The 114396-nt window shown below is 66.9% G+C and carries 94 protein-coding genes and 2 pseudogenes (2 of these 96 running past the window's edge); 66 read left to right on the plus strand and 30 right to left on the minus strand.

The features are described from left to right. Both metG and C1O66_RS20185 read right to left on the minus strand, forming a co-directional pair. A protein-coding gene (gene metG, locus C1O66_RS20180; RefSeq protein ID WP_102769834.1) for a methionine--tRNA ligase crosses the window boundary here: on the minus strand, positions 1 to 679 show its 5' end (the start). It extends 1376 nt beyond the left edge of the window; the window shows 679 of its 2055 coding nt (coding positions 1–679); the start codon lies at positions 677 to 679; the stop codon falls past the left edge of the window. A gap of 195 nt (positions 680 to 874) precedes the next feature. Then, complete coding sequence (locus C1O66_RS20185) at positions 875 to 1066, minus strand: hypothetical protein (RefSeq protein WP_102770393.1); 192 nt, start codon at positions 1064 to 1066, stop codon at positions 875 to 877. A gap of 675 nt (positions 1067 to 1741) precedes the next feature. Here C1O66_RS20185 and minC point away from each other — a divergent pair. The 3 genes from minC to minE all read left to right on the plus strand — a co-directional run bounded on the left by minC (position 1742) and on the right by minE (position 3798). After that, entirely contained in the window at positions 1742 to 2605 is an 864-nt protein-coding gene (gene minC, locus C1O66_RS20190; protein WP_102769835.1) for a septum site-determining protein MinC, read from the plus strand. Between the two features lie 106 nt (positions 2606 to 2711). Then, positions 2712 to 3527 carry a septum site-determining protein MinD gene (gene minD, locus C1O66_RS20195; protein WP_102769836.1) on the plus strand — a complete coding sequence of 272 codons (816 nt, stop codon included), beginning with the start codon at positions 2712 to 2714 and terminating at the stop codon, positions 3525 to 3527. 13 nt (positions 3528 to 3540) lie between these two features. After that, positions 3541 to 3798 (plus strand): cell division topological specificity factor MinE, encoded by a 258-nt coding sequence (gene minE, locus C1O66_RS20200; protein ID WP_102769837.1) that lies wholly within the window; start codon positions 3541 to 3543, stop codon positions 3796 to 3798. A 648-nt stretch (positions 3799 to 4446) separates the two neighbouring features. Here minE and C1O66_RS20205 read toward each other — a convergent pair. Further along, positions 4447 to 5478 carry a S41 family peptidase gene (locus C1O66_RS20205; protein WP_102769838.1) on the minus strand — a complete coding sequence of 344 codons (1032 nt, stop codon included), beginning with the start codon at positions 5476 to 5478 and terminating at the stop codon, positions 4447 to 4449. Positions 5479 to 5652: 174 nt separating this feature from the next. After that, positions 5653 to 6558 (minus strand): LytTR family DNA-binding domain-containing protein, encoded by a 906-nt coding sequence (locus C1O66_RS20210; protein WP_102769839.1) that lies wholly within the window; start codon positions 6556 to 6558, stop codon positions 5653 to 5655. Positions 6559 to 6755: 197 nt separating this feature from the next. On the opposite strand from C1O66_RS20210, the gene C1O66_RS20215 reads away from it, so the two are divergent. The 3 genes from C1O66_RS20215 to C1O66_RS20225 all read left to right on the plus strand — a co-directional run bounded on the left by C1O66_RS20215 (position 6756) and on the right by C1O66_RS20225 (position 9484). Further along, positions 6756 to 8360 carry an ABC transporter substrate-binding protein gene (locus tag C1O66_RS20215; protein ID WP_102769840.1) on the plus strand — a complete coding sequence of 535 codons (1605 nt, stop codon included), beginning with the start codon at positions 6756 to 6758 and terminating at the stop codon, positions 8358 to 8360. 59 nt (positions 8361 to 8419) lie between these two features. Beyond that, positions 8420 to 8989 carry a dCTP deaminase gene (dcd, locus tag C1O66_RS20220; protein ID WP_102769841.1) on the plus strand — a complete coding sequence of 190 codons (570 nt, stop codon included), beginning with the start codon at positions 8420 to 8422 and terminating at the stop codon, positions 8987 to 8989. 141 nt (positions 8990 to 9130) lie between these two features. Then, complete coding sequence (locus tag C1O66_RS20225) at positions 9131 to 9484, plus strand: hypothetical protein (RefSeq protein WP_102769842.1); 354 nt, start codon at positions 9131 to 9133, stop codon at positions 9482 to 9484. A gap of 106 nt (positions 9485 to 9590) precedes the next feature. On the opposite strand, the gene C1O66_RS20230 is transcribed toward C1O66_RS20225, so the two are convergent. Together C1O66_RS20230 and C1O66_RS20235 are read right to left on the minus strand one after the other, a co-directional pair. Continuing rightward, complete coding sequence (locus tag C1O66_RS20230; RefSeq protein WP_102769843.1) at positions 9591 to 9854, minus strand: hypothetical protein; 264 nt, start codon at positions 9852 to 9854, stop codon at positions 9591 to 9593. A gap of 118 nt (positions 9855 to 9972) precedes the next feature. Beyond that, positions 9973 to 10434: a Fur family transcriptional regulator gene (locus tag C1O66_RS20235; RefSeq protein WP_102769844.1), complete on the minus strand. Its 462-nt coding sequence runs from the start codon at positions 10432 to 10434 to the stop codon at positions 9973 to 9975. Positions 10435 to 10585: 151 nt separating this feature from the next. Between C1O66_RS20235 and C1O66_RS20240 the strand changes: the two genes are divergently transcribed. The 3 genes from C1O66_RS20240 (at position 10586) to C1O66_RS20250 (ending at position 15908) form a co-directional block, all read left to right on the plus strand. Further along, positions 10586 to 11275: a DUF1826 domain-containing protein gene (locus tag C1O66_RS20240; RefSeq protein WP_243392940.1), complete on the plus strand. Its 690-nt coding sequence runs from the start codon at positions 10586 to 10588 to the stop codon at positions 11273 to 11275. 130 nt (positions 11276 to 11405) lie between these two features. Beyond that, positions 11406 to 13562 carry a S46 family peptidase gene (locus C1O66_RS20245; RefSeq protein ID WP_102770395.1) on the plus strand — a complete coding sequence of 719 codons (2157 nt, stop codon included), beginning with the start codon at positions 11406 to 11408 and terminating at the stop codon, positions 13560 to 13562. A 159-nt stretch (positions 13563 to 13721) separates the two neighbouring features. Beyond that, positions 13722 to 15908: a S46 family peptidase gene (locus tag C1O66_RS20250; protein ID WP_102769845.1), complete on the plus strand. Its 2187-nt coding sequence runs from the start codon at positions 13722 to 13724 to the stop codon at positions 15906 to 15908. A 34-nt stretch (positions 15909 to 15942) separates the two neighbouring features. Here C1O66_RS20250 and C1O66_RS20255 read toward each other — a convergent pair whose 3' ends face one another. Next, on the minus strand, positions 15943 to 17106 hold the full coding sequence (locus C1O66_RS20255) for an alpha-hydroxy acid oxidase (RefSeq protein ID WP_102769846.1): 1164 nt from the start codon (positions 17104 to 17106) through the stop codon (positions 15943 to 15945). A gap of 100 nt (positions 17107 to 17206) precedes the next feature. On the opposite strand from C1O66_RS20255, the gene C1O66_RS20260 reads away from it, so the two are divergent. Beyond that, a complete protein-coding gene (locus tag C1O66_RS20260; RefSeq protein ID WP_207796043.1) occupies positions 17207 to 17629 on the plus strand; it encodes a YbaN family protein in 423 nt (140 codons plus the stop codon). A gap of 18 nt (positions 17630 to 17647) precedes the next feature. Here the strand turns inward: C1O66_RS20260 and C1O66_RS20265 are convergent, their stop codons facing one another. The 3 genes from C1O66_RS20265 to C1O66_RS20275 all read right to left on the minus strand — a co-directional run bounded on the left by C1O66_RS20265 (position 17648) and on the right by C1O66_RS20275 (position 22039). Beyond that, complete coding sequence (locus C1O66_RS20265) at positions 17648 to 20053, minus strand: sensor histidine kinase (RefSeq protein WP_133155308.1); 2406 nt, start codon at positions 20051 to 20053, stop codon at positions 17648 to 17650. Positions 20054 to 20189: 136 nt separating this feature from the next. Further along, on the minus strand, positions 20190 to 21473 hold the full coding sequence (gene dinB / locus C1O66_RS20270; protein ID WP_102770397.1) for a DNA polymerase IV: 1284 nt from the start codon (positions 21471 to 21473) through the stop codon (positions 20190 to 20192). A gap of 80 nt (positions 21474 to 21553) precedes the next feature. Further along, a complete protein-coding gene (locus C1O66_RS20275) occupies positions 21554 to 22039 on the minus strand; it encodes a hemerythrin domain-containing protein (RefSeq protein WP_102769848.1) in 486 nt (161 codons plus the stop codon). Positions 22040 to 22402: 363 nt separating this feature from the next. On the opposite strand from C1O66_RS20275, the gene C1O66_RS20280 reads away from it, so the two are divergent. After that, the gene (locus C1O66_RS20280) at positions 22403 to 24409 is read left to right on the plus strand and encodes a methyl-accepting chemotaxis protein (protein WP_133155309.1); all 2007 of its coding nucleotides are present in this window, start codon (positions 22403 to 22405) and stop codon (positions 24407 to 24409) included. A gap of 18 nt (positions 24410 to 24427) precedes the next feature. Here the strand turns inward: C1O66_RS20280 and C1O66_RS20285 are convergent, their stop codons facing one another. Both C1O66_RS20285 and argH read right to left on the minus strand, forming a co-directional pair. Further along, on the minus strand, positions 24428 to 25084 hold the full coding sequence (locus C1O66_RS20285) for a hypothetical protein (RefSeq protein WP_102769850.1): 657 nt from the start codon (positions 25082 to 25084) through the stop codon (positions 24428 to 24430). Positions 25085 to 25226: 142 nt separating this feature from the next. After that, positions 25227 to 26654, minus strand: coding sequence for an argininosuccinate lyase (argH, locus tag C1O66_RS20290; protein ID WP_102769851.1), 1428 nt, complete (start codon positions 26652 to 26654; stop codon positions 25227 to 25229). Positions 26655 to 26795: 141 nt separating this feature from the next. Here argH and C1O66_RS20295 point away from each other — a divergent pair, with 141 nt between their 5' ends. From C1O66_RS20295 to C1O66_RS20310, 4 genes are all read left to right on the plus strand, one after another. Next, positions 26796 to 27923 carry a sensor histidine kinase gene (locus C1O66_RS20295; protein ID WP_243392897.1) on the plus strand — a complete coding sequence of 376 codons (1128 nt, stop codon included), beginning with the start codon at positions 26796 to 26798 and terminating at the stop codon, positions 27921 to 27923. 46 nt (positions 27924 to 27969) lie between these two features. Further along, positions 27970 to 28818, plus strand: coding sequence for a LytR/AlgR family response regulator transcription factor (locus C1O66_RS20300; RefSeq protein ID WP_102769852.1), 849 nt, complete (start codon positions 27970 to 27972; stop codon positions 28816 to 28818). A 67-nt stretch (positions 28819 to 28885) separates the two neighbouring features. Next, the gene (locus tag C1O66_RS20305; protein ID WP_102769853.1) at positions 28886 to 30169 is read left to right on the plus strand and encodes a hypothetical protein; all 1284 of its coding nucleotides are present in this window, start codon (positions 28886 to 28888) and stop codon (positions 30167 to 30169) included. A gap of 144 nt (positions 30170 to 30313) precedes the next feature. Then, positions 30314 to 31618: a hypothetical protein gene (locus C1O66_RS20310; protein WP_102769854.1), complete on the plus strand. Its 1305-nt coding sequence runs from the start codon at positions 30314 to 30316 to the stop codon at positions 31616 to 31618. 54 nt (positions 31619 to 31672) lie between these two features. On the opposite strand, the gene C1O66_RS20315 is transcribed toward C1O66_RS20310, so the two are convergent. Next, complete coding sequence (locus tag C1O66_RS20315) at positions 31673 to 33340, minus strand: M20/M25/M40 family metallo-hydrolase (RefSeq protein ID WP_102769855.1); 1668 nt, start codon at positions 33338 to 33340, stop codon at positions 31673 to 31675. Between the two features lie 456 nt (positions 33341 to 33796). Between C1O66_RS20315 and C1O66_RS20320 the strand changes: the two genes are divergently transcribed. Further along, entirely contained in the window at positions 33797 to 36640 is a 2844-nt protein-coding gene (locus tag C1O66_RS20320) for a TonB-dependent receptor domain-containing protein (protein ID WP_102769856.1), read from the plus strand. Between the two features lie 755 nt (positions 36641 to 37395). Here the strand turns inward: C1O66_RS20320 and C1O66_RS20325 are convergent. After that, positions 37396 to 38127 (minus strand): TetR/AcrR family transcriptional regulator, encoded by a 732-nt coding sequence (locus tag C1O66_RS20325; RefSeq protein ID WP_394341045.1) that lies wholly within the window; start codon positions 38125 to 38127, stop codon positions 37396 to 37398. A 193-nt stretch (positions 38128 to 38320) separates the two neighbouring features. Between C1O66_RS20325 and C1O66_RS20330 the strand changes: the two genes are divergently transcribed. From C1O66_RS20330 to C1O66_RS20385, 11 genes are all read left to right on the plus strand, one after another. Beyond that, a complete protein-coding gene (locus C1O66_RS20330) occupies positions 38321 to 39934 on the plus strand; it encodes a carboxyl transferase domain-containing protein (protein WP_102769858.1) in 1614 nt (537 codons plus the stop codon). Positions 39935 to 40059: 125 nt separating this feature from the next. After that, on the plus strand, positions 40060 to 41226 hold the full coding sequence (locus C1O66_RS20335) for a dienelactone hydrolase family protein (RefSeq protein WP_133155310.1): 1167 nt from the start codon (positions 40060 to 40062) through the stop codon (positions 41224 to 41226). Beyond that, positions 41223 to 42023 (plus strand): enoyl-CoA hydratase/isomerase family protein, encoded by an 801-nt coding sequence (locus tag C1O66_RS20340; RefSeq protein ID WP_102769860.1) that lies wholly within the window; start codon positions 41223 to 41225, stop codon positions 42021 to 42023. The genes C1O66_RS20335 and C1O66_RS20340 overlap by 4 nt, the downstream gene beginning before the upstream one ends. Before the next feature lie 19 nt (positions 42024 to 42042). Then, positions 42043 to 43422: an adenosylmethionine--8-amino-7-oxononanoate transaminase gene (gene bioA / locus C1O66_RS20345; protein WP_102769861.1), complete on the plus strand. Its 1380-nt coding sequence runs from the start codon at positions 42043 to 42045 to the stop codon at positions 43420 to 43422. Then, positions 43412 to 44641: an 8-amino-7-oxononanoate synthase gene (bioF, locus tag C1O66_RS20350; RefSeq protein WP_102769862.1), complete on the plus strand. Its 1230-nt coding sequence runs from the start codon at positions 43412 to 43414 to the stop codon at positions 44639 to 44641. Before bioA ends, bioF begins: the two co-directional genes overlap by 11 nt. Beyond that, positions 44638 to 45342, plus strand: coding sequence for a dethiobiotin synthase (gene bioD, locus C1O66_RS20355; protein WP_102769863.1), 705 nt, complete (start codon positions 44638 to 44640; stop codon positions 45340 to 45342). Before bioF ends, bioD begins: the two co-directional genes overlap by 4 nt. A 24-nt stretch (positions 45343 to 45366) precedes the next feature. After that, complete coding sequence (bioB, locus tag C1O66_RS20360; protein ID WP_102769864.1) at positions 45367 to 46443, plus strand: biotin synthase BioB; 1077 nt, start codon at positions 45367 to 45369, stop codon at positions 46441 to 46443. 89 nt (positions 46444 to 46532) lie between these two features. Then, positions 46533 to 46826 (plus strand): hypothetical protein, encoded by a 294-nt coding sequence (locus C1O66_RS20365; RefSeq protein ID WP_102769865.1) that lies wholly within the window; start codon positions 46533 to 46535, stop codon positions 46824 to 46826. 97 nt (positions 46827 to 46923) lie between these two features. Beyond that, positions 46924 to 48921, plus strand: a complete 1998-nt coding sequence (locus tag C1O66_RS20370; protein WP_102769866.1) for an acetyl-CoA carboxylase biotin carboxylase subunit — start codon at positions 46924 to 46926, stop codon at positions 48919 to 48921. A 673-nt stretch (positions 48922 to 49594) separates the two neighbouring features. Beyond that, positions 49595 to 50506, plus strand: coding sequence for a hydroxymethylglutaryl-CoA lyase (locus tag C1O66_RS20380; protein ID WP_102769868.1), 912 nt, complete (start codon positions 49595 to 49597; stop codon positions 50504 to 50506). 84 nt (positions 50507 to 50590) lie between these two features. After that, a complete protein-coding gene (locus tag C1O66_RS20385) occupies positions 50591 to 51424 on the plus strand; it encodes a tetratricopeptide repeat protein (RefSeq protein WP_102769869.1) in 834 nt (277 codons plus the stop codon). Here C1O66_RS20385 and C1O66_RS23995 read toward each other — a convergent pair. Continuing rightward, the gene (locus C1O66_RS23995; protein WP_102769870.1) at positions 51405 to 51761 is read right to left on the minus strand and encodes a hypothetical protein; all 357 of its coding nucleotides are present in this window, start codon (positions 51759 to 51761) and stop codon (positions 51405 to 51407) included. The genes C1O66_RS20385 and C1O66_RS23995 overlap by 20 nt on opposite strands. Positions 51762 to 52157: 396 nt before the next feature. Between C1O66_RS23995 and C1O66_RS20395 the strand changes: the two are divergent. From C1O66_RS20395 to C1O66_RS20400, 3 genes and pseudogenes are all read left to right on the plus strand, one after another. Further along, a pseudogene (locus C1O66_RS20395) lies at positions 52158 to 53177 on the plus strand (alkaline phosphatase PhoX); the annotation flags it as partial. Positions 53178 to 53219: 42 nt separating this feature from the next. After that, positions 53220 to 53315: pseudogene (locus tag C1O66_RS24745) on the plus strand (PEP-CTERM sorting domain-containing protein); the annotation flags it as partial. A gap of 255 nt (positions 53316 to 53570) precedes the next feature. Beyond that, positions 53571 to 54938, plus strand: a complete 1368-nt coding sequence (locus tag C1O66_RS20400; RefSeq protein WP_102769872.1) for a TIGR03118 family protein — start codon at positions 53571 to 53573, stop codon at positions 54936 to 54938. Positions 54939 to 54943: 5 nt separating this feature from the next. On the opposite strand, the gene C1O66_RS20405 is transcribed toward C1O66_RS20400, so the two are convergent. After that, complete coding sequence (locus C1O66_RS20405; protein ID WP_102769873.1) at positions 54944 to 55609, minus strand: dienelactone hydrolase family protein; 666 nt, start codon at positions 55607 to 55609, stop codon at positions 54944 to 54946. Between the two features lie 516 nt (positions 55610 to 56125). On the opposite strand from C1O66_RS20405, the gene C1O66_RS20415 reads away from it, so the two are divergent. The 3 genes from C1O66_RS20415 to C1O66_RS20425 all read left to right on the plus strand — a co-directional run bounded on the left by C1O66_RS20415 (position 56126) and on the right by C1O66_RS20425 (position 59648). Next, positions 56126 to 57562: a hypothetical protein gene (locus C1O66_RS20415; protein WP_165794708.1), complete on the plus strand. Its 1437-nt coding sequence runs from the start codon at positions 56126 to 56128 to the stop codon at positions 57560 to 57562. 160 nt (positions 57563 to 57722) lie between these two features. Beyond that, the gene (locus C1O66_RS24140) at positions 57723 to 58895 is read left to right on the plus strand and encodes a hypothetical protein (protein ID WP_207796044.1); all 1173 of its coding nucleotides are present in this window, start codon (positions 57723 to 57725) and stop codon (positions 58893 to 58895) included. A 60-nt stretch (positions 58896 to 58955) separates the two neighbouring features. After that, a complete protein-coding gene (locus C1O66_RS20425; RefSeq protein WP_102769876.1) occupies positions 58956 to 59648 on the plus strand; it encodes a hypothetical protein in 693 nt (230 codons plus the stop codon). Between the two features lie 251 nt (positions 59649 to 59899). Here the strand turns inward: C1O66_RS20425 and C1O66_RS20430 are convergent, their stop codons facing one another. Together C1O66_RS20430 and C1O66_RS20435 are read right to left on the minus strand one after the other, a co-directional pair. Then, the gene (locus tag C1O66_RS20430; protein ID WP_102769877.1) at positions 59900 to 61327 is read right to left on the minus strand and encodes an ATP-binding protein; all 1428 of its coding nucleotides are present in this window, start codon (positions 61325 to 61327) and stop codon (positions 59900 to 59902) included. Then, a complete protein-coding gene (locus tag C1O66_RS20435) occupies positions 61324 to 61995 on the minus strand; it encodes a response regulator transcription factor (RefSeq protein ID WP_102769878.1) in 672 nt (223 codons plus the stop codon). Before C1O66_RS20435 ends, C1O66_RS20430 begins: the two co-directional genes overlap by 4 nt. A 341-nt stretch (positions 61996 to 62336) precedes the next feature. On the opposite strand from C1O66_RS20435, the gene C1O66_RS20440 reads away from it, so the two are divergent. Together C1O66_RS20440 and C1O66_RS20445 are read left to right on the plus strand one after the other, a co-directional pair. Continuing rightward, positions 62337 to 63191 (plus strand): GIN domain-containing protein, encoded by an 855-nt coding sequence (locus C1O66_RS20440; protein ID WP_165794713.1) that lies wholly within the window; start codon positions 62337 to 62339, stop codon positions 63189 to 63191. A gap of 151 nt (positions 63192 to 63342) precedes the next feature. Beyond that, positions 63343 to 64185 carry a MipA/OmpV family protein gene (locus tag C1O66_RS20445; RefSeq protein ID WP_102769880.1) on the plus strand — a complete coding sequence of 281 codons (843 nt, stop codon included), beginning with the start codon at positions 63343 to 63345 and terminating at the stop codon, positions 64183 to 64185. A 9-nt stretch (positions 64186 to 64194) separates the two neighbouring features. Here the strand turns inward: C1O66_RS20445 and C1O66_RS20450 are convergent, their stop codons facing one another. Beyond that, complete coding sequence (locus C1O66_RS20450; RefSeq protein WP_102769881.1) at positions 64195 to 65169, minus strand: aldo/keto reductase; 975 nt, start codon at positions 65167 to 65169, stop codon at positions 64195 to 64197. 122 nt (positions 65170 to 65291) lie between these two features. Further along, a complete protein-coding gene (locus C1O66_RS20455) occupies positions 65292 to 66518 on the minus strand; it encodes a 6-phosphofructokinase (RefSeq protein WP_102769882.1) in 1227 nt (408 codons plus the stop codon). A 169-nt stretch (positions 66519 to 66687) separates the two neighbouring features. Between C1O66_RS20455 and ald the strand changes: the two genes are divergently transcribed. Both ald and C1O66_RS20465 read left to right on the plus strand, forming a co-directional pair. Beyond that, positions 66688 to 67803, plus strand: a complete 1116-nt coding sequence (gene ald / locus C1O66_RS20460) for an alanine dehydrogenase (RefSeq protein WP_102769883.1) — start codon at positions 66688 to 66690, stop codon at positions 67801 to 67803. A gap of 108 nt (positions 67804 to 67911) precedes the next feature. Beyond that, a complete protein-coding gene (locus C1O66_RS20465; RefSeq protein ID WP_394341050.1) occupies positions 67912 to 68214 on the plus strand; it encodes a DUF883 family protein in 303 nt (100 codons plus the stop codon). A 90-nt stretch (positions 68215 to 68304) separates the two neighbouring features. Here the strand turns inward: C1O66_RS20465 and C1O66_RS20470 are convergent, their stop codons facing one another. Then, positions 68305 to 70554 carry a putative bifunctional diguanylate cyclase/phosphodiesterase gene (locus C1O66_RS20470; RefSeq protein ID WP_223696841.1) on the minus strand — a complete coding sequence of 750 codons (2250 nt, stop codon included), beginning with the start codon at positions 70552 to 70554 and terminating at the stop codon, positions 68305 to 68307. Between the two features lie 186 nt (positions 70555 to 70740). On the opposite strand from C1O66_RS20470, the gene C1O66_RS20475 reads away from it, so the two are divergent. Continuing rightward, positions 70741 to 71166 (plus strand): phage holin family protein, encoded by a 426-nt coding sequence (locus C1O66_RS20475; protein ID WP_102769885.1) that lies wholly within the window; start codon positions 70741 to 70743, stop codon positions 71164 to 71166. 5 nt (positions 71167 to 71171) lie between these two features. Continuing rightward, positions 71172 to 71585 carry a hypothetical protein gene (locus C1O66_RS20480; RefSeq protein ID WP_102769886.1) on the plus strand — a complete coding sequence of 138 codons (414 nt, stop codon included), beginning with the start codon at positions 71172 to 71174 and terminating at the stop codon, positions 71583 to 71585. An 18-nt stretch (positions 71586 to 71603) separates the two neighbouring features. Here the strand turns inward: C1O66_RS20480 and C1O66_RS20485 are convergent, their stop codons facing one another. Beyond that, positions 71604 to 73967, minus strand: a complete 2364-nt coding sequence (locus C1O66_RS20485; protein ID WP_394341051.1) for a YgiQ family radical SAM protein — start codon at positions 73965 to 73967, stop codon at positions 71604 to 71606. A gap of 267 nt (positions 73968 to 74234) precedes the next feature. Beyond that, on the minus strand, positions 74235 to 74912 hold the full coding sequence (locus C1O66_RS20490) for a TetR family transcriptional regulator (protein ID WP_165794714.1): 678 nt from the start codon (positions 74910 to 74912) through the stop codon (positions 74235 to 74237). 246 nt (positions 74913 to 75158) lie between these two features. Here C1O66_RS20490 and C1O66_RS20495 point away from each other — a divergent pair, with 246 nt between their 5' ends. Genes C1O66_RS20495 through C1O66_RS20505 form a run of 3 tightly spaced genes read left to right on the plus strand, consistent with a single transcriptional unit; the run spans position 75159 to position 81023 of the window. Continuing rightward, positions 75159 to 76430 (plus strand): efflux RND transporter periplasmic adaptor subunit, encoded by a 1272-nt coding sequence (locus C1O66_RS20495; RefSeq protein ID WP_394341052.1) that lies wholly within the window; start codon positions 75159 to 75161, stop codon positions 76428 to 76430. A 15-nt stretch (positions 76431 to 76445) separates the two neighbouring features. Beyond that, on the plus strand, positions 76446 to 79616 hold the full coding sequence (locus tag C1O66_RS20500; RefSeq protein ID WP_102769890.1) for an efflux RND transporter permease subunit: 3171 nt from the start codon (positions 76446 to 76448) through the stop codon (positions 79614 to 79616). Further along, entirely contained in the window at positions 79617 to 81023 is a 1407-nt protein-coding gene (locus tag C1O66_RS20505; RefSeq protein ID WP_102769891.1) for an efflux transporter outer membrane subunit, read from the plus strand. Positions 81024 to 81129: 106 nt separating this feature from the next. On the opposite strand, the gene C1O66_RS20510 is transcribed toward C1O66_RS20505, so the two are convergent. Together C1O66_RS20510 and C1O66_RS20515 are read right to left on the minus strand one after the other, a co-directional pair. Continuing rightward, complete coding sequence (locus C1O66_RS20510; protein ID WP_102769892.1) at positions 81130 to 81438, minus strand: VF530 family protein; 309 nt, start codon at positions 81436 to 81438, stop codon at positions 81130 to 81132. Next, the gene (locus tag C1O66_RS20515; protein WP_102769893.1) at positions 81435 to 82025 is read right to left on the minus strand and encodes a 1-acyl-sn-glycerol-3-phosphate acyltransferase; all 591 of its coding nucleotides are present in this window, start codon (positions 82023 to 82025) and stop codon (positions 81435 to 81437) included. The genes C1O66_RS20510 and C1O66_RS20515 overlap by 4 nt, the downstream gene beginning before the upstream one ends. Positions 82026 to 82309: 284 nt before the next feature. On the opposite strand from C1O66_RS20515, the gene C1O66_RS20520 reads away from it, so the two are divergent. The 3 genes from C1O66_RS20520 to C1O66_RS20530 are packed head-to-tail and all read left to right on the plus strand — an operon-like array spanning position 82310 to position 84936. Beyond that, positions 82310 to 82807 (plus strand): hypothetical protein, encoded by a 498-nt coding sequence (locus C1O66_RS20520; RefSeq protein WP_133155313.1) that lies wholly within the window; start codon positions 82310 to 82312, stop codon positions 82805 to 82807. A 7-nt stretch (positions 82808 to 82814) separates the two neighbouring features. Next, on the plus strand, positions 82815 to 83714 hold the full coding sequence (locus C1O66_RS20525) for a response regulator (RefSeq protein ID WP_165794715.1): 900 nt from the start codon (positions 82815 to 82817) through the stop codon (positions 83712 to 83714). A gap of 34 nt (positions 83715 to 83748) precedes the next feature. After that, positions 83749 to 84936, plus strand: a complete 1188-nt coding sequence (locus C1O66_RS20530; protein ID WP_102769896.1) for a hypothetical protein — start codon at positions 83749 to 83751, stop codon at positions 84934 to 84936. Between the two features lie 10 nt (positions 84937 to 84946). On the opposite strand, the gene C1O66_RS20535 is transcribed toward C1O66_RS20530, so the two are convergent. After that, positions 84947 to 85246 (minus strand): 2Fe-2S iron-sulfur cluster-binding protein, encoded by a 300-nt coding sequence (locus C1O66_RS20535; RefSeq protein ID WP_102769897.1) that lies wholly within the window; start codon positions 85244 to 85246, stop codon positions 84947 to 84949. A 94-nt stretch (positions 85247 to 85340) separates the two neighbouring features. Here C1O66_RS20535 and C1O66_RS20540 point away from each other — a divergent pair, with 94 nt between their 5' ends. The 13 genes from C1O66_RS20540 to C1O66_RS20600 all read left to right on the plus strand — a co-directional run bounded on the left by C1O66_RS20540 (position 85341) and on the right by C1O66_RS20600 (position 101892). Beyond that, positions 85341 to 87224, plus strand: coding sequence for a M3 family metallopeptidase (locus C1O66_RS20540; protein ID WP_102769898.1), 1884 nt, complete (start codon positions 85341 to 85343; stop codon positions 87222 to 87224). Positions 87225 to 87232: 8 nt separating this feature from the next. Continuing rightward, a complete protein-coding gene (locus C1O66_RS20545; RefSeq protein WP_102769899.1) occupies positions 87233 to 87745 on the plus strand; it encodes a M48 family metallopeptidase in 513 nt (170 codons plus the stop codon). 162 nt (positions 87746 to 87907) lie between these two features. Continuing rightward, on the plus strand, positions 87908 to 88864 hold the full coding sequence (locus tag C1O66_RS20550; RefSeq protein WP_243392943.1) for a tRNA dihydrouridine synthase: 957 nt from the start codon (positions 87908 to 87910) through the stop codon (positions 88862 to 88864). Then, complete coding sequence (locus C1O66_RS20555; protein ID WP_102769900.1) at positions 88861 to 89241, plus strand: translation initiation factor Sui1; 381 nt, start codon at positions 88861 to 88863, stop codon at positions 89239 to 89241. The genes C1O66_RS20550 and C1O66_RS20555 overlap by 4 nt, the downstream gene beginning before the upstream one ends. Before the next feature lie 235 nt (positions 89242 to 89476). Then, positions 89477 to 91567, plus strand: coding sequence for a TonB-dependent receptor plug domain-containing protein (locus tag C1O66_RS20560; RefSeq protein ID WP_102769901.1), 2091 nt, complete (start codon positions 89477 to 89479; stop codon positions 91565 to 91567). Between the two features lie 98 nt (positions 91568 to 91665). Beyond that, positions 91666 to 92193 (plus strand): YfiR family protein, encoded by a 528-nt coding sequence (locus C1O66_RS20565; protein ID WP_165794716.1) that lies wholly within the window; start codon positions 91666 to 91668, stop codon positions 92191 to 92193. Between the two features lie 5 nt (positions 92194 to 92198). Continuing rightward, complete coding sequence (locus tag C1O66_RS20570) at positions 92199 to 94763, plus strand: ATP-binding protein (protein WP_165794717.1); 2565 nt, start codon at positions 92199 to 92201, stop codon at positions 94761 to 94763. Between the two features lie 78 nt (positions 94764 to 94841). After that, positions 94842 to 96272 carry an ATP-dependent RNA helicase DbpA gene (gene dbpA, locus C1O66_RS20575; protein WP_102769904.1) on the plus strand — a complete coding sequence of 477 codons (1431 nt, stop codon included), beginning with the start codon at positions 94842 to 94844 and terminating at the stop codon, positions 96270 to 96272. Positions 96273 to 96425: 153 nt separating this feature from the next. Then, positions 96426 to 97160 carry a hypothetical protein gene (locus C1O66_RS20580; protein WP_133155314.1) on the plus strand — a complete coding sequence of 245 codons (735 nt, stop codon included), beginning with the start codon at positions 96426 to 96428 and terminating at the stop codon, positions 97158 to 97160. After that, complete coding sequence (locus C1O66_RS20585; RefSeq protein ID WP_102769906.1) at positions 97157 to 98299, plus strand: M48 family metallopeptidase; 1143 nt, start codon at positions 97157 to 97159, stop codon at positions 98297 to 98299. The genes C1O66_RS20580 and C1O66_RS20585 overlap by 4 nt, the downstream gene beginning before the upstream one ends. Before the next feature lie 6 nt (positions 98300 to 98305). Further along, positions 98306 to 98989, plus strand: coding sequence for a hypothetical protein (locus C1O66_RS20590; RefSeq protein ID WP_133155315.1), 684 nt, complete (start codon positions 98306 to 98308; stop codon positions 98987 to 98989). 118 nt (positions 98990 to 99107) lie between these two features. Further along, complete coding sequence (locus C1O66_RS20595) at positions 99108 to 101414, plus strand: S9 family peptidase (RefSeq protein WP_102769908.1); 2307 nt, start codon at positions 99108 to 99110, stop codon at positions 101412 to 101414. A 205-nt stretch (positions 101415 to 101619) separates the two neighbouring features. Beyond that, a complete protein-coding gene (locus C1O66_RS20600; RefSeq protein WP_333780327.1) occupies positions 101620 to 101892 on the plus strand; it encodes a hypothetical protein in 273 nt (90 codons plus the stop codon). A 787-nt stretch (positions 101893 to 102679) separates the two neighbouring features. Here the strand turns inward: C1O66_RS20600 and C1O66_RS20605 are convergent. The 4 genes from C1O66_RS20605 to C1O66_RS20620 all read right to left on the minus strand — a co-directional run bounded on the left by C1O66_RS20605 (position 102680) and on the right by C1O66_RS20620 (position 108287). Next, positions 102680 to 104494 carry a glutamine--tRNA ligase/YqeY domain fusion protein gene (locus tag C1O66_RS20605; protein ID WP_102769909.1) on the minus strand — a complete coding sequence of 605 codons (1815 nt, stop codon included), beginning with the start codon at positions 104492 to 104494 and terminating at the stop codon, positions 102680 to 102682. 96 nt (positions 104495 to 104590) lie between these two features. Further along, positions 104591 to 105445, minus strand: a complete 855-nt coding sequence (locus C1O66_RS20610; RefSeq protein WP_394341053.1) for a LytR/AlgR family response regulator transcription factor — start codon at positions 105443 to 105445, stop codon at positions 104591 to 104593. Then, positions 105445 to 106596, minus strand: coding sequence for a sensor histidine kinase (locus C1O66_RS20615; RefSeq protein WP_243392898.1), 1152 nt, complete (start codon positions 106594 to 106596; stop codon positions 105445 to 105447). The genes C1O66_RS20610 and C1O66_RS20615 overlap by 1 nt, the downstream gene beginning before the upstream one ends. Before the next feature lie 152 nt (positions 106597 to 106748). Continuing rightward, positions 106749 to 108287, minus strand: a complete 1539-nt coding sequence (locus tag C1O66_RS20620) for a helicase HerA-like domain-containing protein (RefSeq protein WP_102769912.1) — start codon at positions 108285 to 108287, stop codon at positions 106749 to 106751. Between the two features lie 88 nt (positions 108288 to 108375). On the opposite strand from C1O66_RS20620, the gene C1O66_RS20625 reads away from it, so the two are divergent. From C1O66_RS20625 to C1O66_RS20660, 8 genes are all read left to right on the plus strand, one after another. Next, on the plus strand, positions 108376 to 109101 hold the full coding sequence (locus tag C1O66_RS20625) for a YebC/PmpR family DNA-binding transcriptional regulator (protein WP_102770402.1): 726 nt from the start codon (positions 108376 to 108378) through the stop codon (positions 109099 to 109101). A 78-nt stretch (positions 109102 to 109179) separates the two neighbouring features. After that, positions 109180 to 110460: a phosphoribosylamine--glycine ligase gene (gene purD, locus C1O66_RS20630; RefSeq protein ID WP_102769913.1), complete on the plus strand. Its 1281-nt coding sequence runs from the start codon at positions 109180 to 109182 to the stop codon at positions 110458 to 110460. Beyond that, positions 110457 to 111104, plus strand: a complete 648-nt coding sequence (locus C1O66_RS20635; RefSeq protein ID WP_133155316.1) for a 1-acyl-sn-glycerol-3-phosphate acyltransferase — start codon at positions 110457 to 110459, stop codon at positions 111102 to 111104. The genes purD and C1O66_RS20635 overlap by 4 nt, the downstream gene beginning before the upstream one ends. After that, positions 111101 to 112066, plus strand: coding sequence for an oxygen-dependent coproporphyrinogen oxidase (hemF, locus tag C1O66_RS20640; protein ID WP_102769915.1), 966 nt, complete (start codon positions 111101 to 111103; stop codon positions 112064 to 112066). The genes C1O66_RS20635 and hemF overlap by 4 nt, the downstream gene beginning before the upstream one ends. After that, positions 112057 to 112689: a nicotinate-nucleotide adenylyltransferase gene (nadD, locus tag C1O66_RS20645; protein ID WP_243392899.1), complete on the plus strand. Its 633-nt coding sequence runs from the start codon at positions 112057 to 112059 to the stop codon at positions 112687 to 112689. Before hemF ends, nadD begins: the two co-directional genes overlap by 10 nt. A gap of 7 nt (positions 112690 to 112696) precedes the next feature. Further along, positions 112697 to 113515 carry a ribosome silencing factor gene (rsfS, locus tag C1O66_RS20650; RefSeq protein WP_102769917.1) on the plus strand — a complete coding sequence of 273 codons (819 nt, stop codon included), beginning with the start codon at positions 112697 to 112699 and terminating at the stop codon, positions 113513 to 113515. Positions 113516 to 113545: 30 nt separating this feature from the next. Next, complete coding sequence (gene rlmH / locus C1O66_RS20655; RefSeq protein WP_102769918.1) at positions 113546 to 114013, plus strand: 23S rRNA (pseudouridine(1915)-N(3))-methyltransferase RlmH; 468 nt, start codon at positions 113546 to 113548, stop codon at positions 114011 to 114013. Continuing rightward, positions 114010 to 114396, plus strand: partial view of a Maf family protein gene (locus C1O66_RS20660; RefSeq protein ID WP_102769919.1) — the 5' portion only. Its footprint extends 225 nt past the window's final position; only the first 387 of its 612 coding nucleotides appear in the window; its start codon is at positions 114010 to 114012; its stop codon lies beyond the right edge, outside the window. Before rlmH ends, C1O66_RS20660 begins: the two co-directional genes overlap by 4 nt.

Below are 114396 nucleotides of genomic sequence, written 5' to 3' on the forward strand. Positions count from 1 at the left end.
CATCCTTGGTGAACCACTCCTTAATCTTGTTCAGCACCTCGGACTGCAGGCGGCCCGGGGTTTGCGTCCACTGCTCGAGGAACTCCACGCAGCGCGGATCGCTGAGCTTGAAGAAGTAGTGCTCCGAGCTCTTCATCACCGGCGTGGCGCCGGTCAGCACCGAGAAGGGGTTCTTCAACTCGGTGGGGGTGTAGACGGCGCCGCAGGATTCGCAGCTGTCACCGTACTGATCCTTGGCGCCGCACTTGGGGCATTCGCCCTTGATGAAGCGGTCCGGCAGGAACATGGACTTTTCGGGGTCGAAGAACTGCTCGATGGTCTTCACCTCGATCAGCTCGTTGCGACGCAAGGCCTTGTAGACCTCCTTGGACAGCTCGTGGTTCTCAGGCCCATCGGTCGAGTGCCAGTTGTCGAAGGCGATGTGGAAGCCGTCCAGATAGGCCTTGCGACCGGCGGCGATATTGGCCACGAACTGCTGCGGGGTGATGCCGGCCTTCTCGGCGGCAATCATGATGGGCGCGCCGTGGGCGTCGTCGGCGCAGACGAAATGCACCTGCTGGCCCTGCATGCGCTGGTAACGCACCCAGACGTCAGCCTGGGTGTATTCCATGATGTGGCCAATGTGGAAATTGGCGTTGGCGTAGGGCAGGGCGGTGGTGACGAAGAGCTTGCGTGTCATGGTGTCTTTGCAGGCCTGGCGGCGGTGCCGGGCAGGCGCGCATTTTAGGGCCAGGGCTGCACGGCACTTCGACGGGGCTGACGAGGGGCGTTCGCCGGGGCGCCGGGCAGCGCCCGAGCCGCGGTCAAAGGGGCGATCTGATGTGCTGCGGCGACAGGGCCGGCTCGCGGCCCCGCAGCCTGCGCGGGCGGGTGATCAGCCGGCGTTGTTCGGGGTGGGCGGGGTGGCGCCCGTGTCGCCGGCGTCCGCAGCGGCGTCGCCTTCGGCTGAGGGCTCGTCGCTCTGGCCTTCCGGCTTGTTCAGCTTGCGCTGACGCTTTTCTTCGGTTTTGCGTTTCTTGGCCAATTCGCGTTGGCGTTTTTCGTATGAGTAGTTCGGTGTGGCCAAGGACATGCTCCTGCAAGGCATCTGCGGGGCGCAGATAGTCCCTTCAATGTAACCGCTGCACGCCGCACCCGGCGCGCCGCGAGCGCTCCAAGGCGGTCTCAGTTAGCGCGAAAAGCTCGGTCTGACATGAAACATCGCCCCTAAGTCCATGATTCGTATGGCCTAAAAAGACTATCCACTTTCGCTGTGGATAACTTTGTGGAAAAGGGGGGTGGGGTGGCGCCAAACCCTTGTGGCGAGGCCCTCTGGCTTAATCTGCCTCTTTTCGCAGCAGTGGCTGGCGATCTATATGAATCAACAACTTAGCGTTGTTGTGCGCCAGTCGAGGTGCGCGCAGCGGGCAAGGGCGGTGCCAGCTGACGTGGATCAAGAAATGGGGATAAGTCAAGAGCTGAATGCCCCTCGTCGCGAAATTCAGTGACAGCCCCGTGACAAAAAGGGCTTGGTTTTGCACATCTCTTGTGGACAAGTTTGTGGGTGCTTCACCCACAGCGGCGCTAAGTGCTTGATGGGCCGGGAACTTTGCTGGCTTGCCTGTTTTTGCAGCAATGGCCGGCGGCGAAAGCCACGATGCGCGAGGCGCATGTGGGCCTATCGGGGGCGATGCGGAGGGGCGGCCGCTTGACGCATGGCTAAAATCGCGCACTTTGCACGGTAGCGGCATCAAGGCAGCAGATGACTCAGGCACAACAGGGGAGAGCAGCGTCCAAGGGCGCTGAGGGTTTTGAGTTGAAGAGCGCGAGCTTGAGTCTGCTCTCGCTGGTCCTCAAGACCACGGACCTGACCGAGTTGAGCCGCGAGCTCCAGGTTCGCGTGGGTGCCACGCCTGGTGTGTTCAGCAACGAACCGCTGCTGATCGACCTGAGCCAGCTGCCTCAGGAGCCCTCGGCCGCTGCCGCAACGGCCGCCGTAGAAGCCCCGGCCCAGCTGAGCCTGGACAGCGCTGTACCAGGCCGCGCCGAGGTGGACCTGGCCGCGCTGCTGCCGATGCTGCGCGGCCATCGCATGTCGCCGGTGGCGGTGTACGGCGCCACGCCGGCCGAGCTGGAGCAGGCCCTGGCACTGGGCCTGGCCGAAGCGCCGGAACCCGAAGCGCAGGCCGCACCGCGCTGGCGCGCTGTGGATGCGGCGCCGGTGGTGCAGGAAGTGATTCGCGAAGTGGTGCGGGAGGTTGTTCGCGAAGTGCCGGTGCCGGCCGAGAGCGTGCCCACCCTGGTGATCGACAAGCCGCTGCGCTCCGGCCAGCGCATCTACGCCAAGGGCGGTGACCTGGTGGTGTTGGCCCTGGTCAACCATGGCGCCGAGGTGATCGCCGATGGCCACATCCATGTCTACGCCCCGCTGCGCGGCAAGGCCATTGCCGGCGCGCGCGGCAACACCGAGGCACGTATCTTTGCCGCCAGCATGGAGGCCGAACTGATTTCGATTGCAGGCATCTACCGCACGACCGAGAACCCGCTGCCCGATACGGTGCAGGGCAAGCCGGCGCAGATCCGGCTGGAGGGCGAGAAGTTGGTGATGGAGGCGCTCAAGCTTTGAGTCATGATGGCTGCGTGAACATCCCGCGCCATCGCAAGCAAGTCAAAAACCCTGGCCGGCCTGTGTGCCGTCCTTCTCAGTTGTAGTTTTGAAAGGATCTGATTCGATGACCAAGATCGTCGTGGTGACCTCGGGCAAGGGTGGCGTGGGCAAGACCACCACCAGCGCCAGTTTTGCAACCGGCCTGGCCCTGCGCGGCCACAAGACCTGCGTGATCGACTTCGACGTCGGCCTGCGCAACCTCGACCTGATCATGGGCTGCGAGCGCCGCGTGGTCTACGACCTGATCAACGTCATCAACGACGAGATCAAGCTCAGCCAGGCGCTGATCAAGGACAAGCAGCTGGACAAGCTCTACATCCTGGCCGCCTCGCAAACCCGCGACAAGGATGCGCTGACCTACGAAGGCGTGGAGCGCGTGCTGGAGGAACTCAAGGCCATGGACTTCGAGTACATCGTCTGCGACTCGCCGGCCGGCATCGAAACCGGTGCGCTGATGGCCATGCACTTCGCCGACGAAGCCTTGGTGGTGACCAACCCCGAAGTCTCGTCGGTGCGTGACTCGGACCGCATCCTGGGCATGCTCAACAGCAAGACCAAGCGCGCCATCGAAGGCAAAGACCCCATCAAGGAACACCTGCTGATTACCCGTTACAACCCGAACCGGGTCGAGGGCGGCCACATGCTGTCGCTGGAAGACATCCACGAGATCCTGCGCACGCCGCTGATCGGCGTGATCCCGGAATCGGAAGTGGTGCTGCAAGCCTCCAACCAGGGCTCACCGGCCATCCACATGCAAGGCACCGATGTGTCGGAGGCCTACAAGGACGTGATCAGCCGCTTCCTCGGTGAAGACAAGCCGATGCGCTTCATCGAAGCCGTCAAGCCCAGCCTGTTCAAACGCCTGTTCGGCGGCAAGTAAGCGGGAGGACCGGATGAGTTTCCTCAAGTACTTTCTGGGTGAAAAGAAAAGCACCGCCAGCGTCGCCAAGGAGCGCCTGCAGCTGATCCTGGCCCACGAGCGCAATGGCCGCAAGCCCAGCGCCGACTACCTGCCCCAGCTCAAGAACGAACTGCTGGCCGTGATCTCCAAGTACATCGACATCGACATGAAGGACATCAATGTTGATGTTCAGCATCACGGCGATATGGACGTGCTGGAGCTCAAGATCGAGCTGCCCGAAGGGCGCTGAGATCGAAAGTTGGTACCGAACCTCGAAGGCCGCATCAGCGGCCTTTGTTTTTTCAGAATGATTTGACTGGTGGGATGTCAGGTTGAGTCCGCCGCACGAAGCGGCCTTTTGGGTTTTGCTCGTGAGGCCCTGCAGCCCGTGCCGCTGCCGGACTCATGGTTCTGGGGTCGGCTCTGGCGGAGCGATTTCCCTGCGCTGCTCGCGCCTCGGGGCCGGTGCTCATCTCACTTCATTCGCATCGCTCATTCCGTTCGGACAAAGGGCACCGAGTCAGCGCTTGAAGCGCGCGAGTACGCGCGCGCCCCGAGGCGCTGCGCTACTCGGACCTGCACAAATCGCCCGGCAGCGGCCCGGGCTGCGGGGCGCATGCATCGCGGTCGATGTGCCCCCCGTCGTTGGAGAGCGCCCACTTAGGAGGTGGCTCGGCCCGCCGACGGGCGATTTGTGCGCGGCCGAGGGCGCACTGAGCAGCGAGGGGAGTCGGCTCGCAGAGCCGACCCGCGAACCATGAGCCCGGCGGCGGGACGAGACACCGCAGTGAGAATGACGAGCACAACGAAGGTCCGCAGCGTGCCGCTCGCAGCCCTGAGCCGTTCAGCGTGGAGCTGGCCCCTTTTCTCTTGTGAGGGCGTGCGAGGGGCCGGCACCTCAGCCCAGTGTTTCCAGAGCGATTTGCAGTGCCTGTTCAGGTGGCACCTGCAGGTCGGGCTGGACGCCGTGCCCGTCCAGGCGCTGGCCGTTGGGTGTCAGGTAGTCGGCCACCGGAAGACGCAAGCGATAGCCGCCCGCGAGCGGCAGCGCCTCGCTCGACAGCATGGCGCCGGCCGTGTGCTGGCCAACCAAGCGGGCACCCAAGGCTTGCCGCAGGAGCCAGGCCACCGGCTCCGAGGTGCTGGCTGTGTGCCCGTCGATCAAGACCAGCAGTCGCCCGCGGAAGCCGCCTGCAGGGCTGGCGGGAATGCGCAGGCGTGCCACGCCAGTCGTTTGCAGTGCCTGGCTCAAGGCTGCGAGATCGAGCGTGGCGAGCGCGGGCATCTGCGCCAGCGCAGCCGCATCGGGCTCGTCCCGGCCCTGGCCATACCAGCGGCGTGAGAGGAAGACCCCGGCGTCCACCGGAGCCGGGGCCAGCAAGCCCAGCAAGCTGGCGGCCGCTGGCAAGGCACCCCCGGCGTTGCCGCGCAGATCGATGATCAAGGCTTCAGGTCGGGCGGCGGCCAGCGCTTGCGCGGCCGGCAGCATTTGCGCCGCATCGAGTGCGAAGCTGGGGATGCTGAGCAAGGCCACGCCGGGTCGCGGCCAGCTGAGCCGTGGCAAGGGCGCGGGAGCGGCTGGGGCGCTCGTCGCTGGAGTGTCGGGCTGTGGCGCCAGCAGAGCGTAGTGGCTGAAGCCCAGCTTCGCTGCGTGCTGGCTGCGGTTGAAGTGCAAGGCGATGCCGGCGGTGTCCAAGCCTTCGGGTGCGTCCAGCAAGGCCTGGCGAAACGCTGCAAAAGCTGGGCTTTGGCTCCAGGCGGGCAGGGGCAGCAGGCGATCGCTCAAGGCCAGGGCTTGGGCGTAAACAGTTTGCGCGCTGGGCTCCGGGGCCGCCGCCTGGGCCAAGGGGCTCAGGCCGAGCGACAGCGCGAAGACGGCGAGCACGCGCTTGGCCAGGTGGCCAGGGACATTGAAAGTCGAGCGAATCAAAACAGGTCTCCTTGGAAGTGGCGCCGGCAATATCGCGCAGCGCCCGGCGCGACAGGCGCCAGGGCTGTGCAGCCTAGAGGCAGCGTTTCGGCAGGAGTGGAAGGCGACGACCGTCTGTGACCAAGCCGAAGCGGCTGTGACGAAAACGCGTGGCCAGGGGCGAATTTGCGGGCGTCAGGGACGAATCTGCGCGGCATCGAGGCCAGCACTTGGCAGCTCAGCCGGCAATTCAAAGTCGGCGGACACGGGGATCAGCGCGTCCAGGCCGCGCAGGCGGAGCTGACGCTGGCGACCCGTTTGCACCCAGGCTTGGACCCGCTCCGGTGCCACAAGCCAGGAGCGATGCACACGCCAGCAGGCCGTTTCGCCAGCAGCCAAGCTGGCCGCCAGCTCGCCCAAGGGCAGGCGCAGCAAATGGGCTTGGATGCCGCTGCCGTCCTCGGCTTCGAGCTGCAAACGGACATAGTTCTGCTGGGCTTGAGCGCAGACCAATTGTTCGCGGCGAAAGCACAGCTGTTCGTCGCGATTGCGGCCCTGCACCACGATCTGGGGTGAGGTGCCGGCGGCTGGGGCTGTCGTGCTGGCCTGGTTCTCGGCGGTGGGCGCTGCGAGCTGGACAGCCAGGACGTCGGCCCGACCTTGCCAGAGCAGGAGCGGCAAGAGCATCAGCAGGAAAGGCAGGGCGAAGACGAGGCTGAACATGAAAAAGTCGACCCAGGATGGTGTCCTCGGCGACACCAGCCAGCAGCTGTGGGCATAGCTCAGGCCCGCGCTGCAGGCGGCCCAGATCGCCAGGGCCTGCAGTTCATCCTGCAAGCGCCACAGGGGCTGGCGCGCCCGCCGTCGCAGCGCCCAGGCACGCATGGGAAGCACCGCGAGCAGCAGGCAAACGCCGTAGCCCAGCAGACGCAGCGCCCACCAGGGCGCCCGGTAGCGCTCGCCGCCAAAGGGCTGCAGCCAGAACAGAAGGAGCAGCACCAGTCCAGTAGCCAGGCCGAATCGCCGCAGGGCGGCCCAAGGGCTGGTTTCAAAATGCCAGCGTTGTTGCAGCCAAGCGGGAACGGTGGACAAGGCGGACATGGGCAGCGGAGGGCTGAGGGGGGGCTGAGGGGTACGGGGAGGCGGCGAATTCTAGGTGGGCATGCGCCGCTTCTGAGTCGAGGCAGGCTGCGGGTTTGCCCCTCGGCAAGGGCAGAGAGGCGCGTGCGAATATCAAGCCATCGCTCACCGCAGCGAACCGCCACGCTCTTCGCAGTCAAGCGCTTCGCCGAAACTTCATGCCCATCTCATTGCCTTTTTCCCTGCGCTCTCTGGCGCTTGGCCTGCTTGTCGCCTGCGGCGTGGCTGAGACCCTGGCCGCCCCCATCAAGGTGCCCGGCACTCTGCGTTTCTGCGCCCAGGGCAGCCCCAAGAGCTTCGACCCGGCGAACAGCGACTCCGGCATTGACCACGCGGCCACGTATCCGATTTTTGATGGCCTGATCGACAACGAACCGGGCACGGACCGGCTGATCCCGGGGCTGGCCGAGAGTTGGATCGTGGCGGCAGATGGCCGCAGCATCCGCTTCAAATTGCGCCACGGCGTCAAGTTTCACAGCACGGCCTATTTCAAGCCCACGCGCGACTTCAATGCCGACGATGTGATCTTCACCTTCGCGCGATTGCTGGACCCGCAGCATCCGTTTTCCAAGGCCCACCCCGTTGTTTCGCCGTATGTGATTTCGGCGGGCTGGAAGCAGCTGATCGCGGGCGTGGATCGCATCGCCGATGACGAGGTGCAGATTCGCTTCCACAGTGTCGATGCCACGTTTCTGAACCTGCTGACCTACGCCTTCGCCGGCATCCAGTCGGCCGAGTATGGGGCGCAGCTGCTCATGGCCGGCAAGGCGGCGCAGATCAACAGCCTGCCGGTCGGCACCGGGCCTTTTGTCTACAAGAGCTACCAGGCCGACAGCATCTTGCGCTACACCCGCCACCCGGATTTCTTCCGCAGTGACCGGCCGGTGATGGAGCAGCTGGTCTTTGCCATCACCACCGACCGCAATGTGCGCACCCAGCGCTTGCGTCGCAATGAGTGCGACATTGCGGCGCTGACCAATCAGGCCGATCTGATCGAGCTGGAGCGCGACCCGGCCATCCAGATCCACAGCGTGCCGGGCCTGAACATCGGCTTCCTGACCTACAACACCAAGAAGCCGCCGCTGGACAAGCTGGCCGTGCGCCAGGCACTGGACATGGCCATCGACAAGAGCACCCTGGTCAAGACGGTGTTTGGCGGCGCGGGCGAGCCGGCCAACTCGCTGGTCGCGCCGCCCAGCTGGGCCTTTGATGCCAGTATCAAGACCGCGCCGCATTCACCCGAGAAGGCGCGCGAGCTGCTCAAGAGCGCCGGTGTCAAGGACCTGAGCCTGACGCTCTGGGCCATGCCGGTGCAACGCTTCTACAACCCCAATGCCCAGCTGATGGCGCAGATGATCCAAGCCGATTGGGCCAAGATCGGCGTCACCGCCAAGATTGTCAGTTATGAATGGGGCGAGTACCTCAAGCGCGTGGACCAGGGCGACCATGACACTGCCTTGATCGGCTGGAACGGCGAGGACGACCCCGCCTCCACTCTGGGCCAGCTGGCCTGCGGTGCAGCCAGTGGCAGCTTCTGGTGCGACAAGAGCTACGACGCCACGCTCGCCAAGGCCCGCCAGACCCTGGACACCGCCGAGCGCAAGAAGCTCTACAGCCAGGCGCAGCGCCTGGCCCTGACCCAGCTGCCCTGGACGCCGATTGCGCATGGCAAGGTGGCGGTGGCGGTGCGCAAGTCGATTCAGGGCTTCAAGCTGGCGCCGAGCGGGCAGTACCGTTTTGATGGTGTGACGCTCAAGCCCTGAGAGAGGCTGTCCGAGCTCACGCCTAAAATGCCGGCCATAGCAACGAGGGACCGTCAGCAATGAGCATCAAGAGCGACAAGTGGATCCGCCGCATGGCCGAGCAGCACGGCATGATCGAGCCTTTTGAGCCCGGCCAAATCCGCGCCAACGCGGCCGGCGAGAAGATCGTCAGCTACGGCACCTCCAGCTACGGCTACGACATCCGTTGCGCGCCCGAGTTCAAGGTCTTCACCAACGTCTACAGCTCCGTCGTCGACCCCAAGAATTTCGACGACAAGAGCTTTGTCGACATGGAAGGCGACCATTGCATCATCCCGCCCAACAGTTTCGCGCTGGCACGCACGGTCGAGTACTTCCGCATCCCGCGCAATGTGCTGACCATCTGCCTGGGCAAGAGCACCTATGCGCGCTGCGGCATCATCGTCAACGTCACGCCCTTCGAGCCCGAATGGGAAGGCTATGTGACGCTGGAGTTTTCCAACACCACGCCGCTGCCCGCCAAGATCTACGCTGGTGAGGGCTGCGCCCAGGTCTTGTTCTTCGAGAGCGACGAGGTCTGCGAGACCAGCTACAAGGACCGTGGCGGCAAGTACCAGGGCCAGCGTGGCGTCACCTTGCCGAAGACCTGACCCCCGGCTCAGGCTCGGGCTCGCGCCAACTTGAGCGAAAACAGCCGGTGAATCACCGGCTGTTTTGCATTTAAGTTTCGGCCGCGGCCGGCATCATGGCGCCATCCCGGTCCTGTGCAGGCCGGAACCGCGAGGCCCCCCATGATCATCCCGCTGCATCTCTTGCCCGACCTGAACACCGGCGCACCGATCCCGCTGGATTTCACGACCGATGCCGACGGCCCGAGCAGCCTGCGCATGGACATGCGCGCCGCGCCCGAGCTGGACCTGCCGATTGCCGGCCCGGTGGCCTTGTCTGATCTGCATTGCTTTCAGGCGCTGATGGCCGATGAAGGCGAACAGCTGCAACCCACCCGCATGCTGTACGACCGGCTCTACGCCTTCGAGTGCCTGGCGCGGGCCCATGCCTGCTCCAACCCGGGCCTGCGTGCGCTGGCCCTGCGCCTGTTCAGCGACTATCAGCGCGCCGGTGAGTGGATTGGCCTGATGCACTGAGCCCGCTGTCTCACCCGCCTGCGACGGCCCGTCTCGGCCCGTCGGCTGCCCGGCTGGTATTACCGCCATCGGCCCTCGCACAGCGAGGGCCTTTTTGTTGCTGGGTTCACAAGGCCGTCAACCAATCACAGCGCAGCTGGCCGCGCTGGTGCAGTTGCCGCCTGAGATGGGCGTACAGGCTGGGCATCAGAAAACCCAGCAGGCACAAAGGCAGCCATTGCCATTCGTGCAGCAGCAAAGAGGGTGGCAAGCCTGCCCAGCCCAAGAGCCAGACGGTGAGGATCACATCCCAGGCTTGCGCTTCAAGGCGGTGGTCGCGCGCATGCAGGCGCAGCCAGCGGATGACCTGAGAGACCTGTTGCAGCGTCATGAGCAGCTCCCCGATTCTGGACGCCGGATGGGCTTGTCAGCTTGGCGTCAGATTGAATATCGGCGAGTCGGCGTTCAAGTTCCAGTGCTGCATCAGACTATTTTTGGGGCCGGGCCCATCAGCGGTGCTTGTGCTGGCAATGCGTGGCGCCGTGCTTGTGTCCCGTGGCCGGGGTCGCAGCCGTTGCGGGCCGTTTCTTGCTGCGCTGCGGTTCCTGGCAGTCGACACAACGGCCGTAGAGGGTGATCTCGTGGCTGTCGACGCTGAAGCCCGGTGGCGCCAGCTGGGCCAGATCGCCCGGGCAGCGCTCGACATCGAACACCCGCTGGCAGCAGGTGCACTGGAAATGGTGATGGTGGGCATGGCCGGACAGCTCGTAGCGCGGGCCTTCGCCCGGCAGCTGAACCAGGCTGATGGACTGGTCTTCCAGCAGCAGCTTGAGGTTGCGGTAGACCGTGGCCATGCCCAGCGCTTCCACGTCCACACGCGCGGCATCCAGCACTTCCTGAGGGGAGAGCGGTCGACCGGCAGTGGCGATCGCGTCGCGGATGGCAGTGCGTTGGCGTGTGGTGCGTTCCATGGCGTGTGAAAAGCCTGTGCGGGTTGAGCGTGCGCAGGATTGTCGCATCGGCAATCTTGATAATGCGTTATCAATATCGAATAATGCGAGCCATGGTCCCGGCCCGGCCGGAATGCCTGATCGCACGAACGGAGACGCGCCCTTGAATGCCATGCTTCCCTTGATGCCCCCGAGCCGTGGCTTGACCCCGCAGCCGACGCCGCTCCAGCCAGTCCTGCACCCGCGCGCTCATGTCGCGGCGTCGCCCGAGGTGCTGGCGCACGTGGGGCCGCCTCGCCGTCATGGCGGTGGGCCTGATCTGGCGGTCTGGCAGCGCTCGGCGCCGAAGGGCTTTCAGGCCTGGATGGATGCTTTGCCTGAGACGGTCTTGCCCAGCCTGCATCGCGTGGCCGATGCCCAAGGGCTGGAACAAGAGGTGCAGCAGGCCCTGGACGCGGCCGGCCTGCCAGCGAGCGAGATGCGCAATCTGCTGCTGGCCGACCTCATGCATCTGGTGAAACGCTTCGCGCGCCTGAGCGAGTGCGAACACGTTTCGCTGCGCCTGGGGGATCTGCGCAGCGAGGTGGACCGTCAATGGCTGTGCATGGGGGCGCCGCTGCGCCTGGTCTGCAGCTATCGTGGCCCGGCCAGCGAGTGCCGTATGGGCAGCCGCGCGGCATTGGACACCGCCTGGATGACACCCGACCGCGCCTCGGCTTCAGCGCTGGCACCCATGGATGTGGTGGTCTTCAATGCCCGCGGCCGCATGCTGCACCGGCGTCCGCGTTTTCTCGTGGCCGATGGGCGCCCCAGGCCCTGGGCCTTGAGTCTGGTCGCCGCGCCGTTTGACGCGCTGGCTTGAGGGATGTGCGTCGACCGCATGCGGGAATGTCCTAGGTCATGCGGGCTCGTTTCGGCCGGGATGCCTTTAGTCATGTGTCCTTGGGCTGTGTATCGTTCCGGGCTTGTTTTTCAACTGCTTCGTCATCCCCATGAAACGTCTGATTCCTGCCGGCCTTTTGCTGGCCATCACCACGGCCCATGCCGCCGAAGGCATGTGGATGCCGCAGCAATTGCCGCAGATCGCCAAGCAGCTCAAGTCCGCCGGCCTCAAGCTCGACCCCAGCCGCCTGAACCAGCTGACCGAGTTCCCCATGGGGGCCGTGGTCAGCCTGGGCGGCTGCACCGCGTCCTTCGTGTCGCCGCAAGGCCTGGTGGTCACCAACCACCACTGCGCTTACGGCAGCATCCAGTACAACTCGACGCCGCAGCGCGACCTGCTGAAGAACGGTTTCCTGGCCGCGGACTTCAAGGATGAGCTGCCGGCCGCGCCGGGCAGCCGCATCTTCGTGACCGAAGAGGTCAAGGACGTCACCGCCCAGGTGCTGGACGCCAAGACCGCCGCCCTCTCCGGCAAGGCCCGGGTGGATGCCATCGAGGCCAAGGAGAAAGCCCTGGTTGCCGCCTGCGAACAGGACAAGGCCTACCGCTGCCGCGTGGCCGGCTTCTACGGCGGCTTGCAATACCAGCTGATCAAGCAGATGCAGATCCGCGACGTGCGCCTGGTTCATGCGCCGGCCGATATGGTGGGCCGTTTCGGTGGCGACACCGACAACTGGATCTGGCCGCGTCACACGGGTGACTACAGCTTCTACCGTGCCTACGTCGGCCCGGACGGCAAGCCGGCCGATTTCAGCCCCGACAACAAGCCGTATCAGCCCAAGCACCACCTGAAGCTGGCCACCACGCCGCTGAACGAAGGCGATTTCGTCATGGTTACCGGCTACCCCGGCCGTACCCAACGCCACCGTCTGCCGCAGGAAGTGGATTTCGCGTTCAGCTTTTCCCAGCCCACAGGCATCCGCAATATGCTGACCCAGCTGGACCTGATCAAGCAGGAAACCAGTGGTCGTCGCGAGGCCGAGATTGCGCTGGCCGGCACGGTGGCCGGATTGGGCAATGCCTCCAAGAACATGCAGGGCCAGATGGCCAGCTATGCCGGCAGCGACATCCTGGAGCGCAAGCGCAAGTCCTTCGAAGAGCTCAAGACCTGGGTGAACAGCGACGCTGCTCGCCGCGCCAAGTACGGCGCCGACCTGGCTGCCGTTGAAAGCCTGCTGGCCGAGCGCCAGGCCTTGGCTCGCACCGAATCCAGCCTGCGCGCCTACGCGCCTCGCCTCTTGGGCACCGCCCGCGGTCTTTATCAGAATGCCCAGCAGCGCCTGTTGCCCGATGCCCAGCGCAAGCCCGGCTACCAGGAGCGCGATGCCCTGCGCTTGCGCCAAGGCCTGGAGTCGCAAGACCGCCGCTACGACGCGCAGACCGACATCCGCCTAGCTTCGCATTTCTATGCCAAGTACCTGGCCCAGCCTGCCGAGCAGCTGAACCAACCCCTGCTCAAGGCTCTGGGTCTGAAGGCCGGCATGGATGAGGCCGCCGTCAAGGCCCGCCTGCTGGAGTTGCAAGCCGCCACCCAACTGACCGACAAGGCCAGCCGCATGGCTTGGCTGGATCGCAGCGTGGCCGATTTCGCTGCCAGCAAGGATGCCTACATCGCCGCCGCCGTGGCACTCTACGAGGAAGACGAGCGCATCGAGAAGCGCGACAAGGAGCTCGAAGGCCGCATCGACCAAGCCTATGCCAACACCATGGCCGCGTTGCTGGCGTTCAAGGCCAGCAAGGGTGAGGCCCTGTACCCCGATGCCAATGGCACTTTGCGGGTGAGCTATGGCCATGTTCAAGGCCGCAAGCCGGGCACCGATGGCAACGACTGGTTGGCCTTCACCACCTTGCGTGGCATCACCGCCAAGCACACCGGCACGGGCGACTTTGATGCCCCCGAGGCGCAGCGCAAGGCCATCGAGGCCCGTCAGTTCGACAAGTACGCGGTCAAGTCCCTGGACTCCGTGCCGGTCAACTTCCTGGCCACGCTGGACACCACCGGCGGCAACTCCGGCTCGCCGGTGCTGAACAGCCGCGCCGAACTGGTGGGTCTCTTGTTTGACGGCACGCTGGATGCCGTCATCTCCAACTGGGACTTCAATCCCAAGATGACCCGCAGCATCTGCATGGACGCTCGCTACATGCTCTGGCAGATGAAGGTGGTGGACAAGGCCGACCGCCTGCTCAAGGAGCTCAACGCCCTCTGATCGGCAGGCTCGATGCCGAGCATTCCGAGCTGAACCAGGCCCTCCGCAGGAGGGCCTTTTTCATGGCTGCATCAGGGTTTGTCTGTGTGCCTCTCCTCACGCTGCCGTGGGCGCAAATGCGGTTATGGTCTCGGTTCCTACATTGGGCGGACATTTCGCATGAAACTCAAGACTTGGCCCCTGCGGGCCGCAACTCCCGCGCTGGCGCTGCTGGCCTTTACGCTGACCGGGCCTGCCCAGGCCGAAGAAGGCATGTGGATGCCGCAGCAGCTGCCGCAGATCAGCAAGTCCCTCAAACAAGCCGGCCTCAAGATTGACCCGGCCAAGCTCAGCCAGCTGACCGAGTTCCCCATGGGGGCAGTGATCAGCCTCGCCGGTTGCACCGCCTCCTTTGTCTCGCCGCAAGGCCTGGTGGTCACCAACCACCACTGTGCCTACGGCAGCATCCAATTCAACTCCACGCCTGAGCGCGACCTGCTCAAAAAAGGATTCCTGGCGGCTGATTACAAGGACGAGCTGCCGGCCGCACCGGGCAGCCGCGTGCTGGTGACGGTGGATGTGCGTGATGTCAGTGCCCAGGTCATGGACTCAGCCACCTCGGCCCTGCAGGGCAAGGCTCGCAGCGATGCCATCGAGGCCAAGGAAAAAGCCCTGGTCGCCGAGTGCGAGAAGGACGCCGGCCACCGCTGCCGCGTTGCGCGCTTCTACGGCAGCCTGGTGTTCCAGCTGATCAAGCAGATGGAGATTCGCGACGTTCGCCTGGTCCATGCCCCGGCCCAGGGCGTGGGTCTGTTCGGCGGTGATGCCGACAACTGGATGTGGCCGCGCCACACCGGCGATTACAGCTTCTACCGTGCCTATGTCGGCCCGGACGGCAAGCCGGCCGATTTCAGCCCCGACAACAAGCCCTACCAACCCAAGCACCATCTGAAGCTGGCCAGCAGCCCGCTCAAAGATGGCGACTTCGTCATGGTGACGGGTTATCCAGGCGGCACCGACCGCCACCGCCTGCCGACCGAAGTGGCTTTCAACTTCGACTGGGAGGCCCCCGAGCTGGTCAAGGCCTTCGGCAAGCAGCTCGACCTGATCAAGCAGGAAACCGCCGGCCGCCGTGACGCCGAGATCAAGCTGGCCAACACCGTGGCCGGCATCGGCAACTACTACAAGAACCTGCAAGGCCAGCTGCAGAGCTGGAAGGGCAGCGACATCCTGGCCCGCAAGCAGGCCGATTTCGCCGCACTGAAGGCCTGGGTGAATGGCGATGCCGGCCGGCGCGCCCAGTACGGCGCGGGCCTGGCCGATGTCGAGCGCCTGCTGGACGAGCGCCAGGCCATCACCCGCCGCGAGCTGCTGCTCAATTTTGCTTCCACCACCTTGCTCACTGGTGCCCGCACGCTCTACCAGCAGGCGCAAGAAAACCTCAAGCCTGATGCCGAGCGCAAGCCCGGCTTCCAGCAGCGCGATCAGCAGCGCCGCCGCCAGGCCGTCGAGGCCATGGAGCGTCGCTACGACGAACAGGTGGACAAGCGCGTTGCCGCCTACTTCTTCGCCCAGTATCTGGCCCAGCCCTCGGCGCAGCTGAACCCGGTGCTGCTTCAGGCCCTGGGTCTGCGCCAGGGCATGAGCGAGGCGGACGTGCGCGCCCGCCTGGATGCCATCTACGCCGGCAGCAAGATGGCCGACAAGACCGAGCGCATGGCCTGGCTCTCGCGCACTGTGGATGAATTCAAGGCCAGCAAGGACAGCCTGATCGCCGCCGCGGTGGCCCTGTACGACGACGACCGTGCCCGCGAAGCGCGTGACAAGGAACTTGGTGGCCAGATCCAGCGTGCTTACGCCGAAACCATGAAGGCCTTGATCGCCTTCAAGGCCAGCCAGGGCCAGGCCGTCTACCCAGATGCCAATGGCACGCTGCGCGTCAGCTATGGCAAGGTCGCCGGCCGCAGCCAGGGCACCGATGGCACGTCCTGGACGCCCTTCACCACCTTGCGTGGCATCGTCGCCAAGCACAAGGGCGAAGGCGAGTTCGATGCGCCGGCCGAGCAGCTTGCCGCCATCAAGGCGCGCCAGTTCGACAAGTACGGGGTCAAGGAACTGGACTCGGTGCCCGTCAACTTCCTGGCCACATTGGACACCACCGGCGGCAACTCCGGTTCGCCGGTGCTGAACCAGAATGCCGAACTGGTCGGCCTGCTGTTTGATGGCACGCTGGACGCGGTGATCTCGGACTGGGACTTCAACCCCAAGACCACGCGCAGCATTTGCCTCGACGCTCGCTACATGCTTTGGCAGATGAAGGTGGTGGACAAGGCCGAGCGTCTCTTGAAGGAAATGAAAGCGCTGTGAAGCGCGGCCAGCCTCTGCCGGGGCTGGCCTGTGGTCAGCTGCCCGGGCTGCCCGGGTAGCTGCCGTGCAGGAGGATGCGGCGGTCCACGCCCTCCAGCCGCGTGTGGCCGGTGAAGGCCATGGTCAGGTCCAGTTCCTTGTGGATGATCTCCAGCGCCTTCGTCACCCCGGCTTCGCCCATGGCGCCCAGGCCGTAGAGGAAGGCGCGGCCGATGTAGGTGCCCCGCGCACCCAGGGCCCAGGCCTTGAGCACGTCCTGGCCCGAGCGGATGCCACCGTCCATATGCACCTCGATCTCGCGGCCCACGGCCTCGACGATGCGGGGCAGGGCATGGATGCTGGACTCGGCCCCGTCGAGCTGGCGGCCCCCATGGTTGCTGACGATCAAGGCATCGGCGCCTGAGTCGACGGCCAGGCGCGCGTCCTCGACATCCTGGATGCCCTTGAGGATGAGCTTGCCACCCCAGCGTTTCTTGATCCATTCGACATCGCCCCAGTTCAGGGCCGGGTCGAACTGCTTGGCGGTCCACTCGGACAGCGAGCCCATGTTCTCCACGCCTTTGACATGGCCGACGATATTGCCGAACTGACGCCGCGGCGTGCCCAGCATCCCTAAGCACCAGCGTGGCTTGGTCATCAGGTTGATCAGGTTGGCCAGGGTGGGCTTGGGCGGCGCCGAGAGGCCGTTCTTGATGTCCTTGTGACGCTGGCCGAGGATCTGCAGATCGAGCGTCAGCACCAGGGCGCCGCAATGGGCCGCCTTGGCACGGTCGATCAGGCGCTCGATGAAATCGCGGTCGCGCATCACATAGAGCTGAAACCAGAACGGTGCTTTTGTGTGGGCGGAAATGTCCTCGATCGAGCAGATGCTCATGGTGGACAAGGTGAAGGGCACGCCAAATTTCTCCGCCGCGCGGGCCGCCAGGATCTCGCCGTCGGCATGCTGCATGCCGGTCAGGCCGGTCGGCGCGATGGCCACCGGCATCTTCACATCGACGCCCACCATCCGCGCCACCGTGCTGCGGTTCTCCATATTCACCGCCACCCGTTGGCGCAGCTTGATGGCCTGGAAGTCCGCTGAATTGGCGCGGTAGGTGCCTTCGGTCCAACTGCCGGAGTCGGCATAGTCGTAGAACATGCGCGGCACACGTTTCTGGGCCAGCTGGCGCAGGTCTTCGATGCAGGTGATGACGGGCATGGCGAGAGGCAGGCGAGGGTGGTGATGACCTCATCCTAGCGCCTGTTGGCAGTGCTCTGCGGGCCGGCGCCGTGCCGGCAATGGCCTACACTGCCGCGCCATGGACCGCTCACCCTCATCTGACGCGCCCGCGGCCGCCGCAGGCACGCAGCCTCTGTGGCTGCGTGTGATCTGGCTGCTGGGCGGCGTGCTGAGCCTGGCGCTGGGCATCGTCGGTATTTTTCTGCCCCTGCTGCCGACCACGCCCTTTGTGTTGCTGGCCGCTTTTTGTTTTGCGCGCGGCAGCAGCCGCTGTGAGCGCTGGTTGCTGCAGCACCGCACTTTCGGCCCCATGGTGCGCGATTGGCGTGCCAACCGTGCCGTGCCGCTGCGCGCCAAGCAGCTGGCCAGCGTGATGATGGCTCTCGGCTCGGTGGTCGCTGCCTTCAAGCTGCCCCTGATCTGGGCCTGGTTGCCGGCCGCCTGCTGCGCCTGCGTGGCCGCCTGGCTCTGGAGCCTGCCGACGCGCGCGCCTTCGGACTGAAGCGCTGCCTGCTGGGTTTCAGCCGCCCGGCCGGCCCCGTGGCAGGCGCAGGCGCACGCACAGGCCGCGGCCGCGCTCCACCGGCGGCAGCTCCACCTCGCCCTCCAGCCGCTCCATCAGCGAGGCCACGATGTAGAGGCCCAGGCCCGAGCCGCCCTTGCCTCGTTTGGTGGTGAAGAAGGGTTCGAACATGCGCGCGCGCACATCGGCGCTGGCGCCGCAGCCGTCATCGGCCACATCGATCAGCACATGGCGGCCCTCGAGGCGGGCGCTGATGCGGATCTGGCCGCCGCGGCCTTCGGGGAAGGCGTGGTTGATGCTGTTCATCACCAGGTTGGAGACCACCTGGGTCAGCAGGCCGGCGGCCAGATGCAGCTCGATGGCGGCATCGACATCGAGGCTGACGCTGACCGCGGCTTTGCGCAGGGCCGGGCCCAGCACCGAAATCACGCTGCGCAGATAGTCCAGCAGCACGAAATCGCTGACCGCCTCGGAGGCCTGGTCCACGGTGACTTTCTTGAAGTTGCCGATCAAGGCCGCGGCGCGATGCAGATTGCGCTCGACCAGATCGCTGCCGCTGATCAGCCGCGCGGAGAGCTCGGTCAGCTCGGCCCGGCTGACCTTTTCGCCGCGCAGCACCGCGGCCAGCTTGAGCGCGTTTTCCGACACGCTGGAGGCGGCCGTCACCGCCACGCCAATCGGCGTGTTGACCTCATGCGCCACGCCGGCCACCAGGCGGCCCAGGGCGTCGGCCTTCTCCTGCTCCATCAACCACTGTGCATGCTGGGCGCAGGCCAGGTCATGGCCGACCAGCAGGCGCTCGAACAGCCGGCCCAGGTGGCTGGCCTGCAGCAGGTCCTGGCGGCTCCAGCTGCGCGGTTGATCATGCTGTTCCAGCCAGAGCAGGGCCACCAGCCGGTTCTGCACAAACAGCGGGATCTCGATGCGCGAACGTGCGCTGCCCAGGCTGGATGAGCCTGCGCCCTGGGTCTGGGTCTGGGTCTGGGCCTGGCGGTTCAGCAAGGCCAGCTCCTGGCCGCAGGGGTGCAGGCGCAGGTCGTGCACGGCCAGCGCTTCCTTGCGCTCATTCAGCAATTGCAGGTACTGCGCCTGGGCCGGCGCGCGCAGCAGGAGGGGCGGCGAAAGGGGCGGCGCCGCGGTACTGGCCGCGTCACCGCGCGGCTGGTCGTGCAGGCGCAGCACGCCGGCGCTCTCGCTGGCCCACCAGAAATGCACCGCATCGAGCTGCATGATTTGCTGTGCGGCCTCGCGCATCTCGCGGGCGGCGAACACCACATCGGCCTCGCTCTCGATGCGCCAATGCCGGTTGGACAGCTCCAGCAGCATCTCCTCGGGCGGCTTGCGGCTGAGGTCGTAGTGGGCCAGGCGCAGCAGGCGCTCGGGCAGGCTCAGGCGTTCGATCTCGTCGCGCAGGCTCTGGTGTTGCCACAGGTGTTGCAGGGCGCCGGCCGTGTCGCCCTGCTGCTGCAGCAGGCGGGCCAGCTGGGCATGGGCCTGGCTCTCGCCGGCCCGGGCATGGATCTGCTGGGCCAGGCTCAAGGCCTCGCGGCAGCTGCGGATCGCCTCGGTCGGGTCGCCGCGGGCGATGGCGATGTCGGTCCAGGTCTGGCAGGCCATGCCTTCCAGCCAGCGGTGGCCCAGGCGCCGGGCCCAGCCCAGGGCCTGCTGGCATTCGCTGGCCGCTTGTTCGGGCTGGTGCAGGCTCAGCGCCGTGCGTGCCAACTGCCAGTGCGCCTCGCCAATGAAATCGGCATGGGGCCCCCGCAGGGCCTGGGCCAGGCCGTGGCGGAACTGCTGTTCGGCCTCCGTCAGCTGGGCATTCTCGAAATGGCCCACGCCCATGTTCAGGGCCAGCTTGGCGGCCAGATAGCTGTGGTCGATGCGGCCCAGCATCTCCGCCGCATCGCGGTGAAAACGCCGGCCTTTGTCCCAGGCCCCGAGCGCGTAGTGGATCTGGCCCAGGCCGATGCGCGCCGCCACGCCGGCCGGCAGGTCGCCGGCCAGGTTGGCCAGGTCCAGGGTGCGCGACCATTGCTCGCTGGCTTCGAAATACTCGCCGCGCTGGTAGGCCACGCGGCCCAGGGCCTCGTGCAAGCGGGCGGCTTGCAGGGTCAGGTGGGCCTGAGCCGCCTCTTCCAGGCCGGCGCTGAGGGCGCTTTGCTGCTCCAGCGCCGCGCCCATGCGTTCGGCCAGGTAGAACTGGGCATAGAGACCATCCAGGGCCAGCTCCAGTGCACCGGCGCTGCGGGCTTGCTGGATCAGTTGTGTGTAGGCCGGCAGGGCCAGACGCGGGTGGCGCGCCGCCACCCGATCGAGGCGCTGCAGCGGTGGCGGCACGGCCAGGCAGGGGTAGCTTGGGGCCGCGGGCGGTACGGCTGAGGGCGCGGCGCAGGCGTTGGGCAAGGGCAGCTCACTTTCCAGGGGGCCGGGGGTGAGCCGGGGCGGCACCCCATGGCGGCAAGGATAGCAGTGCGCCGGTGGCGGGGCGCTTCGGGTTGATCCGGGCGCAGCCCTGGCGCCACAGGGATGGACAGCGCGCTCAGAACAGGCTGAGGTTTTCTTCCCGGCTCCGTGGCGTGGCGGGCTCGGTCTGGCTTGCGCCCGCGGCCGCGGCCGCCCGCTTGGTCTGGCGCGGGCCGGTGGCGGCGCTGCTCACACCGGGCCGGCTCAAATTGCCCACGCGCACACCCAGCAGGCGGATGCGCTTGCCCAGATCCACCCGCTTGAGGCAGGCCCCGGCCGCGCGGCGTATCGCTTGTGCGTCTTGCGTCGGCAGGTCCACGGTCAGGTCGCGGGTGACAGTGTGAAAGCCCTCGAAGCGCAGCTTGATGCCGATGGTGCGCCCGAGGTAGCCCTTGCGCTGCAGATCGCTGGCCAGCTGTTCGCACAGGCGGGTGAAGATGGCGCCCAGGGCGGCGCGGTCGTGCACGGCATGGAGATCGCGCTCGAAGGTGGTTTCGCGGCTGATGGACACCGGCTCGCTGTGCGTGACCACGGGCCGCGAGTCGCGGCCATGGGCGGCCTCGTGCAGCCAGGCGCCAAAGCTCTTGCCGAACTGGGCGATCAGCATCGCCGGCTCGGCCGCGGCCAACTGGCCCACGGTCTCCAGGCCCAGGGCCTGCAGTTTGGCGCCGGCCTTGGGGCCGATGCCGTTGATCTTGCGCACGCCCAGCGGCCAGATGCGGGTCTGTAGGTCATCGGGCGCCAGCAGCAAGGTGATGCCGTCGGGCTTGTCCATCTCGGAGGCGATCTTGGACAGCAGCTTGTTGGGCGTGATGCCGATGGAGCAAGTCAGGCCGGTGGCGCGAAGCACCGAGTTCTTGATCTCGCGTGCCACCGCCCGCACGCCGCCCAGGGGGTCAAAGCCCACCGGCTCGCGGATGCCGGGCACCTCGCCCAGGTCGATGTAGATCTCGTCGATGCCGCGGTCCTCGATCACCGGCGCGATTTCGGCCACCGCTGCCTTGAACAGGCGCGAGTAATGCCGGTAGGCCTCGAAATCGGTGGGCAGCAGGATGGCATCGGGCGCCCTCAGGGCGGCCTTCATCATGCCCATGCCCGAGAACACGCCCAGGTCGCGCGCCGCGTAGGTGGAGGTGGTGATGACGCCGCGGCCGGTGTAGTCGCGCAGGCGTGAATACTCGCGCGTGCCATCGGCCAAGGTGCGCGGCTCGTGCATGCGGCGCCCGCCGATCACCACGGCCTGGCCTTTCAGATCGGGGTAGCGCAACAGCTCGACCGAGGCATAAAAGGCGTCCATGTCCAGATGCGCGATCAGGCGATCGGGCAGGGCCGTGGAGGACGTTTCGAGGCGCTCGGACATGGCCGCCATTGTGGCGCGGCCTGCTGACAAGCGCTGTCAGTGGGCTGGTTTTTTATCCAGCTTTTCTTCAGGCGCTTGGTTCAGCTGCAACCCTGGCTGCCGCAGGAGCTGATGCCGCTGGCTTCGGTGGCCAGGGGCTGGGCGATGGCACCGCTGAGCGGGTCGTAGCCGACCTGGCTCATGTGGAAGACCAGGGCCGCGTCCATCATGTCGGCGTGGGCCGGAAACCAGTTCACCAGCTCGGGCAGCAGATTGCGCATGGGTTCCAGGTCGGCATGGGCATGGGTGTGGGCCAGCACCTGGCGCATCACGTCCAGCACCATGGCGTGCTGCTTGCTGTGGCAGTTGTCGGCGGCAAAGCCGGTGGCCGCCATCCAGCCCTCTTCCATGGCGAAATGCGCCTCGGTATGGCTCAGCAGGCGTGCATACAGGGGCAGGGGATCGGGCTCGGGCTGGGCCAGGGCTTCGCCCAGCTCATTGAGCAGGGCGACGAACTCCTGGTGGGTCTGATCGATCTGGGGCTGGTTCAGGACCAGGGCGTCGGTCCATGCAAGGGTGGTGCTCATAGGAGCGCAAGGGTAGCGCATTTGCCTGCGCGCCGGGCATGGCCGCGGCGCCCGTTTGGGCCGGGCTTGTGGCAGATCAAGTGCGAGCGGCGTATGGCCTGGCTTGCACATCGCCCGTTTTCCGGCTTGTCCTGATCCGTTCGGATCATGCGTCGATGGCGATTGTGAAGATGGCCGGCAGAGCCCGCCCTGCTCGGGCTTTCGGGGCCCGGCCAGGCGCCAAGAATGCGCCTCTACTAGCCAACGCCAAGAAGCGGACCCTCTCCAGCCATCCCAGCCAGAGACGGAATCGCTCACACGCAGACACGGCCTCACCCGAGCGCCGGTGCTTGCAGGCCAGCCATGAACGAGGGAATGCACATCATGATCGACCGCTCCATCGAGCCGGAGGCGCTGCGGCGCCCCACGCTGGATTTCTTTCGCCACCACGGCGTCTGGGCCCTGGGCGTGCGCCTGTTCCGGCGCCTGAGCTTCCGGCTCAAGGCCGCTTGCATCAGCCTGGCCTTCGGCCTGCCCATCCTGCTGCTGAGCCTGAGTTTCTGGCAGGCGCAGCAGGAGGCGCTGGAGACTGTGCGCAAGGAGCGCGCCGGCGTGCGCCTGATGGCCCAGGCCCAGCCCCTGCTGCTGAGCCTGCTGGAGGTGCGCAACGCCACGCGCGCCCTGCTGGGCGGCCACCCGCCGGCCGAGGCCGATCTGGCCAGCGGCCGGCGCCGTGTCGATGAGGCTCTCGCCCGCTTGGCGCAAGGCAGCCGGGAGGACTTGGCGGCCCTGGGCCTGGCGCCTCGCCTCCAGGCTTTGCAGACGGCCTGGGCGCAGACAGCGCAGGCACCACAGGGCGTGGATGAGCAGGGGCGCACGGTGTTTGGCCCGGTGGCGGCCGCGGTGGTCGAGCTGCTGCAAGGCATCGGCGACAACTCGCGCCTGGTGCTCGATGCCGAGCTGGACGGCTTCTACCTGGTCGATGCCCTGGTGCTCAATCTGCCGCGCCTGGCCGATGACCTGGGCCAGCTCTGGGGCTGGTCGACCTTCGGCCTGGCCAAGGGCTTTTACACGCCCGAGCAATTGCGCCGTTATGCCGTCTGGGATGCTGGCGTGCAGAACGGCCTGCAGGCCGTGCGCAGCGATCTGCAGCGTGCCGCGCGCGCCCGGCCTTCGCTCAAGCAGGCGGTGCCGGTCGAGGCCCTCGACGCCGTGGCGGCCTACCGCAGCGAGGTCGGCGACCCCACCCGTTTGCTGGGCACGCGCACGGCCGAGCAGGCCTATCGCCAGGGCCATGCCGCCTTGCAGCAGGCCCTGGGCCTGGCCGAGCAGGGCTTGCGGGCCCTGGATGGCCTGCTGGCCGAGCGCGAGACGCATCTCCTGACCCTGCGCCTGTGGCTGGGCGTGGCCACGCTGTTCTGCCTGGCCCTGGCGGCCTACCTCTTTCACTGCTTTTTCCTGGTCATGGACGGCGGGCTCAAGGAGCTGCGCCGCCACATGCTGGCCATGACGGCCGGTGATCTGCGCACCCGCCCCGAGCCCTGGGGCTGCGACGAGGCCGCGCGCCTGATGCACACCTTGCACGATATGCAGGCCTCGCTCTGCCACATCGTCGCCGGCGTGCGCGATGGTTCGGGCGCTATCTTGCAGGCCAGCGCCGATATGGCCCAGGGCGCGGTGGAGCTGGCGCGGCGCACCGAGCAAAGCGCCGCCAGCTTGCAGACTTCCGCCTCGGCCATGGAGCAGATCGCCGTCACCGTGCGGCAGACGGCCGAACACGCGGGCGATGCCGCCGGCATGGCCACCGGCAATGCCGATCTGGCCCAGCAGGGCAGCGCCCAGGTGCAGCGCCTGCGGCACAGCATCGCCGGCATCGAGCAGGCCTCGGGCCGCATGGCCGACATCACCGGCCTGATCGACAGCCTGGCCTTTCAGACCAACATCCTGGCCCTCAATGCTGCGGTGGAGGCCGCGCGGGCGGGCGAGGAGGGGCGCGGCTTCGCTGTGGTGGCGGCCGAGGTGCGGGCCCTGGCGCAACGCTCGGCCCTAGCCTCGAAAGAGATCCGCAGCCTGATCTCGGCCAATCTGGAACGGGTGCAGGCCGGCGGCGAGCAGGTGGGCGAGGTCGAGGCCACCATGGCCCGCATTGCCCGCAGTGCCGCGGCCATGAACCAGCTGCTGGCCGAGATCGCCAGCGGCGCGGCTCAGCAGCGCGAGGGCGTGGCCCAGGTCGGCGCCTCGGTGCAGGAGCTGGACGGACTGACCCAGCGCAATGTCGCCCTGGTCGAGCGCAGCGTGGCCTCGGCCCAGGCGCTGCAGCAGGAATCGGGCGAGCTGGTGGCCGGGGTGGAGCGTTTCAAGCTGCCCGAGGGCGAGCTCTTGGCGGCCTGAGTTGCGAGAGCGCTCCGCTCAAGGCCGTTCGGCCCAGCTGTCCACTGCGATGTCAAAGCGCAGATTCATGCCCTTGCCAAGGGTGTCCACCTTGAGGGTGCCGGCCACGTTCTGGGCCAGGCTGCGGCCGCGCGCGTCGGTCTGGTAGCGCGAGCTGACGTCCAGCTGGATCACCATCACGAAGCGGCCCTGGATGTCGATGCGGTGTGGGCGTCCGGTCTCGGGGTCGACCCAGGCGCGCAGCAGCACCTTGCGGGTGAAGCTCTTGTCCTCGGCCTCGAACAGGGTCCAGCTTTGGCCGTCGAGCGCGACACCCTCGCTGCGGCGCACCGGGGTGTCGGGGCTGAGCCAGTCCTGGCCGCGGCCCAGGGTCTCGCTGATCTGCTGGTTCTGGTTCTCGCGCTCGGCGTCGCCCGGCGCCAGCGGCGGCTCGGCGGCGGTGATGCGGTAGATGGGCTTGCTGCCCTCCCAATGGTCGAGCTTGCGGCGGGTCAGTGTGGTGTCGGTGTAGTTGCTGGTGGCTTCGATGCGGGTGCTCGATTCATCGGGCACCACCTGCTTTTGCGCTTCCAGATGGGCCAGGGTCTTGAGCCACAGCGGGTCGGCCGCCTGGGCCTCGAGCGGCAGCAAGGGCAGGGCAGCCAGGGACAGGAGGAGCAGGAACTTGCGGCGCATGGCAGCTTTCGAGGCAGGAAAGCCGTGGATTCTGCCGAGCAGGCGCCACACTCCCGGGCCCCGGGGGCGAAGTAGCAGCTTCAGCGCCCCGCGGTAGCAGCTTGCCTGGCCGGAGATCGGGCCAGACCTCCAGAGTAGCCGTTCAAATCAGGCGGGCGCGGTGGCGGGCCACCTGCGACCGCACCTGGGCCGGCGCCGTGCCGCCGAGGATGTTGCGGGCGTTCAGCGAGCCGCGCAGGCTCAGCACCTCGAACACATCGTCACCGATGCGGGCATCGAACTTCTGCAGCTCTTGCAAGGGCAGCTGGGACAGATCGACGCCGCTGGCGATGGCGGTCTTGACCGCGTGGGCGACGATCTCGTGCGCGTCACGGAAGGCCAGGCCCTTCTTGACCAGGTAGTCGGCCAGGTCGGTGGCGGTGGCATAGCCCTTGAGCGCCGCGCGCTCCATGGCTTCCGGCTTGACCGTGATGCCGCCGGCCATCTCGGCAAAGATGCGCAGCGTATCTTTCAAGGTGTCCACCGTGTCGAACAGCGGTTCCTTGTCTTCCTGGTTGTCCTTGTTGTAGGCCAGGGGCTGGCCCTTCATCAGGGTGATCAGGCCCATCAGATGGCCGACGACGCGGCCGGTCTTGCCGCGCGCCAGCTCCGGCACATCGGGGTTTTTCTTCTGCGGCATGATCGATGAGCCGGTGCAGAAACGGTCGGCGATGTCGATGAAACCGAAGCTCTGGCTCATCCACAGAATCAGCTCTTCCGACAGGCGCGAGATGTGCACCATCACCAGCGAGGCGGCGGCAGTGAACTCGATGGCGAAATCTCGGTCGGACACGGCGTCCAGGCTGTTCTGGCAGACACCTTCCATGCCCAGCGTGCGGGCCACGCGCTCGCGGTCCAGCGGGTAGCTGGTGCCGGCGAGAGCCGCCGCACCCAGCGGCAGGCGGTTGACGCGGCGGCGTGCATCGATCAGGCGCTCGGCGTCGCGGGCGAACATTTCCACATAGGCCAGCAGGTGGTGACCGAAGGCGACCGGCTGGGCCACTTGCAGATGGGTGAAGCCGGGCAGGATGGTCTCGGCGTTCTTCTCGGCCACATCGACCAGGGCGGTCTGCAAGGCCTTGAGCAGGAGCAGCAGCTCGTCGATCTCGCCGCGCAGCCACAAGCGCACATCGGTGGCGACCTGGTCATTGCGGCTGCGGCCGGTGTGCAGACGCTTGCCGGCCAGGCCGACCAGGGCGGTCAGGCGGGCTTCGATATTGAGGTGCACGTCTTCCAGATCGAGCTGCCATTCGAACTGGCCGGCTTCGATCTCGCTCTTGATCTGGGCCATGCCGCGCTCGATGTCGGCCAGGTCCTGGGCGGCCAGGATGCCCTGGGCATGCAGCATCTCGGCGTGCGCAAGGCTGCCCTGGATGTCGGCCGCCCACAAACGCTTGTCGAAGAACACGCTGGAGGTGTAGCGCTTGACCAGATCGCTCATGGGCTCGGAGAAGAGCGCGGACCAGGCTTGCGCCTTGTTGGCGAGCTGGTTGTCACTGGGTTGGCCGGGGGCAGGGGAGGTGGATGACATGGGCAGAGGGCGCGCAAAGCTGCTGTGGGAGAGGCGGGGCCCAGGGGTGGCTGACGCACAATCCGAGGGCGCTCGATTCTATCGAGCCCCACCGCCCGTCTCTGCCGCGCTGGCGGCTTGACTTCAGGAGCCTTGCCTCTCGTGACCTCGCCTCGTTCCAAGTCTTCCTCCTCCGATGCCGAAGGCGGCCCGTCCAGCCGCGCCAGCGTCTGGCCCGACACCACCAGCCTGACCTCCATCCTCGGCCTGCCCACCCAGCCCGCCGAGGAGACCGAGGTGCTGCCCCTGTTCGACCCCGAGCGGGTGTTCGATGTCTGCCATGTCGGCCTGGTGCTGCGCGCGGTGCTGGGGGTGCAGGGCTTGCTGGCCCTGGGCCTGGCCTTGGCGGCGCGCCATCTGGAGGAGTGGATGAGCTGGGTGGCCAGCGGCACCGTTGTCACGCTGTCGGCCGTGTTGCTGTGGCTGCTGCTGGTCTGCGCCGGTAAGCGCCTGCTGGCCCAGCTCAGCGAACCCTGGCAATGGGCCAGCCTGCTGGGCTTGGGGGCGCTGTGCTCCTCGGCGGGCTGGCAGTTGCTGAACCTGGCGGCGCTGGAGCCCAGCACCGGTTTTCGCTTAATCAGCATCGGCGTGGCCGGGGCGGCGGTGGCCGCCTTGTTGCTGGCCTGGATGAAGCTGCGCGAGCGCTCGCAGCGCCCGGCCGACGCGCTGGCCCAGTTGGTCGAGCTGCAGGCGCGCATCCGCCCGCACTTCCTCTTCAACACCCTCAACAGTGCCATCGCCCTGGTGCGCCTGGACCCGCTCAAGGCCGAAGGTTTGCTGGAGGATTTGAGCGAGCTGTTCCGTGTGGCCCTGGCCGACGCCACCACGGTGGTGCGCCTGGACGAAGAGGTGGAGCTGGCGCGCCGCTACCTCGACATCGAGCAGGTGCGCTTCGGCGAGCGCCTGCGCCTGCACTGGGACCTGGACCCGGCGGCCAGCAGCGCGCGCGTGCCGCCTCTGCTGCTGCAGCCTTTGGTGGAGAACGCCGTGCGCCACGGTGTGGAGCCCAACGACGAGGGCGGCGATGTCGAGATCCGCACACGCCGGCGCGGCAGCGAGGTGGAAATCTGCGTCAGCAACAGCGTGGGCCGTGCAGCGCAAACATCTGGTCACGGTTTGGCCCTGCGCAATGTGCGCCAGCGCCTGCGCCTGATGCATGATGTGGCCGCCAGCTTTGAGCTGAGCCCCTCGCCGGGGCGATTTGCCGTGCGCATCGTCCTGCCGATCTGAGCCTGCTTCCCGAGTTTCGATGTCTGAGTTTTGTTGATCTTCCGCCATGCAGCCCGCCGCCCTGTCTGTGTTCCTGGTTGATGACGAACCCCTGGCGCGCCTGCGCCTGCGCAGCCTGCTGGAGGCCTGCGTGGACCCGCGGGCCGAGGTGGTGGCCGAGGCCAGCAGCGCCACCCAGGCCCAGCATTGGCTGCGCGATCACAGCTGCGATCTGATCCTGCTCGATGTGCAGATGCCTGGCGCCGATGGCCTGCAGCTGGCCGACAGCCTGCAGCAGCAGATGGCCCAGCCGCCGGCCATTGTGTTCGTCACGGCCCATGCCGGCCATGCTTTGCAAGCCTTCGAGCTGGAGGCCATGGATTACCTGACCAAGCCGGTGCGGCGCGAGCGCCTGCAGGCCGCGTTGACCCGCGTGGCCCAGCGCCTGGCCGAGCGCTCGGCCATGCAGACCTTCCAGGCCACCCAGCCGGGTGAGCTGGAGCCGGAGCAGCCGGTCATCGTCGTCAGCGACCGCGGCCGCTTGATCCGTGTGCCGCTGAACGAGGTGCTGTACTTCAAGGCCGAGCTGAAATACCTGACCCTGCGCACCGCCACGCAAAGCCTGGTGATGGACGGCAGCCTGTCCGAGCTGGAGCCGCGCCTGGGCGAGCGCTTTTTGCGCGTGCACCGCAACGCCCTGGTGGCCAAGGCCGCGGTGCGCCAGCTGGAGCGCCACGCGCCCAGCCACGCCAGCCCGGACGACGGCCTGGACACCCAGCTCGGCGGCCTGGACCCGGTGCAGGCCGAGGTGGCCGATGGCTGGGCGGTGCGCATCGCCCATGTCAATGAATGGCTGTCGGTGTCGCGCCGTCAGGTGGCGGCGGTGCGGGAAGCGCTGGCCGACCGCGGCAGCTGAGCACGCCCTATCATCGGGCTCCCAACAGAACTGACCATCAGGTCAGAGGGACCCGGGGAGGGGCACCATGGCCGCAGAGCCAGGCATCCGATTTCTTCGTCATTCATCGCGCTGGCTGCTGTGGCTGGGCGCACTGCTGGCGGCTGTGGGCCTGAGCGCTTGGTGGTTCGGGCTCGGGCGTCTGCAGGAGGGCGCTGGAGCGGCCGGCAGGGCGGCGCTTCAGTCGAGGGCCCAGCCCGGCGCGGCTTCGAGTGCCTCGACCAGCCCGTTCTGGAGCCTGGCCCGCGAGGCCGAGGACCGGGTGCTGGTGGAGCATTACCGCCGGGCCGGTGTGCCCACCGTGACGCCGCCGCCGGGTTCTCGCATCGATGCCGCCGAGTGGGAGGCGCGGCGCCGCGATGCCCGCTGGTGCGCCGAGGGTGGCTTGCGCTGGGACGGTGGGGATGAGCCGCCGCCGGCGCTGGCGGACCTGCGAGCGGCCCAACAGCAGCTGGTCCGGGCCTGGGCCCGGCAGCTGCGGCAGCGTGCGGATATCCAGGCCCAGGTGGCGGCAGAGTGGCTGGACATCAGCCATCCGACGGATGCCGCTTCGGCGGCGCGCGCGCGAGCTCGCTTGCAGGATTTGGCGCGCAGCAGCCGACAGCCGGTGGCGGTGTACCTGGCTTTGCACATGGGCTGCGCCGATGCGGCTGCATGCACCCCGGTGTCTGCCTCGCTGTGGGCTGAGCTGGAGCCGGACAACCGTCAGGCCTGGTTGGCTCTGCTCGCGCGGACCGATGCGCCCGCAGCGCAACGCGTGTGGCTGGCTCGGGCCGTGCTCGCGCCCCAGCACATCGACTACGGCCGCGAGGTTTTGAGAACCTTGCAGACCTTGCCGCACGAAGTGCAGCCCGGCATGCGCCGGGCGGCTCAACACGCCGTGTGGTCGGCTGCGGCATTTGGCGTTCCCCCGCAGTTCAGCGGCGGAGCTTTTCGCTTGTGCAAAAGCAGCGAGGCGAAGCCGGGCTCGGTCTTGCACGCGCAGTGCCGCATGCTGGCCCAGCAGCTCTGGCGTGACGGCGAGGACTTGCTCAGCCACGCCGTGGCGCTCAGTCTTGCCAAGGCGATGGATGCAGACAATCCGCAATGGGTCGAGCGCCGCGCGGAACAGCAGCGCCTGGAGGCTGCATCGCCAGCGGATCTCGACGCACTTCAGCGCGAACACGGGGGGCAACCCTTTGAGTGCGTGGCGCCCGATGTCGTCGCTCTGAGGTTGGGCGATCTGGCGAGCAAGGGCGAATGGGCCATGTTGCAAGCCCATGTGGAACGGCGCGGCGCCTCTGCGCCGCGGCCGGATTCGCCGACCCGCTGAAGTGCTGACTGAGCGAAGAAAGACGAGGCTGGGCAGCGCGGCTGAGGTGGTGCCAAGCCGCCTGAGCTTTACGTATCATTCCGCCCGATCGCGCAACACACACACAGAGAACAACAACAAGCGCGGCGTGCAGGAGGAGCAGGCATGGCCAATCGAGGCCCCAAGATTCAGTTCATTCGCCACGGCCGTCGCTGGTGCGCCTGGCTGGCCGGTGGTGGCGCACTGCTGGCCGCAGGCGCCTGGCTCTGGCTGCAGGAGCCGAATGGGGCCGTGGGTGCAGCAGATGCTGTTGCGGCGCCCACTTCAGCGCATGTTGCGACCAGCGCCTCCGCAGGTGCTCCGCCCGCGCTGAGCCCTTTCTGGAGCCTCGCGCGCGATGCCGAAGACCGGGTGCTGGCCGAGCATTACCGCCAGGCCGGGGTGGCCACGGCGACCCCGCCGCCGGGCTCGCGCATCAGCCCGGAGGAATGGGAGGCGCGGCGCGTCGATGCCCGCTGGTGCGCCGAAGACGGTCTGCGCGCGGGCAATGGCTTGAGCCCCTTGCCTGGCGACAGCAAGAGTCTGAGCCAGGCGAAAAGCAAGCAGGTGGACGAGGCCATCCGTCTGCTGCGGACGCGGAACCAACCCATGTTCAGCGCCGTGGCGGAATGGCTGCAGTACCGCTATGCCGAGGACGAGGCCGCGCGCGGGCAGGCGCAGGAGAACCTGCAGAACCTGGCGCGCAGCAGCCGCCTGCCCCTGGCTGTGTTTCTGGCCCTGCGTGCCGAGTGCGTGGGTGGCTCGGTGACTTGCACGCGGGTGCCCGCCGCCCTGTGGGCCGAGGTCGAGCCCGACAACCGCCTGGCCTGGCTGGCCCAGCTCGCGGAGACGCGCCAGCCACAGGAGCAGCGCCGTGTCTTGCTGCGCGCCGCCGAAGCGCCGCGTCAGTTCGACTACAGCCGCCATGTGCTACACGTCTTGCTGAGCCTGCCCATGTCGGGATCGCCGGGCTTGAGGGCGGCCTCGCAAGTTTTGCTGCGCGCAGACGCGGCGGCCTCGGAAGACTTGGTCGGTGCGCCGACGCTGCAGCATCTCTGCAAGACCTTGCATGTCCGTGACGCGGAGGTTCAGCGGGCTTGCACGAGCTTGGCCGAACAGTTGTGGCGGGACAGCGAAGACCGGCAAGGCCACAATCTCGCGCTCGCCCTGGCGGCCGGTTCGGCGGTCGACAAGCTCGTGTGGGGCGAGCGAGCCCAAGAGCTGAAGCTGGTGGAAGACCAGGACGCCTTCGAGACGGTGGCGGGCATCAAGGACTTGCAGCGCCAGGCCCTGGGCTGTGGTGGACACCAGGCCCAGTTTCAGCAACTGGCCGATTACGCGGCTTTCGGCGAGTGGCGCTATTTGCAAGGCCGCCAGGTCGTTCGCGCTCAGGCCGAGGCGCTGGAGCAGGCGAAAAAAAGCCAGCCCTGAGTTGGCACCCAAGGGCTGGCGGAAGTTTCACTCGTCAGGGATTCGTCGGCCTCATCAGGGCTGGTAGCTGACGGTCAGCTTGTAGGTGCCGGCGGCGTAGCCCTTGAGCAGCACATAGACCTCGCTGTTGCCGTTCAGATTGATGGCGCAATTCTCGACGGAGGTGCTGCCGTCGGACTTGCAATCGAAGCTGCTGGTGGTGGGGGCGGCGCCGACCTTGACGTAGAGGTCGATGTCGCCTTCGCCGATGGTGCTGGCCTTGAAAGCACCGGCCTTGGCCTTGAAGGGGCCGAGCACCTGGCTGGCGCCGGTGGCGAGGCGACCCTTGAGCACCTCGACCTTGTCGCTGGGCACGCTGCTGCCAGGGCCGTCGCTGCCCAGCTCCACCGCATAGGACAGGCCCAGGCGGGCGAACTTCAGCGAATGGTCGGCCTGGCTGCCGGTGTTGGCGTAGGTGTCGTTGGCGGTGTGGATCTTGGGGTTGTCCTGGTTGAAGGCGGCCTCGAAGGGCATGGACGCGGCATAGCCCTGGGCGGTCCAGGAGGCATGGTCCGAGCAGCCGTAGCCGCAGACATCGGTGCCGATGCTGAGCTCAGGCTGGTAGGTCTGGATCAGGTTGTTGACGAACTGATTCTGCGCCGCATCGGTGTAGTCGGTGTAGATGTAGATGTCCTTGGGCGAGCCCTTGTAGTTGGTCATGTCCAGCTGCATCACGCCCACCACATTGGCGCCCAGGCGCTTGTGGCTCTTGGCGATTTCCTGCGAGCCGCGCAGGCCCACTTCCTCGGCCGCGTAGGCCATGAACTGGATGGTGCGTCGCGGCTTGTAGTTGTTGGCCATCAGGGTGCGCAGGATCTCGGTCAGGCTGGCCACGCCCGAGGCGTCGTCGTCAGCGCCGGGCGCCACCGTGGTTTCGGTGGTGTTGGAGCCATTGATCGAGTCCATGTGGGCGCCCAGCACGATCACTTCGCGGCTGTTGTCGCTGCCCTTGATGGTGGCAATCACCGACTTCTGCGCCCAGTTGGGGTGGTTGAACTGCACCACCGAGAAGTCGCTGCGGCCGGCGCCCAGGTTCGCCCATTGCTGCTTGATCCAGTTCGAGGCAGCCACGCCCGAGCTGGTTTTGTAGAAACGGTTGGTGAAACTGGAGAGGTCGACGATGGTCTGGCCGATGCGGCTGGCCTGCATCTGGGCCAGCATGGGCGTGACCCGGGCTTGCTGGTCGATCACATAGCTGGGGCGCGAGGGGCCGCTGGCGCGGCCTGCGGCTGCCGCACCCGTTGCCGCGCCCAAAGTGCCGCCAGTCTTGGCGGCTTCGCTGCTGTGGGCTTGCAAGGTGGCCAGGCCGTCTTCCAGGCTGGCATGGAACATATAGCCGCCGCAGCGGCGCAGTTCTTCGTGGATGGAGTCGGACAGCTGGCCGAGCAGGTCTTCGTCGATCTGCACGAGGTGGATGGATTCGAGCTGGGCGGCCGCTGCGGTGCTGGCGGCGCCACTGCTCAGGCCGGGCCGGCGCGCGCTGCTGGCGGCGCTGAATTCACCCGAGCGGCTCAGGCCGCTGCGGACGCTCAGGCGCGGGCGGGCGCTTTCGCTGTGCTTTTGCAGCTGGGCCAGGGCGGCATCACCGAGGCTGATCCAGATCTTTTCGCCGGCCAGGCTGGCGCTGCTCAGGGCGGCCAGGCTCAGGCCGAGTGCGGCCAGCAGGGGGGTGGTTTTTTTCATGGCGGAGTCTCCTCGGTTGTGCCTTCTTGCACGCTCTCTTTGTGGGGCTGTGCGCGCAGCGCAGCCGGTGCGGCTGCTAATCGACCGATCTTAGAAGTCCACCTCGGAACTGGTCAGAGGGTTTTCGTGTGCGAAATCGGCCGGCCTGGGCCTTGAAAACCTAGGGTAAACACTGGTTTTGCCGAGCTTCATGGCAGTTTTCAGCCCCACGCATGCCACAAAAATGACGCAATTTCGCTGGTTAACCCGCAGTGTGGCAAAGCTGCATCCCTTGAATCCGCTACGCAAAAACCCTGTTTTCAGCTGCCAGAATGCGGCCCGCGCGGCTGCCAGGCTGGTCTGACCAGGACAGTGGGGCAGCGCCACCGCTCGGGTGGGTGCGCGCATTTCCCGTAGTAAGCAACAAGACGCTGCGGCCGGAAACCCCGTTGCTGGCAGTGTTCTGAAGGATCCCTGATGTCCCGTACTTTCAAGCGCCAGTCTCCCCTGGCCCTGACTGGCATTGCATTTGCCAGCGCCCTGACTTGCTCCACCGCCTTTGCCGCCGAGACGCAATCGCTGGAGCGCGTTGAAATCATTGGCAGCCACATCAAGCGTGTGGACGCCGAAGGCGCTTCGCCGGTGGCTGTGTTTCGCCGCGAAGACATCGCCAAGAGCGGTGTGGCCACCGTGCGCCAGCTGGTCGAGCAACTGGCTGCCAGCACCGGCAGCCTGAGCGACCTGGGCGGCAGCAACAGCTTTGCCGGCGGCGCCTCTTCGGCTTCGCTGCGCAACCTGGGCAAGCAGTCCACCTTGGTGCTGCTGAACTTCCGCCGTGTCGCCAGCTACCCGCTGGCCGATTACAACCAGACCTTCACCAACATCGACTCCCTGCCGGTTGAGGCCATCGAGCGCGTCGAAGTGCTGAAGAGCGGTGGCTCCTCCATCTATGGCTCGGATGCCGTGGCAGGTGTGATCAATATCGTCACCCGCCGTGACTTCCAAGGCCTGATCGGCAAGGTCAACCGCGAAGCCTCGTTGCTGAACAGCCAGTTCAACGACAAGGGCCTGACCCTGACCGGTGGCTACGGCGACCTCGCCCGCGACCGCTTCAATGTGCTGGCCAATGTGGACCTGTACAAGCGCAACGGCGTGATGTGGAACGAGGTCGTGGGTGACTCCAATCCGGCCTACGCTGCTTTCTCGACGGGCTTTGGCACGCCCTCGACCTACGCTTACCCGGGCAATGTCATGAGCAAGGGTAGCAATGGCAAGAACGCACTCAAGCCTTTGGCAGGCTGCACGGAGGCGAACCTGATCGGTGGCCTGTGCCAGTACGATCGCTACGAGCGTTTCGAAGCCACGCCCAAGGCAGAGCGCGTAACCGCTCTGGTCTCGGGCAAGCTGCAGATCAATGAAGAGCTGCAGGCCTACTCGGAAGTGTTGTTCTCCACCACCAAGACTCACTACGAAAGTGCCTACAACGCTTACGGCACGGCTCTGGGCACGACCGTCTGGGGCGACCCCCAGACCAATGGTCTGAAGAGCTTCAGCAACCGTGGCCTGCCTGCCGAGCACCCCCTGAACAACACGGGCGCCGAAGCTGAGTTCCGCTATCGCTTCTCCGATTCCGATGCGCACAAACTGGTCAAGACCGATCAGTACCGCGTCCTGGCCGGCCTGAAGGGCGTCTGGGGCGCATTCGACTGGGACACCGCTGCGGGTGTGATGGGTGGCAAGACCACCATGGACCAGCGCGGCGCGTTCAGCGAATCCGGCTTCAAGGAAGTCATCGGCGACTACACCAAGACCAAGCTGGACGCTGACTTCTTCAACAAGGCCAATGGCTACAAGATCGGTCAGGTCAACTCGGCCGCCGTGCTGGCCAAGCTGTTCCCGACCTACGGCTACGACGCTGAGGTCAAGCAGTACTTCATCGACGGCAAGCTGAGCGGCGAGTACGGCAGCCTGCCGGCTGGCGCCATCAACGTGGCCACGGGCTTTGAAGTCCGTCGCGAAGAAGTGCAGATCACACCCACCGGCGGCCTGGAGCGCGGCGACATCGTCGGCTTCGGCTCGGTGCGCTCGAACGCTTCGCGCAACTACGGCGCCGTGTTCCTCGAAGGCAATTTGCCCATCTTCAAGAGTCTGGAGCTGCAAGCCGCCGGTCGCGTGGACAAGTTCCCTGGCTTCGGTGCGCACTTCTCGCCCAAGCTGGCTCTGCGCTTCCAGCCGAGCAAGGAACTGCTGTTCCGCGGCACGCTGGAAACCGGTTTCCGCGCTCCCAACCTGACCGAGAACGCCCCCTCGACCAAGTTCGCCTTCAACAACGGCATCAGCGATCCCAAGCGGTGCAAGAAGGCAACGAACTACGCCGACGACTTGAAGGCTCAAGCTGCCGCACTGCCTGCCGGAAACCCGGACAAGCAGCTGCTGACGGCGCAAGCCGACAACGTGGTTGGCGAATGTTCGCGCGGTGTGGCCAGCATCGTGTCCTACAACCCCTCGCTGAAGCCTGAGACCAGCCGCACTGCGACGCTGGGTCTGGCCTTTTCGCCGGTCAAGGATCTGAGCGCCACCATCGACTACTGGCGCATCGAGCGCAAGGACGAGATCGGCCTGAAGAGCGTCAACGACCTGCTGAACATCGAAGACACCCTGACTCCGGGCGTCATCGGTCGTGCAGACCTGGCCAACGACCAGATCTTCGATGCCGCTGCGCGCGCCAAGTACGGCGTGACCGCGGGCCGTCTGCTGTCGGTGACCTCGACCTTCGAGAACTTGTTCCGCACCAAGACCTCGGGCTGGGACGTGACCGTCAAGGGTCAGGTGGCCACGGAAGTGGGCAAATTCGGTGCCGATCTGGACCTGACCTACACCACCGATCTGTACTACTGGAGCGCTGCTCGCAAGGGCTACGGCGACAACATGGCCGGCCGCTACGGCACGCCGCGCTGGAAGTCCAAGCTGACCCTGAGCCACAGCGTGGGTTCGGTGGCTCAAGCCCTGACCTTCCACTACCAGAACAGCACGGCCCTGAATGGCGACTTCAATGCGCCGGCCTGGACTCCAGATGACTGTGCCTCAACCAAGAAGCTGAACGCTGATCAGTGCCGTTATGGCGCCTACTCGCGTCTGGACTACAACGTCAGCTACAACCCGATCAAGGCCTTGAAGCTGAGCGCCAACGTCCGCAACATCCTGGGCACCCGTGCCCCGGTGGACTACCGTGGCTTCGGCGTTGGTGGCGTGATCCCCCCGGAACGTGAAGACGTCCAAGGCCGCATGCTGCGTCTGGCTGCCGAGTACACCTTCTGGTGATCTGAGCTGCCCTGGGGGTATCGGATTCGAGCCGACTCGCGAGAGGCGGCTTGGATCCCGAATCCCTTGAGCATGAACCTGAAAGGCCGGCTTGATGCCGGCCTTTTTTATGTCTGCCCTGTTTACGGTTTGCCGGCTTGCGGCGCTTTGCGGACCTCTGTTGGGTTGTCGTTCTCGCTGCGGTGGCTCGGCCCGCCGCCGGGCTCATGCTTCCCGGGTCGGCTCTGCGAGCCGACTCCCCTCGGTGCTCACTGCGCGGCTCAGCGACGCCAAACTCCCTCCGTTCGCTGCGCTCACTGTGGTCAAACAGTGGCGCCGAGTCAGCACTTGAAGCGCGTGGGACCACGCGCCTGAGCCGCTCCGCTGCGCCCTCGGCCGCGCACAAATCGCCCGTCGGCGGGCCGAGCCCCCTCCGGAGGTGGCGTTCTCTACCGTCGAAGGGCACATCGCCCGCGATGCAAGCGCCCTGCAGCCCGCGCCGCTGCCGGGCGATTTGTGCCGGGCCGAGCAGCACAGCGCCTCGGGGCGCGCGCGTACCCGCGCGCTTCAAGAACTGACTTGGCGCTTCTGTCTGAACGAAGCGAACGCAGGGAGCGGAGTGAGTTATGCGCCAGCCCCGAGGTGCGAGCAGCGCAGGGGAGTCGGCCCGACAGGGCCGACCCCGGAACCATGAGCCCGGTGGCGGCAGGGGCTGCAGGGCCTCACGAGCAAAACCACCAAAGGCTGCTTCGTGCCGAAAGCAGCCGACGCGCAGATCAGCCCAGGGCCAGCGCTGCTTCCAATTGTTGACGCAGGACGCGCAGGCGCTGCAGTTCCTGCTCTGGCGCTTGCAGGGCGGGCCAGAGCAGGGCGACCAGGTCGCGGGCGCTGCGGTCGGTGTCGATCTGGCGGCCGGTCAGGATGACTTCCCAGAGCATGTGCTCCATGGGCCCGAAGACCAGGGAGCGCAGCAGGCGCAGCGGGATGTCGGCGCGCAGCTCGCCGCTGGCCTGGCCGCGGGCCAGCAGGTCCATCAAGGGCGCGGTGTAGCGGCGCTGTAGTTCGACAAACCCATCGCCGAGCTTGTCGTCGCCGCTGCGCCGGCCTTCCGAGAGCACCAGGGCACACAAGCCCGTGCCTTGGATCAGAAACAGGCGCAGATGGGTGTGAACCATGAACTCCAGCTGCTCGCGCACCGACGCCTCGCGCGGCAGGCCGGCCTCGATCTCGCCAATGATCTCGTCGTACCAATCGGCGATCACCCGCATGCACAGCTCCCGCTTGCCGCGGAAGTAGGTGAACACGGTAGCCTCGGACACGCCCAGACGCTCGGCGATCTCGGTGGTGGTGGCGCGCTCGAAACCGCGTTCGGCGAACACCTCGCGGCCCACGCGCAGGATGTCGCGCACGCGCTGCTCGGCCTTGGCGCCGGCGGGGGCGCGGCGAACCGGGGCCTTGGCGGCAGCGGTCCTGACGGCTGGAGAGGGGGAGGGCTTGGGTGGGCTCACATCGCGATTCTGCGCAATAATTGAGTGAAACTCAAGTCGGGCTTGCCAGCCTTCGTGCTCTGGCCTATTCTTCGCGCCTCGGTGTGCTTGGCTGAACGCAGGCACGCTTGGATACAGAATTTGAGTTGAACTCATCCGCGACCGGATCGAGCGATTGCTTTCTCGATTCAGGCCGCTGTTTTTCGGAGACCCCATGGCCCAGCTGACCACCAAGCTCAATGCCCGCTCGGCAGATTTCAAGTCCAACGCCGAGGCCATGCGGGGCCTGATTGACGACCTCAATGCCCGGTTGGCGCAGATCGCCCAAGGCGGCGGTGAGGCCGCGCGCGCCAAGCACACCGCCCGCGGCAAGCTGCTGCCGCGCGACCGGGTCGAGATGCTGCTGGATCCAGGCACGCCGTTTTTGGAACTGGCACCTCTGGCTGCGCTCAATATGTACGACAACGCCGCGCCCGGCGCCGGCATGATCGCCGGCATCGGCCGCGTCTCGGGTGTGGACTGCATGATCGTCTGCAACGACGCGACGGTGAAGGGCGGCACCTACTACCCAATGACGGTCAAGAAGCATCTGCGCGCGCAAGAGATCGCGGCGCAGAACCGCCTGCCTTGCGTTTACCTGGTGGATTCGGGTGGCGCCAACCTGCCCAACCAGGACGAGGTTTTCCCGGATCGCGATCACTTCGGCCGCATCTTCTTCAACCAGGCCAACCTCAGCGCCGAGGGCATTCCGCAGATCGCTGTGGTCATGGGTTCCTGCACGGCCGGTGGCGCCTACGTGCCGGCCATGAGCGACGAGACCATCATCGTCAAGAACCAGGGCACCATTTTTCTGGGCGGCCCGCCGCTGGTGAAGGCGGCCACCGGCGAGGTGGTGACGGCCGAAGACCTGGGTGGCGGCGATGTGCACACCCGGCTCTCGGGCGTGGCTGACCATCTGGCCCACAACGACACCCATGCCCTGGCCCTGGCCCGGCAGTCGGTGGCGGCGCTGAACTGGCGGAAGGTTGGCGCACAGCAGCAGCGCCTGCAAGCGCCGCGCGAGCCGCTGTTCGATGCGGCCGAGCTGCACGGCGTGATCCCCACCGACACCCGCAAGCCCTTCGATGTGCGCGAGGTCATCGCCCGCATCGTCGACGGCTCCGAGTTCGACGAATTCAAGGCTCGCTACGGCGCCACCCTGGTCTGCGGCTTTGCGCATATCGAGGGCATGCCGGTCGGCATCGTCGCCAACAACGGCATTCTGTTTGCCGAGAGCGCCAACAAGGGCGCGCATTTCATCGAGCTCTGCTGCCAGCGCAAGATCCCGCTGGTCTTCTTGCAGAACATCACCGGCTTCATGGTCGGCCGCAAGTACGAAAACGAGGGCATTGCCCGCGCCGGCGCCAAGATGGTGACCGCCGTGGCCTGTGCCCAGGTGCCCAAGTTCACCATCATCATTGGCGGCAGCTTTGGTGCCGGCAACTACGGCATGTGCGGCCGCGCCTACTCGCCGCGCTTCCTCTGGATGTGGCCGAATGCCCGCATCTCGGTGATGGGCGGCGAGCAAGCCGCTTCGGTGCTGGCCACGGTCAAGCGTGATGGCATCGAAGGCAAGGGCGGCAGCTGGAGCGCCGAGGAAGAAGAAGCCTTCAAGGCGCCGATCCGCCAGCAGTATGAAGACCAAGGCCACCCTTACTACGCCAGCGCCCGCCTCTGGGACGACGGCGTGATCGACCCGGCCGACACCCGCCGGGTGCTGGCTCTGGGCCTGTCGGCGGCCATGAATGCGCCGATTGGCGAGACGAAGTTCGGCGTCTTCCGCATGTGATGGGCCGCAAGGCTAGGCAAGACCTGACCCTCTTCAACCTCATGGCCCAGTTTGAACGCCTGCGGTGCCGCGCTTTTCTGCCGGGAGCTCTGAAGTGCCTTCTGGCAGCCTCGCTGCTGGTGGGCGTGAGCCTTGCGCATTCGCAAGCCAGCGACACCGCGATCGTAGCTCCCGCTGCGGACGCCGAGCGCCTGCATCTCGATGTGCGCGAGCAGATCCTGCGCGTGCCGGTCGAGGTGCAGGATGCCTTTGGCAAGTCCAGCAAAGGTGAGCTGCTGGTCACCACCTTCAGGCCGGCCGGCCCTGGGCCTTTCCCCCTGGTGCTGATCAGCCATGGCCGCTCGACCGACAAGCGTGCCGAGTACAAGCGCCCGCGTTTCGAGACGGCCGCCCGTTACTTTGTGCGCAAAGGCTTTGCCGTGGCCGTGCCCCTGCGATTGGGCTATGGCGAGCTGGCCGAGGCGGGTGACCCGGAGAGCAGCATCTCCTGCCGCGAGCCGCGTTTTGCGCCGGCCCTGGCGGCGGCGGCCTCACAGATCTTGGCCGTGGCGGCTCACATGCAGCAGCAGCCGGACATCGATGCCAAGCGCGTGGTGCTGCTTGGGCAATCCGTCGGCGGCATCTCGACCATGGCCGCCACGGCGGCCGGTCTGCCGGGGCAGGTGGCAGCCATCAATTTCGCCGGCGGCCATGGCGGCGACCCGGACAAACATCCCGGCGAGCCTTGCGGCGGCACCCAGCTGCGCCTGATCTACAAGGCCTATGGCGAGCTGATCGCACAGAACTCGCCCCAGCTCAGATCGCTCTGGGTCTACGCCGAGAACGATCGCTACTTCGGGCCTCGCTTCAGCCGCAGCTGGGCCAAGGCCTTTGCCGAGGCTGGCGCCGCGCTGGACTACCGGCTTCTGCCTGCCTTCGGCGAAGACGGCCATACGCTGTTCAGCGCCGGCAGTGACAGCTGGCAGCCCCTGGTCGAGGAGTTTCTGGCCCAGCTGGGCTTCAGCACCCCCGGTGTGATCGCCGTGCCGCCGGCCAATGCCGAGCTGGATGTGCAGGACGAATCGGCCTTGCCCTTGAGCGGCTCTGGCGCCAAGGACAGCTACCGAAAATTTCTCGCAGCCAAGAAGCCGCGCGCCTTTGCCTTCAATGCGCAGGGCCGCACCGGCTATGCCTTTGGCGATGCGGCCGTGGCGCGGGCGCTGGCGTTTTGCCAGCGTTACAGCAGCCAAACCTGTCAGTTGTACGCGGTGGACGACGCCGTGGTGTGGAACAGAAAGAAGCAGCAGCCATGAGTGAACAGCAGAGCAGCCTCAAGATCGAACGCAGCGGCCCCTCGGGCCAGATCGCCCGCGTCACCCTGAACCGCCCCGAGGTGCGCAATGCCTTCAACGAGGGCGTGATCGCCGAGCTCACGGCTGCGTTCGCGGAACTGGGCCGGGACCCAGCTCTGCGCGCCATCGTGCTGGCCGCCGAGGGCAAGGCCTTTTGCGCCGGCGCCGATCTCAACTGGATGAAAGCCATGGCCGGCTACAGCTGGGACGAAAACCATGCCGACGCCTCCCGCCTGGCCGAGATGCTGTGGACGATTTACAGCTGCCCGGTGCCGGTGATCGCCCGCGTGCAGGGCGATGTCTATGCCGGCGGCGTGGGCCTGGTGTCGGTCTGCGATGTGGTGGTGGCCGTGGACACGGCGGGTTTCTGCCTGTCCGAGGCCAAGCTCGGCCTGCTGCCGGCCACCATCGGCCCCTATGTGGTGCGCGCCCTGGGCGAGCAGGCCTCGCGCCGCTACTTCATCACCGCCGAGCGCTTCAGTGCAGCCGAGGCCTATCGCCTGGGCTTGGTCCACGAGCTGGCCACGGCCGAGACCCTGGATGAGAAGGTCGAAGCCCTGCTGTCCGCCCTCTGCGCCAACGGCCCGGCCGCGGTGCGCGCCTGCAAGCGCCTGGTGCAGGACGTCGCACACGCGACAATCACGGCTTCGCTGCGTGATGACACCGCGCGCCGCATCGCTGACATCCGTGCCAGCGAGGAGGGGCGTGAAGGTGTGCAGAGCTTTCTGAACAAGAGCCGGCCGAGCTGGCTGGCTTGAGTTCACGTCGATTCCCTTGATGACTTCCATCAGTACTCCGTTGACTCCCCAGCAGGACTGGCAGCGCCGCAGCGTGGCCGCCGTCTGGCACCCCTGCACGCAGATGGCGCGCGCCGAAGTGGTGCCTCCCCTGCCCATCGCCCGTGGTGCCGGCCCCTGGCTCTACGACTACGAGGGCCGGCGCTATTTCGATGCCAACAGCTCCTGGTGGGTCAATCTCTTCGGCCATACCGATGCGGGCCTGAACGCCGCCATCAAGTCGCAGCTCGACACCTTGCCCCATGTGATGCTGGCCGGCTGCACCCATGCGCCGGCCGTGCGCCTGGCCGAGCGCCTGAGCGCGCGCACTGCTGGCGCCCTGGGCCATGTCTTTTTCGGCAGCGACGGCGCCAGCGCGGTGGAAATCGCGCTCAAGCAGAGCTTCCACAGCTGGCGCAACACTGGCCGGGCCGAGAAGCGCGAGTTCGTCTGCCTGAAGAACGGCTACCACGGTGAGACCATCGGCGCTCTGGCCGTGACCGATGTCAAGGTGTTCCGCGACGCCTACGACCCGCTCTTGATGCGGGCCCATATCGTGGAGTCGCCCGATGCCCGCCTGGGCAACGAGGCTGACGCCCTGGCCGCCATGCGCGCGCTGCTGAGCGAGCGCGGCGCGTACATCGCCGCCGTCATCATCGAGCCCCTGGTGCAAGGCGCCGCCGGCATGGTGATGTACGACGCGGCCTATCTGCGCGGCCTGCGAGCCTTGTGCACCGAGTTCGAGGTGCACCTGATCGTTGACGAGATTGCTATGGGCTGCGGCCGCACGGGAATGTTCTTCGCGTGGGAGCATGCCCAGCCTCAAGCTCCCGACCAGTGGCCCGACTTCATCACGCTGTCCAAAGGCATCACCGGCGGCACCATGCCTCTGTCCCTGGTGCTCACGACCGAAGCGGTGTACCAGGCCTTCTGGAGCGAAGACGTCAGCCGAGGCTTCCTGCATTCGCATTCCTACACCGGCAATGCCCTGGCCTGTGCCGCCGCCAATGCGGTGCTGGACCGCTTCGATGCCGGCCAGCTGCAGGCCAATGCCGAGCAGGCCCAGCTTTTGAATCAGGCCTTCGCGCCGCTGGCCTCGCACCCGCGCGCGGCCCATCTGCGCCAGCAGGGCATGGTGCTGGCCTTCGATGTGATCGAGCCGGGCCTGCGCTTTGCCGAGCGTTTCCATCTGGCCGCACGCGCCCATGAGCTGCTGATCCGCCCGATCGGCGGCACCGTGTACCTGATGCCGCCCTATCTGATTGATGCCGAAGCGGCCGCCTTCCTGGCCCGCGCCGTGCGCCTGACGCTGGACGAGGTGCTTTCCGAGTCGACCGAGAGCAGCGCCCAGACCCTGAGCAAAGAAGTCCATGTTGCTTGATCACCTGAGCGCCAAGCTGCGCACCATCGAAGCCCAGAGCCTGACGCGTTTTCTGCGCCAGGCCGAGAGCGGCACCGCGCCGCGCCAGCAGGTGCGCGGCGCCGACGGCCGCACGCGCGAGCTGCTGATGTTCTGTTCCAACGACTACCTGGGCCTGGCCGCCGAGCCCGCGCTGCGCGAGGCCTTGATCGAAGGCGCCCAGATTTACGGCGGCGGCTCCGGCGCCTCGCCTCTGATCAGCGGCCACAGCCGCGCCCATGAGCAGGTGGCCGAGACCCTCGGTCGCTGGCTCACACCCCACATCCCCGAAGCCCGCGCCCTCGGTTTTTGCACCGGCTATATGGCCAATCTGGCCGTGGTCACTGCGCTGGGCGATGAAGAGGCCGAGATCTTCTCCGAGGCCTGGAACCATGCCTCGCTGATCGACGGCACCCGCCTGGCGCGCGCGCAAGTCAAGCGTTATGCCCATGGTGATGTGGCGGCGCTGCGCGAGCTGCTGGCCGCCAGCACGGCCAAGGTCAAGCTCATCGTCAGCGATGCGGTCTTCAGCATGGACGGTGATCTGGCGCCGCTGCCGGCCTTGCTGGCCCTGGCTGAAGAGTTCGATGCCTGGCTGATCGTCGACGATGCCCATGGTTTTGGCGTGCTGGGCGAGCACGGCCGTGGTTCGCTGGAACACTTCGGCCTGCGCAGCGAGCGCCTGATCCTGGTCGGCACCTTGGGCAAGGCGGCTGGTCTGGCCGGCGCCTTCGTCGTGGCCCATGCCACGGTCACCCAGTACCTGCTGCAGGCGGCCCGCAACTACATCTTCTCCACCGCCTCGCCGCCGGCCGTTGAGCATGCGCTGCTGAGCAGCTTTGCCCTGATCGAGGGCGATCTAGGCAAGGCCCGGCGTGCCAACCTGCGTCAGTTGCAGGCGCGGCTGCGCGTGGGTGTGGAGGGCTTGCTGGCCCGCCATCCGGCCCTGGGCTGGCGCCTGGCACCGTCGGACACCCCTGTTCAGCCCTTGATCGTCGGCGGCAATGCCGAGGTCATGGCCCTGGCCGCGCGCCTGGAGCGCGAAGGCATCCGCGTGCCGGGCATCCGCCCGCCCACCGTGCCCAAGGGCGAGGCGCGGCTGCGCATCACCTTGTGTGCGACGCACAGCGAGGCGGATGTCGATCAGTTGCTGTCGGCTTTGAACGCAGCTGCTGCGGACATGGACAAGGTGGCTGCATGAGAGGTTTCTTCATCACCGGCACCGACACCGAAATCGGCAAGACCAGCATCACCGCCGGCCTGACCCATCTTTTGTCCGAAGCCGACCTGCGCGTGGCGCCGGTCAAATCGCTGGCTGCCGGCCAGGAGTTGATCGACGGTCAGTGGGTCAACGAGGATGTGCAGCGCCTGCACGCGTCCCAGCGTCTGGGCATGCGCCCCGATCAGGTCGGGCCTTTGCAGTTCCGCGCTGCCTGTGCGCCGCACATCGCCGCCGCCCTGGAAGGGCAGCGCATCGAGCGTGCGCTGCTGCTGGCCGCCGTCCGTGCCAGCGTCGCCCTGGGCGATCTGGCCCTGGTGGAAGGGGTGGGCGGTTTCCGCGTGCCCCTGAGCGAAGGCTTTGACACCGCCGATCTGGCGCAGGATCTGGGCCTGCCCGTGGTCCTGGTCGTGGGCCTGCGCCTGGGCTGCATCAACCATGCCTTGCTGACGGCGGAGGCCGTGCGCGCGCGCGGCCTGGCCCTGGTCGGCTGGGTGGCCAACACCGTGGACGCCGCCATGCCCCATGTGGCGGACAATCTGGCCGCGCTGGACGCGGCCCTGGCCGCGCCCTGCTGGGGCCATGTGCCCCGCCTGTCTGACCCTTCCGCAGCGGCCGTGGCCGCCCATCTGAATCTCGCGCGTGTGCAAGAGGCCCTCGTGGCTGCGGCACCCGCTCCCTGACACCTGCTGTTCCTGGAAATCGCCATGAGCCACTCTTCCCACACCCAAACCACCAACCAGATCCAATCGCTGACGCCGACCACGGACGCCGAGCGCCAGAACGCCAAGCCCTGGACCGTCAACGAGGTGGTGGCCCTGTTCGATCTGCCCTTCAACGACCTGCTGTTCAAAGCCCAGCAAGTGCACCGCGAGAACTTCGATGCCAACGCGGTGCAGCTGTCCACGCTCTTGTCCATCAAGACCGGCGGTTGCGAAGAGGATTGCGCCTACTGTCCGCAGTCGGCCCATTTCGACACCGGCCTCAAGGCCGAAAAGCTGATCCCCCTGCAAGAGGTGCTGGAAGCCGCCCGCGCCGCCAAGGCCAATGGCGCCACACGTTTCTGCATGGGCGCCGCCTGGCGCTCGCCCAAGGAGCGCCATCTGGAAGCCATCGGCGAGATGGTCAAGGAGGTCAAGGCGATGGGCCTGGAGACCTGCCTGACCGCCGGCATGCTGGGTGAAGGCCAGGCCGAACAGCTGGCCGAAGCCGGCCTGGACTACTACAACCACAACCTCGACACCTCGCCCGAGTTCTACGGCCAGATCATCACCACCCGCACCTACCAGGACCGCCTGGACACCCTGGACCGCGTGCGCAATGTCGGCCTCAAGGTCTGCTCCGGCGGCATCGTCGGCATGGGTGAAACCCGCCGCCAGCGCGCCGGCCTGATCGTGCAGCTGGCCAATCTGAGCCCCTATCCGGAATCGGTGCCCATCAACAACCTGGTGCAGGTCGAAGGCACGCCGCTGGCCGACAAGGGCACCGAAGCGCTCGACCCCTTTGAGTTCATCCGCACCATCGCCGTGGCCCGCATCACCATGCCGCGCGCCATGGTCCGCCTTTCGGCCGGCCGCGAGGAAATGCCCGAGAGCATGCAGTCCCTGTGCTTCCTGGCCGGCGCCAACAGCATGTTCTACGGCGACAAGCTGCTGACCACCAGCAACCCGCAGGCCGAGAAAGACCGCGCCCTGCTGAACCGCCTGGGCATGCGTTGCGCCAGCGAGGCGAATTTGGTGCCGCAAGAAGCAGCATGCGAGAAGAAGGGCTGCTCCTCGCATTGAGCGAGGAGGCGTGGGCTCTCCTTGGCTGTTGAAGGGCCAAGTCTGGATCTCTCGTGGGTCGTGAGTGGGTTGTGAATCGGGAGCTTGGTATGTTGGATTGGAAAACCCTGGGTATCCGGGAGCGAATCATTGGAAGCTTCTTTTCCGTGTTCGCCCTCGTCGTGACACTGGCGCCCTTGCTCGTGAAGGGAGCTGATTTCCAAGCTGTCTTGGGAGCCCTGTTTGTGGGTTGTGTCGTTTCGTCTTTCGTGCTGAATCCGGCTTCCTTCAAGCGCCCGCGGGCGCTGTTGGTTTGGGAGCCCATGCCACGCCTGTGCAAGTTGTTGGCCTACGGAGCAGGACTTGCTTTGGCACTTCGAGGCGTGATGGTGCTGTTGGCTTAGGCCTGCCGATTGAATTGCTTGGCTTGTGAGTTGACCGGAGCGAGCCAAGGTGGCCCTCGCCACCGCCCGATCAAAGAAGACCCAGGAGACGTTTCAGATGTTCAGAAAAATCTTGATTGCCAACCGCGGCGAGATCGCCTGCCGCGTGGCCGCCACCGCGCGCCGTCTCGGCGTGAAGACCGTGGCCGTGTATTCCGAGGCCGATGCCCAGGCCCGCCATGTGCAGGCTTGTGACGAAGCGGTGCTGATCGGCGGCCCGGCGCCCAAGGATTCTTACCTGCAGTGGCAGCGCATCATTGACGCGGCCAAAGCCACGGGCGCCGAGGCCGTGCACCCTGGCTACGGATTCTTGAGCGAGAACGAAGAGTTCGCGCAGGCCTGCACCGCGCATGGCCTGGTCTTCATCGGCCCGTCGGCCAGCGCCATCCAGGCCATGGGTTTGAAGGCCGAGTCCAAGCGCTTGATGGAAGCGGCCGGTGTGCCCCTGGTGCCCGGTTACCACGGTGCCGATCAAGACCCGGCCCTGCTCAAGGCCGAGGCCGTGCGCATCGGTTTCCCGGTGCTGATCAAGGCCAGCGCCGGCGGTGGTGGCAAGGGCATGCGCGCGGTCTACAGCGCCGATGAGTTCGATGCCGCGCTGGCCTCGTGCAAGCGCGAGGCGATCAACAGCTTCGGTGACGATGCGGTGCTGATCGAGCGTTATGTGCAGCGCCCGCGCCATATCGAGATCCAGGTCTTTGGCGACAGCCAGGGCAACTGCGTCTATCTCTTCGAGCGCGATTGCTCGGTGCAGCGCCGCCACCAGAAGGTGCTGGAAGAAGCGCCCGCCCCGGGCATGACGGCCGAGCGCCGCGCCCAGATGGGCGGTGCGGCGGTGGCCGCGGCCAAGGCGGTGGGCTATGTGGGCGCGGGTACCGTGGAGTTCATCTGCGAGCAGGACGGCCGTTTCTATTTCATGGAAATGAACACCCGCTTGCAGGTTGAGCATCCGGTGACGGAAGCGATCACCGGCCAGGATCTGGTCGAGTGGCAGCTGCGCGTGGCCTCGGGCGAGCCCTTGCCGCTGCAGCAGGACGAGCTGCGCATGCACGGCCATGCCATCGAGGCACGCATCTGCGCCGAGAACCCCGAGGCCGGCTTCCTGCCCGCCACTGGCGCGCTGAACGTGGCACGCTGGCCGGCTCATGTGGCCTTCGAGCGCGGCCCGGTTCGCATCGATGCGGGCGTGGGGGAGGGCGATGCCATCAGCCCCTTCTACGACTCCATGGTCGCCAAGCTGATCGTCTGGGGCGAGGACCGTGAGCAAGCTCTGGCCCGTTTGGACGCCTCGCTGCGCGACACCCACATCGTCGGCCTGCAAACCAATGTGGCCTTTCTGCGCCGCTGTGCCGCCACGGCGTCGTTTGCCACGGCCGATCTGGACACGGCCCTGATCGAGCGCGAGCGCGCCGCCCTGTTCGAGCAGCCCGGCTTGCCGCTGCAGATCAGCGCGGCGGCCGTGGTGGCCCACACCCTGGCGGCTGAGGCTCAGTCGCAGGATGCCGACCCCTGGAGCCGCCGCGATGGCTGGCGCCTGTTCGGCGCCTCGGCGCGTCGATTCGATCTGGAGGTGGCCGGTCAGCGCCATGCGGTGCTGCTCTCGCGCCACCACCAGGGCGGCATGCAGCTGAGCATCGACGGCGGCGAGGCCTTGGCCTTTGCCGTCAACTCCAGCAGCCTGGAACAGCATGAGCTTCTGCTGGGCTCTGGCCTGGCACAGCAGCGTGTGCGGGTGAACAGTTATGCCGATGGCGAGACCGTGGCTGTCTTCGCACCGCAAGGCAGTGCCTATCTGACCGAGATCGACGCCCTGGCCCATGCCGGAGACGGCGCCGCGGAGGCTGGCCGCCTGACGGCGCCCATGCCCGGCAAGCTGGTCAGCTTCCTGGCGGCGGTGGGCGACAAAGTCAGCAAGGGCCAGCCCCTGGCGGTGATGGAAGCCATGAAGATGGAACACACCATCAACGCGCCCAAGGACGGGGTGGTGGCTGAGCTGCTGTTCGCCGTGGGCGACCAGATCGGCGACGGCGCCGAGTTGCTGCGGCTCGAGGCTTGAGGCGACGGGGCGCGCGATGAGCTTCGGGGCGCCGGGGGCCACAAGTGGCACATGGCCGTCGGTCGCTTGTTCTCGTGTGGCCCTGCAGCCCGTGCCGCTACCGGGCTCATGGTTCCGGGGTCGGCCCAGTCGGGCCGACTTCCCTGCGCTGCTCGCGCCTCGGGGCTGGCGCATAGCTCACTTCGCTCCCTGCGTTCGCTTCGTTCAAACAGAAGCGCCAAGTCAGAACTTGAAGCGCGCGGGTACGCGCGCGCCCCGAGGCGCTGTGCTGCTCGGCCCTGCACAAATCGCCCGGCAGCGGCACGAGCTGCAGGGCGCTTCCATCGCGATCGATCTGCCCCGCGACGGTGGAGAACGCGCAATTCGAAGGTGGCTCGGCCCGCCGACGGGCGATTTGTGCGCGGCCGAGGGCGCAGCGGAGCGGCTCAGGCGCGTGTACTCACGCGCTTCAAGCGCTGACTCGGCGCCACTGTTTGACCACAGTGAGCGCAGCGAACGGAGGGAGTTTGGCGCCGCTGAGCCGCGGAGTGAGCACCGAGGGGAGTCGGCGCGCAGAGCCGACCCGCGAACCATGAGCCCGGCGGCGGGCCGAGTCACCGCAGCGAGAACGAACCATACAGCAGACGTCCGCTTCATGCCGACTGCAGTCTTTCCCAGCAATGAGGAGTTTTGAATGAGCAAGCTACCTACCCACGTCACCCTCGTCGATGTCGGTCCTCGCGATGGCCTGCAGAACGAAAAACAGGCGGTGTCTACCGAGGACAAGGCGCAGCTGGTGGCCCTGCTGCAGGCGGCGGGCCTGAAGGAGATCGAGGTCACCAGCTTTGTGTCGCCGAAGTGGGTGCCGCAGATGGCGGACAACGCGGCGGTGATGGCGGCCATCGCCCGCCAGCCTGGCGTGCGCTATTCGGTGCTGACGCCCAATCTCAAGGGCTTCGAGTCGGCCCTGGCGACCCGGCCCGACGAGATCGTGGTGTTTGCGGCGGCCTCCGAGGCTTTCAGCCAGAAGAACATCAACTGCAGCATTGCCGAGAGCATCGAGCGTTTCGTGCCCGTGGTGGAGGCCGCGCATGCAGCCGGCATCAAGGTGCGCGGCGCCTTGTCCTGCGCAGTGGGCTGCCCCTACGAGGGGGACGTCAGCGCCGATCAGGTGGAGCGCGTGGTGCAGCTGATGAAGGGCATTGGTGTCGATCACCTGGGCGTGGCCGACACCATCGGCGTGGGCACGCCACGCAAGGTGCAGGCTGCGATGGAACGGGCGCTCAAGCATTACCCGCTGGTGGAGGTCAGCGGGCATTTCCACGACACCTACGGCCAGGCCCTGGCCAATATCTACGCCTGCCTGGAGCTGGGCGTGCATCACTTCGATACCAGCGTCGCCGGCCTCGGCGGCTGCCCCTATGCCAAGGGCGCCACCGGCAATGTGGCCAGCGAGGATGTGGTCTTCATGTTCAACGGTCTGGGCATCGACACCGGCATCGATCTGGACCGTCTGGTCGACGCCGGCGCCTTCATCTCCGGCGTGCTGGGCCGACCGCCGGTCTCGCGGGTGGCTCGGGCGCTGCTGGCCAAACGCCAGGGCTGAGCGGCCCAGCCCGAGCTACACTCGCCAGCCCCCTGCGTTCGCATCGGCGCGCCGGGGCGATAACAATCATCTGGGGGAGAAACCATGAGTTTGAAGCTGCGCGCGCGCGCCGGAGTGCTGGCCGCCGTGGCCGGTCTGTGCTTGGCCGGCGCTGTTCGGGCGGAGACGCCCCAGGCCTGTGATCGGGCCTACCAGCAGCTGTCCGCTGAAATCGTGGCCCAGGCCCGGGCGGCCCGGGCTGCGGACAACGGCTATCCGGCCCTGCTGAAGCGTTGGCAGGCCGAAGGCGCCCGCTGCAAGGGCAGTGGGATCTACGAGATTCGACTGGCCCAGGTGCAGATGCTCAATGGCGACCACGCGGGCGCCCGGGCCCAGCTGGACGCGCTGCCGGAGGGCGGCAAGGCGTATGCCCGTGAGCAACGTCTGGCCCGCCTGTGGCTGACCTACTGGCAGACCGATGCCGACAAGGAGCCCGCGCGCTGGGCCGAGTTGCTCCGGACTCTGGCCAGCCTGACCCGCCAGAACCCGGACGACGCCGAAGCGCAGGCCCTGCACGGCTTCGCCCTGCTGGCCAGCGGCGAGGACCGGCTCGCAATCCAGGCCCTGCAGGCCGCGCTGCGCGGCCCGGCCAGCAGCGATCGCTACGACCACTACAAGGCGCTGATGCTGGCGCATGTCAATCTTGGCGACTTTGCACAGGCCGAGACCATGCTGGAGCAGGCCTACGAACTCAATCCGGCGCTCACCAGCGACCCGGCTGCCGTGATGGCCGCGCTGGCGATCAGTGTGAAGCAGGGCAATACCCGTCTGGCCGGCAACCTGATCGTGATCATCAAGGCCCGGCATCCGCAATTGCGGCAGCTCCCGGCCTTTCAGGCGCTGGTGGCGGAGCAAGAGGCTAGCGAGAAAAAGCGCTGAAGGCGGCTGCGTCATCGACGACCGGGATGGTGGCGAGGCCGATCAGGACGGGCTCAAGTTCGTGCCCATCGTCACCAGCGCGCGTGACCTCGACCCCTTCGCCACCGGCAGTTACGGCGTCGCCCAGGTGACCTGTCAGTTCTACAACGACGCCAGCGATGTGGCCGGCCAGCCGCTGGAATTCAAGGTCAGCGGCCCGGCCGTCAACTACAGCAACGGCCAGAGCGCCGGTGTCGCGCGTGGCGCGGGCGATGCTCGCCAAACGCGGCGGCTGAGAGCGCCCGCCTCTGATGGCGGGCATGATCCATTTGGCATATCCGAGGGGGAAGCGGGTCATGGCCGAGTCATGGCACTTGCCGACACTGGCGGCCGCAGGTCTTGAATCAAGACAGCAGCCGCCAGTTCTTCAAGCCCGCCATTCGGAGTTGCCTTCATCATGACGTTCTCTCTTTCCCGCATTGCCGCCGCCGTTGCCGGCCTCGGTCTTCTTGCTCTGAGCCAAAGCGCTTCCGCCGGACTCAGCCAGTTCTCCAACTTCACGCCCATGGTCGGTAATGTGGCCGCGGGCGCCTTGCCCGAGACGGCCCCGTTCAAGCTCTCTTCGACCAACTTCAGCCAGGCCATTCTGGCCGACCGCGCCACGCAGAACGGTCGGGTGCCCGGCAGCAACTCCGGCTCCTGGGACATGATCACCGCCAACGAGACCGGACCGGATCGTGGCCGCTACCTTTTCATGCCCTTCGAGACCAACACCGCGGGCGTGCAGCGCGTGGACCTGTGGGACAACAACTACGCCACTCGCACCGTGACCATCGTCGCGCCGGGCACGCAGAGCTTTGTCGCCGGTGACGCTTCGCGCTGGACGCCCTGGGGCAGCTATCTGACGGCCGAAGAGTCCTGGGGCAACGGCAGCACCCGTGGCCGCCTGTTCGAGCTGACCAATGCCACGACGGCCGCGGCCAATGGCGGCAACTTCATCCAGCGCAGCATCCTGCCGCGTGTCTCGCATGAAGGCCTGACCTTCGACCAGCAGAACAATCTTTACTTCGTGGACGAGCTCAACGGCGGCTCGATCTTCAAGTACGTGTCGGCCAACCCCAACGCCAACAACGGCAATGACTACTTCGCAGCCGGTCAGACCTTTGTGCTGAAGGTCGGTGCGGGTGCCCAGTTCGAAGGCAACAACGGTTCCGCCATCACCGGCGGCGCCTCCTGGGTGGCCATCACCAACGCCAATGGCGGCGCCCTGGCTGGCATCTCCACCGTGCTGGCCGACGGCACCATCGATGGCCGCGCCACCGCGGTCAACGCCAATGTGCGTGGCACCGGCTACAACCGTCCGGAAGACCTGGAGATCCGCACCCTGGCCAATGGCAAGCAGATCGTCTACTTCACGACCACCGACTCCGACAACGATGGCGGCAGCAGCAACGGCCGTGGTCGCGTCTACTCGCTGAACCTGGACAGCAACGAGGTCAAGCTCTTCGCTGACAACAACACCATCGACATGGCCACCGGTCAGAAGGTTGGTGCCACCTGGAGCAACCCGGACAACCTGGCCATCGATGCCGACGGCAACATCTACGTCATCGAAGACCAGGACGGTGGCAAGGCCGACATCTGGTTTGCCAAGGATGCCGACGGTGACGGTGTGGCCGATGCCGTGGGCAAGTGGGCCAGCCTGAGCACTGTGGGCGCCGAGCCGACCGGCCTGTACTTCGACACGGTCAACCCGAATGTGGCCTACGTCAATGTGCAGCACCCGAGCAGCGGTGTGGACCGCCTGGTGCAGATCACGGCCGTGCCGGAGCCGCAAACCTACGCCTTGCTGCTCGGCGGACTGGGTTTGGTCGGCTTCGTGGCTCGCCGCCGCAAGGGTCAACAGGCCTGAGCGAGCGAGCGAGCGCGCGAGTCGCGCCTCAGCACCGGCTCGGCCATTACAAGCGCCGGGCCGGTGGTCTGAAGCCTCGGGTGCGCCCTCCGGGTGCAGCCGTTTCAGCCCTCGGTGCCACGCGTTCCGAGGGCATGTATTCCTGGTGCCTGTGATCGTTCCAGGCCCCTGACTTTGAATTTCGACAGCAAGCCAGCCCCTGTTCTTGGCGTGCAAGCCAGCCTGTCGGCCCAACCCTGACGGACCCGCGCCATCATGCTGCCTCACTCCCTGTCCCGCCTTGCCCTGGCTTGCCTGGGCGTTCTCGCCCTCAGCGGCGTGGCCCAAGCTTCTGGCTCGGGCCTGAATGCTTTTGTGCAGACCAATCTGGTCGCCAACAGCGACAAGTACAAACCCACCGCCTTGGTGGACCCCGATCTGGTCAACCCCTGGGGCATTGCCTTGCGCCCGCCTGGCATTGGCGGCCACATCTGGACCAGCAATGCCGGCACCGGCACCACCACCACCTACATCGGCGACGTCAACGGCCTGCCCCTGCATCAGGACGGGCTCAAGCTCGTGCCCATCGTCACCAGCGCGCGAGACCGCGACCCCTTCTCCACCGGCAGTGACGGTGTCGCCCAGGTGACCGGTCAGGTCTACAACGCTGCCAGCGATGTGGCCGGCCAGCCGCTGGAATTCAAGGTCGGCGGCCCGGCCGTCAACTACAACAACGGCCAGAGCGCCGGTGTCATCGAAGGCTCGGCCAAGTTCGTCTTCGTGACCATGGATGGCACCATCAATGCCTGGCGCAGCGGCACCAACCCCGGCATGTTGGAGGCGGTGGTGGTCAAGGATTACTCCCTGATCCAGCCGGCCGCCCAAGGCCTGCGCGTGGCACCGGGCTACACCGGCGTGGCCATGACGACCGATGCCTGGCGCCTGGATGCCCAGGGCCAGAAGCTGGCCGACAACCGCCTCTACGCCGCTGACTTTGCCAACGGCCGCATCCAGACCTTTGACAACCAATGGCAGGACGTCACCGCCGCCGGCAGCTTTGCCCGGCCCGAGGGCCTGGCCGCCAGCTACCACCCCTTCAATGTGCAGGTGATGGGCGACCGGGTCTATGTGGCCTGGGCCGAGAACTCCTTCGAGATCGATGAGCCGACCGAGGAGATCCCCGGCGCCGGCTTTGGCCGCATCGCCGCCTACGACCGCGACGGTCGTTTGCTGCAGGATTTCTCCGACCACAGCCTGCTCAACGCCCCCTGGGGCATGGCGATGGCGCCGCAGAGCTTTGGCGCCTTTGCCGGCGCCTTGCTGGTGGCCAATTTCGGCGACGGCACGATTGCCGGCTACGACGTGAACACCGGCGCATCGCTGGGCTATCTGCGCGATGCGCAGGGCGAGGTGATCAGCATCGACGGCATCTGGGGCCTGACCTTTGGCAACGGCGTGGCCTTGGGCGACGCCAATGCCCTGTACTTCACCGCCGGCCCGGACGAAGAGCGCGATGGCCTGCTGGGCAAGCTGGAGCTGGCGCCGGTGCCCGAGCCCGGCACGGTGGTCTTGATGAGCCTGGGTTTGCTGGGTCTCTTGGGCCGGCGCGGCCTGCAGGCCTGTCGCCAGCGCCGCCAGGCCTGAGCGCCTCAGCCCAGGCGCGCGCGCAGGAAAGTCAACGTGCGCTGCCAGGCCTGCTCGGCGCAGGCCGCGTCATACACATGGGCGCGGCTGCTGTTGAAGAAGCCGTGGGCGGCCGGGTAGTGGTGGATTTCTGCGCCCGGCGGCAGCTGGGCCACGAAGGCTCGCACCGCTTCGGGCGTGCACCAATCGTCGATGTCGGCGTAGTGGCCCTGGAAGGGGATAGCCACGTCCTGCGGCGCCGCAAAATCCGCCGGCGGGATGCCGTAGAAGCAGCTGGCGGCGGACAGCCCCTGCACATGTACGGCGGCCGCCACCGACAGTGCGCCGCCCATGCAAAAGCCGCTGACCCCGACCTTGGGGCTGCCGCAGTGCTCGCGCAGATGGCGCAGGGCGCCGGCCAGGTCCTGGTGGGTGGCGTCGGCAAAGCTCAGTCCACTCATCAAGTGGCTGGCCTCGTCGGCATCGCTGGCCTGGCGGCCACGGTAGAGATCGGGCGCCAGGGTGTGAAAGCCGGCCGCCGCATAGCGGTCGGCGGTGGCGCGGATGTTGTCGTTCAGCCCCCACCATTCCTGTAACAGGATCAAACCCGGCGCATCGGGCCGTGAGGCCAGGGCCAGGTAGGCGGGGCTGTGGGCGCCGTCGGGGCGCTGGAACTCGATCATCTGGGCCATGGGCTGCTCCTTGCTGATGGGTGATGAATCCTCACCTCGGTGGGTGTCGTGCCGACCTGGCGTCCGCCGAGGTGGCGCGGGCGATGAAGGTGAACAGGGCGGCGAGGCCGGCATCCTGCCATGGACGAGCCAGCCTTGCAGACCCAAGCGTTTTGGCGCGTCCTTCAGCGTTCGGCTGGCGTGGCTGCGAACCGTGGCGCAGGCATCCCCCAAAAGTCGGGCGAACAGCGATCCGGCGACGCCATCGATGGGCTGGCCATGACAGCGATCATCCTAGACTGCGCAGCGCCTGCATCCGCGCCTTGTCTGCTGCTGATGCGCGTTAGGAAGATGCAGAACGAGGTGTGAGAGGAGCCCGCCGTGACATGGAACTTGACATCTGACAGCCAAGCCGCCGTGCCGAGGTTGGCGCCCGCCGCTCGCCGGCCCTGGATTGCGGGGCTCTGGGCATGGGGGTTCAGTGCCTGCCTGGCGGCTTGCGGCGGCGGCGGAGGTGGTGCGGGTGGTGGAAGCGAGGTGCCGCCCCCCGCGCCGCCGCCGGTGCAGCCGCCCGGTCCGGCGCCGGCGCCCGGGCCCGATGGCATCGACAAGCTGCGTCTGCGCCAGCAGGTCGATGCCTGGGTGGCCGAGCAGAAGGCCAGGATCGAGTCCCTGGATTGCCAGCAAAGCCAAACGGGTGGGTGCGAAGCGCTGCGCAAGATCCGATTCTCCGAGGGACAGGCGCTGCCGGCCAAGCTGCGCGCCGATCAGACCATCTTGCTGGTCGACAGCGGCATCGGCCACGCCGCCACGCTGCGTTATCGCTCGCGCATGCTGGGCTATTACCGCGTCAGCGAAAGCAGCGGCCTGGTGGAAGTCCATGACCCGGTGATCGAGAGCACGCCTCGCTGGGGTGCCGAGCTGCTGCGTGGCATCGACGGGTTTCAGTACCGCGACGCCGGCGGTCAGCAGCGGCCGACGTATGTGCCGGCGGATTGGCTGAGCGCCTTGCGGCCTTTGCTGCGCGGACCGCGTGACTTCGCCATGGTCGATCGGGTGCCGCACGGCAATATGGTGCTGGCTCAGCTGGTCGAGTCCAACCCGCAAGCGGGCTTTGTGGTGTTGGACCCGATCCCGATCACGGCCCTGATGCGTGCCCACCGTGCTGCCGTCTGCGCCAAGGATTGGGCGGCGCTGGAGCAGGGCGTGCAGCGCATGGCACAAAGCCTGAGTGCGGTGATGCAGCGCCATGGGGTCGACTACGTCAATCTGTCCGGCGGCCTGGACACCTCGAACCTGCCGGACAGCTGGGGACCGCTGGCCTGTGGCGGCTCGCTCAGCGCCAGCGAGGCGCAGGGCCTGATCATGGCCTTCCGGCCCTTGTATGCGAGCTTGTTCGAGAGCCCCGGCGTGCTGGGTGTTCAGGCCGCGGGCGTGGCGCTATCGCCCGGCAGTCACCCCCTGGAGGCCTTGCCGCTGGCGAACCGGGTGCGCGTGAGCTTGTTTCATCCCGCCGCAGCGCAGCTGCCGGCCGATGGCGTGACCGGGGTGCAGCGGCCCGAAGTGCTGGAGCCCAATGCGGAGGATCGGCGCTGGGTCGATGTCTTCATCAGCACCGGCATGGTGAACGACAGCTTTCCGCCCAAGGTCAATGCCTCGCCACCGCTGATCACCGATTCTGTCTATGGCCTGGATCTCGGGCCGGTGCCCCATGCCACGACCTCGTGGTCTGCGCCTCAGGCCCTGAGCCGGCTCATCCACTTGAAGAGCCAGCTGGCCCCCGACATGGCGCCCGAGGCGCCCCTGGACGCGGCCCTGATCCAGCGCATGAAGAACGCGCTCACCCCCATGGGTTGCAGCTGGGCGCCCGAAGACGGCGGGCGTTGCAAGCTGCAGGACCCGGCCTGGCATCGACAACAGGAGCTGTTCCGCCAAGGCTGGCTGCCCCTGGATTGGCGCTGGGACCGGCCCTGACTCACAAACACGACGGTGCGGTCCTCGCCCGCATCCGCAAGACCGCTGTCTGCCAGCGCGCTGTGGGGGGCGTTGAACACAGGGCAAGGCTGCACCGCCCGCCGGGCCCAGTCGCCGGCCCCACAGATCCAATCACGAACCGAGGGAGTGAGATTTGAAGATGACGATGTTGTTGAACGATCAGGCCTCGATCCAGAGCCGCTCGCGCCTGGCGCTGGCCTGCCTGACGATGGTTGGGGCGCTGAGCGCTTGCGGTGGCGGCGGCGGAGACAGCCCCACCGCGGCGCCACCCACGACACCCACCACACCGACGACACCGACGACACCGACGACACCGACGACGCCGACGACGCCGACGACGCCGACGACGCCGACGACGCCGACGACGCCGACGACGCCGACCACGCCGACCACGCCGACCACGCCGACCACGCCGACCACGCCGACCACGCCGCCCTCATCAACGGCTCTGGCGGTCCATTCGCCCTATATTGCCAAGCCCACGGCCTACGACAGTGAGTGGCGTCTGACCGAGAGCGCGGCACAGGCAGCCAAGACCTTGGTCGCATCTCAGTTCCAGCCGGCCCCGGCCAATGCCCATGGTTGGGAGCAGCGCGCCGATGTTCTGGGCGCGGGCCTGTACCGGGTGGTCTTGCGCAAGGGGAACTTCTATCGCTTCAGCAGCAGCAATGACTGGTCATTCAATCTGACCGTCTACGACGAGGCTGGCTATCAGCTCTATGCGGGTGTGAATGAGCCCGATCGCATCGGCAGCCTGGGTCAGCTCGCCTATCCTCTGCTGGCCTTGCGTGATGGCTCTGTCTTCGTCAAGGTGGAGACCAGCGGCAATGCCGGCGCCGCACTCGTGGACCTGCGGGTGGAGCACAGTGCGGCCTCGCTCGGCACGGATGCCCCCACCACCGTCCAGCTGGCGGCGTTTGGCTCGGGCAGCGATGCCGCCAAGGCCGAAGCGGCTTTTTATGGCGGCGAGGGTGGCAACCGCATCGTGGGCAAGCCGCAGGCGGTCAATCTGATCTACGCCGGCAATGGGAATGATGTGATCGAACTCAAGACCGCCAGCGACAAGCTGTCCCTGGTCGATGGCGGGCTGGCGCGCGACACCCTGGTGCTCGGTTTTTCCAGCCAGCAGGCCAAGCTCAGCCGGGTCAATGCCTTTGGGCCCTTCCGCTTTGTGGTAACACCGCCGCTGGGTCAGCATGACGCCCATCTGCTCAGTGGCAGCCCGGACGGCGCGCGCCTGGTCTTGCGCAGCATTGAGCGCATCCAGTTCAGCGACAAGACCGTGGAGATGAAGGAGCTGCCGGGCTTCTGAGCCCGCTCGTCCATCGGGCCGCGCGTGAATCGTCCGGCCCGCCATTCAAGAGGGAAGACCATGACCGAGGGACACCTGAGCCGCCTGCGCAGCGCCGGCCAATACGCTGCGGATGCGGGCCTGGCGCCGCTGCAGGGGCTGAGCTTGCTGCTCGGGACCCTGGCGCTGGCCTTGCAAGGCTGTGCTTCGCAGCCGCCGCCGCCTGCCTGGCCGCAGCTGGCGCTGTCGGAACAGCTCAATCCGGTCCGGCGCTGCCTGAGCCTGGCTCTCGATCTGCAGATCGGCCTGAGCTTCAAGCTGCTGGGGCAGGCCAGCGACGAGGAGGTGCGGCGCGATCTGACCGAAGGCGCGCTCAACCCACAGGCCGAGCAACGCCGCGGCGAGCTGGCCGATGCCTGGGCCAGCAGCCACGATCCCGCCCGCCTGGCTCAGATCCAGCTGCAGCAATGCCTGGCAGCCCAGGGTCAGGTGTTGCCTTCGGCGCCGACTCTTGCGCCGACCTTGGCGTCGTCTGACAGCCAGCGCTGCTTCAGCCGTTTGCATCTGGCCGCCCAGGCCGAGGTGCACAAGGCCCTGGGCAGATCCCTGGCCGAGGCCACGCAGATCGCGCAGCGCGGCATCGGCCTGTCGCGGCCGCCGGCCGAGGTGCAGCAGATCGTCGGGGCGGTCTACAGCCTGGATCGCGAGCGCAGCGAGCAGCTGGCGCACCGGCGCCTGTTTGTCCGCTGCATGGAGGCGGCGGCGCGCAGCTAGCCCGGATATTTCACGAGGGACGCGGGAATTGCGTGCGCCCAGGTCGCAGCCAATGGCGCCGAGACGGCCACAGGCGATGCCCAGTGGCATCGGCGAGGAGTTGAGGCGTCAGGGGCAAGGACTGGGCCGCGCAAGCCCGCGTAGGCCCAGGATCCAAAGTGGAGCGCAGGTCGACGCGAGAGATCATCGTGCCCATCGGTGCTGCAGGCCGGCCAGGGCCGACCTCGTGAAACATCCGGGCTAGGGCCTGTTCAGGCCGTCGCCGGCGCGCCGGGCGGCAGGCGCAGGCACAGCCCAAGGCCGCGCTGGTCCAGGCCGTCCACAAAGCGCAGCTCTGCGCCCTCGCGATCGGCAATCCGCCGCACGATGGCCAGGCCCAGGCCGGTGCCCTGCTCGCTGCTGCCCGGCACGCGGTAGAAGCGCTCGAACACGCGCTCGCGTTGATCGGGGGCGATGCCGCGGCCGTTGTCGCGCACGCAGAACTCCAGGCTCTGGTCGGGCAGCAGGCTGAGGCTGATCTCGACGCGGCCACCCGGCGCGGTGTAGCGGATGGCGTTGTCGATCAGGTTGTCGACGATGGAGCAAAAGCCTTCGCGCTCCAAGCGGAAGGGCAGTTGCTCCGGCGCAGTCAGTGACAGCTCGATGCCACGCGGTCGCGCCAGGCCGGCCAGCAGGGCCACGCGGCCGCGCAGCAGGTCGGCCGCGTCGAGCTCGCTGCGTTGCTCGGGCTGAGCGCTTGCGCCAGCTTCGGCCCGAGCCAGGGTCAGCAGCTGGGCCAGCAGGTGGGAGACCCGGGCAATGCCTTGCTTGAGCGCGCCGGCCGCTTCGCGCCGGGCTTGGCCGTCTTCCTCGCTGAGCAGCAGATGGGCCTGTGCATTGACGGCAGCCAGGGGCGTGCGCAATTCATGGGCGGCGTCGGCCAGGAAGCGGCGCTCCTTGTCCAGGCGCTGGGCTTCATGGGCCAAGAGTTCGTTGAGTTCGCGCAGCACCGGGGCGGTCTCGGCATACAGGCGGTCCACCTGCACCGGCGCGGTGTCGCCCGCCCGCCGTTTGGCGATGCGCTGGGCCAGCTGGGCCAAGGGGCGCAGTCCGACGCGCACGCTGAGCCAGATGACCAAGCCGTGCCAGAGGAAGACGCCCAGCTGCGATTGCAGCACCAGCCACAGCACCGGCAGCACGGCGCTGAAGGCGATCTCGCGCGGCTCGGCAATCAGCAGCACCCGGCCCATGCCTTGGCCCGGGTCGGAGCGCTGCACCTGCCAGAACGGCGCTTGGCCGGCCGGCGGTGGGGCGTCCAGCCGGCTGCTGGGCGCATTGGCGCTGCGGTAGAGCAGGCGGCCGTCGCGATCCCAGAGCTGGTAGGCCGAGCGCAGTCCTTGGGCAAACTCCTCGTCGAGGCCGAGCAGGGCCATGACAGCGCTCTCGGTCGCGTCCATGCGTTGCTTCAGCTCGGGTTCGGGGCTCAGGGCGGCACTGGCCAGCACCGTGGCCATGCGCTGCATGCGGGTCTGCACCTCGGCTTCACCCCAGGCCACGCCGCGCCAGGTCAGCATCCCGGCCAGCACCAACCAGGCCAGCACCAGAGCCAGGGCCTGCCAGGCGATCAGGCGCTGGATCAGTGAGGGGTAGGGGGCTGCGGCGGCACCTTCGGGCTGCATCTTGTGGGCCAGGAAGCTCATGCCTGGCCTTCGGGAAGATCCAGTACATAACCCACTCCGCGCACGGTGCCGATCCATTCGTTGCCAAGCTTCTTGCGCAGCTTGTAGACATGCACATCGGTGGCATTGCTGTCCAAGGTGTCGCTGAGCTGGTGGCGCGCTTCGATCTGGGCACGGGTCAGCACCCGGCCCGGTTCGGCTGCCAGGGCCAGCAGGATGTCGTACTCGCGGGCCGACAAGGCCACCTCCTGACCGCTCAGCTGCACGCGACGGCGTGCGGTGTCGATGCTCAAGGGGCCCAGCTGCCAGGTGTTGCTGACCTGGCCGCTGTGGCGGCGCAGCAGGGCGCGCACGCGCGAGAGCAGCTCCTCCATGGCGAAGGGCTTGCCCAGGTAATCGTCGGCGCCAGCGTCCAGGCCCAGCACGCGCTCACCGACGCTGTCGCGGGCGGTCAGCAGCATCACTGGCGTCTGGCGCCCGAGCTGGCGGAACCAGGCCAGCACATCCAGGCCCAGTTCGTCGGGAAGGCCGATGTCCAGCAGCAGCAGCGAAAACTCCATATCGCCCAGGAAGCGCCGGGCATCTCCGCCATTGCGCAGCCACACCACATGGTGGCCGGCCACGGTCAGCACGCGTTGCAGGGAGTTACCCAGGGGCAGATCGTCTTCGACAAGCAGGATGTTGGCCATGGCGGAAAGGGAAAGGGAGCGAGAGGCTTGCGCCGCACAGGGTGTGTGTCAGCCAGCCCCGGTGGCGGCGGATTCTAGGAGGGCGACTGTGACTTTCGGCGCCGACTGCGTCGGCTTCTTCATCGACGCTTCATCTTCGCTTCCTGGCTGCGGCGCTGCTGGTCGATGGGTGTTCACCGGAGCTTCATCGCCATGCCCGGACACTGCCCAGCCCATTCATTCCCATGAGCGAGGAGTCCGGCATGAACGCACCATCCTTCCCCTGTCCCAGTGCATTGCATCGACGCCCAGAGGGCCGGCCCGCTCGTGCGCGGCGGTGGCGCCTGCTGTTCCTGATTGGCATGTTCGGGCTTGTGCTGGGCCGGTGCGTCTGGGCGCGGGAGTCGGCGGCGGGCCTTGCGAGCCAGGCCGCTGCGCCGGCCCTGGTCCGCCAGGCCCTGCCCGCATTCAGCAAACTGCAGCTCGATGGTGCCATGGATCTGCAGCTGCTGGCCGCGGCGGACGCGGCCAGTCTGGAACTGCCGGCCGGCCGCGTGCGGGCCTGGGTGGACGGCGAGACGCTGCACCTGATGGCGCCGACCCTGGGCACGGTGGCCAGCGATCTGGGCTTGCAGGCGCGGCCGCAGCTGCGTTTGCAGCTGACGAGCGAATCGCTGCAGTCCATTGAGTTGCGCGGCTCCAGCCAGGTGCAGATCGGCCGACTGCAGGCTGGGCGACTCAAGCTCGTGCTGAGCGGTTCGGGCAGCCTGCGGGTCGAGCAGCTGGAGGCCGGTCAGCTGGACCTGAATGTGCATGGCTCGGGCCATCTGAACCTGGGCCAGGTGCATGCACAGCGCCTGGGCCTGCATCTGAGTGCTTCGGGCCAGGTGCAGATGGCCAGCTTGCGTGCCGAACAGCTGGAGGCTCGCCTGCGCGCCTCGGGCGGGGTGAGCGTGGGCACAGGGCGCGCCGTGCAGCAGGAATGGGTGATGTCGGGCAGCGGTGATGTGCGGGCGGCCGGGCTGCAGGGGCAGCGTGCCACCTTGCGCGCCTACGGCAGTGGCGATGCAGATCTGGGCCGGCTGGAGCAGTTGCAGATCAGCCTCTATGGCTCGGGCGATGTCAGCTATGCCGGCCAGCCGCTGCTGCAGTTGTGGATGCCGGGTTCGGGCTCGCTGCGGCCACGCGCCGAAGAGGCTCTGGCCGGCATGCCTTGAGGGGCCTGGCGTGCGATGCGCGCCCCGGGCCAACTGGCGCTTCATGTCGCCTTCATGCGCAGCGCCAGACACTGAATTGCCCTTGACGAACTGCCTGCCCCGCGGGGCGACGCAGCCTTCTTGACCTTGATGTAGAGCGAACGACACGACGATGAAACCGATGCAAACTCTGGCCTTGACGGCCCTCTTCACGGCGGCCCTGGCCGCCAGCTCCGCCGCTTCGGCCCAGGCGCCCCAGGCCGGTGCTGCCCCCAGCCAGGCCTCCGGTGGCCCCGCCCACGGTCCCCGCTGGGGTGTGGCAGCCATCAGCCTGCCGCGTTATCCGGGCGCCGATCGCCAGCAACTGCTGGCCGCGCCCTTGATCGAGGCGCGCTTCGGTGAGCATTTCTTTGCCAGTACCTTGCAAGGTGTGGGCGCCGATTGGCGCCCGGCCGAGGGCCTGAACCTCAGCGCCGCGCTGGTGCTGGATCCGCACTGGCGCCGCCGCAAGGACATGCCCGCAAGCTGGGCCGCGCTCGACGAAGTCAAGTTCGCCGCCGCCCTGCGCCTGGCGGCCGAATGGCAGCTGGAGCGCTTCACCGTGCAGATCAGCAGCAACTCGCGCCTGGGGACTTTGGTGCAGGGCCGCCAAGGCGCCAAGGACCTCAAAGGTGGCCACAGCCTGCAGTTCGATGCCAGCTATGGTCTGCTGGCCACGCGCAGCCTGGCCCTGGCCGTGGGTGTCAGTGCCGAGGCCATGGACAAGCGCCTGGGTCAGGCCTTGTTCGGTGTCAACGCGGTGCAGGCCGCCGCGGCCCAGCTGCGCCAGCACCAGGTCAAGGCCGGTCTGAGCAGCCTGGGCGTGTTCGCCCAAGCCATGGTGCCGGTGGACAGCGACTGGACCTTCAGCGCCCGCCTGGGCCTGAACAGCCTGCGCGGCGACGCCGGGAATAGCCCCCTGGTGCAGAAGAAACGCCAGCCGGTGGTGGCGCTGAGCATCAGCCGGGCGTTCTGAAGCCCCGCCTCAAGGCAAGGCCTGACCCCGCGCGCTGACGTAGAGGCGGTACCAGTCTTCGCGACTCAGCTGCAACTGAGTCGCGGCGCCGCAGGCCAGAATGCGCTCGGGCTGGCTGCTGCCGATCACCGGCTGGATGCCGGCCGGGTGGCGCAGCAGCCAAGCCAGGACGATGCTCTCAGTCGGTGCCTGGTAGCGCGCCGCCAACTCGCGCACCAGGGCAGAGGTGGCCTGACCACGGGCATCGTCCGGCGCTGCCGCACCGCTGAAACGGCCCTGGGCCAGGGGGCTCCAGGCCTGCAGCTGCACCCCCTCGGCCTGACAGTGCTGCAAGGTGCCAGCCCAGGGCAGGGCGCTGGCGCTCTGGCCATCGTTGAAGCTGCTGTCCTGGGCCAGCCAGTCGAGCTTGCCCAGGCTCATCTCCAGCTGGTTGGCCACCAGGGCTTGGTCCAGGGCCTGCTGCAGCCAGCGCATCTGGCTGGCCTGCATGTTCGAGACCCCGAAACACCGCACCTGGCCGCGCTCCAGGAGATGGCGGAAGGCCTGGGCGATTTCCTCGGGCTCCATCAAGGGGTCGGGCCGGTGCAGCAGCAGCAGGTCCAGATGGTCCGTGCCCAGGCGCTCCAGGCTGCCCTGCACCGAGGCGATGATGTACTCGGCCGAGAGGTCATAACGCCCCGGGCCCGCGTCATCGGCAAAACGGATGCCGCACTTGCTCTGCAGGATGAGCCCATCACGCAGCGAGGGCTGGCGGCGCAGCAGGGCGCCAAAACAGCGCTCGGCCCGGCCGCGCTTGTAGATGTCGGCATGATCGAAGACGGTGATGCCGATCGAGCGGGCCGCTTCCAGCGCCGCGTGGGCCTGGGCGATGTCGGCCTCGCCGATGTCCTGGGCATCCCAGGGCCCGCCCAGGCTCATGCAGCCCAGGACCAGGCGGCTGCTGCCGGGCAAGACTTTGTTCAGCGGGAGAGGTGTGGGCTTCATGGGTCAGCGGCGCAATGCGTTCCAGGCGGGAGTGGGAGGCTGACTGTAACGAAGCCGGGCCGCTTCGGTGCGAGCCAGGGCTCGCCGCGGCTGGCCCTGGCATTGTTTGAAACCGGACGGGCTCAGCCGCGATTCAGGATCTTGGGCACGGCGTTGGGCCGCAGGCGGAAAGCGTCCGGCATGCCCGAGCCCAGAAGCGGGCGCAGGTAGAGGCGGAAGGCATCGGTGACATGGGTGCCGCAGGGGCTGATGAACTCGTCTTCCATCACCCGGGTCTTGCCGGCCACATCCGCCAGGGGCAGCAGCTCGTAGTCCACCGAGTAGGTGCCGGTGCGCTTGATCGCCACCGAGCCGGAGCTGCGGCCACCCGCACCGTGGAAGGCGAACTGCACGGCTTTTTCGCCCACCTCACGCGCCTCGCGCTGGTCCACATCGGAGACGCAGCCGATGAAGCTGCGCTGCAGATAGCCGAAGGTGTCACCGCGCACGCGCTTGATGCCCAGGCGGCTCTTGATCTCCTCGCACAGCAGATCGGCCAGGGCGCCGTTGCCGGAGAGCTGCACATTGCCATGGGCATCGCGCTCCAGGTCCTTGGCCAGTTGCGCAGCAATCGGCTGGCCGCTGGCGTCGTGGATGCCCTCGGACACGGCGATCACGCAGCGGCCATGGCGGTCGAACATGGTCTTCACATCGGCCAGAAAACGCTCCAGCTCGAACACCCGCTCGGGCAGGTAGATCAGGTGCGGGCCGTCGTCGGGGAACTTTTTGCCCAGGGCCGAGGCCGCGGTCAGAAAGCCGGCATGGCGGCCCATGACCACGCCGACGTAGACGCCGGGCAGGGCCGCGTTGTCGAGGTTGGCGCCGGCAAAGGCCTGTGCGACAAAGCGCGCGGCCGAGGCAAAGCCGGGCGTGTGGTCGTTCAGCACCAGATCGTTGTCGATGGTCTTGGGGATGTGGATGCAGCGCAGCGGGTAGTTCGCGGCCGCGGCTTCCTCGCTGATGATGCGGGTGCTGTCGGAGGAGTCGTTGCCGCCGATATTGAAGAAATGGGTGATGCCGTGGGCCTGCAGCACCTGGAAAATCTTGTGGCAGTAGGCCGCATCGGGCTTGTCGCGGGTGGAGCCCAGGGCCGAGGAAGGGGTTTGTGCGACCAGCTCGAGGTTGTGACTGGTCTCCTGGGCCAGGTCCACAAAGTCCTCGTTCAAGATGCCGCGCACGCCGTGGCGAGCGCCGTAGACGGCGCTGACCCCGGCCTGCCGGCGCGCCTCCAGCACCACGCCGACCATGGATTGATTGATGACCGCGGTGGGGCCGCCGCCCTGGGTGACGAGGATCTTGCTGGGGGGCATGGAGCGTTCCTGGCTGGAGGGGGTGAATGGACGACGGAGGGCTCCGTCGGCTTGCCGCATTAGCGGGGCTTATCGATCTGAAGTGTCATGAATTTCACTTCACTTCGCAAGGCAGGCAGCGTACAAAGGTGCACCCCAACAAGGCCTCAGAGCCACGGAGACAAGAACCATGTTGATCGGCTGCCCCAAGGAAATCAAGAACCATGAGTACCGCGTTGGCCTGACCCCGGCCAGCGTGCGCGAGTTGACCAGCCGCGGCCACCAGGTGCTGGTGCAGACCCAGGCCGGTGCCGCCATCGGCCTGAGTGACGAGCAGTACATCGCCGCCGGCGCGCAGATCGCGGCCGACGCGGCCAGCATCTTTGCCAAGGCCGAGATGATTGTGAAGGTCAAGGAGCCGCAGCCGCAGGAATGCGCCATGCTGCGCGAGGGGCAGATCCTCTACACCTATCTGCACCTGGCCCCGGACCCGGAGCAGACCGCGGCCCTGGTCAAGAGCGGCGCCATCTGCATCGCCTACGAGACCGTGACCGGCCCGGGCGGCGGCCTGCCCCTGCTGGCGCCCATGAGCGAGGTGGCCGGGCGCATGTCCATCCAGGCCGGTGCGGCGCATCTGGAGAAGAGCAAGGGTGGCATGGGCGTGCTGCTGGGCGGCGTGCCCGGCGTGGCGCCGGCCCATGTGGTGGTGATCGGTGCCGGCGTGGTGGGCAGCCATGCACTGCAGATGGTCGTCGGCCTGGGCGCCCGGGTGACGGTGCTGGACAAGAACGTCGATCGCCTGCGCCAGCTCGACCTGGTCTTCGGCAACCGCATCTGCACCCAGTATTCCAATGTACAAAGCGTGGAGGAGGCGGTGCTGGCGGCGGACCTGGTGATCGGCGGTGTGCTGATCCCGGGTGCCGCCGCACCGAAACTGGTGACGCGCAGCATGGTCTCGCGCATGAAGACGGGCGCCGTGGTGGTGGATGTGGCGATCGACCAGGGCGGCTGCTTCGAGACCTCGCATGCCACCACCCACGCCGATCCGACCTTTGTGGTGGACGGCGTGGTGCACTACTGTGTGGCCAATATGCCCGGTGCAGTGGCCCGCACCTCGACCTTTGCCCTCAACAATGCCACCATCGGTCATGCGGTGGCACTGGCCGACAAGGGCTGGAAACAGGCCTTGATCGACAACCCGCATCTCTGCGCCGGTTTGAATGTGGCCCAGGGGCACTTGACTTATGAGGCAGTGGCCCGAGATTTGGGTTACGAGTACGTGCCGGCCGAAGCCTTGTTCAACTGAAGACGCGCAGCCCTGGCCTGGGCTGCGCAGAGAGCCGGGCGTGCTTGTGAGCCCGTGTACGCGTATGTTGAGCATCAATCCCAACCAGGAGGTACAACCATGTCCAGCTTGAACCAGTCCCAGAAAGACCGTTTGATGAGCGATCTGCATGCGGTGGTCGCCGAAGCCGAGAGCTTGCTGCGAGCCACCGCCGGTTCGGCCGGCGAGGGCGCGAGCGAGTTGCGCGCCAAGGTGCAGGACAGCCTGGACCGGGCCAAACGCAATCTGCATGACTTGCAGGACGCTGCGGTGGAGAAGGCCAAGGCCGCGGGCCGCGCCACCGACCATTACGTGCACGAAAACCCCTGGCAGTCCATTGGCGTGGCCGCCGGTGTCGGCCTCTTGCTGGGCATGCTCATCGCCCGCCGCTGAACTTTCAGCGCCATGAAAAAGCCCCGCAGCGATGGTGCTGCGGGGCTTTTTTTATTGTGGAGCTGGCCGTGCCGGCGACCGCTGCAGGCCTCAGCCCAGGGCGGCGGGCTGCTCCATCCAGCGCTCCAGCTGATCGGCCTGCATGGGCCGGGCAAACAGATAACCCTGGCCTTCGTGGCAGCCGAGCTCCAGCAGTTGCTGGCGCTGCTCTTCGGTTTCGATGCCTTCGGCGATCACGGTCAGATTGAGGCCGCGGCCGAGGTTGATGACCATTTGCGCGATGGTCGAACCGGCGCTGGAAGTCTGGGCTTCGCGCACAAAGGCGCGGTCGATCTTGAGCCGGTCCACATCGAGCTGGCGCAGATGGCTGAGTGAGGAGAAGCCGGTGCCGAAATCATCGATGGCCACGCTGACTCCGCAGTGCTTGATGTCGGCCAGGATGTGCATCACCAGCTCCGTGTCCTCCATGGCCATGGATTCGGTGATCTCCAGCTCCAGATTGCGCCCGTTCACGCCGGTGTCGCGCAGGGCGCTGGTCAGCACCTCCATGAAACCGGGGTGGCGGAACTGCGCCAGCGAGACATTGACGCACATGCGGAAGTCCTCATGCCCCAGATCCAGCATGCGCTTGAGCTGGTGGCAGGAGGTGCGCAGCACGAACTCACCGATGCTGATGATCAGCCCCGATTTTTCGGCCAGCGGGATGAACTGGTCCGGCGGCACAAAATTGCCTTCCTCGGTGCGCCAGCGCAGCAGCGCTTCGGCGCCGATGGCTTTGGCGTCGGACAGGCGCACCTGGGGTTGGTAGACCACGAACAGGCGGTTTTCCTCGAAGCCGGCGCGCAGGCCCTTGAGCAGCTTGAAGCGCTCGCGCGCATCGGTGCCCATGGCCGAGGAAAAATACTGGGACGAGCCACGGTGCTGGGACTTGGCCTGCTTGAGCGCGATCTGCGCGTCGAGCAGCAACTCGGAGCCCACCGCGGCGGACTCGGTCAGCCGCACCAGGCCGGTGGTGGCCGAGAGCTGCAGGCGTTCGCCCGAGACCGAGAAGGGCTCCAGGAAGACGCGCTGGATGTTGTCGGCGCTGACATGCTCGCTCGGCCCCAGCAGGCCAAAGGTGTCGGCGCCGACCCGGGCCATGGCCGTGTTCAGGCCCAGGGCTTCGCCCAGGCGCAGCACCACGGCACGCAGCACCTGGTCGCCAAAGTGGTGGCCGAAGGCGTCGTTGATGTCGGAGAAGTCGTCGATGTCGATCAAGGCCAGGGTGACATCGGCCGGGTCTTTGAGGTTCTTGTCCAGCAGCTCGACAAAGCGGTTGCGGTTGGGTAAGTGCAGCAGCTGGTCGTTGTAGGCCTGGTCCAGCAGTTGGCCATAGAGCACCACATTCTCGAAACCGACCGAGATGTTGGAGCAGAAGGCACGCAGGAGCTGCTGGTCGGTGTCGCTGAGGTCGCGGCCCACATCGACCCAGGCCGCCATGGGCCGGCCGTTGCTCATGCCGAAATACAGGCAGGTGCCTTCGTCGTAGATGTTCTGGCGCTGCTCCAGGCATTGCTGCAGACGCTCGCGTACGGTCTTGATCTGCACGGCCGAGAGCGGTGAATTGATCATGCCGCTGTACTGGCCCGCCGCGGCAATCACGCGGACTTCGGCGTCGTTGTCCACGCCGACCTGGGCGCAGACCAGGCCCTCGGGCAGGATGCCCAGCATGGCGCAGAGCTGGGTGACCACGCCCTCGGCAAAACGGTGCAGGCCGCGCAGGCGGCTCAGCTCGGTGCTGGCATCGACGATCAGTTCCAGGCCGCGGCGGTTGGCTTCCAGCGCACAGATCTGACGGTAAGAGCGGATGGCGGCGGTCAGCACCGTGTAGAGCCGGGTGCGGGTCAGCTCGGACTTGGTCTTGTAGTCGTTGATGTCGTAGGCCTGAACCGTTTCGATTTCAGGCGCGTAGCCGGGCTGGCCGGTGCGCAGCACGATGCGCACGGCACCGAGCTTGAGTTCCTCTCGGATGTAGCGCACCAGCTGCAGGCCGGCGTCTTCGGATTCCATCACCACATCCAGCAGCACGACCGCCAGATCGGGCTCGCAGGCCAGCACCTGGCGCGCTTCGGCCGCCGAGGTGGCATGCAGAAAGCTCAGGGGTAGGCCTTCCACCAGCAGGCCTTGCATGGCCAGCTCGGTGGCCTTGTGAACATCTCCGTCGTCGTCAACGATCAGCACGCGCCAGGGGTGAACCAGATGGGCGTCATTTGCGTCCGCGTGCTCGGGGCTGTCCAGGAACTCCAGCAGATCGTCGTCGCCCTCTTCATCGGGCATGGCCGGACTGTTTGTCTCGCGCATGAGGGCCTGTGCTCCAGCCTATGGATTGACAATAGCGTAAGGGTATTTCATTCTGTACCCGGTCGCCATGCGCGCAAGTGCCTATTTGGTGGCACTCACGACACATGCAGATTGGGGTTATAGAGCATTTGCTTGCCTCTGATCGCCACAAAAGCACGACAAGACGATCACATATGGGAGACCACGATGACCATGCCCGGTTCGCTGCCTGAGCCCGAAGCGCAGGCAGGCGGGGCCCTGCCGCCGCCAGCCCCTCCGGCCCCCGGCCCGCTGACGCGCTTGCCGGCGCAGTTGATGGAGCTCTTACAGACCCGCATCGAGCTGCTGTCCACCGAGCTGGAGGCCGAGAAGTTGCGCCTCTTCGGCGCGCTGGTGCAGATGCTGCTGGCCTTGCTGCTGGCCGGTGGCGCCCTGTTCATGGCCAGCCTGGCGGTGCTGATGTTCTGCCCTGAAGCCTGGCGGGGCTGGGCGGCCTTGGGGCTGATGTCGGCTTATGCCCTGCTGGCGGCCTGGGCCTGGCGTGGCGCGCGGGCCCAGCTGAGCCGACCCAGCGGCTTGTTCGCAGCCACGGTGGCGGAACTGGCGCGCGACCGCGCCAGCCTGGGAGGCTGATCGCCATGTTGTTTCAACGCGAACTTCAAGAGCTGCAGCAGCGCCAACTGGCCCTGCGCTTGCGCAATATCGAGCTGCGCGCCGAACTGGGCGGCAGCGTCCGTGAGCTGATGCAGCCGCTTCAGATGGCGCGGAGCTTCATGGCCGGCAGCTCCGAGCTGGGCACCGCAGGTGCCCGCGGCTGGTGGAGCTCAGGCCTCGTCGCCCTGGCGGCCTTGGGTTTGGGTTGGGCGGCGCGACGCCGCATGCACGCGGGCAGCGCGGCACAGGCAGCGAACGGCCCGGTCGAGTCTCTGCTCGGCTGGTTGCGCCTGGGTCTGCGGGTCGCGCGGCTGTGGCGGGAGTTCAGCCGGGCTGGCGCAGGGCTTGACGGCCGGCGCCCGAGCGCGGCCAGCGCGGCGTCCGACACCGGGCTTTGAGCGCCCGGTGCCGCGCGCTCAGCGCGGCCGTTTGACGCCGCGCGAGGCGGTGACCGGCGCTTTGCCGCCCGCCGTCATGCGCGTGCCCGGGGCTGGCGAACGCGCGGGCTGCGGGCTGCCCGGCTTGCCGCTGGCGCGCTGGGGTGCCGCCTTGCCGGCCGGGCGGCTGCCGTTGTCACGCGGCGGCAGGCCGGTGTGCTGGGTCAAGACCTGACCTTGGCGCGGGGTCTGCGGGCTCGAGGCCGGGTGCTTCAAGACTTGCTTGGCCAGGGGCTTGGCCACCGAGGTGCGCACGCCGGTGGGCGTGGAGTTCTTGCGGCGGGCACTTTCGTAGCTGCCGTCGGTCACCGGCTGGTAGGTCGGGATCAGGTGGTGCTTGCCATTGCCGATCAGGTCTTCGCGGCCCAGGGTCTTGAGCGCCTCGCGCAGCATGGGCCAGTTGTTGGCATCGTGGTAGCGCAGGAAGGCTTTGTGCAGGCGGCGGCGGCGCTCGCCGCGGACGATGTCCACGGTCTCGCTGGTCTCGGCGCTGCGGGTGATCTTCTTCAGCGGGTTCTTGCCCGAGTGGTACATGGCCGTGGCCGTGGCCATGGGGCTGGGGTAGAAGGTCTGCACCTGGTCTGCGCGGAAGCCGTTCTTCTTCAGCCAGACCGCGAGGTTCATCATGTCCTCGTCCGAGGTGCCGGGGTGGGCGGCGATGAAGTAGGGGATCAGGTACTGCTTCTTGCCGGCCTCTTCGCTGGCCTTCTCGAACATCTGCTTGAACTTGTCGTAAGTGCCGATGCCGGGCTTCATCATCTTGGACAGCGGGCCGCCCTCGGTGTGCTCGGGTGCGATCTTCAGGTAGCCGCCTACATGGTGGGTGACCAGCTCCTTCACATACTCGGGCGACTTGATGGCCAGGTCGTAGCGCAGGCCCGAGCCGATCAGGATCTTCTTGACCCCGCGCAGCGCCCGCGCACGGCGGTACATCTGAATCAGCGGGCCATGGTCGGTGTTCAGGTTCTGACAGATGCCCGGATAGACACAGCTGGGCTTGCGGCAGGCGGCCTCGATCTCGGGGCTCTTGCAGCCGATGCGGTACATATTGGCGGTCGGGCCGCCGAGGTCGGACACCACGCCGGTGAAGCCCTTGACCTTGTCGCGCATCTCTTCGATCTCGCGGATCACCGAGTCTTCGCTGCGGCTCTGGATGATGCGGCCCTCGTGCTCGGTGATCGAGCAGAAGGTGCAGCCGCCGAAGCAGCCGCGCATGATGTTGACGCTGAAGCGGATCATCTCCCAGGCCGGGATCTTGGTCGCGCCGTCATGGCTGCCGTGCTCGTCGGAATAGCGCGGGTGGGGCGCACGGGCGTAGTTCAGGTCGAAGACATGGTCCATCTCCGGCGTCGACAGCGGGATCGGCGGCGGGTTGATCCAGACGTCGCGGTCGCCGTGGCGCTGCACCAGGGCGCGGGCATTGCCGGGGTTGGTTTCCAGATGGAGCACGCGGTTGGCATGGGCGTAGAGCACCGGGTCGCTTTTGACCTGCTCATAGGCCGGCAAGCGGATCACGGTGCGCTCGCGCGGCGGCATCTGGATCTTGCCGCTGGGTGCGGTCGCCTGGGGCTTGCGCACGATGGCGATGGGCTTGGCGCCGTCTTCCAGGCCCGGTGCTTTCACCTGGCCGGTCACGCAGGAGGCGGCCTTGCTCTCGGCCGTTTCTTCAATGGTCTGGTAAGGGCTGATCAGGGTGTCGATGCGGCCGGGCTGGTCGACGTTGGATGAGTCCAGCTCGAACCATTCGGACGAAGTCGGGTCGTCGGTGCGACGCATGAAGGCCGTGCCGCGCACATCGGTGATGCTCTCGACCGGCTGGCGCGCGGCCAGGCGGTGGGCGATCTCGACGATGGCGCGCTCGGCATTGCCGTAGACCAGCAGATCGGCCTTCGAGTCCACCAGCACCGAGCGGCGGACCTTGTCCTGCCAGTAGTCGTAATGGGCGATGCGGCGCAGCGAGGCCTCGATGCCGCCGATGACGATGGGCACATCGTTCCAGGCTTCCTTGCAGCGCTGGGTGTAGACCAGGGTGGCGCGGTCCGGCCGTGCACCGCCCAGGCCGCCGGGCGTGTAGGCGTCGTCACTGCGGATTTTCCGATCGGCCGTGTAGCGGTTGATCATCGAATCCATATTGCCGGCCGCGATGCCGAAGAACAGATTCGGCTTGCCCAGCACCTTGAAGGGATCGGCGCTCTGCCAGTCGGGCTGGGCAATGATGCCGACGCGGAAGCCCTGGGCTTCCAGCGTGCGGCCGATCACCGCCATGCCGAAGCTGGGGTGGTCCACATAGGCGTCGCCGGTGACGATGATGATGTCGCAGGAATCCCAGCCCAGCTGCTCCATCTCGGCCCGGCTCATGGGCAGGAAGGGGGCGACGCCAAATCGCTTGGCCCAGAACGGGCGGTAGGCCGTCAGGGCTTTTTGGGGTTTCGGCGGGGTGATGGTGGGGTGTGCGGACACGGCGGCAGTTTCCGAAAGAGCAACCCGCGATTGTCCCAGGCCTGAGGGCAAACCCGAGAGCAGCCGTTAAATTTGCGGGGTATTCCGTGTGGAAATGCGGCAGGGCAGGGCGCCTGGGCCTTGCGGAGCCGGTCGGCACGCCAGCGCAACTCAATCTTCGCGCTTCAATCCCTGGCAGATGCCTTGCTGGCCGAGGCGGGCGATTTCCTCCGCGGTCATGGGCGGCAGCAGTGGTTCGGCGCAGGCACTTGGGCTGTGGCTCAGGCTGTTGAGAAAGCCCTCGATGGCGGTCTGCCCCACATCCATGAGGTCAAAGGACTCGGGGTCCATGATCCATTGATGCAGCAAGCCGTCCACCAGGGCCACCAGGGCGACGGCCGCACGGCTGGTGTTCAGGCTCGGTGGCAGTTGGCCGATCTCGATGGCGTGCTCAAAACACAGGCGGTTCTGCTCACGCCAGTTGCGGTGCGATTGCAGCTTTCGCTCCTTGAGGGCCTGCATCTCGCCGGTGTACTCGACTTTTTGCATGGCGATCTCGAACACACGCCGGGTGCGCTCGTTGTGCATGGCCGAGTAAAAGACGTTGACCAGGCCCCAGCGCAGATCGCGCAGGCTGAGCACGCCTTTGGCATCGACGTTCACATCCATGCCTTCTTCCAGGGGCATGGTGGCGCGATCCATCATGGCGTCGAAGAGCTCGGCCTTGTCCTTGAAATGCCAATAGATCGCCCCGCGGGTGACCCCGGCGCTGAGGGCGATGTCCTGCAAGGAACAGCGTGAGACGCCGCGCTGCTGGAACAGCTGTTCCGCCGCGTCGAGCAAGCTCATGCGTGTTTCTTGTGCTTCTTGTTTGGTTTTCCGGGCCATGGTGTAGGGATTTTACGCGATTTAACATACATGCGCGAATGTATGTATATACTGCCGACCGTTCTGCAACAGCCCCAAGGTCCGAGCGTGCCTGACATGTGTCGCCGGCGCTTGATCTGAAGCAAGATGCCCGACACGCCACATCACCCTTCCCCGATCGCCCCCGCTGCGACGCACGCTCTGCCACATCAAAGGACAAGCCCGATGCTGCCCTCCCAACTTCAATCTCCTGAAGCCCCCAATTCCGCCCGCGAGGCCCTGCGTGCCCGTGCGCTGTATGTGCTGCCATTGGCCATTGCCGTGGCCGCTGTGTTGACCGGCTGCGGCGGCGGTGACAAGGCCGCTGCCGGCCCGGGCGGTGGCGGTATGCCGCCGCCGGCTCCGGTCGGTGTGGTCAAGACCGAGTTGCAGGCCGTGGGCCTGCAGACCGAGCTGCCGGGCCGGGTGGAAGCCCAGCGCACGGCCCAGGTGCGCGCCCGCGTCAACGGCGTGGTGCTCAAGCGCTTGTTCACCGAAGGCTCCGAGGTCAAGGCCGGCCAGGTCTTGTTCCAGATCGATCCGGCGCCGTACCAGGCTGCCCTCGACAGCGCCCAGGCCAGCCTGGCCAAGGCGCAAGCCAATCTTGCCCAGGCCGCCGCCCAGGCCGAGCGCAACAAGCCCCTGGTCGAGGCCCGCGCCATCAGCCAGCAGGAGTACCTGAGCAGCGTGGCCGCCGCCAAGGCCGCCGAGGCCGATGTGGCCGCTGGCAAGGCCGCCGTGCAGAGCGCCAAGCTCAACCTCGGCTACGCCGCTGTCACGGCGCCGATCTCGGGCCGCATCGGCCGTGCTCTGGTGACCGAAGGCGCCCTGGTCAGCGCGGCGGAAGCCACCCAGCTGGCCCTGATCCAGCAAACCGGCAGCGTCTACGTCAACTTCACGCAGAGCGCCAATGAAGTGCAGCAGCTGCGCCGCGCCCTGGCCGGCGGCAAGCTGCGCGCCGCCGGTGCCCAGGCCGCCCAGGTTCGTGTCGTCCTGGACGATGGCAGCGAGCTGGCCAAGCCCGGCCGCCTGCTGTTCACCGACCTGAGCGTCGATGCCGCATCGGGCCAGGTCAGCCTGCGCGCCGAGGTGCCCAATGCCGAGGGTCAGCTCTTGCCCGGCCAGTATGTGCGCGTTCGCCTGTCGCAAGGCGAGCTGCCGGCCGGCATCCTGCTGCCGCAACAGGCGGTCAAGCGCAGCAACCAGGGCGATTCGGTCCTGGTGGTCGGTGCCGGCAACAAGCCCGAACCGCGCATGGTCAAGGTCGGCAGCGCCCAGGGCAACCAATGGGTGGTGCTGGATGGCTTGAAGCCGGGCGAGCAGGTCATCGTCGACGGTTTCCAGAAGATGTTTGTGCCCGGTGCGCCGGTCACGCCGGTGCCTTGGTCTGCGGCTGCGGCCGCCTCGGCGCCCGCGGCATCGGCCGCACCCGCCGCTCCGGCCTCGGCCGCCAGCCGCTAATCAGAGGTTCACAACATGGCACGTTTCTTCATTGACCGGCCGGTCTTTGCCTGGGTGATCGCACTGTTCATCCTGGTCTTCGGCGCGGTCTCCATCACCAAGCTGCCGGTGGCGCAGTACCCCACGGTCGCGCCGCCCGCCCTGTCCATCAATGTGGTCTACCCTGGCGCTTCCGCCCGGACCCTGGACGAAAGCGTCATCTCCGTCATCGAGCAGGAGCTCAATGGCGCGCCCAAGCTGGCCTATCTGGAATCGGTCAGCCAGGCCAACGGCACCGGCGCCATCACCGTCACCTTCGAGCCCGGCACCAATTTGGAGCTGGCCCAGGTGGAGGTGCAGAACCGCCTGAGCCGCGCCTCGCCGCGCCTGCCCGCTGCGGTGACGCAACAGGGCGTGCGCATCGACAAGGCCGGCAACAACTTCCTGCTCTTCGTCATGCTGTCCAGCAAGACGGGCACGCTGGACACCAAGGCCCTGGGTGACTATGCCGCGCGCAACATCATCCCCGAGCTGCAGCGTCTGCCCGGCATCGGCCAGGCCCAGCTGTTCGGCACCGAGCGTGCGATGCGCATCTGGCTGGACCCGGCCAAGCTGCTGTCCTTCAACATGAGCCCGGCCGAGGTCAATGCCGCCATCCGCGCGCAAAACGCGCTGGTGCCGGCCGGCTCCATCGGCGAGCTGCCCAATCTGTCCGAGCAGACCATGTCGGCCACCGTGGTGGTCAAGGGGCAGCTGGAGAGCGCCGAGCAGTTCAAGAACATCGTCTTGCGCGCCAACACCGACGGCTCCAGCGTGCGCCTCAAGGATGTGGCTCGCGTCGAGCTCGGTGGCCAGAACTATGGCTCCTACTCGCGCCTGAACGGCAAGCCGGCCACCGGCATCGGCATCCAGCTGGCCCCGGGCGGCAACGCCCTGGCCGCGGCCACCGCGGTCAAGGAGCGCATGGCCGAGCTGCAAGCCTACTTCCCCGAGGGCGTGGCCTACGAGGTGCCTTACGACTCGTCCAAGTTCGTCAAGATCTCGATCACGCAAGTGGTTGAGACCTTGGTGGAGGCCGTGGTCCTGGTGTTCCTGGTGATGTTCCTGTTCCTGCAGAACTGGCGCTACACCCTGATTCCCACCATCGTGGTGCCGATCGCCCTGCTGGGCACCTTCGCCATCATGTTGTGGATGGGTTTCTCCATCAACGTGCTGACCCTGTTCGGCATGGTGCTGGCCATCGGTATCTTGGTGGACGACGCCATCGTGGTGGTGGAGAACGTCGAGCGCATCATGAACGAGGAGGGGCTGCCGCCGCTGCAGGCCACCCGCAAGGCCATGGGCCAGATATCGGGCGCCATCATCGGCATCACCGTGGTCCTGGTCTCGGTCTTCGTGCCCATGGCATTCTTCGCGGGTTCGGTGGGCAATATCTACCGCCAGTTCTCGCTGGCCATGGTGGCCTCCATGCTGCTGTCGGCCCTGATGGCGCTGACCCTGACCCCGGCCCTGTGCGCCACCTTGCTCAAGCCGGTGGAAGCCGGCCACGGCCACGCCAAGACCGGTTTCTTCGGCTGGTTCAACCGTGGTTTCTCGCGCACGGCCAAGGGCTATGAAGGCTGGGTGGCCAAGCTGCTCAAGCGCAGCGGCCGCATGCTGCTGGTCTACGGCGTCATCGTCGCCGCCGTCGGCCTGATGTACACCCGCATGCCCACCTCCTTCCTGCCCAATGAAGATCAGGGTTATCTGATCGTCAATGTGCAGCTGCCCCCGGGCGCCACGGCCAACCGCACCGAAGCGGCGGTCAAGCAAGTCGAAGACTTCATGCTGGCACAGCCCGAGGTGCAGAACACCGTGGGCGTGATCGGTTTCTCCTTCTCGGGCCAAGGCCAGAACGCCGCCCTGGTGTTCGTGCCGCTCAAGCCCTGGGAAGAGCGCATCGGCCCGCAGCACAGTGCTTCGGCCCTGGCGGGCCGTGCCTTCGGCGCGATGATGGCGGTGCGTGATGCCTTTATCTTCCCGCTCTCGCCCCCGCCGATCCCCGAGCTCGGCACGGCCACCGGCTTCGCCCTGCGCCTGCAGGACCGCGGCGGCCTGGGTCATGAGGCCTTGCTGAACGCCCGCAACCAGCTGATGGGCATGGCCAGCAAGAGCAAGCTGATCACCGGCATGCGCCCTGACGGTCTGGAAGATGCACCGCAGCTTCAGCTGGACATCGACCGTGACAAGGCGGCTGCGCTCGGCGTGAACTTCGACGCCGTGGCTGCCGTCATCGGCACCCAGCTGGGTTCGGCCTATGTCAATGACTTCCCGAGCAACGGCCGCCTGCAACGAGTGGTTGTGCAAGCGGAAGCCCAGGCTCGCATGCAACCGGAAGACCTGCTGCGCTTGAATGTCACCAACGTCAAGGGTCAGAGCGTGCCGCTGTCGGCCTTTGCCTCCACCCACTGGATCACCGGCCAGATGCAGGCCACGCGTTACAACGGCTATCCGGCCATGCGCCTGGCTGGCGATGCAGCCCCCGGTGCTTCCACCGGCGCGGCCATGGCCGAGCTGGAGCAGATGGTCAAGCAGCTGCCTCCCGGCATCGGCTACGAGTGGACCGGTCTGTCGCGTGAAGAAAAGCTCTCGGGTTCGCAGGCCACCATCCTGCTTGCCTTCTCGCTGCTGGCCGTGTTCCTGTGCCTGGCCGCGCTCTACGAGAGCTGGTCCATCCCGTTGTCGGTGCTGCTGGTCGTGCCGCTGGGCCTGCTGGGTGCGCTGATGGGAGCGAGCTTCCGTGGCATGCCCAATGACGTGTACTTCAAGGTCGGCCTGATCACCATCATCGGCCTTTCCGCCAAGAACGCCATCCTGATCATCGAGTTCGCCAAGGACTTGCAGGCCGAAGGCAAGGGGCTGATCGAGTCCATCCTCGAGGCCTGCCACCTGCGCTTCCGTCCCATCATCATGACCTCGCTGGCCTTCATCCTGGGCGTGACGCCGTTGTTCTTCGCCACCGGCGCGGGCTCGGCCAGCCAACGTGCCATCGGCACCGGCGTGCTCTCGGGCATGGTGTCGGCCACGGTTCTGGCGGTGATTTTTGTGCCGGTGTTCTTCCTGGTGGTGCGCCGCGTGTTCAAGGGCAGCGAACGCCAACGCCGCATCTACGCCCATCAGGCCGATGGTGCCCAGCCCAGCGGTGCTTTGCCCGCCGAGGAGGTTTGAATGGAAAACAACAAGACCTTTCGCAAGACCCCGATGCTGCGTCTGAGCGCGCTGGCCTTCGCAGCCCTGAGCCTGTCGGCCTGCGGCAGCCTGGCCCCTGAGCATGCGCGCCCGGCCGCCCCGGTGGCCGCGCAGTGGTCGGCTCCGTCCGCCACCAGCGGCACGGCCGCGGCCGAGCTGAGCTGGCAGAGCTTTTACGGCCGGGACGAGCGCCTGCGCGCCCTGATCGATCTGTCACTCAAGAACAACCGCGATCTGCGCGTGGCCCTGCTCAATGTCGAGCAGGCCCGCGCCCTGGCCCGCGTCAGCGAAGCCAGCCGCCTGCCCACGGTCAACGCTGGTTTCAGCGCCAGCCGCCAGCCCAACAGCAATGGCGTGGGCAGCAGCAACAACTTCCAGGCGGGCCTGCAGGTCACGGCCTATGAGGTCGATCTGCTGGGCCGGGTGAAGAACCAGGTCGATGCCGCCACGGCCCGCTACCTGGCCACGGCCGAAGGCAGCCGCGCCGCCCAGATCAGCCTGGTGGCCGGCGTGGCCTCGGCCTATCTGGTGCTGCAGGCCGACGAGGAGCTGTTGCAGCTGGCCCAGCGCACTCTGGCCTCGCGCGAAGACACGCTGCGCCTGACCCGTCTGAAGTTCGAGGCGGGCGCGGCGTCCTCGCTGGACCTGAGCGCGGCCGAGTCGGCTGCAGCCGCCACCCGTGCGGCCGTGGCCCAGCAGCAGCGCCAGCGTGCCCAGGACGAGAACGCCCTGGTGCTGCTGGTCGGTCAGCCCTTGCCGGCTGATCTGCCGGCGGGCCAGCGCCTGCAAGCGCAAAGCCTGGCCGATGTGCCGGCCGGCCTGCCTTCTGAGGTGTTGGTGCAGCGCCCCGATGTTCTGCAGGCCGAGCAGCAGCTGCGTGCCGCCAATGCCAATATCGGCGCGGCCCGCGCGGCCTTCTTCCCCAGCATCACCCTGACCAGCAATCTGGGCACGAGCAGCTCGCAGCTGTCCGAGCTGTTCAAGAACACGGCCTTCAGCCTGGTCGGCCAGGCCTTGATGCCGATCTTTGATTCGGGTCGCAACGAGGCCAATCTGCAAGCCGTCAAGGCGGCCCAGGGCGTGGCCGTGGCGCAGTACGAAAAGGCGGTGCAAACCGCCTTCCGTGAGGTGGCCGATGCACTCGCCGGCCGCGCCACCTTTGGCGAGCAGCTGCAGGCCCAGGCCGCGCAGACCGCCGCTGAATCGCAGCGTTTGAAGCTGGTGGAACTGCGCCATGCCAACGGTGCCTCCAACAGCCTGGAACTTCTGGACGCCCAGCGCGCCGCCTTCGCGGCCGAGCAAGCCTTGCTGCAAGTGCGCCTGGGCGCCTTGCTCAACGGCGTGCAGCTGTACAAGGCCTTGGGCGGCGGCGTGAAGTCCAGCTGATGCGCTGACGATACGCTGCAGCCCCAGCAAAAAGGCGCCCGGTCGATGTTTCGACCGGGCGCCTTTTCTTTTCCGGTGACTCTTGGCTGGAGCGAGCCGACCTGGCTCAGCGGCTGCGCGCCTGCTCTCGCTTCATGAACAGATAGAGGCTCTCCACCTTGGCGCGGGCCCAGGGGGTTTTGCGCAGGAACTTGAGGCTGGAGCTGACGCTGGGGTCTTGCTGGAAGCAGCGGATGGGGATCTGCTCGCCCAGTTCACGCCAGCCGAAATAGTGGGCCAGTTCGGTGACGATGGCTTCCAGGGTGATGCCGTGCAGCGGGTCTTTGTTTTTCTTCGCCGGGTTGGGCTTGGCTGCGGTGTCGGGGGCAGGCGCCGCAGCAGAGGCCGTGGCCGGGGTCTCGGGCTGCTCGCTCATTGGTGGTCGAACTGCGAGGCGTTCTTGCCTTTGAACTGGGCGTAGAAGGCCTTGATCTTGACCATATCGGCCTCGATGTCACCGCTGGGCACGAAGATCGGGCCCAGGCCGCTGAGCTTGCGCTCGTAGTCCATGTAGGCCATCACGATGGGCACCTGGGCGGTGTGGGCGATCCAGTAGAAGCCGGTCTTCCAGTAGCGGGTCTTGCTGCGTGTGCCCTCGGGCGGCACGATCAGTTGCACCGCGCCATCGGCGGCCACCAGGGCCGCCGCGGAGGCCGCCACCAGATTGCTCGATTGCTCGCGGTTCACGCTGATACCGCCCAGCCAGCGCATCACCGGGCCGAAGGGCCAGCGGAAGATCTGCTGCTTGCCCATCCAGTAGACATTGAGCCGCAGGGCGAAGGCCACCATCAGCGTGTAGGGCAGGTCCCAATTGCTGGTGTGCGGGGCGGCGATCAGCACGCATTTGGGGTGGGCGGCCGGTAGCTGGCCGTCCAGGGTCCAGCCGCGCAGCTTCAAGAAGGCGATGGAGAAGCCGCGCAACAGGCTGTTGACGACGGGCGTGGTGAAAATGGTTCTGTGCATGGGAGTGGGGCGCGGCGAACCGGTGATTATCCCGCCCCGCTCAGGCTGGGTGCCGGTAGCTCTGCCTGTTTTTGCGGCAATCCAGCAAAGATTCCGTGAAATCAAGCACTTGCGAGCGGCGTGCGCAGGCTGTGCACGGACTTGTCCACAGACGCTGTGGAGCGAGTGTGTGCCCCGCGCCTGCGGCCCGGGCGCCGAAGAAAGCCGGTCTTGGCCGCTTTGCTCGGGCTTTGGCCGCCGGCCGCTTGCACGGACACTCAGCCCCAAGCCTTGGAGGTGGTTGAGTGCACGAAGGGGTTGTTCTGAGCAATTTGGCGCGCGCCTGGTCAGGCTTGACCGGGCAGAGCTGTGCCTTTGCGCCGGCCGCCGAGCCCCCCACGCCGCAGGCCGATGACGCCTGCTTCATGCTGCCCATCACCGATTGCGTCACCGGTTTCAGCAGCCATCCGCGCGCGCTGGTGCTCCTGCTCATGGGCGCGGCCGAGAGCCAGGCCCTGGCCGCGGCCATGTTCGGCCTGCCGCCCGAGCAACTGAGCCCGGCCGACCTGCAGGACGCCGGCGCCGAGCTCTGCAACATCCTCAGCGCCAGCCTGATGGAATGCCTGGATGACGCCAGCCTGGCCAACCTCGGCCTGCCGCAACCGCTGGACCGCCAGCAGTGGCCCGAATACACGCACCGCGGCGAACGCCGCGCCCTTTTTGTGGTATCCAGCGACCAGCCCCGCCGGCTGGCCGTGATGCTGACTGACATCCATCGTGATGGCAGCTTTTGCCGCGAGTGAAGAGATCATGCAAACAGCCAATCTAGCCCCACTGCGTGTCCTGATCGTCGACGACAGCCGAGCCATCCAGGCCATCATCCAGCGCGTGCTGCAGGCGGCCTCCCTGGGCCCGCTGCAGTTCGAGTTGGCCATGGATGGCGAGCAGGCCTTGCGCCTGGTCACCAGCTTCGAGCCCGATCTGGTCATCTCCGACTGGCACATGCCCAAGGTCAGCGGCTTGGAGATGCTGCAGACCCTGCGCCAGATCGGCCGCCACGAGATCAAGGTCGGCTTCGTCACCACCGAGACGGGCGAACGCCACCTCTCGCAAGCGCGCAGCAACGGAGCCATCTTCGTGATCAACAAGCCCTTCAAGGACGAGGACCTCTTGCGCGAGGTGCAGGCGGCCCTGGCCTCCTGCCGCGAGGCGGCCAAGGGCCCGGCGCCGGCGCTGGAATCGGCCGAGGCGCTGAACCGCTTGATCAAGAGCCAGATGCGCGAGATTCCCTTCCGCCTGATCCCGGCACCGGGCCAGGGCCTGAACGACCTCAAGCTGCCCCACAACCTGGCCATGTATGTGGCCGAAGGGCAGAAGACCCCGCATGCGCTCGGCATCCTCGATGTCAATGCCTGCTGCATCCTGGGCGGCGGCGGGGCACAGCTGCAGCCGCCGCCGGTGCGCCTGGCGCTGAGTTCGGGCGTGCCCACGCCGGAGATGATGGCCCAGGCCGATCTCTTCTTGCGCTCGGCCGCGGGCATTCTGACGCGCGAACCGGGCTCGCCGGCGGTGACGCTGAAGGTGGTGAATCTGGTGGCCAAGCCCTTCGACAAGCTGCGCAGCCTGATGGAGCGCGACATCGGCCGCAGCGACTACCGTCTCTCGGTGCCGGGCTATGGCGAGGGCCGCATGGCCTTTATCCGCCTGTGAGCATCGCCCGCCTGGACGAGGAGCCGCGCCCGCCATGGAACTGACCGTCGAAGGCGTTGCCGCCGTCTCCCTCTTCCTCGCCAATGTGGTGGTGATCATCGTGGTGATCGCCACCTACTGGCGCATGACGCGCTACGAGGAAAGCAACCACATCCACATCGTCAACGCCCTGCGCGAGACCCGCGATGCCGGCCGCGAGATGAAGATCGCTGCGCATGAGCTGATGCGTGTGGCCGAGGGCCGGGGTGGGGCAGCGAACAGCAATTTCGGCGGCGCTCAGGCGCCCGATATGCACCTGCTCAGTGAACTGCCCGAGATGGTGCGCACCCTGATCAACAGCTACGGCATGGACACCGCCGCCGACCGCGCCCAGCGCGAGGCCGACCGCGAACCCTGGCCGGCCCATGCCCATGAAATGAATGCCGAGCAGATGGAGCGCCTCAAGCGCAGCCATCGCAACGAGGTCGATCGCCTGCTGGCCCAGCGCCAACGGGTGCAGGTGGAGCTGGGGCGCACGCGCGAGCGTTTGGAAGAAAGCCTGCGCCAGATCAGCAGCCTGCGTGCCCGCACCGGTGGCGGAGGGGGCAATGCGAGCGGCGCCGACAGCGCCGAGCTGGCCTCGACCCGCCAACGCCTGGAGCAGCTGCGTGGCCAGGTCCAGCAGGCGCAGGAGCGTGCCAGCGGCTTCGAGCTGCGCGCCGAGCGTGCCGAGCGCACGGCCGCCCGCCTGCAGCGCGAGTTGGAAGATTTGGCCTTGGGCGGCTCGGCCGAGGCTTCGGCGGCCTCGTCCGGCTCAGAGGCGCCGCCCAATGCCGCCGCCATCAAGGCCCTGGAGCGCGAGGCCCAGGCCCAGCGCGAGCAACTGGCCACGGCCGAGCGCACCATCCAGAAGCTGCGCCACGACCTCGAGGTTCTGTCGGCCGACCCGCCAGCGCATGACGAGCCGGTCGACGAGGCCGTGCTGGAAACCAAGGCCAAGCTGGAAAAAGAGATCGAAAAACTCAAGGGCCGGATCGAGGAGCTGGAAGACTCGCTCAAGCGCAATCTGGTCGAGAAGGGTTTCATCGAACAGCATTACCTGGAAGTGACCGCCAAGGAGCGCAACCCCGGTCAGGCCATGGTGCAGGCTTTGGAAGAGGCCGAAACGGCGGCGGTGTCGCCCGCGCCGGCGACCGAGGCGCCGGCCGAGACCGCACCGGCCGATCCCGCCGCACCGCGCTGAGCGCCGGGCTTCAGCCGCCTTCGCGCCGTACCGGTGCCAGCAGCAGATCGCTGCGCGCCTCCGCCACACAGGGCAGCACCCAGCCCTCGGCCTTTTCCTCCCGGCTCAGGCCGGGCCATTCGATGCGGTAGGCAATCTCACCCTCCAGCAGCTGGCGCACGCAGGCCCGGCAACTGCCATTGCGGCAGCTGCTGAGCATGGAGGCGCCGGCCTGCAGGGCGGCTTGCAGAATCGTCTGGTCGGCTCGGGCGGGGAAGCTCTCGCTGGCTTCATCCGCCTGCAGCAGGCGGATCTGGAAGGTCGTGCTCATGCCGCCATGATGGCCCAAAGTGGCCTTGCCAAGCCGGCTGCAGCGGCCGAACCGCTATGCTCTCGCCCCTGCCGACTTCACAAGAGCCGCCTCCATGGACCGCGCCCGCGCTTTTTTTGACCAGCTGAACCAGGACTATTTGCAGGTCCACAAGAGCAAGGAAGACCTGTTCTGGGCCACCTATATGGCCACCAGCGAGGACCAGGCCGGCTTCGAGCGGGCCGAGGGCGCCTACAAGGCCTTCATCTCCGACCCGGCCCGCCTGGCCGCGACGCGTGAGCACATCGCGCGGCTTGAATCGGCCGAGGAGAGCCCGGAGCGCACGGCCCTGCTGCACGGCCTGCGTGGCTGGCTGGCCGTGTTCGAGGCCAATATCATCGACAACGAAGCCGGCCGCGCCCTGATGGCCGAGATCATCGAGGCCGAGAGCCGCATCTTTGCCGCCAAGCGCGAGCTGCAGCCGCGGCACATCAACGAAGCGGGCGAGAGCGAGGCGGCCTCGCTGTCCATGCTGGCCACCAATCTGGCCACCAACCCGGACGAAGCCCGCCGGCGCAGCTCGCTCGAAGCCTTTTACGCGATTGAGCAATGGGTGCTGGCCACCGGCTTTCTCGACCTGGTGCGCTTGCGCAACCGCTTTGCGCGGGCCCTGGGATTCGACAACTACTTCGAACTCAAGCTGCGCAAGAACGAGCGCATGACGCCGCAGCAGCTGAAGGACATCCTCGACGATTTCGTGCAGCGCACCGATGCGGCCAACACCCGCGCCCTGGCTGATCTGAAGGCCCGCCATGGCGAGCAGGCCCTGCAGCCCTGGAATCTGCGCTTCTACTCGGCCGGCGATGTGGTGCGCCGCATGGACGCCTACATGCCCTTCGGCCCGGCCCTGCGCCGCTGGGTGCAGAGCTTCCGCCGCCTGGGCATCCAGTACCGTGGCGCCACCCTGCAGCTGGACTTGCTGGAACGCGCTGGCAAGTACCAGAACGGTTTCTGCCATGGCCCCATTCCCAGCTACGTCGACGCGCAAGGTCGCTGGGTGCCGGGTCAGATCAATTTCACCGCCGAAGCGAAACCCGATCAGATCGGCAGCGGCCTTCGCGCCATCAACACCTTGTTCCACGAGGGCGGGCATGCGGCGCATTTCGCCAATGTGGTGCAGAACTCGCCTTGCTTCTCGCAGGAGTTCGCGCCGACCTCGATGGCCTACGCCGAGACCCAATCGATGTTCTGCGACAGCCTGCTCGGCGATGCCGACTGGCTCAAGCGTTATGCCCGCAACGCCGCGGGCGAGGCCATCCCCGACGAGCTGATCCACGCCCGCATTGCCAGCAGCCAGCCCATGCGCGCCTTTGACGAGCGCTCGATCGCCGTCGTGCCCTATTTCGAAGCGGCGCTCTACGCCATGCCGGACGAAGCATTGACAGCGGAAAACGTGCTCGCCCTGGCCCGCGCCACCGAGCAGCGCGTGCTGGGCGTGCACAGCCCACGGCCGCTGCTGGCCATCCCGCATCTGCTCAACCAGGAGTCGGCCGCGTCTTACCAGGGCTATCTGCTGGCCCATATGGCCGTCTACCAGACCCGCGCTCATTTCTTGCGCGAGCATGGCTATCTGACCGACAACCCGGCCATCGGCCCGGCGCTGTCGGCGCATTACTGGGAACCGGGCAACAGCATCGATCACGACGCCACCTTGCGCAGCCTGACGAGCGAGGGCTTCTCCGCCCGCTACCTGGCCGAGGCCTGCAACCAGTCGGTCGAGGATTGCTGGGCCGAGGCCCAAGCCAGCATGGCCGCCGCCGCGCAGCGCCAGTACCCGAGCGAGTTCCCGGCGGCCCTGGCGGCCGAGATCCGCATCGTCCACGGCGAGCAGTTGCTGGCCGACAACCGCGAGGGGGATGAAGCCATGTGCAGCCAGTTCGAGGCCTGGATCGCCGCGAACTACAGCATCAGCCCCGGGGCGCTCGCCCAGCCGAGCTGAACTTCGTGATGCCGACTTTGAAGTACCTGGCCGGCTACCCGGCCGACTTGCTGGCGCAGGTGCAGCAGCTGATCGACGCCGGCCGCCTGGGCGAGACCCTGGCGCGCCGCTATCCGCTGGGGCACGAGGTGCGCAGCGACACGGCGCTGTTCGACTACACCATGGCGCTGAAGAACCGCTACCTGCGCAATGCGCCGCCCCTGTCCAAGGTCTGCTTCGATGCCAAGCTCAAGGTGCTGCAGCATGCCCTGGGCACCCACACCCGCGCCTCGCGCGTGCAGGGCGCCAAACTGACGAGCAAGCGCGAGATCCGCGTCGCCAGCCTGTTCAAGGAAGCCCCGGCCGAGTTCCTCAAGATGATCGTGGTGCACGAACTGGCCCACCTCAAGGAGCTGGACCACAACAAGGCCTTCTACCAGCTCTGCCAGCATATGGAGCCGGCCTACGGCCAGCTGGAGTTTGATCTGCGCTTGTATCTCACGCATCAAGACCTGCAGGCCGCGGAGGCTTGCCATGATTGAGCCGATGGAACTGCCTTGCATTGAGGGCCGAGCGCCGGGCCGCCCCAAGCCGGCCCGAGGCATCCGCAGGATGCCTGTCCCCTCGGGGGGCCGGCCAGCGTACCCGCTGGACGAGGGGCTCACATGATCTTGTTGGCGCCGATGGAAGGGCTGTTGGATCACATGCTCCGGGATGTACTCACCCGCGTCGGCGGCATCGATCGCTGCGTGTCCGAGTTCATCCGCATCACCGACATGCTGATGCCTAACCGCGTTTTCACCCGCATCGTGCCTGAGCTGCTGAACGGCGGGCGCACGGCGGCCGGCGTGCCGGTGCGTGCCCAGCTGCTGGGCAGCGACCCGGTCTGCATGGCCGAGAACGCGGCCAAGCTGGCGGCCCTGGGGCCGGCCGGCATTGACCTCAATTTCGGCTGCCCGGCCAAATGCGTGAACCGCCACCGCGGCGGCGCGGTGCTGCTGGACGAGCCGGAGCTGATCTTTGAGATCGTCTCGGCCGTGCGCCGTGCCATGCCGGCCGACATGCCGCTCTCGGCCAAGATGCGCCTGGGCTATATGGACAGCCACCGCACACTCGATTGCGCCCTGGCCATGCAGGACGGCGGCGCCGAGGAGCTGGTCATCCACGCTCGCACCAAGGCCGATGGCTACAAGCCACCGGCCTACTGGGACCGCATCGCCGCGGTGCGCGAGGTGCTGCGGGCGCGGGTGGTGGCCAATGGTGAGATCTGGACGCCTGCCGACGCCGAGAATTGCCGCGCGCAAAGCGGCTGCAGCGATTTGATGGTGGGCCGCGGCATGGTGGCCAACCCGGGCCTGGCCCTGGCCCTGCAGTCCCCGGATGGGCCGCCGCTGAGCTGGGCCGCGCTGCTGCCGCTGATGCGCGGCTTCTTTGATCTGGTGCGAAGCAACGTCGCTCATCGTCACCAGGCCGGCCGCCTGAAACAATGGCTGCATTACCTGCGCCGGCATTACCCCGAGGCGGAAGAGGCCTATCTGCGCCTGCGCACCGTCAATTCGCCCGAGGAGTTGGACCTGCAGATGTTTGGCCCGGACGAGCGCGGGCCGCGGCCACTCCGTCCGCGTCCGATCGATGAAGAAGTAGAAAGTTGCACCGCATGAAGTCCAGCAAATCTCTGTCCGGCCTGGGCGCCTTGTCCGGCCTGGTCTATTCCACCGACAGCGGCCGCACCTGCCCGGAATGCCGCCAGGCCAAGGCCGATTGCCGCTGCGGCCGGCCCCAACTGCCCAAGGGGGATGGCATCGTGCGTGTCTCGCGCGAGACCAAGGGTCGGGCCGGCAAAGGCGTCACCCTGGTCAAGGGCGTGCCGCTGGACGAAGCCGGCCTGATCGCCCTGGGCAAGGAGCTCAAGGCCGCCTGCGGCTCGGGCGGCACGGTCAAGGACGGCGTGATCGAGGTGCAGGGCGACCACCGCGAGCGGGTGATCGAGCTGCTCAAGAAAAAAGGCAGCTGGACGGTCAAGCAGGCGGGCGGCTGAGCCCGCGTGTTGCGCCCCTGAAACCCCGTGGCTGATGGGGCTGCGCGCCCTCGCCGATGAAGCTAGACTGGGCCTGCCTTGGGCTTGAGCAGCGCGGAGCGGAGCAAGTCGCCGCGCACTGCCATCAGAGCGCCGGCCCGGGCGTGGCGCCACGGCCTGCCTCAGCGGCCGCGGAACCGGGTTGGGGCCTGCGGTGCCATGTGCGGCGCGGCGGGTGCTTGCAGGAGTTCTGAACATGCAAGTCGGTGTACGCATGCGCATGGGGGCTGTGGCGGCCTGGTGCCTGGGGATGGCCGCGATGCCGGCCCGGGCCGCGGGCTCCTTGCTCGACCTCGATCTCGACAGCCTCTCGCAGCTGGAGGTGCGCAGTGCCACCGGCTTCAAGATGGCCGCGCGTGACGCGCCGGCCATCGTCTCCATCGTCACCGCCGCCCAGATCGAGGCCATGGGGGCCAACACCCTCGAAGAGGCCTTGCAAGGCGTGGCCGGCCTGCACATCGCGCCCAAGAATCGCCAGCCCCTGTTCGTGATCCGCGGCATGTACACCTATGACAACCCGCAGGTGCTGGTCACGCTCAACGATGTGCCCATCAACCCGGTGTTCACCGGCTCGCTGGGCGCTGGGGTCAAGCTGCCGCTGGCCGCGGTGGAGCGCATCGAGGTGGTGCGCGGCCCGGGTTCGGCGGTGTTCGGCGCCGATGCCTTTGCCGGTGTCATCAATATCGTCACCCGCGACCCCATGCGCGAGCCCGAGAGCCAGGCCGGGCTCAGCCTCGGCGCCTTCCGCAGCGCCGACCTCTGGATGCGGCGCACCTCGCGTGTGGGTGACTGGGGCCTGATGCTGGCCGCCGAGCTGCAGCGCAGCGAGGGCGACCGCGAACGCCGCATCGAGGCCGACCAGCAGACCGAGTTCGACCGCCTCTTCGGCAGCCAGGCCTCGCGTGCGCCCGGGGCACTGGACACGCAGTACCGCCTGGGCAATCTGCATGTCGAGCTCGCGCGGGCCGATCTGCAGCTGCGCCTCTGGCATTACCGTGCCGATCGCATGGGTGCGGCCTGGGGCATCGCCGGGGCGCTGGACCCCGACTCGCGCACCGAGGCCCGTCAGTCGCTGGCCGAGCTGCGCTGGCAGCTGCCCGGTGCCACCGAGCATTTCAACGCGTTGCTGCGCGCGTCCTGGAGCAATTTCTGGTTCTTTGCCAACTACCAGGTCTTTCCGGCCGGCGCGCTGCTGCCGGTCAATGCTCAGGGCGATCTCTTCGGTGCCGGGGAGAGTCGGCTGTTTCGCTTCGAGCAGGGCGCCATCGGCAACCCGGGCTCCGATGAAGACAGCCTCCGGCTCGATGCCGAGGCGCACTACAGCGGCTGGGCCGGCCACCGCCTGCGCCTGGCTGCCGGGGCCAGCCAGGTCAAGTTCCACGCCTGGGAGGCCAAGAATTTCAGCAACGGGGTGGCGGCCGGTCAGTTGGTCGATGTCACGGGCACGCCGTTTGTGTACGCGCCCGATCTGCAGCGGCGCAACCGCTACCTCTCGCTGCAGGATGTCTGGCGCCTGAACGAGCAGGCCGAGCTGACCCTGGGCCTGCGCGTCGATCACTACAACGATTTCGGTACCACCCGCAACCCGCGCGCGTCCCTGGTCTGGCGCCACTCGCCGGTGCTCAGCAGCAAGTGGCTCTATGGCCAGGCCTTCCGCGCACCATCGATGAAAGAGCAGTTCGTCGCCTCCAACCCGGTCAATCTCGGCTCCAAGACCTTGACGCCCGAGCGGGTACGCACCTGGGAGTGGCAGCTGGATTGGTCGGCGGGCACCGATTTCAATGCCCGCCTGGCTTTCTTCCACTACCGCATGAGCGATCTGATCCGCCTGGTGTCGGGCGTGTATCGCAATGTCGGCCAACTGAGCGCGCCCGGCGCCGAGTTGGAGCTGGACTGGCGCCCCAGCGACCACAGCCATGTGCGCCTGAATCACTCGGTCCAGCGCGCGCGCGATGCCGAAGGCCATGTCGCGCCCTATGCCCCGCGCCAGATCAGCAGCCTGGCGCTGGAACACCGCCTGGGGGCCGGCCTGAGCCTGCAAGCCCAGGCGCGCTGGGTGGGCGCGCGGCCGCGTCTGAACGCGGACACGCGGGCGCCCTTGCCGGCCTACCGGCAGCTCGATGTGCAGCTGCGTTGGCAGCCGGCCGGTGCGGACTGGTCGGCCTCGCTGGGCCTGCGCAATGCCCTCAATGCAGCGGCCACCGAGCCGGCCGACTCCAACGCCATCGTCGGCGATGTGCCCCTGGCCGGCCGGGCCTGGCGCCTGGACCTGCGCCGCAGCTTCTGAGGCGGCCGATTCTCGCCATGGCCCGGACCCGACTCGCCCCCTTTCACCCGCCGGCATCTTTGCGGCGCGCGGGACTCTGGCTTCGTCGTGGGGTGGTCTTGGCTCTTGTCCTGGCCAGCCTGCCGCCCCGCGGCGCGGCGGCCGAGGCTCTGGTGGGTGAGTACAAGCTCAAGGCGGCGTTCCTCTACCGCATCAGCCAGTTCGTCGAGTGGCCCGAGGGCGAGGCGGGCGAGCGCGCCTTTCACATCTGCGTGCTGGGCAGCGACCCCTTTGGTGACAGCCTGCGCGAGCTGAGCACGCGCAACCATGGCAGCCGACCGATTGCACTGCTGTACCCCGCCACGGCGCGCGAGGCCCGGGCCTGCCAGATGGTGTATCTCGATTCCGGCGGCAAAAAGGCGATCGGCGAGCTGACCGCCAGCCTGGCCGATCTGCCGGTGCTGACCGTGGGCGGGGCCGAGCAGTTTGTCGACCAGGGCGGCGGCGTCGGCTTTGTCGTGGAGGGCGGCAAGCTGCGCATGGAGATCAATGTCGAGGTGCTGCGCCGCGCCCGCCTCAAGCCCAGCGCCAAACTGCTGGAAGTGGCAGCGCGCCTGGTCGGTACCGGCCGGGCAGGGAGCAGCTGATGCGCATGGCCTTGATGCCGATCCGTCGCCTCAGCGTGCTGCTGATCATGGCGGTTTGCGTGGGCAGCCTGCTGCTGTCCAGCGTCATGCATGCCTGGTACGAGGCGCGCGGTGCGCGCGAGGCCCTGGGTTTCGAGCTCAGCTCTCTGGCCACCTTGCTCGGCAATCGCAGCACCGCCGCCATTGCCTTCGATGACAGCCGCACGGCCGAAGAGAACCTGGCCGCCCTGCGCGAGATCCGCCATGTCGCCCAGGCCTGCCTCTACGGCAGCGAGGGCGCCTTGTTCGCCCGCTTCGAGCGCCAGCCCGAGCAGCGCTGCGCGGCTCAGCTGCCGGCGGCCGAGGCGGCTCAGTCCGGCTTGAGCATCGAGGATGCCTGGGTGCGTGTGCGCCAGCCCATCCATCTCGATGAGCAGAAGGTGGCCGTGCTGGCCATGGCCTCCTCGCTGGAGGCGGTGCATCAGCGCCTGTGGCGCCAGCTGCAGCTGCAGGCCGGGGTGGTGCTGCTGGCGGCCTTGCTGGCGCTGGCGGTCTCGCTGCGCATGCAGCGCCTGATCTCGCAGCCGCTGCTGGCCCTCGGCCAGGTGGCCCGCAACATCGTGCAAAGCCGCGACTACCGCCTGCGCGCACCCGAGCTGATGGGGCCGCTGGAGCTGGGCCAGCTGGCCCAGTCTTTTAACCGATTGATGGCCACCATCGAGCAGCAAAACCAGGAGCTGGAGGCCGGCCGCCAGGCCGCCCAGGGCCGGCTGGAGCGCTTGCGCGCCAGCCAGCGTGCGCTGAGCGGCCTGGCCAAGTCCGAGGCCGTGGCGCGCGCCGATCTGCCGGCACTCGTGCAGGCACTGTCGCTGGCGGCCGGTGATCTGTTTCCGGGCTGCCGGGTGCGCGTGGGCCTGCCCGAGTCGCCGCAGGCGGGGGCGCCCACCGTGGCTGCCGGCCTGGCCCATGCCCAGCAGCAGGGCGAGCGCTCCCTGGCCGTGGCCCATGTGGTGCGCGATGAGCGCCTGAGCACGGCCCAGGCCGAGGCCTTGCGCGCGGCCGGGGTGATGGCCTTTCTCTGGGCCGCGGCCGGGGCCAGCCCAGCGGGCCAGCTCGTGCATGTCTGCCTGGAGCGGGGCGAAGCCGAGCGGCACTGGAGCGCCGACGACATCGCCGTTCTGTGTGAGATGGCTGATCTGTTGGCCCTGGTCGAACGCGACAGCCAGCGCCGCGGCATCGAAGCCAGCTTGCGCGACAGCGAGGCGTACAACAAGCTGCTGTTCCGCGAATCCTGCATGCCCCAGGGCCTGCTCGATCCACAAAGCCTGCGCCTGCTTGACGGCAATCGGGCCGCCGCCGAAGCCTTCGGCCTGCCCTGGCCCGTGGCGGGTTCCGGTGAGGGCTCGGCCGAGGCCGCGCCCGGCCTGGCCTGGGCCCAGCTCGACCTGGGCGCCTTGTTGCCCGCGCAGCAAGTCGATGGCAGCGATTCGCTCGATCGGCTCAGCGAGGCCATGGTCGAGGCTCTGGCCGGCGGCCGCCATGTGCTGGAGATGCAGCTGCTGCGCCGCGGCGAATCGGCCTGGGAGGCCGAGGTGCATCTCGACCGCTGGCAGTCGGGCCAGCGCAGCCTCTTGCAGTTCAGCCTGATCGATGTCTCGGCCCGGGTGCAGGCCCAGCGGGCGCTGGAGCAGCTCAATGCTGAGCTGGAGACCCGGGTGGCGCGGCGCACCCAGGCCTTGCTGGAGGCCAACCACCAGCTCTCCGAGACCCTGGACACCTTGCAAAAGACCAAGGACGAGCTGGTGCGCAACGAGCGCCTGGCCTCGCTGGGCGCCCTGGTGGCCGGCGTCGCGCATGAGCTGAACACGCCCATCGGCAACAGCCTGGTCGTGGCCTCGACCTTGCAGGAGCACAGCGCCCATCTGAGCGCCGATGTGGCCGCGGGCACCTTGCGTCGCTCCTCGATGCAGGGCTATCTGGACCTGGCCAACAGCAGCTTCGCCCTCCTGATGCGCAGCCTGCAGCGCGCGGCCGAGCTGGTGGCGCGCTTCAAGCAGATGGCCGAGGACACGCACTGGGGCCGGCGTTGCCGTTTCGATCTGGCTGAGGCCCTGATGCAATGGACGCAGACCTTGCAGCCGCAGTTCACGGCCACGCCGCACCGCTTGCTGACCGAGCTGGAGCCCGGTATCGAGATGGACAGCTGGCCCGAGATGCTGGAGCAGGTGCTGAGCCAGCTGATCAGCAACACCTTGATCCACGCCCACCGTCCCGAGCGACCCGGCACGACGCGGCTGCAGCTGCAGCGGCTGGACGGCGAGCGTGTGCGCCTGAGCGTGTCGGACGATGGCTGCGGCATCGATGCGCGCAGCCTGCCGCGCATCTTCGACCCTTTCTTCACCACGCGCCTGGGCTCGGGCGGCAACGGCCTGGGCCTGCATCGGGTGTTCAGCCTGGTCAATGGCGCACTTGGTGGCCGCATCATGTGCAGCAGCGAGCCAGGGCAGGGCAGTGTGTTCGTGCTGGAGCTGCCCTGCGTGGCGCCGCAGGCCGACAGCCTGCCTGGCTCGGGTGGTGAACGCCCGGCTTGAAGCGTCGCTGCGTGCGTCTGAAGCCTCGCGATCCGTGTTTTCCCGAGGTGTGGCGGGCCGAGCAGGGATAATCCGCCGATGAACGCCCCCACGCCTGACTCCAAACTCTCCTTCGCTCAGCTGCCGCTGAGCGCCGCCATGCAGGCCAATCTGGCCCAGCTGGGCTACACGCAGATGACGCCCATCCAGGCCGCCAGCCTGCCGCTGGCGCTGGAGGGTCAGGACTTGATCGCCCAGGCCCAGACCGGCAGCGGCAAGACCGCCGCCTTCGCCCTGGCCCTGCTGCACCGGCTCGATGCCAGCCGTTTTGACGTGCAGGCTCTGGTGCTGTGCCCGACACGCGAGCTGGCCGATCAGGTCACGCAGGAGATCCGCCGCCTGGCCCGGGCCGCCGACAACATCAAGGTGCTGACTTTGTGCGGCGGTTCGCCGATGAAGCCGCAGATGGAATCGCTGGGTTTTGGCTGCCACATCGCCGTAGGCACGCCGGGCCGGGTGATGGACCATCTCGAGCGTGGCAGCTTGAATCTGGGCGCACTCAGCACCTTGGTGCTCGATGAGGCCGATCGCATGCTGGACATGGGCTTCTTCGATGACATCGTGACCGTCGCGCGCCAATGCCCGAAGAAGCGCCAGACCCTGCTGTTCTCGGCCACCTACCCGGAAGGCATCGCCAAGCTGAGCAGTCAGTTCATGCGCGAGCCCAAGGAGGTCAAGCTGGCCGGCGGCGCCAGTGCCAGCCAGGCGCCGGCGCAGATCGAGCAGATCGCGTTTGAAGTCAGCGAGGGCGAGCGCCTGCATGCCGTCTCGCAGCTGCTGCGCCATTTCCGCCCGGCCAGCACCATCGCTTTTTGCAACACCAAGCAGCAGTGCCGCGACCTGGTCGATGTGCTGAATGGCCAGGGTTTTGTGGCCATGGCCTTGCACGGCGACCTGGAGCAGCGCGAGCGCGACCAGGTGCTGATCCAGTTCGCCAACCGCAGCTGCTCGGTCCTGGTGGCCACCGATGTGGCGGCGCGCGGCTTGGACATTGCGCAGCTTGAATGCGTGATCAATGTCGAGGTCACACCCGACACCGAGGTCCATGTGCACCGCATCGGCCGCACCGGCCGCGCCGGCGCGCAAGGCCTGGCCCTGAGTCTGGCCAGCCTGGACGAGATGGGCCGCATCGGCCGCATCGAGCAGCTGCTGGGCCGCGAGTTCGTCTGGCAAAAGCTTGACAGCCTCAAGGACGCCGACGGTGCGCCGCTGCAACCCGCCATGGACACCTTGCAGATCCTCGGTGGCCGCAAGGAAAAGATCCGCCCCGGCGACATCCTCGGCGCCCTGACCGGCGAAGCGGGCTTCAAGTTCGAGCAGGTCGGCAAGATCAACATCACCGAGTTCCACAGCTATGTGGCGGTGGAGCGCAGCATCGCCCGCGAGGCGGCCCGGCGCCTGTCCGAGGGCAAGCTCAAGGGCCGCAAGGTCAAGGTGCGCCGCATGGCGGACCTGAGCAAGCTGGATTGAGTGCAGCCTGCTTAAGGGCAAATGCCGGGTCTGGTTGCTGTGCGGCCGGGGTAGAGTTCAGCCCGCCTTGAATTGCCGACCAGGACTGGAGGCAATTCCTTTACCCGCAAGGCCAAAGAGTCTCGGGTATCTGTATCGATTCGAGGGAGAGTCATGTTGTCTAAAAGTGGGGCCTCAGGCCTGCAGATGGGGCGCCGCCTGGCGTGTTTGGCGGTTTTGGGCTTCGGCCTTGTCCTGAGCCCGGTTCAGGCGAATGAGCGCAATGTGGCGCCTGGATTCACGCATATCCCTGCGGCGGCACGGGTGGTGGTGATGCCCGTCGATGTCGAACTGTTCTCTTTGTCTGCCGGTGGCGTGGGTGAGCCCCGCGCTGACTGGACAAGCTCAGCCCAGAAGCACATGAAGGTAGCTTTGGCGGCGACGTCGAACCGTTTGGGCCTGAAGCATATTGATCTGGACGAGAAGTCAGCCGACGAGTACTCAGAATCGATTGCATTGCACGCCGCCGTTGCGAGCTCGATCGCGCTTCACCACGGGCCCAGCGATGGCATGTGGGCTTTACCCACCAAGGCGGGCAAGTTGGACTGGAGCTTTGGAGATGCGATGCAGACTCTGAAGCAGAACACCGGCGCAGATTACGGCTTGTTCGTTTGGGTGAGAGACAGCTATGCGAGTGCCGAGCGCAAGGCGGCGATGGTGGCACTGGCCTTGTTTGGCATCGGATTGACGGCCGGGCAGCAAGTTGGCTATGCCTCACTTGTGAATCTGCATGATGGCCGCGTCGTCTGGTTCAACAAGCTGGCACGTGGAACCGGCGACTTGCGCGAAGCGGAAGCCGCTGCTGAATCAATTTCCGCCTTGTTGGACGGCTTTCCCCGTGTGAAATGAAGCGCCGCGGCTTTTTGCTGCTGGCCTGCGGGCAGCCACTCTTTCTGACTGAGGGCAGGGCTGCCACCGGATCGGGTAGCTGGACCGCACCGCCGCGATTCACTCGGCCCGACGAAGCCAGCGACGAGGGCGGTCTATGGGCCATGATGGATCGCGAGGAGACCAAGGTCCGCCGCAGCCCATTTCTCTTGCGCGACGCCGCACTGCGCGAGTATTTGCAGGGCATCGTCAACAAGCTGGCAGGAGAACATGCGGCAGACATGCGTGTCTACCCAGTGCGAACGCCTCATTTCAATGCCAGCATGGCGCCGAACGGCATGATGCAGGTCTGGAGCGGCCTGCTGCTGCGCGTCGACAACGAGGCACAGTTGGCCGCAGTCCTGGGGCATGAGATTGCCCACTATCTGCAGCGTCACTCGATCGAGCGCTTGCGCGACCTCAAGGCGCGATCCGCATTTGGCTTGTTCTTCGGCATGTTGGGCGTGGTCGGTCTGGTTGGGCAATTGGCCAACACGGCGGGGGCATTCGGGTTCTCGCGCGATCACGAACGAGAAGCGGATGCGATTGGTTTGTCCTTGATGCGGCAAGCCGGCTACGACACCCGCGAGGCTGCCAAGGTGTGGGACAACCTGCGTGCAGAGGTGCAAGCTTCCTACGGCGGCGATCCCAGCAAATCCAGCCCGATGTTCGCCACGCATCCGGCTTCAGAGGAACGCAGTTCGACATTGAGCGCCTTGTCCGCGGATGACAGTGGTGGTTTTGTGGGTAGCGCTGAGTTCAACCAGAAGCTCGCCAGTTTGCAAAGAGCCATGTTGGACGATGAGTTGCGACGGGGCCAGTTTGGCCCAACCTTGGTCTTGCTGGAGCGCCTGATCGCCCGCGATCCGGGGCGCAGTGAGCTTTTGTATTTCCGCGGGGAAGCTCGGCGCCTGCGCGCGGGCCCGGGAGATCACGACTTGGCGCTCGCTGACTTTGTACGTGCCCAGGAATTAGGGCATGAACCCCCCGAGGTTCACCGTTCTCTGGGCTATCTGTTCAAGCAAAGAGATGACATCGAATCAGCACGCGCGGCCTTTGTGAGATACCTGGAACGCGCACCAACGGCGGCAGACAGTGCCATGATCAAAAGTTTTCTTTGATCGACCATGGGAACCAATGAAAGATTGATAGAGGCCAATCAGGCCTGGGAGGACGAAGTGAATCGCAAGACAAAAATGAAGATGACGCAGAGCAGCTTGTTTGGAATCCGCAGCGCCCGTGCTGCATCGCTGGTGGTGCTCACGCTGGCCCTGGCGGGTTGTGGCGCAATGCTAAAGGTTGCCCAGGGGGATGTCGTATTGAAAGAACGGCTGCAGGTGAAAGCCTCGAAGCCTTGGAATCAGTTCGAGCGGGGTCTGGCCGACAATACGCCGACTTGGACCAATGAAGGCGTCACTGTGGATGCCTTGAAGTTCTACGTGGCAATTCGCGATGGACAAGAAATCGCGCCCCTTCCTTCTCAGGCCAAAGGCATTCAACCGCTGGTGTTCCGCGCCTCCATGCAGCCGGCTCAAATTGTTTCCCTGTACGAATCCTTGCTTACACGCGACGGATCGTCTTTCACGCTGGATCGCCTGGAGCCGGCTGACTTTCTGGGCGAAAGGGGGTTCCGCTTTGAGTACAGCTTGAATCGCAAGGTCGACGATGTGCCGATGAAGGGCGTGGGTATTGGCGTCGTGCGTCGCGGTGAGTTGTTTGTCATCCACTACAGCGCGCCTCGCCTTGTGTTCTATCCGCGCTACCTTCCCCAGGTTGAAGAAATTGCCCGCAGCGCTCAGGTGCGCGGTTGACTTGGGCTGCCAAGTGGCGGCCATTGGGCCGCCGCGCGTTGTGCGTCGACCGCCCTCACTGACCTGAGCCTGGGGTCTACCGCATGGCTGACGCCTCAGGCTGTCGATAGCATGCCGCATGCTCGACACAACCTTCACCCATCAAGCCGCCCGCCTTCTCTTGCTTTTGGCCTTCGGCGCCACTTTGTTGCCGGATGCCGCCAGCGCAGCGACGGCTGTCTCCGCCAATCGTTCAGACGTCAGCCTGGAGCGCATTCACAGCGAGCCGCCCTTGGCTGGCCGTCTGCCGCGCGCACCCGAGCTGTCGCCAGGCGGCGGTTGGGTGACTTATCTGCGCGCCTCGGAGCAGGACAGCGAGATCAATGAGCTCTGGGGTCAGGCTTTGCCAGGCGGCCAGCCGCGGCGGCTGCTGTCCGTGAGCGACTTGATCGGGGCGCAAGGGGTGCGCCTGACCGAGGCGGAAAAGATGGCGCTCGAGCGCCGCCGCGTACAAGGTCGAGGCATCACCGGCTATCAATGGTGCGGCAAGGACGATCGCCGTCTGATCCTGCCGCTTTCGGGCGATCTCTACCTGGTGGAGCTGACGGAACAAGGTCCGCGCAGCCAGCGTCTGAGCTTCGATGAAAAGGAGCCCGAGCGCGATCCGGTCTGTGATGCCGCAGGCCGCCAACTGGCCTTCGTCAAAGGCGGCGATCTTTGGGTGCAAAGCCTTGACGGCGCAAGCGCCGGCCCCGCACGTCGCCTGAGCCAGACCGGCAGCGAAAGCCGCAGCACCGGCCTGGCCGAGTTTGTGGCCGCCGAAGAGTTTGGCCGCCAACGAGGTTTCTGGTGGTCGCCCGATGGCCAGCGCATTCTGGCGCTGGAAGTGGACGAATCCGAGGTGCCGCTCAAGACCCGCTCGCAGATTTTTGCCGACCGCATGGCCATGACCACGCAGCGCTATCCGGGCGCAGGTGGGCGCAATGCCAAGGTTCACGCGCTGGTGTTTGACACCCGCGGACGGACGCCTGTCGAACCACAGCGTTTGAGTCTGCCGGCTGAGGCCGAGTACATCTCCCGCGCCGGATGGTTTGCCGATGGCACGCCCTGGCTGCAGTGGTTCACGCGCGATCAGAAGCAACTCAGCCTGGTGGAATTCAGCGGCCCGCAGGCCCAGGCCCGCACCGTGCTGGTCGAGCGCGACCCAGCCTGGGTCGAGGTGCAAGACGATCTGCGAGAGCTGCCGACACAGCTGCGCTCGGGCAAACCGGCCTTGCTGTGGATCAGCGAAGCCAGTGGGCGCGCCCAGTTCTGGCTGGTGGACCGGGTCACCGGCGAGCGCCAACAGCTCAGCCGGCAGGCCGAACCCGTGGCCCGTCTGATCTGCCAGCGTGAGCAAGGCCTGGTGTTCTCGGGTGCCACGGAGCGCGGCCGCGGGCGCGAGATTTTTGAGCTGAATTGGCAGGGGCAGTCGCGAGTATTCCAGCCCGGCGAGGCCCGCCGCTGGCGCGACGCGCGCGCTGACCAGGGCTGCCGCCATCTGCTGCTGACCGAATCACGTTGGGGCCAGCCTCCGCGCACCGAGGTGCTGGCGCTGGATGGCCAGGCGCCCGCCTTGCCGCTCAAGGGTGATGCGCCCGACCCGCTGTTGGCCGCGATCGCGCCCCAGGTGCAGGTTCTGGACATCGTGGCAGCGGACGGGCAGACCCCGCTCAATGCCTTTTACCTGCCACCACTCAAGGCTGGCACCAAGCCCGATCAACGCCACCCGGTGATCGTCAAGGCTTACGGTGGCCCGGGTACGGCCACGGTGGGCTGGAGGTGGAGCGGCGACACGGCCTTGCTGGCCTATCTGCAGCGACAGGGCTTTGGTGTGCTGACGCTGGATACGCGCGGCATGGCCTATCGTGATCGCGCCTTCACCCGCGCTCACGCCGAGGGTTTTGGCAAGGCAGAATTGGCGGATCTGTTCGCGGCCGTGCATCAGTTGAGCAAGCTCGTGCCGGCGGTGGACCCGGCCCGCATCGGCTTCACGGGCTGGTCGTACGGCGGCTATCTGGCAGCGCGCGCCATGCTGGACGCGGACACGCCGTTTGCCGCCGCCATTGCCGGCGCGCCGCCGACCGACTGGATGCTCTACGACACCGCCTACACCGAGCGTTACCTGGGCCTGCCCGAGGGCGGCCGCGCCAAGCCCTACGCTGAAGCCAATTTGATCAGCCGGGCGGGCCTCTTGCAGAAGCCCTTGATGCTGGTGCACGGTACGGCCGACGACAACGTGCTGTTCGAGAACAGCTTGCGCTTGATCGAAGCGCTGCAAAGCGAAGGCAAACTGTTCGAAACCGTGATCTACCCTGGCCGCGCTCACGGCATCACCGGCAAGAAGGCACGCTTGCACCTCGATCGCACCCAGACCGACTTTTTCATCCGGCACCTCAAGCCTTGAGATGCCAGTCGGCGGCGACGTTCCGAAGCTTGACGCCGGGCTGGGTAAAAAAGTGTGATGAATTCGTGTCAGCGCACTTCCTAGTCCACCGCCAGCCTCGCACCGACGTTGAAACGAGACGTTTGCACATGTTGAACCCCTCATCCGGGGCCTAGTCTTGCATCAAGGACCCAAGGAACATGAAGACGTCGTTGGAGAACACCTCATGGACACTTTTGTGATGGACCCCAGGGAAGCAAACAAAGCCGCCATGCTGCAGCCGAACACCGAAACCCTTCGCCCGCCCGCGGGCCCGGGTGCATACGAGCTGCGCTTTCAGTCACTGTTCCACACCGGCAAGGCCTTGTCCTTTCCCTGCAATGCGCGCGGCGATGTGCAACTCGATTCGTTGAGCGCCAAGGCCCTGGAGAACTACTTGTTCGCCCGCGCCGTGGTCGGCCATGAGTACGCCACGCCGGTGATCCAGCCGCGCGAGTAGACAGGTTCCAGCAGCCCAAAGCGGCTGCGCTTTGCTCCGTCGATCAAGAATTTCCTGAATAGAAAAAGGGGCCGCATCACCTCGGGTGAAGCGGCCCCTTTTGTCTTGACTCGCTTCGCGACGACCCAGCCCAGTTGTGCCGGTGGCTGGCGTCTGTAGGCGTCTTGCGGACTTTCCTTGTGCCGCTTTCTCACGCTGCGGTGGCTCGGCCCGCCGCCGTGCTCATGGTTCGCGAGTCGGCTCTTCGAGCCGACTCCCCTCGGTGCTCACTCCGCGACTCAGCGGCGCCAAACTCCCTCCGTTCGCTGCGCTCACTGTGGTCAAACAGTGGCGCCGAGTCAGTTCTTGAAGCGCGCTTGAAGCAAACTTCGGCGCGCGCCTGAGCCGCTCCGCTGCGCCCTCGGCCGCGCACAAATCGCCCGTCGGCGGGCCGAGCCACATCCGGGAAGCGGCGTGCTCCACCGTTGATGAGGCACATCGACCGCGATGCAAGCGCCCTGCAGCCCGTGCCGTTGCCGGGCGATTTGTGCCGGGCCGAGCGGCACAGCGGCTCGGGGCGCGCGCGGTCACGCGCGCTTCAAGTTCTGACTCGGCGCTTCTGTCTGAACGAAGCGAACGCAGGGAGCGGAGTGAGTTATGCGCCAGCCCCGAGGTGCGAGCAGCGCAGGGAAGTCGGCCCGTCAGAGCCGACCCCGGAACCATGAGCCCGGCGGCGGCACGGGCTGCAGGGCCTCACGAGCGAAACCAAGGGCTGCTTCGTGCCGCAAGCCGCCGCTTCAAGCCCTGTTTACTTTGCGCCCCAGTTGTCCCGCAAGCCGGTGATCTTGTTGAAGACAGGCTTGTCGCTGCGGTGGTCGACGCGATCGGCGACGAAGTAGCCGTGGCGTTCGAATTGCACCTTCACATCGGCGGCGGCGCCCGCGAGCGAGGGCTCCAGGTAGCCGGTCACGACCTTGAGGCTGCTCGGGTTGATGACTTCCAGGAAGTCACGGCCGCCGGCGTCGGGTTGGGCTTCGGTGAAGAGGCGGTCGTAGAGGCGCAGCTCGGCCGCGATGGCCTCGTGCGCGCCCACCCAGGTGATCACGCCCTTGACCTTGACGGCGTCAGCGCCCGGCGTGCCGCTCTTGGTGTCGGGCACGATGGTGGCCAGCACGGCGGTGATCTCACCGGCTTCGTTCTTCTCGCAGCCGGTGCATTCGATGATGTAGCCGGCCTTGAGGCGTGCCTTGTTGCCGGGGTACAGGCGGTGGTAGCCCTTGCTCGGCACTTCCATGAAGTCTTCGCGCTCGATCCACAGGGCCGGGCCGAGGCTGAAGCTGCGCTGGCCCAGCTCGGGCAGGTGCGGGTGGGCGGGCGCGCTGCAGGGTTCGCGGTGTTCCATGCTGCCGAAGATGTCCGCGTAATTCGTCAGTTTGAGCTGCACCGGGTCGAGCACGGCCATGGCGCGCGCGGCCTTGCCCTCCAGATCGCTGCGCAGGCAGCCATCCAGCACGCTGTAGTCCAGCCAGGCATTGCTCTTGGTCACGCCGGTCGCTTCCACCATGGCGCGCACGCTCTCCGGCGTGTAGCCGCGGCGGCGCATGCCGACCAGGGTGGGCATGCGCGGGTCGTCCCAGCCGGCCACATGGCCTTCGTCAACCAGCTGGCGCAGCTTGCGCTTGGAGGTGACCACATAGCTGAGGTTCAGACGGCCGAACTCGTACTGATGCGGCAGCGGGCGCTCGAGCAGGCCGCCGTCGGCCAGATGGCCGAGCAGCCAGTCGTAGAAGGGGCGCTGGTCTTCGAACTCCAGGGTGCAGATCGAGTGGCTGATGCGCTCGAGCGCGTCTTCGATCGGGTGGGCGAAGGTGTACATCGGGTAGATGCACCACTGGTCGCCGGTGTTGTGGTGGGTGGCGCGGCGGATGCGGTAGAGCGCTGGGTCGCGCAGATTGATATTGGGGCTGGCCATGTCGATCTTGGCCCGCAGCACCATGGCGCCATCGGGGTGCTTGCCGTCGCGCATCTCGCGGAAGCGGTTCAGGTGGTGCTCCACGCCCAGATCGCGGAAAGGGCTGTTCACGCCCGGGGTGCTGAAGTCACCGCGGTTGGCGCGCATCTCTTCCGGCGTCTGTTCGTCCACATAGGCCAGGCCGGCGCTGATCAGGTGCTCGGCGGCGCGGTACATGAAGCCGAAGTAGTTGCTGGCGTAGAACAGGTGCGAGGTGCCGCCCTGGTTCCAGTCCCAGCCCAGCCAGGACACCATCTCCTTGATGGCGTCCACATACTCCTGCTCTTCCTTCTCGGGGTTGGTGTCGTCGAAACGCAGGTGGCAGATGCCGCCGTAATCGCGCGCAAGGCCGAAGTTCAGGCAGATGCTCTTGGCATGGCCGATGTGCAGATAGCCGTTCGGCTCGGGCGGGAAACGGGTGCGGATCTTGGCCGGATCCAGCGGGCCGGCCGCATGGTGGGCCGCATCGCCCGGGGTGCCGGCAAAGTGACGCTGGGGCTGGCCTTCTTGCTGTGCCAGGTCGCGCTCGATGATGGTGCGCAGGAAATTGTTGCCGGGCTTGGCGGCCTCGTTCTTGGCTTCGTCTTTGGCAGCGTCGTGGGTGTGGGACATGGGGTTTCAGCCGGCCGTGCAGGGCGGGATTGGAATGCGGTGAAGGCGAAATGCCTTGTTCAAAATCGACTTGGCCGCGATTTTATCGGCCCGGGCTCACATGCCCTTGAAAAGGGGCGCGTAGAGGCGGCTGACGCTGAGTGTGTCGGCGCTGCCGTGCAGGTGCAGGGTGAGGCGGCCGCTCTCGTCGCGCACCGCGCGGTCGATGGCGTCAGCGCGCACGACCACGCTGCGGTGCACCTGCCAGAAGCGCTGGCCGTCCAGCTGCGGCAGCAGCTCGCGCAGGGAGATGCGCACCAGATGTTCCTTGTTGCGCGTCAGCACCCGCACGTATTTGTCGGCCGCCTCGAAGTACAGCACCTCGTCCACCGGCACCATCTGGATGGTCGAGCCGACGCTGACTTGCAGCAGGCGCAGCGGCTCGGGCCGGCCGCTGGGGCTGGCACCGACGCCGTGCGCCGGTCCGCTGGCCGACAAGGCGCTCGTACCCAGCAGCTGGCGCAGCTGATCCACTGCGCTCTGCAACAAGGCTGGCGCCGGCTGCTCAGCCTGCCGGGCCAGCAAGGCCTTGCGCAAACGCTCGCAGGTCTGAGCCAGTCGTTCCGCCTGCACAGGCTTGAGCACATAGTCCACGGCCGCGTGCTCGAACGCTTGCAACGCGTACTGGTCATAGGCCGTGACGAAGACCAGCAGCGGGAAGGGGGCGCCTTCGCTGGGCCAGTCCTCGGCCAGCGCTGCGGCGGCCTCCAGGCCACTCAAGCCCGGCATGCGGATGTCCAGAAAGCAGATGTCGGGGCGCAGGCGCAAGGCCTGGTCGACGGCCTCCTGGCCGTGGCCGGCCATGGCCACGATGTCCAGTGCTGGCCAGAGCCGGCTCAGCTCCTGGCGCAGGCTTTCGGCCAGCAAGATCTCGTCTTCGGCAATCAGGGCGGTGCAGGCGGGCAGGTTCATCATGGGGCGGGGTGGGGGTCAGGTCTTGCCGTCTGGGCATTGCTCAGAGGCAGGTGAATGCGGGCTCGGGTGCCGTGCTCCGGCACCTCAAGGCTTTGCAGGCGCAGACCCGCTCCGTCGCCAAACTGCGTGGCCAGGCGGGCCCTCACCTGGTGCAGGCCGAAATGGGTGCCTTCCGCCTCGGCGCCGGGTTTGGCCGCCGACAGGCCGACGCCATGGTCCAGCACCTCCAGAATCAGTTGATCGCCCTCGCGCCGGGCGCTGATCTGTAGCAGGCCGCCGGCAATGGCTGGCTCCAGCCCATGTTTGATGGCGTTTTCCACCAAGGGCTGCAGCAGCAGCGGCGGCACCGGCAGTTCGGCCAGCTCAGCCGGCAGATCCAGCTGGGGCTGCAGGCGACTGCCCATGCGCACCTGCATCAAGGCCAGATAGTCACGCAGGCGGGCGAACTCCTCGCGCAGCGGGTGGCTGCCGCTGCGCGAGGCGTTCAGCGTGGCGCGCAGGAAGGCGATCAGGTGGTCCAGCATGCTTTGCGCCCGGGCCGCATCCATGCCGATCAGCACCCTCAGATTGGCCAGGGTGTTGAACAGCATGTGAGGCTCCAGCTGCGATTCGAGCAGGCGCAGCTGGTTCTCGGCGGCCAGGCGCTCGGCGTTCAGGGCCTGGTTGCGGGCAGCTTCGACCTGACCCCGACCGACGAAATAGATCGTCAGCGCCAGGCCTGGAAGCAGGGACATGCCCAGCATGCCCAGGGTGGACCGTAAATCGGAGCGCAACGGCCCCAGCACTTTCTCTCCCGTCAAGCTGTTGCCCAGCTCCACGGCCAGCGAGTAGCCGAGCAAAGTGCCCAGCACCAGGCAGACAAGTGACAGCGGCCAACCCGGCCAAGGCAAGGTGTCCTGACCTCTCCGCGTGCGTCGCAGATTGATCAGTGCCGTGCTGGCTCTGGCCAGCAACTGGATCATCAGCGAGCAACCCACGGTGATCAGGAAACAGTACAACCACTGCCTCTGGGTGCGATCCCAGTTGCGGCCAAAGGGGTCCGGGGTTTGCACGGTCAGCAGCAGACCCATGAAGAGCGTGATGCCGGCGATGATCAAGGCCTGACGCAGGAGGATCTGGGGCCAGTTCATGGAGGCGGGAGAGGGCATGGCGGGGAGTGCGGGCTAGGGGAAGACGGCCAAGGTGTAGCGGCTGAAGTGTGGCGGCAGGCCCATGCGTCGGCCAGCACGACGCGACCGCCCGCAGCTGGACGGCGCGAAATGAAGCCGACGGGCGCCAGGCGCGCACCGGCCTGAGGTTTTCAACGGCGCCGGCTGCTGCTTTTGCCGCCGCTGCCACCCAGCAGACTGCCCAGCACGCCGCGCACGATCTCGCGCCCGACCGAGGAGCCGATGCTGCGCAGGGCCGACTTGGCCGCCGTCTCGGCCAGGCCTTCGCGCCGGCCGCCGCGCGGGCCGGTGCTGCCGAAGAGCACGTCCTTGAGGCCGCCGAGCAGGCCGCCCTCGTCCGCACTGTCGCTGGCCACGCCGCCGCCCGCCGGAGCCGGCGCGGCTGCACCCGCCGCGGGCGCCCGGCCGCGCAGCTTTTCGTAGGCCGATTCACGGTCCACTGCCTGCTCGTAGACGCCGGCCACCAGCGAGCTCTTCAGCAAGGCCTGGCGCTGCTCGGGCGTGATCGGGCCGATCTGGCTGCCCGGGGGCAGGATGAAGACGCGCTCGGTCACGCTGGGCCGGCCTTTTTCGTCCAGCAGGCTGACCAGGGCCTCGCCGACGCCCAGCTCTGTGATGGCCGTGGCGACATCGAGGCCGGCATTGGCCCGCATGGTCTCGGCCGCGGCCTTGACGGCCTTCTGGTCACGCGGGGTGAAGGCGCGCAGCGCATGCTGGACGCGGTTGCCCAGCTGGCCCAGCACCGCATCGGGGATGTCCAGCGGGTTCTGGGTCACGAAATAGACGCCCACACCCTTGGAGCGCACCAGTCGCACCACCAGCTCGATGCGCTCGACCAGGGCGGCCGGCGCGTCCTTGAACAGCAGGTGGGCCTCGTCAAAGAAGAACACCAGCTTGGGTTTGTCCAGGTCGCCCACCTCGGGCAGGCTTTCGAACAGCTCGGACAGCATCCAGAGCAGAAAGCTGGCGTAAAGGCGCGGGGCGGTCATCAGCTGGTCGGCGGCCAGGATGTTGATGACGCCCAGGCCGCGGTCCTGCTGGATCAGGTCGGCGATATTGAGCATGGGCTCGCCGAAGAACTGGTCGCCACCCTGGGCCTCGATCTGCAAGAGGCCGCGCTGGATGGCGCCGACGCTGGCGGCCGAGACATTGCCGTACTCGGTGGTGTACTGCGCCGCGTTCTCGCCCACATGCTGGAGCATGGCGCGCAAGTCCTTGAGGTCGAGCAGCAGCAGGCCGGCGTCGTCGGCGATCTTGAACACCATCTGCAGCACGCCTTGCTGGGTCTCGTTCAGGTCCAGCATGCGCGAGAGCAAGAGCGGGCCCATGTCTGACACGGTGGCGCGCACCGGGTGGCCTTGCTTGCCGAACACATCCCACAGCGTGGTCGGGCAGGCGAGGGGGGCGGGGGCTTCCAGGCCGCGCTCTTTCAGCACCGCCTGCAGCTTGGGCGAGAGGCCGCCCGCCTGCGAGATGCCGGTCAGGTCGCCCTTCACATCGGCCATGAAGACAGGCACGCCGATGCGGCTGAAGTTCTCGGCCAGGGTCTGCAAGCTGATGGTCTTGCCGGTGCCGGTGGCGCCCGTGATCAGGCCGTGGCGGTTGGCCAGGGCGGGCAGCAAAAAACACTCGATCGCGTCGCGGCGGGCCAGCAGAATCGGGTCAGGCATGGGGTGTCCGGGTGGCAAAGCTAAAATCGCAGTCTATCCAACTCAAATGAGGGTGCGCGCCCGGCGCATCCAGCAGGAGCAGAGCCATATGGCTGGTCATTCCAAATGGGCCAATATTCAGCATCGCAAAGGCCGCCAGGACGAGAAGCGCGGCAAGATCTGGACCCGCATCATTCGTGAAATCACAGTCGCCGCGCGCCAGGGCGGCCCGGACGTCAAGGACAACCCCCGCCTGCGTCTGGCGGTGGAAAAAGCCAAGGCCGCCAATATGCCGGCCGATCGCATCAAGTACAACATCGACAAGGCTAGTGGCAACCTCGACGGCATCAGCTACGAGGAAATCCGCTACGAAGGCTATGGCATCGGCGGCGCGGCCGTGATGATCGACACCATGACGGACAACAAGGTCCGCACGGTGGCCGAGGTGCGCCACGCCTTCAGCAAGTACGGCGGCAATATGGGCACGGACGGCTCCGTGTCCTTCCAGTTCAAGCACTGCGGCCAGCTGATCTTTGCCCCGGGCAGCTCGGAAGACAAGATCATGGAAGTGGCGCTGGAAGCCGGCGCCGACGATGTGGTGACCGATGAAGACGGCGCCATCGAGGTGCTGACCCCGCCGACCGAGTTCGAAGCGGTGAAGAATGCGCTGGAAGCCGCCGGCCTGGTGCCCGAGATGGCCGAAGTGACCATGCGTGCCGAGAACACCATCACCCTCACCGGCGATGATGCGGCTCGCATGCAAAAGCTGCTCGATGTGATTGAAGACCTGGATGATGTCCAGGCCGTCTATCACAACGCCGCGATCGAGGCCTGAGTCGGCCCGCGCGATCCGCTCCGGCATGCGCCGTCAGCTAGCAAACACAACGCTCAAGCAGCGAATGGAAGTCATCGAATGAAGGTCTTGGTACTGGGCAATGGCGGGCGCGAACATGCGCTGGCATGGAAGCTGGCGCAGGCGGAACGCGTGAGCCAGGTCTTTGTGGCGCCCGGCAACGGCGGCACGGCACGCGATGCGCGGCTGAAGAATGTGCCCATCACCGACGTGAAGGCACTGGCCGACTTCGCCGAGGAGCAGAAGATCGCCCTGACCGTGGTCGGCCCCGAAGCCTTCCTGGCCGCCGGCGTGGTGGACGAGTTCCGCGCCCGTGGCCTGCGCATCTTTGGCCCGACCAAGGCGGCCGCGCAGCTGGAATCGTCCAAGGCTTTCGCCAAGGACTTCATGAAGCGCCACGGCATTCCCACCGCGGCCTACGAGACCTTCAGCGATGCCGCGGCGGCTCATGCTTATGTGGACGCCCAAGGCGCGCCCATCGTCATCAAGGCCGACGGCCTGGCTGCCGGCAAGGGCGTGGTCGTGGCCATGACGCTGGAGCAGGCGCATGAGGCCATCGACTGGATCCTGGCGGACAACAAGCTCGGTGTCGTGCACAACGAGGGCGGCGCGCGCGTCGTCATTGAGCAATTCCTGCAGGGCGAGGAAGCCAGCTTCATCGTGCTCTGCGACGGCAAGAACGTCGTCTCCCTGGCCACCAGCCAGGACCACAAGCGCCTGCTGGACGGCGACGAAGGCCCGAACACCGGCGGCATGGGCGCTTACTCGCCCGCCCCGGTCGTGACGCCCAATGTCCACGCCAAGGCCATGCACGAAATCATCATGCCCACCATCCAGGGCATGGCACGCGACGGCATTCCGTTCACCGGTTTTCTCTACGCCGGCCTGATGATCGACGAGCACGGCCAGCCGCGCACGGTCGAGTTCAACACCCGCATGGGCGACCCGGAAACCCAGCCCATCATGATGCGGCTGAAGAGCGATCTGCTCGAGGTGCTGCTGCATGCCACCGATGGCACGCTGGACCAGGTCGAGCTGCAATGGGACCGCCGCGTGGCGCTGGGCGTGGTGGTGGCTGCCCACGGCTATCCGCTCACTCCACGCAAGGGCGATGCCATCAGCGGCCTGCCGGCGGACGCCGAAAACGTCATGGTCTTCCATGCCGGCACCGCCGAGGTCGAGGGCAAGCTGCAAACCTCGGGCGGCCGCGTGCTCTGCGTCACGGCCCTGGGTGAGTCGGTGCGCACGGCGCAGCAGGCGGCCTACGAGGCCCTGGTCAAGATCCAGTTCGATGGCAAGCAGTACCGCCAGGACATCGGCCATCGCGCGGTGAAGCGTTGAGCGCAGACGCGGCCCAACGGCCCTCCGTGCCGCATTGGATCAGCGGCTCCATGCCGGTGCAGCCGCAGGGCAGCCGACTGGCGCGTGGCTTGCTGGCGCTGGCGGGGTGGAAGCTTGATTTCCCGGGGCTGCCGGGTCAGCAAGGCGTGATCCTGGTCTACCCCCACACCTCCAACTGGGATTTCATCCTCGGCCTGCTGGGCAAGGCGGCGCTGGGCGTGCGACTGCGTTTCTGGGCCAAGGACAGCTTGTTCAAGGTGCCCTTGTTCGGCCGCTGGGTTCGTAGCTTGGGCGGGGTGGCTGTGGATCGCAGCAACCGTCATGGCTTGGTGGGCGACACGGCCGCGCAGATGCAGGCGGCGGCGCGCGCGGGCCAGATGTTCTGGCTGGCTGCGGCGCCGGAGGGCACGCGTTCGCTGGCCCAGGGCTGGCGCTCGGGTGCCTACCAGGTGGCGCTGCAAGCTGGTGCGCCGGTGGGCCTGGCCACGTTTGATTTCGCCACCCGTACCATTGCGCTCAATCGCTTCGTACGCCTGAGCGGTGATGTCGAGGCCGATCTGGCCTTGATGGCCGAGCATTTCGCCCCTTATCGCGGCAAGCGCCACCACCTGGCCAGTCCGATCCGGATGAACACCAAGACATGAGCACTCCCACCAGCCTCGCCGCCACCCTCGACACCCAGCGGGTTCGCGACTACCTGCTCGATCTGCAGGATCGCATCATCACGGCCTTGCAGGCGGTGGATGGCAATCCGTTCGTCAGCGACGGCTGGACGCGCGAGCCCGGCAGCCGCCTGGAGGGCGACGGCCTGTCGCGCCTGATCGAGGGCGGCGCGGTCTTCGAGCGCGGCGGTTGCAATTTCTCGCATGTGCGGGGTCGGGTCTTGCCTCCCTCGGCCACCCAGCATCGGCCCGAGCTGGCCGGCGCGCCCTTCGAGGCCATGGGCGTGTCCCTGGTCATGCACCCGCACAACCCCTTTGTGCCGACGGTGCACATGAATGTGCGCATGTTCGCGGCCTTCCCCGAGGGGCAGGAGCCGGTGGTCTGGTTTGGCGGCGGCATGGACCTGACGCCGTATTACGGCTTCGAGCGCGATGCCCAGCATTTCCATCGCAGCTGCGAGGCAGCCCTGCAGCCGCATGGCGAGCAGCTCTACCCGCACTTCAAGCAGTGGTGCGACGAGTACTTCTTCCTCAAGCACCGCAACGAGCCGCGCGGCATCGGCGGCATCTTTTTTGATGACCATGGCGAGGGCGGCTTCGAGGCAGCGTTCGCCTTGATGCGCTCGGTGGGCGATGCCTTCCTGCCGGCCTACCTGCCCATCGTCGAACGCCGCCAGGGCTATGCCTACGGCGAGCGTGAGCGGGATTTCCAGGCCTACCGGCGCGGACGTTACGTCGAATTCAATCTGGTCTTCGACCGCGGCACCTTGTTCGGCCTGCAGTCGGGGGGGCGCACCGAGTCCATCCTGATGTCCATGCCGCCCATCGTCAAATGGCGTTATCAGTGGGCGCCGGAAGCGGGCACGCAGGAAGCGCGGCTTTACAGCGATTTCCTGCGCCCGCGCGACTGGGCGCATGAGCCGGCCACGCATCTATGGCTCTAGACCCCGCCCTGTCGGCTCCACCCGGCATGCGCCGGGCACGGGTCGGCTTGTTCGGGGGCTCGTTCGACCCGGTGCATGTGGCCCACCTGGCCCTGGCCCGTTGTGCGCTGGAGCAACTGGGCCTCGATCGCTTGCTGTGGCTGCCTGCCGGTCGGCCCTGGCAGAAGACCGGGCGCGGCTTGGCTTCGCCCGAGCATCGGCGTGCCATGGTGGCGCTGATGCTGGCGGGTGAGTCGCGTTTTGCCATCGACGACAGCGAGCTGGAGCGCGACGGCGCCAGCTACACCATCGACACCGTGCGGGCCCGTCAGGCCGCACATCCGGACGAGGACTTGTTCCTCGTCATCGGCCAAGACCAGTACGAGCGCCTGCACAGCTGGCGCGAGTGGCGCGAGTTGCTGCAGCGGGTGACGCTGGCGGTGGCGGCACGGGCGGGTCAAGAAGTTCGGGGTTCTGCCGAAGTGCAGAAGGAGCCCCATTCCTTGCTGAAACTGGCCCTGCCAGCGATGCAGGTTTCATCAACCCAAGTGCGCGAGCTGGCCTCGCGTGGCGAGGACATCCGCCCCTTGGTGGGCGACGCGGTCGCGGGGTATATTGCCCAGCACCGTCTTTACAGTGAGTAGGTACTGAATGGACATTCGTAAGCTGCAACGCGCCATCGTCGATGGTTTGGAAGATGTGAAGGCCCAGAACATCGTGGTCTTCAACACAGAGCACCTGTCGCCCCTGTTCGAACGCGTGATCATCGCGTCCGGCACCAGCAATCGGCAGACCAAGGCCCTGGCTTCCAGCGTGCGCGTGACAGTCAAGGAGCGCGGCATGGATGTGCTGCGCTGCGAAGGCGAAGAGAACGGCGAGTGGATCATCGTTGACTGCGGCGCGGCCGTGGTCCACGTGATGCAGCCGGCCATCCGCGACTACTACCACCTGGAAGAAATCTGGGGCGGCAAGCCGGTCAAGCTGGCGCTGAACGATGGCAAGACCAAGCTGGTCAAGGCCTCGGAAGAAGAAGACGAGGATGACGCGGCACCGGTCAAAAAGACTGCGGCCAAGAAGAAAGCCGCCGTCAAGCCCTCGCTGCCGGGCAAGCCGGGCGTGAGCAAGAAGGTGGCGGCAGCTGCGGCTGAAGCCAAACCCGCGGCCAAGAAGGTCGCCGCAAAGAAGGCCCCGGCCAAGAAGAGCGCCAGCAGCCGCGAGGTCGATGCCAAGACGCCGGCCGCCAAGACCATCAAGGTGGGCGCCACCAAGCCGGCCGCCAAGAAGCCCGCGGCCAAGAAGGTCGCGACCAAGACCGTGGGTGTGAAGAAGGCGTCGGTCAAGACGGCAGCCAGCAAGACCACCACCAAGTCGGCTGCCAAGCCAGCGGTGAAGGCCGCCGCCAAAAAGGTTGCCGCCAAGCCGGCAGCCAAGCCGGTGGCCAAGAAGGCCGCAAGCAAGAAGAGCGCGTGATCGAGACTGAGACCTGAGTCCGACTGAACGATGCGTTTGTTCTTGATCGCCGTGGGCCAGCGTCAGCCGGCCTGGGCGGATACCGCGTATGAGGACTTTGCCAAGCGCTTTCCGCCCGAGATGCGCCTGGAGCTCAAGGTCGTCAAGGCCGAAACCCGGGGCAGCAAAACGGCCGAGCAGCTGATGGCGGCCGAAGCGCAGCGCCTGGAGGCGGCCTGCCCCAAGGGCGTGCGCCGCATCATCCTCGACGAGCGTGGCGAGCGCCGCACCAGCAAGCAGCTGGCCGAGCGCATGCAGCTCTGGATGGGCGAGGGCCGCGATGCGGCCCTCTTCATCGGCGGCCCCGATGGCCTGCACCCGGACCTCAAGGCCACGGCCGATGAAACCCTGCGCCTGTCCGACCTGACCCTGCCCCATGCATTTGCCCGCGTCCTGCTGGCCGAAGGCTTGTACCGTGCCTGGACCGTCATGACCGGCCACCCCTACCACCGCGAATGAGCAGCCCCAGCCCTTTCATCTATCTGGCCTCGCAAAGCCCGCGCCGCCGTCAGCTGCTGGAGCAGCTCGGCGTTCGCCATGAGCTCTTGCTGCCCGGTCCCGAGGAAGACGCCGAGGCGCTGGAGGCTGTCTGGCCCGGTGAGGTGCCCGAGGCCTATGTGGCGCGGGTGACCCAGGCCAAGCTCGATGCTGCGCTCTCGCGCCGCGCTGCGCGCGGCCTGCCCGAAGCACCGGTGCTGTGTTCCGACACCACGGTGGCGGTGGACCAGCAGATCCTCGGCAAGCCAGCCGACGCTGAAGATGCGCTGCGCACCCTGCGCCTGTTGGCCGGGCGCCGCCACCGCGTGATCACAGCCGTGGCGGTGGGGCAGGCCGGGCGGCGG

Source organism: Paucibacter aquatile (genome assembly GCF_002885975.1).
GTDB classification, from domain to species: domain Bacteria; phylum Pseudomonadota; class Gammaproteobacteria; order Burkholderiales; family Burkholderiaceae_C; genus Paucibacter_A; species Paucibacter_A aquatilis.

Bases quoted from the DNA above. Each gene is read 5' to 3' on its own strand.
- C1O66_RS20300 (WP_102769852.1), top strand. From the start codon at position 27,970: ATGCAGCCCGCCGCCCTGTCTGTGTTCCTGGTTGATGACGAACCCCTG.
- dcd (WP_102769841.1), top strand. From the start codon at position 8,420: ATGAGCATCAAGAGCGACAAGTGGATCCGCCGCATGGCCGAGCAGCAC.
- C1O66_RS20385 (WP_102769869.1), top strand. From the start codon at position 50,591: ATGAGTTTGAAGCTGCGCGCGCGCGCCGGAGTGCTGGCCGCCGTGGCC.
- C1O66_RS20235 (WP_102769844.1), bottom strand. From the start codon at position 10,434: ATGGAACGCACCACACGCCAACGCACTGCCATCCGCGACGCGATCGCC.
- C1O66_RS20510 (WP_102769892.1), bottom strand. From the start codon at position 81,438: ATGAGCGAGCAGCCCGAGACCCCGGCCACGGCCTCTGCTGCGGCGCCT.
- dbpA (WP_102769904.1), top strand. From the start codon at position 94,842: ATGAACGCCCCCACGCCTGACTCCAAACTCTCCTTCGCTCAGCTGCCG.
- minD (WP_102769836.1), top strand. From the start codon at position 2,712: ATGACCAAGATCGTCGTGGTGACCTCGGGCAAGGGTGGCGTGGGCAAG.
- nadD (WP_243392899.1), top strand. From the start codon at position 112,057: ATGGCTCTAGACCCCGCCCTGTCGGCTCCACCCGGCATGCGCCGGGCA.
- minE (WP_102769837.1), top strand. From the start codon at position 3,541: ATGAGTTTCCTCAAGTACTTTCTGGGTGAAAAGAAAAGCACCGCCAGC.
- C1O66_RS20560 (WP_102769901.1), top strand. From the start codon at position 89,477: ATGCAAGTCGGTGTACGCATGCGCATGGGGGCTGTGGCGGCCTGGTGC.
- rsfS (WP_102769917.1), top strand. From the start codon at position 112,697: ATGGACATTCGTAAGCTGCAACGCGCCATCGTCGATGGTTTGGAAGAT.
- C1O66_RS20225 (WP_102769842.1), top strand. From the start codon at position 9,131: ATGATCATCCCGCTGCATCTCTTGCCCGACCTGAACACCGGCGCACCG.
- C1O66_RS20615 (WP_243392898.1), bottom strand. From the start codon at position 106,596: ATGCCCTCTCCCGCCTCCATGAACTGGCCCCAGATCCTCCTGCGTCAG.
- C1O66_RS20475 (WP_102769885.1), top strand. From the start codon at position 70,741: ATGACCATGCCCGGTTCGCTGCCTGAGCCCGAAGCGCAGGCAGGCGGG.
- C1O66_RS20285 (WP_102769850.1), bottom strand. From the start codon at position 25,084: ATGCGCCGCAAGTTCCTGCTCCTCCTGTCCCTGGCTGCCCTGCCCTTG.
- C1O66_RS20505 (WP_102769891.1), top strand. From the start codon at position 79,617: ATGGAAAACAACAAGACCTTTCGCAAGACCCCGATGCTGCGTCTGAGC.
- C1O66_RS20455 (WP_102769882.1), bottom strand. From the start codon at position 66,518: ATGCCCCCCAGCAAGATCCTCGTCACCCAGGGCGGCGGCCCCACCGCG.
- C1O66_RS20585 (WP_102769906.1), top strand. From the start codon at position 97,157: ATGAAGCGCCGCGGCTTTTTGCTGCTGGCCTGCGGGCAGCCACTCTTT.
- C1O66_RS20425 (WP_102769876.1), top strand. From the start codon at position 58,956: ATGACCGAGGGACACCTGAGCCGCCTGCGCAGCGCCGGCCAATACGCT.
- C1O66_RS20250 (WP_102769845.1), top strand. From the start codon at position 13,722: ATGAAACTCAAGACTTGGCCCCTGCGGGCCGCAACTCCCGCGCTGGCG.
- C1O66_RS20405 (WP_102769873.1), bottom strand. From the start codon at position 55,609: ATGGCCCAGATGATCGAGTTCCAGCGCCCCGACGGCGCCCACAGCCCC.
- dinB (WP_102770397.1), bottom strand. From the start codon at position 21,473: ATGTCCGAGCGCCTCGAAACGTCCTCCACGGCCCTGCCCGATCGCCTG.
- C1O66_RS20370 (WP_102769866.1), top strand. From the start codon at position 46,924: ATGTTCAGAAAAATCTTGATTGCCAACCGCGGCGAGATCGCCTGCCGC.
- C1O66_RS20620 (WP_102769912.1), bottom strand. From the start codon at position 108,287: ATGCCTGACCCGATTCTGCTGGCCCGCCGCGACGCGATCGAGTGTTTT.
- C1O66_RS20595 (WP_102769908.1), top strand. From the start codon at position 99,108: ATGCTCGACACAACCTTCACCCATCAAGCCGCCCGCCTTCTCTTGCTT.
- bioD (WP_102769863.1), top strand. From the start codon at position 44,638: ATGAGAGGTTTCTTCATCACCGGCACCGACACCGAAATCGGCAAGACC.
- C1O66_RS20330 (WP_102769858.1), top strand. From the start codon at position 38,321: ATGGCCCAGCTGACCACCAAGCTCAATGCCCGCTCGGCAGATTTCAAG.
- C1O66_RS20605 (WP_102769909.1), bottom strand. From the start codon at position 104,494: ATGTCCCACACCCACGACGCTGCCAAAGACGAAGCCAAGAACGAGGCC.
- C1O66_RS20580 (WP_133155314.1), top strand. From the start codon at position 96,426: ATGTTGTCTAAAAGTGGGGCCTCAGGCCTGCAGATGGGGCGCCGCCTG.
- C1O66_RS20545 (WP_102769899.1), top strand. From the start codon at position 87,233: ATGCCGACTTTGAAGTACCTGGCCGGCTACCCGGCCGACTTGCTGGCG.
- C1O66_RS20430 (WP_102769877.1), bottom strand. From the start codon at position 61,327: ATGAGCTTCCTGGCCCACAAGATGCAGCCCGAAGGTGCCGCCGCAGCC.
- C1O66_RS24140 (WP_207796044.1), top strand. From the start codon at position 57,723: ATGACGATGTTGTTGAACGATCAGGCCTCGATCCAGAGCCGCTCGCGC.
- C1O66_RS23995 (WP_102769870.1), bottom strand. From the start codon at position 51,761: ATGACCCGCTTCCCCCTCGGATATGCCAAATGGATCATGCCCGCCATC.
- C1O66_RS20380 (WP_102769868.1), top strand. From the start codon at position 49,595: ATGAGCAAGCTACCTACCCACGTCACCCTCGTCGATGTCGGTCCTCGC.
- C1O66_RS20280 (WP_133155309.1), top strand. From the start codon at position 22,403: ATGATCGACCGCTCCATCGAGCCGGAGGCGCTGCGGCGCCCCACGCTG.
- C1O66_RS20535 (WP_102769897.1), bottom strand. From the start codon at position 85,246: ATGAGCACGACCTTCCAGATCCGCCTGCTGCAGGCGGATGAAGCCAGC.
- C1O66_RS20470 (WP_223696841.1), bottom strand. From the start codon at position 70,554: ATGCGCGAGACAAACAGTCCGGCCATGCCCGATGAAGAGGGCGACGAC.
- C1O66_RS20340 (WP_102769860.1), top strand. From the start codon at position 41,223: ATGAGTGAACAGCAGAGCAGCCTCAAGATCGAACGCAGCGGCCCCTCG.
- C1O66_RS20215 (WP_102769840.1), top strand. From the start codon at position 6,756: ATGCCCATCTCATTGCCTTTTTCCCTGCGCTCTCTGGCGCTTGGCCTG.
- bioF (WP_102769862.1), top strand. From the start codon at position 43,412: ATGTTGCTTGATCACCTGAGCGCCAAGCTGCGCACCATCGAAGCCCAG.
- C1O66_RS20570 (WP_165794717.1), top strand. From the start codon at position 92,199: ATGGCCTTGATGCCGATCCGTCGCCTCAGCGTGCTGCTGATCATGGCG.
- C1O66_RS20490 (WP_165794714.1), bottom strand. From the start codon at position 74,912: ATGAGCTTGCTCGACGCGGCGGAACAGCTGTTCCAGCAGCGCGGCGTC.
- C1O66_RS20365 (WP_102769865.1), top strand. From the start codon at position 46,533: ATGTTGGATTGGAAAACCCTGGGTATCCGGGAGCGAATCATTGGAAGC.
- C1O66_RS20525 (WP_165794715.1), top strand. From the start codon at position 82,815: ATGCAAACAGCCAATCTAGCCCCACTGCGTGTCCTGATCGTCGACGAC.
- C1O66_RS20610 (WP_394341053.1), bottom strand. From the start codon at position 105,445: ATGAACCTGCCCGCCTGCACCGCCCTGATTGCCGAAGACGAGATCTTG.
- C1O66_RS20310 (WP_102769854.1), top strand. From the start codon at position 30,314: ATGGCCAATCGAGGCCCCAAGATTCAGTTCATTCGCCACGGCCGTCGC.
- C1O66_RS20480 (WP_102769886.1), top strand. From the start codon at position 71,172: ATGTTGTTTCAACGCGAACTTCAAGAGCTGCAGCAGCGCCAACTGGCC.
- C1O66_RS20245 (WP_102770395.1), top strand. From the start codon at position 11,406: ATGAAACGTCTGATTCCTGCCGGCCTTTTGCTGGCCATCACCACGGCC.
- C1O66_RS20515 (WP_102769893.1), bottom strand. From the start codon at position 82,025: ATGCACAGAACCATTTTCACCACGCCCGTCGTCAACAGCCTGTTGCGC.
- C1O66_RS20540 (WP_102769898.1), top strand. From the start codon at position 85,341: ATGGACCGCGCCCGCGCTTTTTTTGACCAGCTGAACCAGGACTATTTG.
- argH (WP_102769851.1), bottom strand. From the start codon at position 26,654: ATGTCATCCACCTCCCCTGCCCCCGGCCAACCCAGTGACAACCAGCTC.
- C1O66_RS20450 (WP_102769881.1), bottom strand. From the start codon at position 65,169: ATGAAGCCCACACCTCTCCCGCTGAACAAAGTCTTGCCCGGCAGCAGC.
- C1O66_RS20555 (WP_102769900.1), top strand. From the start codon at position 88,861: ATGAAGTCCAGCAAATCTCTGTCCGGCCTGGGCGCCTTGTCCGGCCTG.
- C1O66_RS20305 (WP_102769853.1), top strand. From the start codon at position 28,886: ATGGCCGCAGAGCCAGGCATCCGATTTCTTCGTCATTCATCGCGCTGG.
- minC (WP_102769835.1), top strand. From the start codon at position 1,742: ATGACTCAGGCACAACAGGGGAGAGCAGCGTCCAAGGGCGCTGAGGGT.
- C1O66_RS20500 (WP_102769890.1), top strand. From the start codon at position 76,446: ATGGCACGTTTCTTCATTGACCGGCCGGTCTTTGCCTGGGTGATCGCA.
- C1O66_RS20550 (WP_243392943.1), top strand. From the start codon at position 87,908: ATGCTCCGGGATGTACTCACCCGCGTCGGCGGCATCGATCGCTGCGTG.
- bioB (WP_102769864.1), top strand. From the start codon at position 45,367: ATGAGCCACTCTTCCCACACCCAAACCACCAACCAGATCCAATCGCTG.
- purD (WP_102769913.1), top strand. From the start codon at position 109,180: ATGAAGGTCTTGGTACTGGGCAATGGCGGGCGCGAACATGCGCTGGCA.
- C1O66_RS20210 (WP_102769839.1), bottom strand. From the start codon at position 6,558: ATGTCCGCCTTGTCCACCGTTCCCGCTTGGCTGCAACAACGCTGGCAT.
- C1O66_RS20255 (WP_102769846.1), bottom strand. From the start codon at position 17,106: ATGCCCGTCATCACCTGCATCGAAGACCTGCGCCAGCTGGCCCAGAAA.
- C1O66_RS20315 (WP_102769855.1), bottom strand. From the start codon at position 33,340: ATGAAAAAAACCACCCCCCTGCTGGCCGCACTCGGCCTGAGCCTGGCC.
- C1O66_RS20530 (WP_102769896.1), top strand. From the start codon at position 83,749: ATGGAACTGACCGTCGAAGGCGTTGCCGCCGTCTCCCTCTTCCTCGCC.
- C1O66_RS20320 (WP_102769856.1), top strand. From the start codon at position 33,797: ATGTCCCGTACTTTCAAGCGCCAGTCTCCCCTGGCCCTGACTGGCATT.
- C1O66_RS20260 (WP_207796043.1), top strand. From the start codon at position 17,207: ATGGACCGCTCACCCTCATCTGACGCGCCCGCGGCCGCCGCAGGCACG.
- ald (WP_102769883.1), top strand. From the start codon at position 66,688: ATGTTGATCGGCTGCCCCAAGGAAATCAAGAACCATGAGTACCGCGTT.
- C1O66_RS20240 (WP_243392940.1), top strand. From the start codon at position 10,586: ATGCTTCCCTTGATGCCCCCGAGCCGTGGCTTGACCCCGCAGCCGACG.
- rlmH (WP_102769918.1), top strand. From the start codon at position 113,546: ATGCGTTTGTTCTTGATCGCCGTGGGCCAGCGTCAGCCGGCCTGGGCG.
- C1O66_RS20400 (WP_102769872.1), top strand. From the start codon at position 53,571: ATGCTGCCTCACTCCCTGTCCCGCCTTGCCCTGGCTTGCCTGGGCGTT.
- C1O66_RS20440 (WP_165794713.1), top strand. From the start codon at position 62,337: ATGTTCGGGCTTGTGCTGGGCCGGTGCGTCTGGGCGCGGGAGTCGGCG.
- C1O66_RS20435 (WP_102769878.1), bottom strand. From the start codon at position 61,995: ATGGCCAACATCCTGCTTGTCGAAGACGATCTGCCCCTGGGTAACTCC.
- C1O66_RS20230 (WP_102769843.1), bottom strand. From the start codon at position 9,854: ATGACGCTGCAACAGGTCTCTCAGGTCATCCGCTGGCTGCGCCTGCAT.
- C1O66_RS20445 (WP_102769880.1), top strand. From the start codon at position 63,343: ATGAAACCGATGCAAACTCTGGCCTTGACGGCCCTCTTCACGGCGGCC.
- C1O66_RS20485 (WP_394341051.1), bottom strand. From the start codon at position 73,967: ATGGAGCAGCTGGGCTGGGATTCCTGCGACATCATCATCGTCACCGGC.
- C1O66_RS20275 (WP_102769848.1), bottom strand. From the start codon at position 22,039: ATGAGCACCACCCTTGCATGGACCGACGCCCTGGTCCTGAACCAGCCC.
- C1O66_RS20590 (WP_133155315.1), top strand. From the start codon at position 98,306: ATGGGAACCAATGAAAGATTGATAGAGGCCAATCAGGCCTGGGAGGAC.
- C1O66_RS20600 (WP_333780327.1), top strand. From the start codon at position 101,620: ATGGACACTTTTGTGATGGACCCCAGGGAAGCAAACAAAGCCGCCATG.
- hemF (WP_102769915.1), top strand. From the start codon at position 111,101: ATGAGCACTCCCACCAGCCTCGCCGCCACCCTCGACACCCAGCGGGTT.
- C1O66_RS20625 (WP_102770402.1), top strand. From the start codon at position 108,376: ATGGCTGGTCATTCCAAATGGGCCAATATTCAGCATCGCAAAGGCCGC.
- bioA (WP_102769861.1), top strand. From the start codon at position 42,043: ATGACTTCCATCAGTACTCCGTTGACTCCCCAGCAGGACTGGCAGCGC.